The sequence below is a fragment of the Lactococcus fujiensis JCM 16395 genome, assembly GCF_002441655.1.
Taxonomy (GTDB): Bacteria; Bacillota; Bacilli; order Lactobacillales; family Streptococcaceae; genus Lactococcus; species Lactococcus fujiensis.
Genome location: NZ_JXJU01000001.1, coordinates 57,672 through 173,014, shown reverse-complemented (window position 1 = coordinate 173,014; position 115,343 = coordinate 57,672). Strand labels below are relative to the sequence as shown.

The 115,343-nt window shown below is 36.8% G+C and carries 102 protein-coding genes, 1 other RNA gene and 1 pseudogene (2 of these 104 cut by a window edge); 18 read left to right on the top strand and 86 right to left on the bottom strand.

Annotation, left to right across the window (positions count from 1 at the left end; genetic code table 11):
* From RT41_RS00810 to ccpA, 19 genes are all read right to left on the bottom strand, one after another.
* Positions 1-506 carry the beginning of a DRTGG domain-containing protein gene (locus RT41_RS00810; RefSeq protein ID WP_096816872.1) on the bottom strand. It extends 775 nt beyond the left edge of the window, so only the first 506 of its 1,281 coding nucleotides appear in the window; its start codon is at positions 504-506; its stop codon lies beyond the left edge, outside the window.
* A gap of 14 nt (positions 507-520) precedes the next feature.
* Positions 521-1,081, bottom strand: a complete 561-nt coding sequence (locus RT41_RS00805) for a GNAT family N-acetyltransferase (protein ID WP_096816871.1) — start codon at positions 1,079-1,081, stop codon at positions 521-523.
* Between the two features lie 90 nt (positions 1,082-1,171).
* Positions 1,172-2,155: a UDP-glucose 4-epimerase GalE gene (galE, locus tag RT41_RS00800; protein WP_096816870.1), complete on the bottom strand. Its 984-nt coding sequence runs from the start codon at positions 2,153-2,155 to the stop codon at positions 1,172-1,174.
* 41 nt (positions 2,156-2,196) lie between these two features.
* Positions 2,197-3,678 (bottom strand): UDP-glucose--hexose-1-phosphate uridylyltransferase, encoded by a 1,482-nt coding sequence (gene galT / locus RT41_RS00795; RefSeq protein WP_096816869.1) that lies wholly within the window; start codon positions 3,676-3,678, stop codon positions 2,197-2,199.
* A 55-nt stretch (positions 3,679-3,733) separates the two neighbouring features.
* Positions 3,734-4,933, bottom strand: coding sequence for a galactokinase (locus RT41_RS00790; protein ID WP_096816868.1), 1,200 nt, complete (start codon positions 4,931-4,933; stop codon positions 3,734-3,736).
* A 15-nt stretch (positions 4,934-4,948) separates the two neighbouring features.
* Complete coding sequence (locus RT41_RS00785) at positions 4,949-5,965, bottom strand: aldose epimerase family protein (RefSeq protein ID WP_054639009.1); 1,017 nt, start codon at positions 5,963-5,965, stop codon at positions 4,949-4,951.
* Positions 5,966-6,021: 56 nt separating this feature from the next.
* The gene (locus RT41_RS00780; RefSeq protein ID WP_096816867.1) at positions 6,022-7,419 is read right to left on the bottom strand and encodes a glycoside-pentoside-hexuronide (GPH):cation symporter; all 1,398 of its coding nucleotides are present in this window, start codon (positions 7,417-7,419) and stop codon (positions 6,022-6,024) included.
* 118 nt (positions 7,420-7,537) lie between these two features.
* On the bottom strand, positions 7,538-8,278 hold the full coding sequence (locus RT41_RS00775) for a MurR/RpiR family transcriptional regulator (RefSeq protein WP_096816866.1): 741 nt from the start codon (positions 8,276-8,278) through the stop codon (positions 7,538-7,540).
* Between the two features lie 112 nt (positions 8,279-8,390).
* A complete protein-coding gene (locus RT41_RS00770; protein WP_096816865.1) occupies positions 8,391-9,395 on the bottom strand; it encodes a LacI family DNA-binding transcriptional regulator in 1,005 nt (334 codons plus the stop codon).
* A 60-nt stretch (positions 9,396-9,455) separates the two neighbouring features.
* Positions 9,456-11,681 carry a glycoside hydrolase family 31 protein gene (locus tag RT41_RS00765; protein WP_096816864.1) on the bottom strand — a complete coding sequence of 742 codons (2,226 nt, stop codon included), beginning with the start codon at positions 11,679-11,681 and terminating at the stop codon, positions 9,456-9,458.
* A gap of 15 nt (positions 11,682-11,696) precedes the next feature.
* Positions 11,697-12,332 (bottom strand): DUF624 domain-containing protein, encoded by a 636-nt coding sequence (locus RT41_RS00760; protein ID WP_096816863.1) that lies wholly within the window; start codon positions 12,330-12,332, stop codon positions 11,697-11,699.
* A 66-nt stretch (positions 12,333-12,398) separates the two neighbouring features.
* The gene (locus tag RT41_RS00755; RefSeq protein ID WP_096816862.1) at positions 12,399-13,952 is read right to left on the bottom strand and encodes a type 2 periplasmic-binding domain-containing protein; all 1,554 of its coding nucleotides are present in this window, start codon (positions 13,950-13,952) and stop codon (positions 12,399-12,401) included.
* 75 nt (positions 13,953-14,027) lie between these two features.
* The gene (locus RT41_RS00750; protein ID WP_096816861.1) at positions 14,028-14,933 is read right to left on the bottom strand and encodes a carbohydrate ABC transporter permease; all 906 of its coding nucleotides are present in this window, start codon (positions 14,931-14,933) and stop codon (positions 14,028-14,030) included.
* 9 nt (positions 14,934-14,942) lie between these two features.
* Entirely contained in the window at positions 14,943-15,884 is a 942-nt protein-coding gene (locus tag RT41_RS00745; RefSeq protein WP_219524932.1) for an ABC transporter permease, read from the bottom strand.
* A 154-nt stretch (positions 15,885-16,038) separates the two neighbouring features.
* Positions 16,039-16,353: a thioredoxin gene (gene trxA / locus RT41_RS00740; RefSeq protein WP_054639011.1), complete on the bottom strand. Its 315-nt coding sequence runs from the start codon at positions 16,351-16,353 to the stop codon at positions 16,039-16,041.
* Between the two features lie 94 nt (positions 16,354-16,447).
* Positions 16,448-18,775: an endonuclease MutS2 gene (locus RT41_RS00735; RefSeq protein WP_096816859.1), complete on the bottom strand. Its 2,328-nt coding sequence runs from the start codon at positions 18,773-18,775 to the stop codon at positions 16,448-16,450.
* A 14-nt stretch (positions 18,776-18,789) separates the two neighbouring features.
* Positions 18,790-19,350: a CvpA family protein gene (locus tag RT41_RS00730; RefSeq protein WP_096816858.1), complete on the bottom strand. Its 561-nt coding sequence runs from the start codon at positions 19,348-19,350 to the stop codon at positions 18,790-18,792.
* Positions 19,351-19,482: 132 nt separating this feature from the next.
* Complete coding sequence (locus RT41_RS00725) at positions 19,483-20,463, bottom strand: NAD(P)/FAD-dependent oxidoreductase (RefSeq protein WP_096816857.1); 981 nt, start codon at positions 20,461-20,463, stop codon at positions 19,483-19,485.
* 81 nt (positions 20,464-20,544) lie between these two features.
* Positions 20,545-21,540 (bottom strand): catabolite control protein A, encoded by a 996-nt coding sequence (gene ccpA, locus RT41_RS00720; RefSeq protein WP_096816856.1) that lies wholly within the window; start codon positions 21,538-21,540, stop codon positions 20,545-20,547.
* Between the two features lie 253 nt (positions 21,541-21,793).
* Between ccpA and RT41_RS00715 the strand changes: the two genes are divergently transcribed.
* The gene (locus tag RT41_RS00715; RefSeq protein ID WP_096816855.1) at positions 21,794-22,885 is read left to right on the top strand and encodes a M24 family metallopeptidase; all 1,092 of its coding nucleotides are present in this window, start codon (positions 21,794-21,796) and stop codon (positions 22,883-22,885) included.
* A 377-nt stretch (positions 22,886-23,262) separates the two neighbouring features.
* Here RT41_RS00715 and RT41_RS00710 read toward each other — a convergent pair whose 3' ends face one another.
* The 6 genes from RT41_RS00710 to RT41_RS00685 form a co-directional block, all read right to left on the bottom strand.
* Positions 23,263-25,224, bottom strand: coding sequence for a cell division site-positioning protein MapZ family protein (locus RT41_RS00710; RefSeq protein ID WP_096816854.1), 1,962 nt, complete (start codon positions 25,222-25,224; stop codon positions 23,263-23,265).
* A gap of 51 nt (positions 25,225-25,275) precedes the next feature.
* Positions 25,276-26,430, bottom strand: coding sequence for a THUMP domain-containing class I SAM-dependent RNA methyltransferase (locus RT41_RS00705; RefSeq protein WP_096816853.1), 1,155 nt, complete (start codon positions 26,428-26,430; stop codon positions 25,276-25,278).
* A 67-nt stretch (positions 26,431-26,497) separates the two neighbouring features.
* Positions 26,498-26,864, bottom strand: an RNA gene (rnpB, locus tag RT41_RS00700) — RNase P RNA component class B.
* 30 nt (positions 26,865-26,894) lie between these two features.
* Entirely contained in the window at positions 26,895-27,284 is a 390-nt protein-coding gene (locus RT41_RS00695) for a cell division regulator GpsB (protein ID WP_054639015.1), read from the bottom strand.
* A 52-nt stretch (positions 27,285-27,336) separates the two neighbouring features.
* Positions 27,337-28,344 (bottom strand): DNA polymerase III subunit delta, encoded by a 1,008-nt coding sequence (gene holA / locus RT41_RS00690; protein ID WP_096816852.1) that lies wholly within the window; start codon positions 28,342-28,344, stop codon positions 27,337-27,339.
* Positions 28,344-30,629, bottom strand: coding sequence for a DNA translocase FtsK (locus RT41_RS00685; RefSeq protein WP_096816851.1), 2,286 nt, complete (start codon positions 30,627-30,629; stop codon positions 28,344-28,346). The genes holA and RT41_RS00685 overlap by 1 nt, the downstream gene beginning before the upstream one ends.
* 80 nt (positions 30,630-30,709) lie before the next feature.
* Here RT41_RS00685 and RT41_RS00680 point away from each other — a divergent pair, with 80 nt between their 5' ends.
* Complete coding sequence (locus tag RT41_RS00680) at positions 30,710-31,495, top strand: Cof-type HAD-IIB family hydrolase (protein ID WP_096816850.1); 786 nt, start codon at positions 30,710-30,712, stop codon at positions 31,493-31,495.
* Positions 31,496-31,933: 438 nt separating this feature from the next.
* Here the strand turns inward: RT41_RS00680 and RT41_RS00675 are convergent, their stop codons facing one another.
* Positions 31,934-32,329 carry a hypothetical protein gene (locus RT41_RS00675; protein ID WP_096816849.1) on the bottom strand — a complete coding sequence of 132 codons (396 nt, stop codon included), beginning with the start codon at positions 32,327-32,329 and terminating at the stop codon, positions 31,934-31,936.
* 112 nt (positions 32,330-32,441) lie between these two features.
* Entirely contained in the window at positions 32,442-33,413 is a 972-nt protein-coding gene (gene pta, locus RT41_RS00670; protein WP_096816848.1) for a phosphate acetyltransferase, read from the bottom strand.
* Positions 33,414-33,668: 255 nt separating this feature from the next.
* On the opposite strand from pta, the gene udk reads away from it, so the two are divergent.
* Positions 33,669-34,304, top strand: coding sequence for a uridine kinase (gene udk / locus RT41_RS00665; protein WP_180752666.1), 636 nt, complete (start codon positions 33,669-33,671; stop codon positions 34,302-34,304).
* A gap of 154 nt (positions 34,305-34,458) precedes the next feature.
* Here udk and RT41_RS00660 read toward each other — a convergent pair whose 3' ends face one another.
* From RT41_RS00660 to RT41_RS00570, 18 genes and pseudogenes are all read right to left on the bottom strand, one after another.
* On the bottom strand, positions 34,459-34,839 hold the full coding sequence (locus tag RT41_RS00660; protein WP_054639017.1) for a thioesterase family protein: 381 nt from the start codon (positions 34,837-34,839) through the stop codon (positions 34,459-34,461).
* 75 nt (positions 34,840-34,914) lie between these two features.
* Positions 34,915-35,226: a putative quinol monooxygenase gene (locus RT41_RS00655; RefSeq protein WP_096816847.1), complete on the bottom strand. Its 312-nt coding sequence runs from the start codon at positions 35,224-35,226 to the stop codon at positions 34,915-34,917.
* A gap of 226 nt (positions 35,227-35,452) precedes the next feature.
* Complete coding sequence (locus RT41_RS00645) at positions 35,453-36,445, bottom strand: Gfo/Idh/MocA family protein (RefSeq protein ID WP_096816846.1); 993 nt, start codon at positions 36,443-36,445, stop codon at positions 35,453-35,455.
* A gap of 137 nt (positions 36,446-36,582) precedes the next feature.
* Positions 36,583-38,121, bottom strand: a complete 1,539-nt coding sequence (locus RT41_RS00640; protein WP_096816845.1) for a ClC family H(+)/Cl(-) exchange transporter — start codon at positions 38,119-38,121, stop codon at positions 36,583-36,585.
* A 6-nt stretch (positions 38,122-38,127) separates the two neighbouring features.
* Positions 38,128-38,865: a demethylmenaquinone methyltransferase gene (locus tag RT41_RS00635; protein WP_096816844.1), complete on the bottom strand. Its 738-nt coding sequence runs from the start codon at positions 38,863-38,865 to the stop codon at positions 38,128-38,130.
* Between the two features lie 130 nt (positions 38,866-38,995).
* The gene (locus RT41_RS00630; protein WP_096816843.1) at positions 38,996-40,426 is read right to left on the bottom strand and encodes a 6-phospho-beta-glucosidase; all 1,431 of its coding nucleotides are present in this window, start codon (positions 40,424-40,426) and stop codon (positions 38,996-38,998) included.
* 94 nt (positions 40,427-40,520) lie between these two features.
* Entirely contained in the window at positions 40,521-40,805 is a 285-nt protein-coding gene (gene yidD / locus RT41_RS00625) for a membrane protein insertion efficiency factor YidD (RefSeq protein WP_054639019.1), read from the bottom strand.
* A 2-nt stretch (positions 40,806-40,807) separates the two neighbouring features.
* Positions 40,808-42,556 (bottom strand): annotated as a pseudogene (locus RT41_RS00620) (1-deoxy-D-xylulose-5-phosphate synthase).
* Positions 42,557-42,598: 42 nt separating this feature from the next.
* On the bottom strand, positions 42,599-43,975 hold the full coding sequence (locus tag RT41_RS00615; protein ID WP_096816842.1) for a sensor histidine kinase: 1,377 nt from the start codon (positions 43,973-43,975) through the stop codon (positions 42,599-42,601).
* 98 nt (positions 43,976-44,073) lie between these two features.
* Positions 44,074-44,742, bottom strand: a complete 669-nt coding sequence (locus tag RT41_RS00610) for a response regulator transcription factor (RefSeq protein ID WP_180752660.1) — start codon at positions 44,740-44,742, stop codon at positions 44,074-44,076.
* Positions 44,743-44,948: 206 nt separating this feature from the next.
* Positions 44,949-45,920 (bottom strand): LacI family DNA-binding transcriptional regulator, encoded by a 972-nt coding sequence (locus RT41_RS00605; RefSeq protein WP_054639020.1) that lies wholly within the window; start codon positions 45,918-45,920, stop codon positions 44,949-44,951.
* A 177-nt stretch (positions 45,921-46,097) separates the two neighbouring features.
* Positions 46,098-48,359: a glycoside hydrolase family 65 protein gene (locus RT41_RS00600; protein WP_096816840.1), complete on the bottom strand. Its 2,262-nt coding sequence runs from the start codon at positions 48,357-48,359 to the stop codon at positions 46,098-46,100.
* Between the two features lie 65 nt (positions 48,360-48,424).
* Positions 48,425-50,041, bottom strand: a complete 1,617-nt coding sequence (locus RT41_RS00595) for an alpha-glucosidase (protein ID WP_096816839.1) — start codon at positions 50,039-50,041, stop codon at positions 48,425-48,427.
* A gap of 80 nt (positions 50,042-50,121) precedes the next feature.
* A complete protein-coding gene (locus RT41_RS00590; protein WP_096816838.1) occupies positions 50,122-51,687 on the bottom strand; it encodes an alpha-amylase family glycosyl hydrolase in 1,566 nt (521 codons plus the stop codon).
* Positions 51,680-52,291 carry a sugar O-acetyltransferase gene (locus tag RT41_RS00585; RefSeq protein WP_096816837.1) on the bottom strand — a complete coding sequence of 204 codons (612 nt, stop codon included), beginning with the start codon at positions 52,289-52,291 and terminating at the stop codon, positions 51,680-51,682. The genes RT41_RS00590 and RT41_RS00585 overlap by 8 nt, the downstream gene beginning before the upstream one ends.
* A 29-nt stretch (positions 52,292-52,320) precedes the next feature.
* Positions 52,321-52,590, bottom strand: a complete 270-nt coding sequence (locus RT41_RS00580) for a DUF1294 domain-containing protein (protein ID WP_096816836.1) — start codon at positions 52,588-52,590, stop codon at positions 52,321-52,323.
* 3 nt (positions 52,591-52,593) lie between these two features.
* Positions 52,594-54,189 carry a glycoside hydrolase family 13 protein gene (locus RT41_RS00575; protein WP_096816835.1) on the bottom strand — a complete coding sequence of 532 codons (1,596 nt, stop codon included), beginning with the start codon at positions 54,187-54,189 and terminating at the stop codon, positions 52,594-52,596.
* A 31-nt stretch (positions 54,190-54,220) separates the two neighbouring features.
* On the bottom strand, positions 54,221-55,963 hold the full coding sequence (locus tag RT41_RS00570) for a glycoside hydrolase family 13 protein (protein ID WP_096816834.1): 1,743 nt from the start codon (positions 55,961-55,963) through the stop codon (positions 54,221-54,223).
* A 279-nt stretch (positions 55,964-56,242) separates the two neighbouring features.
* Between RT41_RS00570 and RT41_RS00565 the strand changes: the two genes are divergently transcribed.
* The 3 genes from RT41_RS00565 (at position 56,243) to RT41_RS00555 (ending at position 59,770) form a co-directional block, all read left to right on the top strand.
* On the top strand, positions 56,243-57,487 hold the full coding sequence (locus RT41_RS00565) for an extracellular solute-binding protein (protein WP_054639021.1): 1,245 nt from the start codon (positions 56,243-56,245) through the stop codon (positions 57,485-57,487).
* A 62-nt stretch (positions 57,488-57,549) separates the two neighbouring features.
* On the top strand, positions 57,550-58,914 hold the full coding sequence (locus RT41_RS00560) for a carbohydrate ABC transporter permease (protein WP_096816833.1): 1,365 nt from the start codon (positions 57,550-57,552) through the stop codon (positions 58,912-58,914).
* Position 58,915: 1 nt separating this feature from the next.
* The gene (locus RT41_RS00555; RefSeq protein WP_096816832.1) at positions 58,916-59,770 is read left to right on the top strand and encodes a sugar ABC transporter permease; all 855 of its coding nucleotides are present in this window, start codon (positions 58,916-58,918) and stop codon (positions 59,768-59,770) included.
* Positions 59,771-59,866: 96 nt separating this feature from the next.
* On the opposite strand, the gene RT41_RS00550 is transcribed toward RT41_RS00555, so the two are convergent.
* From RT41_RS00550 to RT41_RS00540, 3 genes are all read right to left on the bottom strand, one after another.
* A complete protein-coding gene (locus RT41_RS00550) occupies positions 59,867-61,267 on the bottom strand; it encodes an LCP family protein (RefSeq protein WP_180752659.1) in 1,401 nt (466 codons plus the stop codon).
* Between the two features lie 91 nt (positions 61,268-61,358).
* Complete coding sequence (gene cmk / locus RT41_RS00545; RefSeq protein WP_054639023.1) at positions 61,359-62,021, bottom strand: (d)CMP kinase; 663 nt, start codon at positions 62,019-62,021, stop codon at positions 61,359-61,361.
* Between the two features lie 27 nt (positions 62,022-62,048).
* On the bottom strand, positions 62,049-62,573 hold the full coding sequence (locus RT41_RS00540) for an SAG1386/EF1546 family surface-associated protein (protein ID WP_054639024.1): 525 nt from the start codon (positions 62,571-62,573) through the stop codon (positions 62,049-62,051).
* Between the two features lie 45 nt (positions 62,574-62,618).
* Between RT41_RS00540 and RT41_RS00535 the strand changes: the two genes are divergently transcribed.
* From RT41_RS00535 to RT41_RS00515, 5 genes are all read left to right on the top strand, one after another.
* Positions 62,619-62,828 (top strand): ferredoxin, encoded by a 210-nt coding sequence (locus RT41_RS00535; RefSeq protein WP_096816830.1) that lies wholly within the window; start codon positions 62,619-62,621, stop codon positions 62,826-62,828.
* Between the two features lie 299 nt (positions 62,829-63,127).
* Complete coding sequence (locus RT41_RS00530) at positions 63,128-64,120, top strand: mannose/fructose/sorbose PTS transporter subunit IIA (protein ID WP_096816829.1); 993 nt, start codon at positions 63,128-63,130, stop codon at positions 64,118-64,120.
* A 19-nt stretch (positions 64,121-64,139) separates the two neighbouring features.
* Positions 64,140-64,976 (top strand): mannose/fructose/sorbose family PTS transporter subunit IIC, encoded by an 837-nt coding sequence (locus RT41_RS00525; RefSeq protein ID WP_096816828.1) that lies wholly within the window; start codon positions 64,140-64,142, stop codon positions 64,974-64,976.
* A gap of 21 nt (positions 64,977-64,997) precedes the next feature.
* Positions 64,998-66,053: a PTS system mannose/fructose/sorbose family transporter subunit IID gene (locus tag RT41_RS00520; RefSeq protein ID WP_054639025.1), complete on the top strand. Its 1,056-nt coding sequence runs from the start codon at positions 64,998-65,000 to the stop codon at positions 66,051-66,053.
* Positions 66,054-66,307: 254 nt separating this feature from the next.
* The gene (locus RT41_RS00515) at positions 66,308-66,700 is read left to right on the top strand and encodes a DUF956 family protein (RefSeq protein ID WP_096816827.1); all 393 of its coding nucleotides are present in this window, start codon (positions 66,308-66,310) and stop codon (positions 66,698-66,700) included.
* A gap of 9 nt (positions 66,701-66,709) precedes the next feature.
* Here RT41_RS00515 and RT41_RS00510 read toward each other — a convergent pair whose 3' ends face one another.
* Positions 66,710-67,366 (bottom strand): YitT family protein, encoded by a 657-nt coding sequence (locus RT41_RS00510; protein ID WP_054639026.1) that lies wholly within the window; start codon positions 67,364-67,366, stop codon positions 66,710-66,712.
* 93 nt (positions 67,367-67,459) lie between these two features.
* On the opposite strand from RT41_RS00510, the gene RT41_RS00505 reads away from it, so the two are divergent.
* Positions 67,460-67,816, top strand: a complete 357-nt coding sequence (locus RT41_RS00505) for a DUF956 family protein (RefSeq protein WP_054639027.1) — start codon at positions 67,460-67,462, stop codon at positions 67,814-67,816.
* A gap of 10 nt (positions 67,817-67,826) precedes the next feature.
* Here RT41_RS00505 and RT41_RS00500 read toward each other — a convergent pair whose 3' ends face one another.
* Positions 67,827-68,477 carry a YitT family protein gene (locus RT41_RS00500; RefSeq protein WP_096817015.1) on the bottom strand — a complete coding sequence of 217 codons (651 nt, stop codon included), beginning with the start codon at positions 68,475-68,477 and terminating at the stop codon, positions 67,827-67,829.
* Between the two features lie 508 nt (positions 68,478-68,985).
* Here RT41_RS00500 and serS point away from each other — a divergent pair.
* Positions 68,986-70,257, top strand: a complete 1,272-nt coding sequence (serS, locus tag RT41_RS00495) for a serine--tRNA ligase (RefSeq protein WP_096816826.1) — start codon at positions 68,986-68,988, stop codon at positions 70,255-70,257.
* A gap of 36 nt (positions 70,258-70,293) precedes the next feature.
* Complete coding sequence (locus tag RT41_RS00490) at positions 70,294-71,268, top strand: S66 family peptidase (RefSeq protein ID WP_096816825.1); 975 nt, start codon at positions 70,294-70,296, stop codon at positions 71,266-71,268.
* Between the two features lie 28 nt (positions 71,269-71,296).
* On the opposite strand, the gene phoU is transcribed toward RT41_RS00490, so the two are convergent.
* The 18 genes from phoU to RT41_RS00405 all read right to left on the bottom strand — a co-directional run bounded on the left by phoU (position 71,297) and on the right by RT41_RS00405 (position 90,880).
* Positions 71,297-71,950 (bottom strand): phosphate signaling complex protein PhoU, encoded by a 654-nt coding sequence (phoU, locus tag RT41_RS00485; protein WP_054639028.1) that lies wholly within the window; start codon positions 71,948-71,950, stop codon positions 71,297-71,299.
* A gap of 131 nt (positions 71,951-72,081) precedes the next feature.
* Positions 72,082-72,843 carry a phosphate ABC transporter ATP-binding protein PstB gene (gene pstB, locus RT41_RS00480; RefSeq protein ID WP_096816824.1) on the bottom strand — a complete coding sequence of 254 codons (762 nt, stop codon included), beginning with the start codon at positions 72,841-72,843 and terminating at the stop codon, positions 72,082-72,084.
* Positions 72,844-72,935: 92 nt separating this feature from the next.
* The gene (gene pstB / locus RT41_RS00475) at positions 72,936-73,742 is read right to left on the bottom strand and encodes a phosphate ABC transporter ATP-binding protein PstB (protein WP_054639029.1); all 807 of its coding nucleotides are present in this window, start codon (positions 73,740-73,742) and stop codon (positions 72,936-72,938) included.
* A gap of 34 nt (positions 73,743-73,776) precedes the next feature.
* Complete coding sequence (pstA, locus tag RT41_RS00470; RefSeq protein ID WP_054639030.1) at positions 73,777-74,664, bottom strand: phosphate ABC transporter permease PstA; 888 nt, start codon at positions 74,662-74,664, stop codon at positions 73,777-73,779.
* Positions 74,664-75,587 (bottom strand): phosphate ABC transporter permease subunit PstC, encoded by a 924-nt coding sequence (gene pstC, locus RT41_RS00465; RefSeq protein ID WP_054639031.1) that lies wholly within the window; start codon positions 75,585-75,587, stop codon positions 74,664-74,666. The genes pstA and pstC overlap by 1 nt, the downstream gene beginning before the upstream one ends.
* Before the next feature lie 45 nt (positions 75,588-75,632).
* Positions 75,633-76,487 (bottom strand): phosphate ABC transporter substrate-binding protein PstS family protein, encoded by an 855-nt coding sequence (locus tag RT41_RS00460; protein WP_054639032.1) that lies wholly within the window; start codon positions 76,485-76,487, stop codon positions 75,633-75,635.
* Positions 76,488-76,878: 391 nt separating this feature from the next.
* Complete coding sequence (locus tag RT41_RS00455; protein ID WP_096816823.1) at positions 76,879-77,775, bottom strand: phosphate ABC transporter substrate-binding protein; 897 nt, start codon at positions 77,773-77,775, stop codon at positions 76,879-76,881.
* Positions 77,776-77,977: 202 nt separating this feature from the next.
* Positions 77,978-78,445, bottom strand: coding sequence for an SsrA-binding protein SmpB (gene smpB / locus RT41_RS00450; protein WP_096816822.1), 468 nt, complete (start codon positions 78,443-78,445; stop codon positions 77,978-77,980).
* A 108-nt stretch (positions 78,446-78,553) separates the two neighbouring features.
* A complete protein-coding gene (locus RT41_RS00445; RefSeq protein ID WP_054639033.1) occupies positions 78,554-79,207 on the bottom strand; it encodes a hypothetical protein in 654 nt (217 codons plus the stop codon).
* A gap of 236 nt (positions 79,208-79,443) precedes the next feature.
* Positions 79,444-79,923, bottom strand: coding sequence for a hypothetical protein (locus RT41_RS00440; protein ID WP_054639034.1), 480 nt, complete (start codon positions 79,921-79,923; stop codon positions 79,444-79,446).
* A gap of 23 nt (positions 79,924-79,946) precedes the next feature.
* The gene (locus tag RT41_RS10310) at positions 79,947-80,153 is read right to left on the bottom strand and encodes a hypothetical protein (protein ID WP_054639035.1); all 207 of its coding nucleotides are present in this window, start codon (positions 80,151-80,153) and stop codon (positions 79,947-79,949) included.
* A 608-nt stretch (positions 80,154-80,761) separates the two neighbouring features.
* Complete coding sequence (gene alaS / locus RT41_RS00435; protein WP_096816821.1) at positions 80,762-83,383, bottom strand: alanine--tRNA ligase; 2,622 nt, start codon at positions 83,381-83,383, stop codon at positions 80,762-80,764.
* Positions 83,384-83,662: 279 nt separating this feature from the next.
* Complete coding sequence (locus RT41_RS00430) at positions 83,663-84,574, bottom strand: peptidylprolyl isomerase PrsA (protein ID WP_096816820.1); 912 nt, start codon at positions 84,572-84,574, stop codon at positions 83,663-83,665.
* Between the two features lie 130 nt (positions 84,575-84,704).
* Entirely contained in the window at positions 84,705-85,394 is a 690-nt protein-coding gene (locus RT41_RS00425; RefSeq protein ID WP_054639036.1) for an O-methyltransferase, read from the bottom strand.
* Positions 85,387-87,195 (bottom strand): oligoendopeptidase F, encoded by a 1,809-nt coding sequence (gene pepF, locus RT41_RS00420; RefSeq protein ID WP_054639037.1) that lies wholly within the window; start codon positions 87,193-87,195, stop codon positions 85,387-85,389. Before pepF ends, RT41_RS00425 begins: the two co-directional genes overlap by 8 nt.
* A complete protein-coding gene (locus RT41_RS00415) occupies positions 87,195-88,205 on the bottom strand; it encodes a competence protein CoiA (RefSeq protein ID WP_054639038.1) in 1,011 nt (336 codons plus the stop codon). The genes pepF and RT41_RS00415 overlap by 1 nt, the downstream gene beginning before the upstream one ends.
* A gap of 53 nt (positions 88,206-88,258) precedes the next feature.
* Positions 88,259-89,362 (bottom strand): YdcF family protein, encoded by a 1,104-nt coding sequence (locus RT41_RS00410; RefSeq protein ID WP_096816819.1) that lies wholly within the window; start codon positions 89,360-89,362, stop codon positions 88,259-88,261.
* A 75-nt stretch (positions 89,363-89,437) separates the two neighbouring features.
* Positions 89,438-90,880 carry an NCS2 family permease gene (locus tag RT41_RS00405; protein ID WP_096816818.1) on the bottom strand — a complete coding sequence of 481 codons (1,443 nt, stop codon included), beginning with the start codon at positions 90,878-90,880 and terminating at the stop codon, positions 89,438-89,440.
* Positions 90,881-91,123: 243 nt separating this feature from the next.
* Between RT41_RS00405 and RT41_RS00400 the strand changes: the two genes are divergently transcribed.
* Together RT41_RS00400 and RT41_RS00395 are read left to right on the top strand one after the other, a co-directional pair.
* Positions 91,124-91,948, top strand: coding sequence for an HAD family hydrolase (locus RT41_RS00400; RefSeq protein ID WP_096816817.1), 825 nt, complete (start codon positions 91,124-91,126; stop codon positions 91,946-91,948).
* A 101-nt stretch (positions 91,949-92,049) separates the two neighbouring features.
* Positions 92,050-92,571: a P-loop NTPase family protein gene (locus RT41_RS00395; RefSeq protein WP_096816816.1), complete on the top strand. Its 522-nt coding sequence runs from the start codon at positions 92,050-92,052 to the stop codon at positions 92,569-92,571.
* An 8-nt stretch (positions 92,572-92,579) separates the two neighbouring features.
* Here RT41_RS00395 and RT41_RS00390 read toward each other — a convergent pair whose 3' ends face one another.
* The gene (locus tag RT41_RS00390; protein WP_096816815.1) at positions 92,580-93,281 is read right to left on the bottom strand and encodes a Bax inhibitor-1/YccA family protein; all 702 of its coding nucleotides are present in this window, start codon (positions 93,279-93,281) and stop codon (positions 92,580-92,582) included.
* Positions 93,282-93,442: 161 nt separating this feature from the next.
* On the opposite strand from RT41_RS00390, the gene RT41_RS00385 reads away from it, so the two are divergent.
* A complete protein-coding gene (locus RT41_RS00385) occupies positions 93,443-93,952 on the top strand; it encodes an HD domain-containing protein (protein ID WP_054639039.1) in 510 nt (169 codons plus the stop codon).
* An 86-nt stretch (positions 93,953-94,038) separates the two neighbouring features.
* Here RT41_RS00385 and RT41_RS00380 read toward each other — a convergent pair whose 3' ends face one another.
* The 16 genes from RT41_RS00380 to RT41_RS00305 all read right to left on the bottom strand — a co-directional run bounded on the left by RT41_RS00380 (position 94,039) and on the right by RT41_RS00305 (position 113,359).
* The gene (locus tag RT41_RS00380) at positions 94,039-95,532 is read right to left on the bottom strand and encodes a peptide MFS transporter (RefSeq protein WP_096816814.1); all 1,494 of its coding nucleotides are present in this window, start codon (positions 95,530-95,532) and stop codon (positions 94,039-94,041) included.
* Between the two features lie 163 nt (positions 95,533-95,695).
* Positions 95,696-97,492, bottom strand: coding sequence for a glycoside hydrolase family 13 protein (locus RT41_RS00375; protein WP_096816813.1), 1,797 nt, complete (start codon positions 97,490-97,492; stop codon positions 95,696-95,698).
* Between the two features lie 106 nt (positions 97,493-97,598).
* Positions 97,599-99,998, bottom strand: a complete 2,400-nt coding sequence (locus RT41_RS00370; protein WP_096816812.1) for a glycogen/starch/alpha-glucan phosphorylase — start codon at positions 99,996-99,998, stop codon at positions 97,599-97,601.
* Positions 99,999-100,184: 186 nt separating this feature from the next.
* On the bottom strand, positions 100,185-101,630 hold the full coding sequence (gene glgA / locus RT41_RS00365; RefSeq protein ID WP_096816811.1) for a glycogen synthase GlgA: 1,446 nt from the start codon (positions 101,628-101,630) through the stop codon (positions 100,185-100,187).
* A gap of 87 nt (positions 101,631-101,717) precedes the next feature.
* Positions 101,718-102,863 (bottom strand): glucose-1-phosphate adenylyltransferase subunit GlgD, encoded by a 1,146-nt coding sequence (gene glgD / locus RT41_RS00360; protein WP_096816810.1) that lies wholly within the window; start codon positions 102,861-102,863, stop codon positions 101,718-101,720.
* Positions 102,853-103,998: a glucose-1-phosphate adenylyltransferase gene (locus tag RT41_RS00355; RefSeq protein ID WP_054639040.1), complete on the bottom strand. Its 1,146-nt coding sequence runs from the start codon at positions 103,996-103,998 to the stop codon at positions 102,853-102,855. The genes glgD and RT41_RS00355 overlap by 11 nt, the downstream gene beginning before the upstream one ends.
* 170 nt (positions 103,999-104,168) lie before the next feature.
* On the bottom strand, positions 104,169-106,175 hold the full coding sequence (locus RT41_RS00350; protein ID WP_096816809.1) for a 4-alpha-glucanotransferase: 2,007 nt from the start codon (positions 106,173-106,175) through the stop codon (positions 104,169-104,171).
* A 156-nt stretch (positions 106,176-106,331) separates the two neighbouring features.
* Entirely contained in the window at positions 106,332-107,306 is a 975-nt protein-coding gene (gene nusB / locus RT41_RS00345; protein ID WP_054639041.1) for a transcription antitermination factor NusB, read from the bottom strand.
* Positions 107,299-107,700, bottom strand: a complete 402-nt coding sequence (locus RT41_RS00340; protein ID WP_054639042.1) for an Asp23/Gls24 family envelope stress response protein — start codon at positions 107,698-107,700, stop codon at positions 107,299-107,301. The genes nusB and RT41_RS00340 overlap by 8 nt, the downstream gene beginning before the upstream one ends.
* Before the next feature lie 169 nt (positions 107,701-107,869).
* The gene (efp, locus tag RT41_RS00335) at positions 107,870-108,427 is read right to left on the bottom strand and encodes an elongation factor P (protein WP_054639043.1); all 558 of its coding nucleotides are present in this window, start codon (positions 108,425-108,427) and stop codon (positions 107,870-107,872) included.
* A gap of 96 nt (positions 108,428-108,523) precedes the next feature.
* Positions 108,524-109,582 (bottom strand): M24 family metallopeptidase, encoded by a 1,059-nt coding sequence (locus RT41_RS00330; protein WP_096816808.1) that lies wholly within the window; start codon positions 109,580-109,582, stop codon positions 108,524-108,526.
* Between the two features lie 81 nt (positions 109,583-109,663).
* Complete coding sequence (gene rsmA, locus RT41_RS00325) at positions 109,664-110,554, bottom strand: 16S rRNA (adenine(1518)-N(6)/adenine(1519)-N(6))-dimethyltransferase RsmA (protein ID WP_096816807.1); 891 nt, start codon at positions 110,552-110,554, stop codon at positions 109,664-109,666.
* The gene (rnmV, locus tag RT41_RS00320) at positions 110,551-111,132 is read right to left on the bottom strand and encodes a ribonuclease M5 (RefSeq protein ID WP_054639044.1); all 582 of its coding nucleotides are present in this window, start codon (positions 111,130-111,132) and stop codon (positions 110,551-110,553) included. Before rnmV ends, rsmA begins: the two co-directional genes overlap by 4 nt.
* A 190-nt stretch (positions 111,133-111,322) precedes the next feature.
* Positions 111,323-112,093 (bottom strand): TatD family hydrolase, encoded by a 771-nt coding sequence (locus tag RT41_RS00315; RefSeq protein ID WP_054639045.1) that lies wholly within the window; start codon positions 112,091-112,093, stop codon positions 111,323-111,325.
* A gap of 104 nt (positions 112,094-112,197) precedes the next feature.
* Positions 112,198-112,596 (bottom strand): transcriptional regulator Spx, encoded by a 399-nt coding sequence (spx, locus tag RT41_RS00310; protein WP_096816806.1) that lies wholly within the window; start codon positions 112,594-112,596, stop codon positions 112,198-112,200.
* A gap of 232 nt (positions 112,597-112,828) precedes the next feature.
* Positions 112,829-113,359 carry a hypothetical protein gene (locus RT41_RS00305; protein WP_180752658.1) on the bottom strand — a complete coding sequence of 177 codons (531 nt, stop codon included), beginning with the start codon at positions 113,357-113,359 and terminating at the stop codon, positions 112,829-112,831.
* Positions 113,360-113,618: 259 nt separating this feature from the next.
* Between RT41_RS00305 and RT41_RS00300 the strand changes: the two genes are divergently transcribed.
* On the top strand, positions 113,619-114,218 hold the full coding sequence (locus RT41_RS00300; RefSeq protein WP_096816805.1) for an ATP-dependent Clp protease proteolytic subunit: 600 nt from the start codon (positions 113,619-113,621) through the stop codon (positions 114,216-114,218).
* A 34-nt stretch (positions 114,219-114,252) separates the two neighbouring features.
* Here RT41_RS00300 and RT41_RS00295 read toward each other — a convergent pair whose 3' ends face one another.
* Positions 114,253-115,343: the 3' end of a pyruvate carboxylase gene (locus RT41_RS00295; RefSeq protein ID WP_096816804.1), read on the bottom strand. The gene runs 2,323 nt beyond the window's last position; the window shows 1,091 of its 3,414 coding nt (coding positions 2,324-3,414); its start codon lies beyond the right edge, outside the window — the gene reads right to left on this strand; the stop codon is at positions 114,253-114,255.

The window sequence follows — 115,343 nt, the reverse complement described above, 5'->3', positions numbered from 1 at the left end:
GTAAAAGTATCATAGCTGGTTCGGAGCAATGGAATTCCTTTTTTATTAGCATAATCAATAATATCTTTATCCACGTCAAAGCCACCGGTTACTAAGACAGCATTTTCCTCTTTTAGTGAACATTCTTGAATATCACGACGATCTCCAACAATGACAAGACCATTTGGTTCCAAATAGTGTTTAAATGATTCCAAAGTCATAGCTGAAATAACAAAACGACTAAATTCAACTTCAAGCCCTGAAAGTCCACCAAGAACATCCGCATTTGCGATGACTGCCAGTTTGCCAAAGGTTAAACGATTGGCTACTTTTTGACCTTTTGCAGAAATCCGCACTGTGCCTGAACGATCATTTACAGCAACGAGTCCTCGATTTTCAGCCTCCTTTATGGCACGATAAGCCGTTCCATCAGCGACTGACATGCGATTGGCGATACCGCGGACACTAACTTGTTTTCCAATATCCAAGCCTTCAATATATGTTAAAATTTCTTCATGTTTTGACATATTAATCCTTCAATTCATTCTTGATAATCTCGTGCATTCAATTGGCATTTGTAATAAATGTGCATTTGATTTGTATTTTGATTTTTTCCTTTAACTTTTTGACCAATATGAAACCCTAATTTTTGAGCTAGCCCAAGAGAGGCTCGATTTTCTTCGTCAATCATCAAATTGACTGCTTTCAACTGAAATTCTTGAAAACAAAAATAAAGTAAGGTTTGAAGTGCCTCGGTCATAAGTCCTTGATGCCAATATTTTTTACTCAATAAAAAGCCAATTTCAGCTGTCTGTTCTTTTTTATTCAATGTTGTAATATGGACGAGTCCAATCAATTTATTATTATCTTTCCCCTCAATCGCCCAATTTCCCAGTGGTTCCCTCATGAAATTTCTGACAATAAACAATTCTGTATCAGCAAGCGTTAATAGTGGTGGAAAAACATATCTCATGTTCTCAATATCGTTGGCAAAATTAAAAAAGTCAGGGCCATCTTGAAAAGCAAACGGCCTTAAAACTAAACGCTTGCTTTCAATCCAATTAAATTCAGCCAGTTTACATTCAAGCAAGTACAGATCCATTGTTTTTCCTTTTCCCTTTTAACTGTATTATAACACATTTCATCTTAGCTTCCATAAAAATAAAAAAATACCAGAATAGGTATTTTCATTTTAATAGCCATCAGGGTGACTTGAATGCCATTTCCAAGCATTTTCGATGATATGCTCAAGATCGTGTGCCACGTGCCAGTCAAGAATTTCGCCAGCTTTTGTGCTGTCTGCGACAAGACTATCTGGATCGCCTGGTCGACGTTCACCCATTTGACTCGGAATTTCTTTTCCAGTGACTTTTCGAGCTGTTTCAAGCACCTCAAGATTTGAATAGCCGTGTGATGAGCCTAAATTAAATTGATCCGACATTCCACCAGCTTTCAGATATTCAAGCGCCTTAATGTGGGCGTTAATTAAATCTTCCATATCAATGTAATCGCGGACACAAGTTCCATCTTCAGTCTTGTAATCATCACCATAAATCGTAATTTGATCCCGTTTACCAAGAGCGACTTGCAGAATGATCGGAATCAAATGCGTTTCATTTTTATGTGCTTCTCCAATATGTCCATCTCCAGCTGCACCAGCAACATTGAAATAACGGAGGGCCACATAGGTCATATCTGTTGCTTCCGATTGCCACTTCATCATTTTTTCCATGATAAGTTTTGATTCACCGTATGGGTTGATTGGATTTTGTGGCGTTTTTTCAGAAATGGGACTTTCTTCTGGAACACCAAAAGTTGCTGCCGTAGATGAGAAAACGATGTGTTTTACATTAAATTGCTCCATCATCTCCAGAATAGTAATACAACCGCCGACATTATTGTCGAAATACATCGCAGGTCTCTGCATCGATTCTCCAACGAGGCTATAAGCACAGAAATGCATGAGACCTTCAATATTTTTTTCGATGGTGAACACTTTCTCCATAAAGGCTCGGTCTCTCACGTCTCCTTCATAGAAACGAACAGTGGATGGAACTGCCTCACGATGGCCAGTGACTAAATTATCAACAACGGCAACATCATATCCTTTTTTGATTAACATATCAACAGCGTGACTTCCGACATAGCCTGCTCCACCTAATACTAATACAGTCATATTATTCTCCAATTACTTTATTTACAATTACTAGTATAGCTTTAGTCATTCAAAAATGCAATAAAATGGGCAAATCCGCTTGCACCTTCGGCATCATTTTTGAAAACGCCTGCATCCTCTAGCACTTCCAAAAAGATATCGCCTACTGCTCCTCTTACTTTTTCTTCAATATTGTCGCTGTTAAAGTCTTGATTCTCCTTAAGTTCATTGGCCCATTCTAGATGAATTTTATTCATCTGGTTGGGTTCATCAAGGAGGTATTTCTCGACTTCACGCAGTTCTGTTTTTAGTCGAGGAGGCAATATAGCAAGTCCCATGACCTCAATTAAACCAATATTTTCTTTTTTGATATGGTGTAATTTTTTATGAGGATGGAAAATACCATCTGGAAATTCCTTGCTTGTATTGTTATCCCGCAATACTAAATCCATTTCATACTTTCCGTCACGAATTCGCGCAATAGGGGTAATCGTATGATGTAGAATTCCATCATCTGTGACAGCCTTGATTCCCAAGCTCACGTCTGAATAGGTCTTCCATTTTTTCAATACAGCCGTTGCTGCTCGAATTAATTCCGTTCGGTCAGTGCTTACTAATCGAAGAACAGACATGGGCCAGTTGACAATTCCAGCCTGAATTGTAGGAAAATGTTTTAATTCAATTTCTTCACGAATCCCTGCTTTTGCCATTGGAAACTCATGACGCCCAGCTTGGTAGTGGTCATGCGTCAAAATGGATCCTCCGACGATTGGCAAATCTGCGTTTGATCCGATCATATAGTGCGGAAATTTGTCTAGAAAGGCTAATAAGTTCTCAAAGGCGCGTTGATTTATGACCATCGGTTGATGAATTTCATTGAGCAATATTGAATGTTCATTGTAATAAGCATATGGCGAATATTGAAAGCCCCATTTTTCCCCGTTCAATTCACACTTAATAATGCGATGGTTGCTTCTTGCGGGGTGATTAGCATGCCCATAATAGCCTTCGTTTTCAATACAAAGTTGACAAGCTGGATAATTTGTAGTTTCGGCGCTTTTTGCGGCCGCAATTTTTTTGGGATCTTTTTCTGGCTTTGACAGGTTAATCGTGATTTCTAGCGGGCCGTATTTCGTGTTGTGTTTATAAGCAATATTCCTTGCAATATCACGCGTTTTAACTTGATTGACTTCCTTAGCCAACTGGTAAAAATATTGAGTGGCTTTATCTGGGCTATCTTGATATTTATTCCAAAAAGTCTGATTAATTTGACTCGGCCGTGGTGTGATGAAATCCATCAGTGCAGATTCCATGGCTTCTTCGTCAGTAGAATCATAAAGGTCATGTTTTTTGGCAAAAGAAAGCAATTGATCCATGAGTTGAAGAGAATCCTGTTCCTTCCCTTCCTCATTGACCGTTTGCCAATCATTTAGACCCAAAAATTGAAGGAGTTTATTGCGCCAATAGATTTCATCTATCGATTCAATCGTGCCATTTTTGATTGCTAAATAAATAAAATCTTGTATGGATTGATAAATTGACATTTCTAACTTTCTAAATAGTATTCATTTCATCATTTTTTTATAACTGATGACTGATTTAATCAATGTCCAATTTCGTTGCGCCTGAACCGATTTGAGCAACGTAAAAGCTGGCTGGATATCCAACCACGGTTTCGTAACGGTCACCTACTGCTTTTTCAAAAGCATCGATTTGATCATGTTTGACTAAAGCAATGGCACAGCCACCGAAACCGGCACCGGTCATTCTACTGCCGAGTACTCCGTCCTGTTGCTGGGCTGTTTCTGCTAAAGTATCCAATTCAATTCCAGTGACTTCATAATCATTTTTCAATGAGGCATGAGAGTCGTTTAAGAGTTGACCAAATTTTTCCAAATCACCTGCAACGAAAGCTTTTTGGGCAACGATTGTTCGGTTATTTTCGTATACCGCATGGCGGGCCCTCTTAATGAGTGTTTCGTCACCGATAAGATGAGCATTCGCATCAAATGTTTCGTTGGACAATTCTGCCAGTGCATTGATATTGAGTTTACTTTGCATCCGTTTGAGCGCTTCTCTTGTTTCAGCGAATCGTTCATTATATTTTGATTCAGTCAAAGCTCGAGGCTTATTTGTATTCATGATAACAATATCGTAATCTCCCAGTTCAACAGGGACCATTTCATATTTTAAAGTATTACAATCAAGCAAAATAGCTTGGTTGATCTGTCCAAACCCGATGGCAAATTGATCAAGAATTCCTGAATTAACGCCGATAAAGTCATTTTCTGTCTTTTGGCCTAATTGAACCAATTCGAGTCGAGGAACATTCAGTTTAAACAGGTCATCAAGAACAACACCGACCAAAAGTTCTAGCGAAGCCGATGACGAAAGGCCTGAAGCTGTAGGAATTTCTCCATTGACTAAGAGTTCAAAGCCTTGGTTGATGCTGTAACCAGCACCTTGGAGCATTGTAATCATTCCTTTGACATAATTTGACCAACGGTCTTCATCTTTTTTATCTGCGTCAGCCAAATCAAATTCAATCACACCAAGATCAGAAAAATTAAGCGAATAAAGACGGACTTTTTGGTCTTGACGCAAACGTGCTAAGCCCGTGGTTCCAATTGTAATGGAAGCTGGGAAAACATAGCCGCCATTGTAATCTGTATGCTCTCCAATTAAATTGATTCGACCTGGACTAAAAAAGTAAGCAAGATTTTTAGAATCACCGAATACCTCAGTGAATTTAGCTGTCATTGCTGATAAGTTTGTGCTATTTTCTACTACTATTGACATCGTTATTTCTCCTCATTAAAAGTTAAGTGTATAAGTTGTGGTCGCATGGTATGCTTCACCAGCTTTAAGGCTAATATCACCGAGTTCAGGAATTTGTTGTGAACCTGGAGCAATTTGTGTTTCGAATGTAATTCCACCGTGATGAATTTCTGGCTTTCCGCGATATACTGTGCCCATATCTCCAAAGTTAGCCGTAAAAATACAAATACTTGGTCGGTCAGTGTTGACAGATACAGACAAATTATCTAAGGCCAAGCGTGCTTGTTCTTTGTCCAATCTAACATCATCAAGTAAGAAAGGGTGGTCAAGGCCACCAACGAGATCTATTTGATCCGTTTTACTATTAAAAGCATCGTCAATTCGTTTTTCAGCTCTAAAATCAAATCCCGTTTGATTGACATCGGCAATATCTCCACGAACAATCTGACTTTTATCTAATAATGGGACATATCTTGAAGCTGCCACTTTTAAAGTATGATTTCCAACTGATTGACTTGCATCCCCATTAAGGTTGAAATAAACGTGCCCCGTAGGGTTAAAGACTGTGTCCTTCGTTGATTTAGCCAAATAGTCAATGGCCCAACATGAATTTTCATCAAATGAATGCGTTACGACAACATCCAATTTGCCAGGATAACCATTCTCACCATCATTTGAGGTCAAATAAAATTTAACACCTGCAACATCACCCTGGTCAAAAATTTCGAAACACCACAGTTTAGTATGAAAAGAATCTTCACCTCCGTGCAAGGTTTGTGGAAATTCATTCTCGTTGAGTTGAACAATTTTGTCATTGATGACAACTTGCCCATTCTTAATTCTCCCCGCTGTCCGACCAATAGTCGCACCAGGATAAGCATCTTTCGCAAGGTACTCCTGAGCTGTTTCAAAGCCCAAGATAATATTCTTCTTCCCCACAATCCAATCGACCACGCGAGCCCCCAGGTTTGTAAATGAGATTGAAACTCCCGCTTCATTCGTAAAGTTGATTAAGGTTGACCCAAGGCCAAAATCTTTGGTTGAAATTTTCATACAATTCTCCAAACCATGATGGCTAGTGTTTCCACTAGCTCATCATAAATATTATATTATTTTAGTTTTTCTTCTAATTCAGCAACAATTTCCTGATGGCGTTTTTCAGTCAATTTTACTTTTCCGAGATAAATTGCAAGTGAAATAACCATCAAAACTGCAGGAACAATGAAGGCATAAATTTTGAAAGTTCCAACACCGTAAGTTTTGTCAGGATTGTAAGTTGAACCTGTCATTCCAGCAGCGATTGCTACAAAACCGAAGATACCATTTGAAAAAGCACCAGCAATTTTATCCAACAGTGGACGCATCGCTAGCGTAACAGCTTCGTTACGAACGCCATTTTTCCACTGGCCATATTCAACTGAGTCAGTGATTGTCATCAAGACTGACAAGAATACAAGCTGATAAGGTGTTGTTAAGAAAATCAAACCGATAATCGTAGATGGAACAGATGAACCAATAACAAAAATAGCATAGCCGATAAGCATAGAGAGGACAGCACCAGTAAAAACTTTTCGACGGCCAAATTTATTGGCTAAAACTGGAAACAGTGGAACCAAACAGATTGAACCAACAAATCCAACAATACCAGTGATTGAGTAAAGACTCGCATTACCTAAAACGAAAGTGAAATTCAAAATCAATGTTGCAGTTGTGGCAACGTAAGCCAATGCGAATAAGATGTATGAAAGTGAAAGCCACATTAATTGATCATTCTTAAACAAAGCTTTGAAAACATCGACGGTACTTGTTTTTTTCGTTTCTTGACGAAGAACAGAATCATTTTCTTTTGTTCCCCAAGCAGTAATCAATGCTGTTCCACCTGATACAATTGCAGCAATAACGCCAAATGCGAACCAACCTGAAGCTCCTTGGCTATGATGGCCTGTCATCAATTGGGTAAAGTAATAGGTAATTGGGATAACCAAAATAGTTGTCCCCTGTGATCCAATGGCGGAACCAAAACGAGCAAATGTTCCTAAAGTTTCGCGTTCTTCATTTTTTGAAGAAAGGGCTGGAATCATTGACCAGAAAGCAATATCTTTAAATGAATAAAAGGCATCCAAAATGACAAATGAAATAATAAAAAATATAATAAACAGTGTTGTATTTGACCCTTTTGCAAGACCAAAGAAATCTGAAAACATCAAAACGATCATGACTGATGAAACCAATCCGCCAACTACCAACCAAGGTTTAAATTTTCCCCATTTAGTATGAGTATTGTCAATAATCGAGCCTATAATCGGATCAAAAGCAATTTCGATAAGACGAATAATTACAACAAGTGAAGTAACTAAAGCAATCATTGCATCTTCATGCTTAGAACCAGCGAACATTTGACTTGTTACAAAAGCAATAAAAAATGTACTGATAGCAGCATAATAAGTATCATGCCCAATCGCACCTAACATATATGAAACTCTTTGTTTCATTTTTCCACCATTCATGGATGGACCTCCTTTTTGATTTTATAAATAAAATCGCTTACATAAACATGGTATCATTTTACACAAAGAAAAGGTTTCCAACATTCAAAAATGTATTGGAAACCTTTCCAAAATTTTCTTATTTTCTTTTTTGAAAAATTGAGAATGCATCAAAAAGGACACGTACCAAAATGTAAAGGGGTAATCGACTATGAACATCCAAGTCAAAATAATTAACCTCTAATGGACTTTTATAACCCACAAGCGACACATCCGCCAATCGAGCCAATCGACTATTTGATGAAACCGTCAGGCCAATAGCCACAGCGTGTTTTTGCTTGGCAGCTTTTAATGCTTTAATAATTTCATCCGTTTCACCTGACAGCGACAATACAATGACTAGACTTTTTGCGTTTGTGAAGTTGGCATAATAAAGCATTTCGGCGGACTCACTATACAGATTAACCTTTTTATGAAAAAGTTGCAGTTTTTTCATCATTTCTTTGGCAGCATTTGCTGAAAGACCTTGAGCAAAAAGTAATATTTCAGAAGCTGAATCAATCAGTTGAACCGCATTTTCAATTGATTCGGCAGAAATTCCGTGAATAGTATAAAGTAATTCTTCTTCATTTTTGGAAATGGCCACTAAAACCTCAGAAGAAAAGCCCTGAATCTGAGGTAATTCCTTTTTCTCTAATGAATATCTGAAATCAGCATAACCAGCATAACCCTTCTTTTTGACAGTCCTATTCACAGTAGAAATCGAAACATGTGCTAAATCTGCAATTTCAGAAATCGACAACTTAGGCACTTGTTTATAATGCTCCTGAATAATTTGCCAAGTATAACTCTCTGCATTAGACAACTTTTGATTGGTCACTAATTCACCCTAATTAACCTTTCGTAACTCCCTTTGTTAAAAGACTTTTTTATTATAGACTAAAGGGTTTGCTCTGTCAAAATAAGTGAATAAAGATTAGATCACTAACTTTTCATTCTGCCTGATTTATCCAGGCACTATCCCTGATAATTAATTGACTCTCTAATTCATAATATGCTGACGTACCGCTCTCAATTGATTCCAGAAGTCGTTCAATTGCTACTTCCCCTTTTTTAACTTGGTCAATTGCGACTGTTGTTAGCTTAGGCGTTACAAAATCTGTAAATTCTGCGTTGTCAATTCCGATGACTGAGATATCTTTAAATATTTGATTTAACTTAACAGCTAAAATATCTGCAGTTGTATAAATTAATGTAAATGGTTGAGCTGATAAATAATCTTTAACCGATTGTAAAATACTTTGATAATCTGCACTTGAAGTACTTCTCTCAAATATATTTCCCTGAAATTTTTCCTTAAAACCAAGGTAACGTTTTTGAATTACACTAGGTTTACTTTTATCAAAATCAAAACTATAAAACAAGACATTCTCATGATGTAATTCATTGATGAAGGAAGCAACATTACGTGAAATCATTTTTTCATTCGTTTCAATAAAGTTACGAGGTTTCTTTTTCAACGGCTTATCCTCCTGCCAATAGGTATCAATGTAACTGACAGGTGTTTGGATTACAGAATCAATCTTATAAAAGTCATCACTGGGTAGTCCTATCACCACGAATCCAGCGAATTTCCAGTTCATTTGTAGAGTTACTACTGATTCTGGACTCTGAACAGAATGAATCATTGTGAAATATCCATTTTCTCTAGCAGCAGAACTCACACCTGTAACGATTGAAGAAATAAACGGATCCGTGAAATCCGTTGTCGAATTTTTTCGATTGGAATAAAATAAAACACCTATCAAGCTCGACTTCCCAGTTCTCAAATTTGATGCATTTTGATTTGGAACATAATTATATTTCTTTACGAGCGATTGAATTTTCTCTTTCGTTTCGAGCGAGACCTTTGAATCGTTCTCTCTAATTACATTTGAAACAGTCATAACAGATACGCCAGCTAACTGTGCAATTTCTTTTAAGGTGATTTTTTTCATGCCTACTCCTTAACTTATTTATTAAAAAGCTCTGTATCACTATTATACAGAGCTTTTTATTTATTTTCCACTATAAACAAGTTCAAATATACTGTCTTGTAGCTCTTTGGAGGAGATATTTTTCAAAAAAGCAACACGTTTATCAAATTCTGGTATTGAAGACAATTTCTGATAAAGATAGTCCTTTTCCTCATAATTGATTTCCGCAATGTCTAACCTTCTGAATAATTCATTTTCAAATTTCCAATCAAATTTATCATTTAAATCTTGTAAATCTAAATCGAAATCACCAATGTAAATATCAGAAATTGTATGACCCGCATAAATAACTTGATGACTGCGATTCATCACTTTTTCTTTGATAGCTTCAGAAATATTATCGTCAAAATCTAACGTCAATGAGAGCTGCTTATTTTTCAAAGCTATTTTAGTTCTACATCCTTCTTCATGTAATACATATTCACCATTATCCCCAGGGAAAATACACCACATTAATTCTCTAGGAAACTCATTATTTTCCATTGGGTTTTTATCTAAAGGAATAATTGCTCCAGCCTTTGCAAAGACTGGCATTTGAGTTTTTTCACGGAAAATACTGATTTCAACACCCCCATCATATTTTTGACCAGTAAAGAAATCATACCATTTCCCTTTGGGGAACCATACTTTAACTTTACCTAGTTCGAGTTCTTTGATAGATTTACTAGTGATAGGTGCTACCATTAGTTCTGATCCAAAAAAATATTGGTTTCTATATTCATAAGCCTCTGAATCAAGAGGATATCTGTAATAAAGGGGTTCAATCAATGCCAAGCCCTCATCATGAGTTAACACATTAGCTGAATAGAGATAGGGAATAAGTCGATGCCGCAAACGTAAGAAGCTTTCCATGCATTCTTCAGTATCAGTATCGAAGTGCCAAGGTTCTTTACTCGTAAATTCCGATTTTGATGAATGGAGTCGATTTATCGGAGAAAACACACCATACTGAAGCCATCGAAGAGACAATTCATTATCCTTATATCCTTGCATATGCCCACCGATATCATGACTCCACCAAGTATACCCTATATTTGTGGCAGTCGTTGTAAAATAGGGCTGAAAATCTAGACTTTCCCAAGAAATGACTGTATCTCCTGAAAAACCAAGCGGATATCGATGACTTCCTGGCCCAGCATAACGACTAAGAATGATATTATTGGGCATGATTTTCTGTGCATCTCGATACTGGTAGTGATTGATTAGCCATAATGGATCAGCTCCTGAACTAGAAACCGAACCTTGTTGCCAGTCTAACCACCAAAAATCAACACCATCTGCTTCAAGTGGACCATGGACATCCTCAAAATAACCTCTCCGAAATTCTGGGTTATCGAAATCAAATTGAGCCGATTCTTCTAATTCTTCATTCAGTGATAATCGTTTGGCAAGTGTTGCATACACATCTTCAAAAGCGCGAATTCCATCTGCTGGATGATCATTCAATGTGATCTTTAAACCTTTATCATGTAGTTCAGATAAAAAACGTTTGGGATTAGGGAAAAGAGACTTATTCCACGAATATCCAGTCCAACCTGAACCGAATCGACTAGGGACATCTGATACGCGATGCCAGTCCATATCAATTACAGAAACAGACAAAGGGACATTCTTCTTCTTAAACTTATTCATCAGATCCAGATAGGAAGTTTCTGAATAATCATAAAATCTACTCCACCAGTTTCCTAATGCAAAGCGAGGTAAAAGTGGTGTTGCCCCCGTAAGATGATAATAGTCCTTCAGCGCTTCTCGGTATTCTCTCCCATATGCAAATAAGTAGATATCAATTGAATCCATCGATTTACCCAAAATATCTTGTGAATCTGTTAAAACCAAACTGTTGTCAGTTAAAATCGTAAATCCATTTTGAGACATAATGCCTTCATCAAGTTCACATGCACCATCAACCTTATCGAGTGTTCGTGTTGTCCCGAGAAGATTACCGTCATATGATTTTCCGTAATACCACCGATTTGAATAAACTGAAAAATTGAACTTTACATCTGCGTATAAACTCGAGTTGGTAAACACCCCTCCCAAGTAATATAAATGTAAATTTGAAGTCAAAATTTCAATGCCATTTTCTTTTTCAATGACATCAAAATGAACTTGTTCAAAATTTCTGTCCTGAACAATCTGTGTTTGTCCATCTTCGAATTCACCAGTTGGGCTATATTCTATTCGAATTAACTGTTCGGTCATAACAGTAAATCTGGCACTACCTTTTGTAATTGTCTTATATATCATGTAAAATGTTCCTTTTTAATTGAATTTTTTTACCTCAATTTTATCAAAAACTTGTTTGATTATGATTCCTGAACCAAGATTTATTAAAGCAAATCCAATAAAAGTACCGAAATAAATCATCGTAATAAGGGATGCTGGACTTGAAAATGTGAAATATATAATAAAAATATTGTAAATAACAAGAAAAATCGTTTGAAATAAATTTTGTAGACTTATCATCCCAATATTCTTAAGAGTAGTCTTGATTGAATTTTCGTAACGTCCAATGTAGGCATAATAATATGACATTAAAATAATGAGTGACAAAATTATAAGTATAATTGTCATTCCTATTCCATATTTCACAACAATTGGAAATCGACTAATCAGCCTAAAATCTAGATACATGATTCCAGTTAAAAAAATCGTAACCAAATAAAATAAAGTTGAATTTTTGAAATTCGCTTTAAAGATTCGTAAATAATTTTTGGTTATCGAACTGTCTTTTTTATGCAATATGTTTTGTATACTAGTTTGTAATGCACAAAGACTTGCACCAACAGTAATTATGGGCAAAGACGTCAAAATAAACAAAATATTTAATAAGACAAGGTTCACAACGAACGTGAGTCCCTTCATAACTGGACTATCAATACTTAAGAGTTTATCCATATCTCTCCCCTTTAATAAATCATAAACGCCAGAAAACCGGATCATTGTCTGACGTTTATGAAACTCTTATTTATTCAGTTGCTTTTGATAACGCGCATAAGCGTCATTTTGGATTTTCATAAATTTATCCAATCCCATTGTTTTCAATTTTGATTCATATGCTGACCAATCTTTATCAACACCACCTTTTGTGACCCATTGGGCTTGCATTTGTGTCGCATACGAACTAAGTTGTTGATAAACTTGAGCAACAGTATTTAATTCTTCTGTCGTATAGGTTACATTTGGGAAGGCAGGTAACGCATATTCTTTCAATGTTTCATCCATTTTGAGTTTAATTGCATCACCGTTATTTTGGTCTTGGTATGTTACTTTACTGCTTGCAGCTTTACTCCATGTTTTAGGCCCAAAGTCACGAAGTGAATTAATCCAAGCTTGCGTATCAGCTGAATTTTCACCAGTAGGTTTCAATACCGTGTAACCAGTTGACGTTTTTTCAGTTCCTACTCCAAATTCCCCATAGTAGTTTTGAATTGATGCATCTTCCGTGTAGAATTTATCCAACCATTTCATCATGGCTTTAACATTTTTTGCATGTGTTGTTACAAGAACTTCATTACGACTCATATTAAAATGGTCCGGATCACTCATGATATATTGTTTACCGTCAGGTCCTTTAAGTGCTGGTAATGCAACATAATCTTTCGCATTTGCGCCGAAATTAGCGTCTGCTGTCCATCCAGCAGCAACTCCAACTTTTTCAGTTGTAGCCATCATCTTGTTCTGAGCTTGTGTTGTTTGTTGCGTAAACATTTCTGGGTCAATTAGGCCTTTTGCGAAGGCTTCATGCATGGCTTGAATCCCTTCTTTGTACTGTTCAGTATCATAAGCCCACGCAACTTTACCGTCGTTAAGTACCATTCCATTTGTACCAGCGGCCCCTAATCTATTGTTAAAAGGTAAGATATAAGAGAAAACGGGGTCCCAATTTCCTGTTGCATATGGGATACTACCAGGAATTTTTTCTTTAAATTGCTCTAATACATTAACAAATTCATCATAGGTTGTAGGCATCTTAAGTCCAAGTTGATTCAACCATTTCTGATTGATAAACAATTGATTGGCTACAGTTGGACGCATTGGGGCAACTTTAGGCAAACTGTAAACTTTTCCATCAGGATTTGTAATCGCAGCCTTAACTTCTGGATATTCTGCTAACATTTTTGTCAAATTAGGCATAGTTGACTTGTTGATATATTTACTTAAGTCAATAAAATCGGCTTGGTTTTGTGCAATTTGTTGGTCTGTAAATGTATTATTTCCAATAAATGCATCTGGTAAATCTCCACTGGAAAGAATAGTCGCTTTTTTATCAGCCCAGTTGGCATCAACATAAACATCCCATTTCACTGATATTCCAGCTTCTTTAGCTAATTTATTGGGATACTTTTCAAATTCTGTTCCCCAATCAGCCCAACGGTCTGTTGCTACGGTAAAACTTGTATTTGTAGAATTATCTGCATTATCCGAAGCTTTACTTCCACAAGCGCTAAGCATAAGCACTGCTGCCATTACTGATGCTGCTGCGCTGGCTCCAACAATAAGTTTACGTTTTTTCATTTTAGATTCTCCTATAAATCTATATTTTTATAAAAATTAAAACCATTTTTAGGGCTACTTTTTGTAAGTAGAAAATTATTCCTTAATTGCTCCAACCATTACACCTTGATTAAAATACTTTTGTAAGAAAGGATATATAAGCATTATAGGTAATGTGGACACAACAATTGATGCGTATTGCATCATTTGTGATGTTTGTGCAAGTTCAGTTGCCATTGCGCCAGTTGTTTGAGTCTGCAATGTTTGATTCATAATCAATAACTGTCGTAAGAGTAATTGAAGCGGCTGTAAATTCGGATCGCTCAAATAAATTAGAGCGTTAAACCAAGAGTTCCAAATTCCTACTGCAGTCCACAAACCAATGACTGCAAGAATTGCTTTGGACAATGGAAGCACAATCGTGAAAAAGTATCGTAGAGTACTTGATCCATCAACCTGAGCAGCCTCCCAAAGACCATCCGGAATTGATTCTTGAAAATATGTTCTAGCTACAATAATATTGTAAGGAGAAACTGCAAATGGAATGATCATGACCCAAATGGTATTTAAGAGTCCAAAATTCTTTGTTACCAAATAAATTGGAATTAAGCCACCAGTCACAAACATTGGGATAACGTACATTAATGAAATCCATTTTCTACCCACTAAATCTCTTCTTGTAAGTGCATAAGCAACAGGGATATTTACCAGGAGACCAAATAATGTTCCAGCAACGGTATAAAAAATTGTATTGAAATAGGAACGCCACAGCAATGGCTGCTGAAAAAGTACCTCATAGCCCTTCAAGCTCCATGCTTTAGGCCATAACCAAACAGCACCGCTAGCCACATCTTGAGGATTTGAAAAGCTGGCTATAATTACAAACCATAGTGGATAAATAATTAATAAAATGAGTATTGTTGAAACACCATAGACTACAAAGTTGAAAATTTTTTCATTCAGAGTTGTCGGTTTTTTCGATTTTTTGTTTTTCTTTAACATCATAATTCCTCAGAATAATCCAGTTTTGGTAAGTCTACGTGAGATAAAGTTTACAGTAACTAAAACAACCAAATTTATTATTGTTTGAAATAAATTTATTGCCGTTGAATACGAATATTGGAAGGATTGAAGACCCACTTTATAAACGTAAGTTGAGATTATCTCACTACCTGGCAAATTTAGTGGGTTTTGTAAAAGCAAGACTTTTTCAAAACCAATATTAAGGAGTTGTCCTACAGTCAAAATCAACATGATCATCATGGTTGGAACCAATAGCGGAAGGTCAATCTTCAACATCTGTTGAAATCGCGTTGCACCATCCATTGTTGCTGCTTCGTAATAAGTAGGGTCAATTGCCGACAATGCTGCCAGATAGATTATCGAATTCCATCCAACGTGTTGCCAAACGTCAGACCAAACATATAGACTTGCAAATGCATTAGGGTTTCCAATAATATCAGGCATTTTGATATGAAAAATATTTAAAAAATTTGAAATCATACCAGTTGACGGCGAGAAAAACAATAACACCATTCCGCACATTACCATTGTAGAGATAAAGTGAGGTAAGTAAGTCGTGACTTGGAAAAACTTCTTAAATGCCTGCACTCTAATTTGATTACAAATTAAAGCAAGTCCAATCGGCAAAGTAAAGCCGAATGCGATACTATATAAAGCAATTTTTAAGGTATTTAATATTGTTGGCCAAAATTGATAAGAGTTGAAGTACTGTTGAAACCACATCAATCCTACCCATGGACTCCCCCAAACTCCAAGCGCTGGTGAATAATTCTTAAAAGCCATTAGCAGCCCGTACATTGGGACGTATGCAAACAAGATTAATAAAATTGTCGCGGGTGCGAGCAATAAATACAAAGAGGTATTATCTTTGATTTTCCTTTTGGATCTCTCTCGCCTCACTTGTTGAACAGCATTTTTTGAGATTTTCATTGCCATCTACTCTTCTCCAGTCATCTGAATAAAAGATATTATTTTTGGTTTAACGTTAAACCTTTTGATAATATTATAACGCTTTCACAAATTTTTGTCAATATCAATTTCATATTTTTTATAAAAAAAAACCAGCTTTCACCGGTTTAATTTTTTATCCAAGTTCTTCGATAAGCGCTTTGAGTTGTGATTTAGAGTGAACACCAACAATTTGTTTAACGACTTCCCCATCTTTTTTGAACATCAAGGTTGGGATTGACATGATGCCAAAACCTTGTGCTGTTAATGGGTTTTCGTCAACGTCCATTTTACAAATCTTAAGCTCAGATTCATCGTACTCATCGCTTAATTGTTCTAAAATTGGAGCTTGCATCCGACAAGGACCACACCAAGTTGCCCAAAAGTCAATCAAGACAAGTCCTTCTTTAGTTTCTTCTTCAAAACTAGCGTCTGTAACTGTATATTCCATCATTCCTCCAGAGAAAATTTTATTTCTCTATTTCTTATAAATATATTTTAACGAAAAGTGGCTTGCTTTTCAATTTTTCTGATTGAAGGTGAATTTATTTCAATATCGCAATAGTTGCTCCAGAGCCACCCGCATTAATTGGAGCAAATTGATAAGATTTAATATGCCGATTTTGCTGTAATTTTTTTTGGACCATTTCCCGAATCACACCTGTTCCAATCCCATGCACAATCGTAATTTGTAAAAGATTTGCAACTAATGCTTGATCGATATAATTATCTAATTCAAATTCAGCTTCGTCATAACGCATCCCTCTCAAGTCAAGTTGAGCTTTAATTTTATTAGATACCTTTTTGGTAACATTTTTGGTTTTACTTTCAGGCTCTTGTATTTCAATCAGATCAAATTGATCTTCAGAAAGTTTAGTTGAAATGGCACCCATTTGTACTGTCCAACGTCCATCTTTTTCTAGTCTAACCAAGGTCCCAGTCTGTCCATAATCCAGAACATTGACTTTTGCGCCTTGCTTAAGTCCACGTTTAGCTTTTGCTTTCTTGAGCACTTTATTTTGACTAAAATCGATGTTTGGAGTCAGTGCATCAAGTTCAGCTCTGGCTGCGATAATTTCATGGGGTTTAAGCGCCGCCTTTTCATTGAGATTTTTTAAGATGTCTTGAGCTTCTTGACTGGCTTTTTTGACTACTTCACTTGCCTCAACTTTTGCTTTTTGAAGTTCACGTTCACGTTCACGGTTAATCTGGTCAAATGCACGTTGAAGCTCTTTATGTAGCACTTGATTTTCTTGCTCAATTTTGCGAATTGAGCGCGTTCTTTGAATGACTTCCTGCGTTTTTTCTTCTAGCGTTTCAATCATGTGATTGACATCTTTTTCACCTTCCGAAATTTGGCTTGCCGCCCCTTGAATAATTGCTTCCGGAAGCCCCAGTCGTTTGGAAATTTCTAATGCATTTGATCGACCAGGAACACCCATTTGTAAATGATAAGTGGGTTGCATTTGGTCAATATTAAATTCCATACTGGCATTAATGACAGCTGGCGTCTCCACACCGTAAGCTTTCAACTCTGGATAATGAGTACTCGCCATTGTTTTGATTGATTTCGAACGTAAATCTTCTAATATCGCTATGGCGAGTGCTGCCCCTTCTTTGGGGTCCGTTCCTGCTCCTAGCTCATCGAAAAGAACCAGACTTTCTGAATCCGCCGCATTTAATATGCGAACAATGTTAGTCATGTGACTTGAAAAAGTTGACAGAGATTGTTCAATTGACTGTTCGTCGCCAATATCAGCAAAAATTTCATTGAAGAGATGTATCTGGCTCCCTTCCTCTACCAGAATAGGGAGTCCTGCCTGGGCCATAATTGTTAAAAGGCCAACAGTTTTAAGCGTGATCGTCTTCCCACCTGTGTTTGGACCTGTGATCACAATTGTATTGAGTGTCTCCTCAAATTTTATCGTATTCGCAACAACAATTTTAGCATCAATTAAAGGGTGCCTTGCAGCATACAAAGTGATATTTTTATGGTCAGCAAGGATTGGAATAGAGGCTTTCTGCTGAACCATAAAATTAGCCTTTGCCTTAATCAAATCCATATGTCCTAACAACCAAGCATTTTGCCGGATGTCGTTAGTATATGGTTTCAAATCTTCCGATAACTGGCGAAGCAATCGTGAAATTTCATTTTTCTCTTCGATTTTGGTCTGATTTAGTGAATTATTCAGCGCAACAACCGCATTTGGTTCAATATATAACGTTTGTCCAGAGGCAGACATGTCATGAACCACACCTGGGATTTTATTTTTACTGTCACTACGGACAGGTAATACTTGACGATCATTACGAACGGTGATAATCGACTCGGTCAGATTTGCTGTATTTTTATTGAGCAATTCTTGCATGATTTTCTTGATATCGGACTGATTTCGTTTAATCCGTCCCCGAATATGCATCAATTCGTTTGAAGCATTATCATATAAGATACCAGAGGAATCAAAAATATCTAATTTTTTAATGAGCAAAGATAAGTCAATCAGTTTATCAACTGTCACTTGTAAGTGATCAAAAGTAACATTTTCAGCAGCTTCGAAATAACGTGTAATATTAATGCTTCCTTGAATGACTTTTTTTAATTCAATAAATTCACGTCCTGACAAAGTGGCATCAAGTTCTAGGCGACGCAAGAACTCAGAAATATCACTTGTTTTTGACAAATTGAGTGCTCCGTTTTCTTGACTTACCAGATGAAAATCAGCTAACTCATCAAAAAGGAACTGAATTTTTATAGGATCAGTCAAAGGTTTCAGAGCTGCCAGTTCTTCTTTTCCTTGGGCAGTTACTAAATGAACTGCAAATTGTTCTTTTATTTTATCAAATTCTAAGATTTGAAGGATTTTTTTATTCATAATAAATTTTCATGTTAACCTAAAGGGTTAATTTTCGTGATGGTTTCAATAAAGAGGTTTTGGAAATAGCTTGATGTGATGGGTGTATGTAAAACCATTAAGCGTACTAGTCCAGAACCTGAAAGATAGTTTTGAATCGTTGAAATAGGAACTAAGCTCAACGTGACAAAAAACATTTGTAAGCCAAAATAAGTTGCACATAAACCAAGGATGCCTGCTAAAATTTTCCCATTTCTGCCAAGCGGTGCCACTGCAAATTTCAAAAATAAACCAACAATTCTTATTATGGTATAAACAAGTACAAAAATAATAATAAATGCAATCCCAGCGTAAAAAGCCTCATCCAAATGGAAAAGCAAATTATCTGAGAACAGCAACAAATGTGAGCTCGACGTAGCACTGGCAAAAGGAATCCATTGACTAAGGCTCGATGCCAAGGCTTTATAATTTCCTGCCGCAATAAAGGCTGCAAAAATTGTTCCTACACTATAAATAGCTTGCAGAATTAATCCTCTTGAATAACCGAGCATAAAAGCCCAGGCAAGCATCAAAATAATAATTAGATTAAGTAACATTCATTTTTCCTATCGTTAACAATTTCGTGATGTTTTTCTATATTATAACATATCTCGACCCAATATTTATGGAAAGCCATTGACATCCAATCAAACAAGTCAAAACAAAAAAAGAAATACATTCGTACTTCTTTATTTCTTTTGATCAGCGAATAAGCTTGATGAATGTCCTTTTCTAATGTCATGGTCTAATGAGATTGTGTTTGTAATCGCATTGACTGCAATTACGGCCTCACCAAAACCAACTGAGAGTAAAGGAACTTTCCCTTCATAATCAGCACCATCACCAGCTGCATATAGACCCGCTATATTAGTTTTCATTTTGCGATCGACTAAAACACGACCTGCTCTTGTTATTTCTAATGCTTCAATTAAATCTAATTGATTGGTCAAAAAACCATAGTTCACTAAAATCCGATCCACATCCATCCGCAATTTTTCGTCTGATTTGACCACTTGCAAGTCAAGCCCCGACTCAGTCAGTGCTGACACTACATAAGGAGTATGTATTTGAATCGTAGAATTTTTAACTTCTTCAACCGTTAATTGGTGGGCACGGAACTTAGGGCGACGATGGATCAAATGAACCTCTGAAGCAATTCCTTCAAGCATGAGCGACCAATCCAACGCTGAATCCCCCCCACCGAGCACAGCAACTTTTTGATCTCGGAAATCTTCCAACGACCTGATGAAATAAGAGAGCTTGCCCGTCTGATGACGCTCCTCTTCACCCTCAAGATTCAGTTTACGTGGTGAAATCAAACCAGCACCAGTGGTCAATAAGACAGATTTTGAACTGTACTCATTCTCATCTGTGATGACCGAGAAAAGTTCTCCATTTTGTTCAATTTTTTGAACGTATTGTCCAACAAATGAGTCATATTCTACACCTTCCAGTTGTCGTAATAAATTTTTGGTCAAAGCTGCACCTGGTATTTCAGGTAATCCGGCAATATCGTAAATTTTCTTTTCAGGGTAAAGATTCTGAGGTTGCCCCCCAACTTCATCAAATGCTTCAACGATCGCAACCGTAAGGCCACGCATGCCAGCATAAAAGGCAGCATAAAGTCCAACAGGACCGCCACCAACAATTAACAAATCGTAGTTTTTCATAAGCAAATTATATCATATTTTGTAAAAAGTATTTTACTTTCCGACACAAAAAAGCAAGCCAAGGCTCGCTTTTAATTTTTATTATTTAGTTGAACGACGGTTGATGATTTCGTGGTCCAAGATTAATTGACTTTCAGCGACTTCTTCTTTGAGCATCAATTTTGTCAACAAACGCATTGATACTGCGCCCAAGTCATAAAGTGGTTGATTTACAGAGGTCAAAGCTGGAAATGAATATTGAGTCAATGCAGAATTAGAACCTGCAATAATTTCAAAATCAGTAGGGACCTTCACTCCTTTTTCTTGCAATGAATTCAACAGTCCAACAGCAACATCGTCAACTGAAATAACAGCTGAGTTAACATTTTTATCAATTAAATGTTGAGCTAAATTACGGCCATTTTCATAAGAATAATTGCCTTCAAAAACGAGGGCTTCGTCAAATTTTACACCCGCTTCTTCAAGCGCTTCTTGGTAACCTACCATACGCTCAACATTTTCAGCGTCATTCAATGAGCCTAGGACATAAGCCACTTTTTTACCAGTTTTCAATAATTTCTTAGTCGCTTCATATGCAGCTTTATGGTAATCGATATTAACAGAAGCTAATTCTTTATCTCCATCAATTGCTCCAGCAAGAACGACAGGTGTTCGTGTTCCTACAAGTTGATTGCGTACAGATTCTGACAATGAACTTCCCATGAAGACAATTCCATCCACTTGTTTTGAAAGGAAACTTTCAATAACTTTGCCTTCTTTTTCTTCGTCGTTATCAGAATTCGCAAGTACGACATTATAGTTGTACATTGATGCAACATCATCAATTCCGCGTGCAATTGCTGCAAAATATGGGGATGTGATTGTTGGTAAAACAACGCCGACAGTAGTTGTACGTTTGCTAGCCAGTCCACGGGCAATCGCATTAGGACGATAATCAAGTTCAGCAATCGCATCTAAAACTTTCTGACGTGTTTTCTCCTTTACATTTGCATTCCCATTGACTACACGACTTACCGTCGCCATTGAGACACCAGCAACTCGAGCGACATCATAAATTGTTGTTGTAGATTCAACCATATTAATTGTTTTCCTCATTCCTTATTTTGATTCCGTTTTCTGAAAACCATTTTCATAACGTATTATAACATGAAGTGAAAGCATTTTCAATCATCTTATACGTGATTTTTCACTAAAAATAGCGTAAAATTATATTATAATACTTTTATAGATAATTTTCATCTATTTATCATTATTTTTTCAAAATAATTAACTCTATTAGTTAATTTGAAAATAAATGAAAAGTATCACTACTCACCAAACGGAGGACACAATGAGTAAAATCGAAAGAATCATAACATTTCTTGAAGAAAAAAATGTCGATATGACATTTATCACGAATTCAACTACTTTAAATTATCTGACTGGTCTTGCCATTGACCCACATGAACGTATCGCAGGTTTAATTATTTTCCGTGATGCTCAACCCATGCTCTTCACTCCGGCTTTAGAAGTTGAAAAAGCTAAAGAAAAAACAAGTGGCTTTGATATTTTCGGATACGAAGATGCTCAAAATCCTTGGGCAGTAGTACGTGAACACGTTAAAACAACTGTATCAAAAATTGCAGTTGAATATTCTGATATCCCACTTTCAAAAACAGAAGGTTTAAAATCACAATTTGGAGCATCAACTGAATTTGTAAATATCACCCCTTTGATCGAACGAATGCGTTTGATTAAATCAGCAGATGAAATTGAAAAAATGAAAATTGCTGGTGATTATGCCGATAAGTGTTTTGAAATTGGTTTCCATACAGCCGCAGCTCGAAATGGAGTGACCGAGTCCGATATCGTTGCCAAAATCGAATACGAAATGAAACGTATGGGGATTTCACAAATGTCTTTCGACACGATCGTCCTGACTGGCGCTCGTGCTGCAAATCCACATGGCGTTCCTGAAGAAGTTCAAGTACAAGAAAATAAACTTTTACTTTTCGACCTTGGAGTGATGAGCCAAGGCTATGCTTCCGACGCAACTCGTACAATTTCAATCGGGAAGCCAAATGATTTTGATGCTAATATTCATGCCATCGTAAAAGAAGCTCAAGCTGCAGCCATGGATTTCATTAAACCAGGTGTTTCAGCCATCGAAATCGATAAAGTGGCGCGCGATATCATCACAAAAGCTGGCTATGGTGAATACTTCAATCACCGTCTCGGTCACGGTATCGGAATGGATTGTCACGAATTCCCTTCCATTGGTGGTTCTGAAGACATCATCATTGAAAAAGGAATGTGTTTCTCAAATGAACCAGGAATTTACATTCCCGGTAAAGTAGGCGTTCGTATTGAAGATTGCCTTTACGTTACAGAAAGTGGTTGTGAAAGTTTTACACATACCAATCACGACTTGGTTATTTACTAATTGAACTCAATCAAAAAAGCAGGACATCGTGTCCTGTTTTTTTTAATTCATAAAAAAGCCCTCATGAAAGAGCCCTTTTTATGATCATATTCATTGTCCTAGGTAAGACCGAGCAAATGATCGGTTGATACTGACAATTCCTTGAAGTTTCCGATAAGAGATGTAAAATTTAGCACAACTTTGTCATTTTACAATTGGTAAGGCAATTCAACATCTATATTTGATTTACTCTCTCTTGTTTCGTGGAACCTTCCTTTAATCGCTGACATTTCAAACGGTCAGAAAATGTTGTCATTATCTCCCTCCAAATAATATCGCTATTATCGTTGGAAATCGTCAACCGTCTTATTTTTTATCTTACGATTTTCTTAGCTTAGTTAAAAATCAAGAGGGTGTTGACTTCCATTGCCAAAGAAATAACCAGTTTTACAGTTTATCGTTAAGAGATATCGTCCAGAAGGGTCATAAAGATTATAATAACCTGATCTAATTCCAGCAGGGGAACCATTTCCAATGGTCGTATGGATTGCGACAGGAATTAAAATGTAGTCATTTCCCTTGATATAACCACGGGTACGACATTTATTAAGCACTTTATCTTTAATCCCAGCTGCCCAAGTAAATGCAGGATCTGACGTATTCAAATTAGCCTGCGGTTTCACACGTGCAAGTGAATTATCTACAGTCACGTTAGCATTTATGGTCGGACTACTTGTGCTTGGCTTTCTGCTAGCTGATTGAGCTGTTGAAGATTTTGCCGTGCTTGAAGTGGAGGAAGATGGACTCACCACCGCAGTCTTAGCTGCTTGACTTGAACTTACTGACTTAGTCGATGCAGCCTTTTGAGTTTTGGCCTCCTCTAGCGCTTGTTTTAGCAAATTATTCAATTTACTATTTGTAGTTTTTGGTAAGCTAGGTAACGCGACCCCTGATTTTAAAGTTGCACCAGAAACTATTTTACCATCATTAATGACAGCAGAATCAAAAAGACCATTGATTAAATTAATTGCATCTATTTCAGACTTAAGTGTCTCGTACTTGCTCTTAGCAGCTTGTTTTTCCTTGTTTGAGCTAATCTTATCCAAATCATTTGATAAGTTTGTGAGCTGACCAAATTTACTATTTCTCAATACTGAATGATCCGAATCCAAATAATACTCATCATAATCCTTATTAAATTGAGCCAAAGCTGACAACTTGCTTGACGACTGGCTCGTTTTGACAGGTATCGTTTTTTGTGCTGCATTTTGAGAAGCATAATAGGCCCCACCTGCAGCAAGTAAAAGGACGGCACAAACTCCTATAATAATTGGTGTTTTGCGTGATTTTTTCTGGCTTTGACTTTCATTTTCTGCGGCAATGACAGGATCAAAATTTACATGTTTTTCATCAGCATTTAGAGTTTTTTCGGTCATTTCATGTCCAGTTACGCGTTGTGCTGATTCATTGTTTTCAGGTTCTGAAACGAAATCTTTTTTACTTCTTTCCACCTTAACACTGTCAGAGTTGCCCATTTTATTATCGCTGTTTTCATTTGATTCTGCAGTTAATTCAGGGACTGTACCAATGGTCACTTGGTCAAAATCAGGATTCGTTTTTGGCTGAATCTTTGTTCCATTTTCTTGACTTTCTTCAGCTGTAGAACTTGTATCGGTAGCATTTTCTTCTTCATTTTCAACAGGCAAAACATCATCCTCAAATCTTGCGACCATGTGTTCCGCTTCATGTTGGTTGGCCGGAGCAGCTTGAATTTCAGGGAAAAGTGTTTCATCAATTTCAGCGCCCTTATTTTCATGGTTGACCGATTGGTTTTGATCAATTTCACCTTGTCCAACTACAGTGGCCTCATCTATTTGTGGGCTTTTAGGCTGAATTTCTTTTTCTAAATCAGATGCTGCTCCCACTTCATTTTCAGATTTTTGTTCAGCTAGATTTTCAACTGAATCAGGCTCTTCGGCTTGAATAGGATTTGATTTCACATCAGATAAGGCTTCTGTAGCAGAGCTTTCAGCAGTATGTTCAATTACTTTAGAATTCTCATCAGCAAAATTTTCTATTTTAGACACTTCACTTTGCTGGGAATTTAATTTAGAACGTTCAGACAAAATGTAATTCTCTAAACCTTTATTTTTAGCTTCTTCAATTTCACTTCGGTGTTGACGAATATATTTATCCAATATAGACTCATTTAAATCATTTTCCTCGTCAACCCGTTTAGATTTCTCAACAATTTCACCTACCGTAAAATTTTGTAAATCTTTTAATTTTAAAGTTTTTTCACCTGTTGTTTGTTTGACAATTTTTTTATTATTTTCGAGTTCCTTGTTTTCAGTAGTCATTTTTCTCCTTTTGGAAAAAATTTAAATCCAAATCTTCGATTTTTTATCAAGTTATTTAATGCGTTTTCCAAAGTACATATAAAGATCTGTTCTCAATGTCCCATTATATAGCTTGCGCTTTTTCGTTGCTTTTGCACCATAATGTGATTCAAATAACAAATCACTGGTCAAAATATACTTACTCCAAGTTTGCAAAGGTGCAAATGTTTTGCCCATTTCAGCATATAATTGAGCGACTGCTTCGTCATCTTCAAGTCGTACACCATATGGTGGGTTTGAAACAAGAACACCATCCAAAGCATCCGTTTGGAAATCTTGCAAGCGCATTTGTTTATATTTTATCACACCATCTAAACCTGCGGCAAGTGCGTTACGCTTTGCGATTTCGATCATGCGACCATCAATATCAAAGCCTTGAATATCAAGCCTTAAATCCTTATTTATAACGGCTAGAGCAGCTGATTTTTCTTGTTCTAAAAGGTTCCTATCAAACCAAGGCCAAGCTGTGAATGCAAAATCACGCTTCATCCCGGGTGCCATATTTAGTGCCATCATTGCTGCTTCAATGGTAAATGTCCCAGACCCACAAGTAGGGTCAACAAAAGAACGATTCGGGTTTGCTAACCAATTCGTAAACATGATAATGGCAGCTGCCATATTTTCTTTCAAAGGAGCTTCCCCCTTTTCTTGACGATAGCCGCGCTTGAATAGTGATTCTCCACTCGTGTCAATTGTAACAGTAGCCTGATCTTTATGAATTGCAATCTCTATTGAAAATTTTGCACCATTCTCTGGAATTGGCATGCCATCTGGACGATGATAAGCTTTCTGTAATTTCTTTACGATTGCTTTTTTAGTGATACTTTGTATAGAGGGTTCATTATGCAAAGTCGATTTCACGGATTTTGCTTTACTAACCGGAAATTGACAACCGAAGGGAATCAATTCGTCCCAAGGTAGTGCATACACCTGTTCAAACAAATCATCGAAGGTTCTTGCCTTGAATTCTCCTACAACTATCTTGACCCGATCCGCCGTTCTTAGCCAGAGATTAGCTTTTGCCATACTGCTCAAGTCGCCATCAAAAAAGACTCGTGATCGGTCATCTATCGTGACATTTTCCATTTCTAGGTGACGCAGTTCTTTTGCAACAAGACTTTCCAATCCCGCCGCAGCTGTTGCCATAAATTTAAATTGTTTTTTCATTTTTCCTAATTATTCTATTTGCTAAAAAAAGAGCCAGAGCATTGCGCTCCAGCTCGTGTCATCAGTTTTCTATAAGCCAAGTTTTGTTCCTGTAGTTAGACTACATTCGATAACCATCTGTCTATTGTTTTCACAATCTCTGCCACACCTTCAATTCGGCTAGCTGAATGCCCCTACCATATGTTTGGGTTGCTCGTTTGAGGGGTTTACCACGTTCCACTTCGCAAGTTTCCCTGCGACATCGTCTCTTTGGCACTTTACAGAAATTTAGGCATAGTAAAACCTTAGCCTTCATCTCCGCCGTTAGGAGTGACGCTCCTACTCAGGCTTATTTGTTCGCCTGACACAATCACTGCGAGCATCTCAGCATCGCACGAGCCTGGACTTTCCTCACGAAAAAACATAAAGTTATAATCGCGCAGTTATCCGAAAACTGTTATTTAATTCATTATTTAATGAAGGTTTTATTCGCCTTCATTGGCCAAACCATTTTTACCAAAAACCGCTTGTTCCAATCGATTAATTCGTTTCAACAATTCAAAATTGCTTGGGTTACGAACTTCAACTTTTGGTTTAGGCGTTGGTGTTGGAATATGAAACGTATTTGGCTCAAACCTTTGTGTGTCATCAAAATTTGCCTGATTGGGTTTAGAAACTTGCATTTCCAATTCGGCAATTTTTTTCTTCAAAAATTCATTTTCTTCTTGCAAGCGCAAAACTTCCGTTTGGAAAGTTTCGTAATCTTGAATAACATCATCGAGTAATTCATCGACTTGTTCCTTATCAAAACCGCGCATTTTAGTATCAAAATCAGCTTCGTATATATCTTTTGGGGTTAATTTATAAGTTGGCATTTTTTCCTCTTTTATTCATAATAAAATGTCCACAATCAATCATATCAAATTTTTACTTCTTTTTCAAGGTTAATTTAATAAGAGTGACATCAAAACGATAAACCTTATCTGCACCAGTGCTCTTCAATTGATAATCCAAATCAATCAAATCCAGCAATGCTTGAGCAAAGTAGGTTGATGATATCGATCCTACTAGCTGATTGGCCAATTTTATCCGATAAGGATTGATTTTGAGTTGCTCAGTTTGCTTTGCTTCGGACCAATTTTTTTCCTGCATGAGTTTAGTCTGATAATACAAGCGAAAAGAATTTGTCAAAATTGCTGTAAGTTTGATGATATCCTCACCTTGCATGGTCAAATCATGAACTAAATTTCTCGCTTCTGTTATTTTACCACGAATCACAAATTCTGTTAACAAAAAGATATTATCTTGTAGCGAATTGGGAACGACTTTTTCAACATCTTCGATGGAAATCTTTTTATTGCCATTAAATGTTTTTATTAATTCAATGTTTTGTTTAATCGTAGGAAATTGTTCGTTTGACTTATCGACAATGCGATTAAGAACAGGATTGCTTAATTCTGGATTGACCTTGTTAAAATAATTGAACAACTCTGTCCGTTTCATTTTTTTGGCATCTAATAAACTGGCCACTTTTTTTAGTTTTTTGACTGATTTTAGGCGACTATCTAATTTCCCATGTAAAATAATTACAAGTTGTGTAAAATCAACTGGGTTTTCAAGAAAGTCTTCAAAACGTTTCATTTGTTTGTCATCAAAGACCGACTTTTTTTCAGTGGTCATATTGGTTAAATTTTCAAAAATGACTAGACGTATATCTGAGAAAAATGGGAGAGAATCCAACTCTTCAAGTGCTAAATCTAGATTGCCATTATTCAAATCAAAATATGATTGACCTAAGTCTGTCGAATCATATTTAACAAAATCCAAAAGTTGATTTTTTATTTCCTGAACGAGCATATCTTCTTCACCAAAGATTACCAAAATTTGAGGCAGTCCTTCACGCTTGAGACGTTCAAAATCATCGAATACACTCATTACATTTCACCTTCCAAGATTTCACCTTCTTGCGTAATCAAGACTTTACGTGGCGTCGTTCCTTTTGCGGGGCCAACAACTCCGGCAGCTTCAAGTTCATTCATCAAGTCAGATGCACGGTTAAAACCTACTTTTAAAGCTCTTTGTAGTTGTGCAGTAGAGGCTTTTTGAGCAGAAATGACCATCGCCTTAGCATCATCAAACAGAGGGTCATTGGAAGATTCATCGCCACCGAAATTGCCACGACTATCGTCATCTGAGGCTTCTCCTGGGTCAAATTTTTCAAGGTCATACTGGGACTCAGATTGATCTTTAATAAAAGTCACGACTGATTCAACATCATCATCAGTTAGAAAAGCACCTTGCAAGCGAATCGGGTGATTTTCGTCAATGGGTTTAAAGAGCATATCCCCACGTCCAAGTAACTTTTCTGCTCCATTCTGATCTATAATCGTTCTCGAATCAGTCCCAGAAGAGACCGCAAATGCCACACGGGAAGGGACATTAGCTTTAATCAAACCTGAAATAACATCAACGGATGGACGTTGTGTCGCCAAAATCATGTGTATGCCTGCAGCTCGTGCTTTTTGTCCCAGACGGATGATTGCATCTTCCACTTCCTTCGAGGCCACCATCATCAAATCAGCTAGTTCATCCACGATAACAACGATTAATGGCAATGGAACCATTTTTTCATCTGATTGTGCATTGAATTTTTCTATTTTTTCATTGTATCCAGAAATGTTTCGCACACCAAATTTGCTGAACAATTCATAACGATTTTCCATTTCATCAACAACTTTTTGTAGCGCACGAGCGGCCTTACGAGTATTTGTAACAACAGGTATTAATAAATGAGGGATATCATTGTAGACGGATAATTCAACCATTTTTGGGTCAACCATGAGGAATTTCACCTGACTAGGCAGTGCCTTCATCAAAATTGAAGTTATGATACCATTGACAGCAACTGATTTACCGGACCCTGTCGAACCAGCAATTAATAAATGAGGCATTCTCGTCAAATCAAAGATACGCATCCCACCATCAAGTGATTTCCCAAGCGGAATTTCAAGTAATTTTGTAGGATTTGTTTTTGCATTTTCCCACATCTCACGAAAGCCAACCGTAGCGACTTCAGCATTTGGAATTTCTACTCCAACGAGAGATTTTCCTGGAATTGGTGCTTCAATACGAACGTCTTTCGCCGCAAGGGCAAGCGCTAAATCGTCCGCCAAGTTTACAACTCGAGAAACTTTTATCCCTGTAGCTAATTTGATCTCATATTTTGTAATAGATGGGCCAACAACCGCTGATTCAACAGTAGCCGATATGCCAAATGACGAAAAAGTCTCTTCGAGGATATGAATATTTTTTCGAACATTTTCTCGTTCACCTGATTGATTTTTTACAGGAATTTCTCCAAGTAAATCAACGGTCGGGAGTTGATAATTTCCTTCAAATGTGGTTGAAGAGAAATGAATGGGCTCATTTACTGAATCATCTTCAGCATCATTTGGTCCCTGTTCGAAATCTTGCATATTATTTTGATGAACTTGAGCAATAGCTATTGGAACCTCATTTCGCATAGGAGCAGCTTGTTCTTCTTCATCAACTTCATTTGAATCTTCTTCTTGCTCAGCATTAAGTTGAGCCATTAATTCTGCCTCACGTTTTGCTTCTTCTTTAGCCTTTTTCTTAGCTGCACGTTTCTCAGAAGACGCTGCAAGTTTAGATTTTATCGCTTCTTTAAGTTTAGGGGCTAAACCTGGAGCCATGAGATAGAGGGCAATCAACCATAAAAGAGCGGTGATAAAATAGACGCCAACGACAGAAAAGAGTGATTTTGCAGGTCCAAATAAAAGTGAACCAATTAGGCCAGCACCTGCAAAATGAGTAACTTTACCTGACATTAATTCTGTCCAAACAAAATGAAAAGTCGTAGCATTACCATAAAGTTTGTCAAATTGAATTTGAAAAACTAAAATCAGCCCAATGAAAAACAAAATGTAGGCGGGAATCCATTTAGAATTCCGTTTAAAAATTCCTTTTTTAAAACGTGCAACAAACATAAAAATTAGCAAACTCAACAGTAAGGTAATTGCGAGTGATCCTACAAATAATCGGACTACATTATATAGAAAGAGACCAAAAATTCCCAGACGCGCTAGGGCAAAAATAATTATGATCAAACCGACAAAAAAGCTAATCATTCGTCGATTGGCTGCGCGCATCTGTCTTTCTTTATTCGTTGGTTTCCTTGTACTTTTCTTTTTTGTAGCCATATCTTCTTCACTTCTCTAATTTTTCAATAATTGTTGGGTTAACCCTTTACTAATTATAGCATAAATGATACGATTAAATTATGAAAAATATCAATGATTATAAGGCATTAGCCTTCTTTGACCTCGATGGGACCCTATTAAATAGCCAAAGCCAGCTTGATGGGGAAGTAATCGACGGGATTAGGAAAATCCGTGACAATGGTGTTCTCCCTTTCATTGCGACTGGTCGAGGCAATTTCGAACTTGATGATATTATGAAGCAAACAGGAATTACGGGTGCTGTTTCCTTGAATGGCCAGTACATCGTTCTAGATGGCAAAACAATTTATAAAGAGCAAATTCCAATTTCTTCCGTGGAAAAATTACTGAGCGCCTCTGAGCCCCACAATGAAGCACTCTCTTTCTACGACGGACAGGGGTATTGGTTGAATAAAATTACAGATCACGCTCGTACCGCTTATGCCTACACGCACGCACCTATGCCGGATGCTGCACCTGAGCGTTATTTAACAGACGAAGTGAACATGCTTCTTGTCTTAACGAATCAATTAAGTCAAGTAGAATATTATAAAAAAGAAGTTCCCGAATTGAATTTCTTTATGAATTCGCCAAGTTCGATTGATGTAACTAATATCTCAACCAATAAAGGAACGGGGCTAAAACATGTTCTTGATGTACTTGATTTTAAAGGAGAAACTTTCGCGTTTGGAGACGGGAGAAATGACTTGCACCTCTTAGCAGCGGCCGACCATAAAACGGCAATGGGAAATTCAGTACCTGAATTAAAAGAAATGGCTGATTTCGTTTCAAGTTCAAATACCGACCATGGGATTATCAATGCTTTTAAGCATTGGGATTTAATGTAAAAAAGCAGTAAAATCACTGCTTTTTTTCTTTATTACGATTGAAAATAGACGGATCTACGCCGATGGTCAGTGTGCTTACTACCTTACTTGCTCAAACCAGTTGAATCATATCCTTCTGTTATAGTGTGTCAAATGTCTGATAAAAGTTGAAAAATGACATACAATTTTCTTTTATTTTCTCTGAAATATCCGCCAAAGGGACAACTGTTAATATTAATCCTTTTTAGCCTCTCGATTGGATTGCTAACTTTAAAGTTACTCCTGTTTTGAAATTCCGTATCATTTGATGAACGAATTCTATTTTAAGTTTTAAGCATTTTTAATGGAGGATGTTTTGCGATTTCCACTTTACATTTTCTTATAAATCAGATTTCATAAATTACAGTGACCATTAATCAAAATTGGCTCAGGAGGGACAGAAAAAGATTCCTTTCTGAATCAATTTCCGTCATTTATTTCTTCGTCTTTCGATTCTTGACGTCTGAAAACATAAGCGAGTATAAAGCAGATTGAAACGGGTAAGGTCACAATTAAGCCGATTCCATTAAACATGGAGGCTAAAAGATAAAAAACACCGATTCCTAAGAAATATTTTGACCATTTTTTACTCTGTTTAAGTTTGGCAAAGCCAATCCAGTTTAACGTCAACAACAAGATAAATAATGCACCTGCGATTAGCATTGCTATTAATAATTCATTGGTAGTGATATTTCCTATGTCTAGTTGACCAGCTTTCGCCAGTATCCAGCCCACAATCAGAATAGTAATTGTTCCAAGAGCAATGAACGTGAATAGGATGGAACCGATTAATGCTGCAATTTTTGATTTTTTCATATCTTCTCATTTTCTAAATTTACCATTTTTTTTATTATATCATGATACTTTCACTTTTAAAAATAAGAGGATAGAAAAAGGACAGTCAAGACTGTCCTTAATAAGGGGCTTATTAATTTAACGCTTGCGCAGCAGTGATGATTGCGAGTTTGTAAACATCTTCTTCATTACATCCACGTGATAAGTCTGAAATTGGGGCATTCAATCCTTGGAGAATTGGGCCAATGGCTTCAAAATTTCCTAAACGTTGAGCAATCTTGTATCCAATATTACCAGCTTGAATGTCAGGGAAAACAAAGACATTTGCTTGACCAGCAACATCAGAACCAGGTGCTTTTTGAGCTGCAACTGATGGTACAAAAGCAGCATCAAATTGTAATTCTCCATCGACTACAATTTCTGGATGAGCTTCTTTAACAAGTTTTGTTGCTTCAACAACTTTATCAACATCTTCAGATTTACCAGAACCTTTTGTTGAAAATGAAAGCATAGCAACTTTTGGATCAATATCAAATAAAGCGGCTGTTTCAGCAGAAGCTACGGCGATATCAGCAAGGGTGGCTGCATCTGGTTTGATGTTGATGGCGCAGTCACTAAATACAAAGCGTTCATTATTTCGAACCATGACAAAAGCACCTGATACAGATTTTACACCGGGTTTTGTTTTAATAATTTGGAGCGCAGGACGAACAGTGTCCGCTGTTGAGTGAATTGCACCTGATACCATTCCGTCAGCAATACCAGTATATACTAGCATGGTTCCGAAATAATTAGGGTCACGTAACATTTGACGTGCTTGTTCCTCTGTTGCTTTTCCATTTCGGCGAGTTACAAATTTTTCAACTAATTCTTCAAAACGATCACAGTTGTCAGGGTCATTGATTTGGAAACCTTCAACATTGAGTCCACGTGCAGTGAGCGCTGCACGAACTTCAAAGACATTCCCAATCAAAATTGGTGTCAACAAACCTTCTGCATAAAGACGAGCTGCTGCGCCTAATATACGGGTTTCAGTTCCTTCAGGGAAAACAATTTTAAGGCCTTTTCCGCCAATTTTTTCTTTCAATGATTCAAATAAATCCATGTTAAAAATTCCTTCTTTTCTATTTATACATGTTCACTAATAGTATATCATAGATTCACAAAAAAAGTAAGCATTACCATAGCTTATTTAATGCATTTCCATGAAATATCACACAATAATTTTTTCACAAAGGAAATCGCTTAGATTACTAAAAATTGTATTTTCCTGTTTGAACAAGCGCCTGTCTGCCTATTTTATGGTAAAATAGAAGATGAAAATTTTTATAAAGCAAAGCTTTACAAAGAATCGGAGAAAATTTTGAATAAACTTATCATCATTGGTGTCACTGGCGGTTCTGCAAGTGGAAAAACAAGTGTTTCACATGCAATACTCGAAAGTTTTACAGACGAAAATATTGGGATGATTGAGCATGACAGTTATTACAAAGATCAATCCAATTTGACTTTTGAGGAACGGACTAAAACGAATTATGACCACCCTTTAGCATTTGACACTGACTTTTTAATTGCACAATTGAAAGAACTTCGTGCTGGTCGTGCAGTTGACGTGCCAATTTATGATTATGCTAATCATACCCGATCTAATAAAACATATCGCCAAGAACCCGTAGACGTCTTAATTGTTGAGGGAATCTTAGTCCTTGAGGATGAACGCTTACGTGATTTAATGGACATCAAGATTTTCGTAGACACAGATGATGACGTCCGGATTATTCGACGTATTCGTCGTGATATTGAAGAACGAGGACGGACGCTTGATTCAGTCATCAGTCAATATCTTACAGCTGTAAAACCGATGTATCATCAATTTATTGAGCCAACAAAACGATATGCAGATGTAATTATTCCTGAAGGCGTATCAAATACTGTTGGAATTGATATCATCACTACAAAAGTTGCTAGTATCTTACAAGAAAATGGAAATAATTAATAATAAAAAATAGAACTGAATAAGTTCTATTTTTTTTTGAAAAATGAAAAATTTATTGCCTTCTAATTTTCGATTGCACACCTTAAAGTACAATTGGAATGGCTTTATTTTAATGGTTCAATCTTAATTCACTCTCAAAAGTACAGAAACATAATTATTTCAACTTATCCATGAATTTTTGACGGTCAACAATAAAACGGCTGTGGATTCCCTTACTAATAATAACCTCGCCTTGTTTAGCAACCACATCAAAATCGATTCGTCTACGATCAAGAGCAACCACTGTAGCGTGCGCCGTAATTGTGGCTCCCACTGGACTGGCCTGATCATGGCTAATATTAATCTGCGTCCCAACCGTCGTTTGATTGGAGTCGAGAAAAGGCTTGACCGCATTGCATGCGGCTTCTTCCATCAATGCGACCAATGCAGGTGTGGCATAAACTTCTAATTCTCCCGAACCCAAAAAAAGTGCCGTTTGACTCTGACGAACAGTTATTTCAACGCTTGCACTTGCTCCAATAGAAATTTCCGACATGACTGACCTCGATGTATTTGATAAACTCATTATCTTCTAAAAAACGAATAAGGTCAACTTTTTTAATGAAAAAAATTATTTATTAAGCTCAACTTCTTTTTCGTCATAAAAACGTCTAACTTTCATTTTTAATTGATACTTTTGTCGCAATTCTGCAATTTCTTTCATCATATCTGATTGATGATGTCGATCTATGGCTTCTTGACTTTCCCACTCATCTATAAGTAAAATACTGTGATCGTCACCAACTGGAACGAAGTAATCATAACGAAGATTTCCTGCCTGAGCCCTGATTCGGTCGACCACACCTTTATCCAACATTTCGCTAATAAAATGTAAAGCGTCAGTGTCCTTACCCGAATAGATGATGTTCACTGTTATTTTCATATCCTTCTCCCATCTTATAAAAGATCTGTTACGGGCATTATAGCATAAATAAATGGACTTTCCACCTTATTTCAAAAAAAAAGCCTTTAGGCTTTCGATGTCCCCTCCCAGGTTCGAACTGGGGACAAGAACTTAGGAGGTTCTCGTTATATCCAACTTAACTAAGGGAACGAAAAATCAGTGCTTTCATCACTGTCAGCACTGACAGAATATTTTTTCAAATTTATTATTTTTCGTCAGCTGCAAAAACAATACCAGCATCCATTCGCATTTGGTAGCTTGTTTCGGCTACATCAATTGCTGTTTCATGCAATGCTGCGTAGAGATATTTTGATGAGGGTGTTTCTCTCGTTTCAAAGATCTCTGCAAAATGCAATGCCTCATCGTACAAACTATGCTTAGCCGCAACAATTTTAATCGTTTCTGTATGACCATCATTCTTGATGAATTTTGCTGATGAAATGGCATTTACACTGTCTAAAACAAGGGTTCCATCAGTCGTATATATTTCACATGGGAGGTAAGAATTTAAATTACCAGCGCATTTAATGGCAACTTTGTATTCCCCATAATCAAGACTTCCGACACCTGATAAATCAACTCCGCTTGGCAAAACGACGGCATCATATTTTGCTCCTTTAGGACGACCGAACCAATAAATTGCTGCATAGAGCAAGTAGACCCCTAAATCAGCTAAAAGACCACCTGAGAATTTTGCATTAAATTTATTAGGTAGTTCCCCACGTAAAAGTGCAGGCATTTTTGAAGAATACTTAGAATAAGTAAAATCCGCACCTACAACAGTTTTGTCGGCCAAAAAGTTATTGACCACTTCAAATGCTTTTTCGTGAATATTACGCGCTGCTTCAAAAAAAAGCACCCCATTTTGATTGGCCAAATCAATTATTTCTTTGAGTTGGTCTGGGTTTGAAAAAGCAGGTTTTTCAACAATGATATTGCGGTGGGCCAATATTGCAGCCTTAGCCTGTTCAAAATGAACGGCATTTGGGCTAGCAATATAAATCAAATCTAAATCATGTGAGAATAATTCATTCAAATCTTCGTACAAGCTTACATGTGAAAAATCTTCAGAAAAAGAAAGTGCACTTTCTAGATGCCTAGAATAAACGGCCTCCAAGTGATATTTTTTCGTCATTTGAGCTGCTTCAACAAAAGATGAACTGATCCAACCCGTTCCGATAATCCCTAATTTCAACATGATGTCTCCTACTTCCTCTATAAAATTTAATTCGGTAACGAATCAAATACTTTAGCATTCATGCAATCTCTAATTATTATAGCAGATTTTCCACTATTTTGCATATTTATCAATACTGTCAAAAAAAGGAGATAAATCTATTTTTCTGTCAATATTTTTTGTAAGTCCTGACGAATTTGAACTTCATTCTTTTTAGAAATCATAAAAGTCAAATAATCACCAGCCATCAGTATTGTCCGGCCATTTGGAATGGTGTCTTGACCAGAACGATGAACGGATACCAACAAACACGATTCAGGTAATGTCAATTGAGCAATTCTTTGGTTCTCAGCTTGAGAATCATATTGAACGATCATTTCCACCATCATTTCTCCAGATGCGACTGCCTGTACCTCCTTATTTTCTAACAACATGTTATGCAAGAGCGAATCATATATCGGCTCAGAGTGTAACAAGTCTGCAACGACGTATGCAACAACGGAAACAAGAGCCAATGGAAGTAAGTGGGAGAAAGAACCTGTCATCTCTACCAAGAGTAAAATTCCAGTCATGGGTGCTCGAACAATCGCAGTAAATGCGCCAGCCATTGATAAGATAACGAAATTGGAAAACCAGATTTCTGGGAGGTTCAAAGTATGGATCGCAATGATTGCAAAAACTGCCCCTAATGCCGCCCCTAAAACAAGTAACGGAAAGAAAATTCCTCCAGGAACGCCAGAAATATAAGAAATCATTGAAATAAAAAATTTGCCCAGAAAAATTAGAGAGAGTAGACCTAACCCCCAGCCAAATGATAATTGGTCCATCAAAGTATGACCAGAACCAATCACAAGTGGAAAGGTGAAAGCAAGGACCCCAGCCGCAATAAATGAAATCAGGACCCGTACATAAACACGAGGTATTTTTTTCATCCACTTTTGTCCCCAAAGGAGTGTCTTGTTATAAACTGCTCCAAAAAGACCAAGGATGATTCCTAAAAGAATGATTAACCAATAATCCTGTAAAGCAATCGAGCCTTTAACAATAAAATGAAAAACAGATCCTGAACCAAAGAAGAGTTGTGATACAGCATCAGAAATGACGGCAGAAGTCATACAGGTTAAAAGGATTAATGGTGAAAAGTATTTAAAAACCTCTTCCAGTGTAAACATTACTCCTGACAGAGGTGCATTAAAGGCAGCTGCTAAACCAGCTGAGGCACCAGAAGCAATTAAAATGCGACGATGACGTTCTGTTTGGGCTAACTTTTCCCCAACCATTTGCCCCATCGACGCTCCAAGTTGAACTGAAGGACCTTCTCGTCCCAGTGAGAGGCCGCCCAGCATGGCCAGACTTCCTGCGACAAATTTTGCGAAAGCTGTACTCAGCCAATTTGGCTGAAAGGCACCTTGGAGTAGTCCCTTGACTTGTGGAATACCGGATCCACTCGACATTGGAAATTTTTTCATTAATAAAGTAATCACAAAAACAAGTAAAAGGATGATAGGAATGAGGACAAAGAGTAAAATGGGCTGTTTACTTGCTTGACCGTACCAATACCGACCAAGATTTTCGGCCACTTGGAGGGCCAATCGATACAAACTAGCTAAAATTCCCGCCGTAAGACCGACGAGAACACTTAATCCAATGAGATATAAATTTTTATTTGATGATTTTTCTATATCTTGAAATTTCATTCTCAATTATTTCCCGATTCTAATATTCGTTTTAGCATTTATAGGCTTGAGGGCAAAATGAGACGCAACCGCCCCACCCCCATGTAACTTATATTGGACAGCCGAAAAACCAGCTTTCTCGAAAAGATTTTTTAAAAGCTTAGCATCAGGAAAATCTTTTGCAGATTGTTGCAACCATGAATATTCCTCAAAGGATTTTGCAAAGACTTTCCCAAAAATTGGCATTATTTTTTCAAAATAAAACTCAAATGCTTGTTTATACACAGGTAAAGTGGGGTGTGATGTGTCGATACAAGCCACTTGTCCATCTTTTTTCAAAACACGATAAATTTCCTTTAGGACCGTCAAATAATCTGGCGTATTACGCAAGCCATATCCAATTGTAACCACATCAAAAGTTTCATCTTCAAAAGGTAAAGCCATTGCATCACCTTGAACTAAATTAATATTTTTAAGCTGTTCTTTCTCAATTTTTGCTTGGGCAATTTCTAACATCTTTTCCGAAAAATCTAGTCCGGTCACATGTCCCCTCTTCCCGACGACTTTGGCCAAATCTAGAGTCCAATCGCCCGTTCCACAACAGAGGTCTAAAATATTTTGACCAACTTTTACTTTCATTTTTTTCATCGTTTGGGCACGCCACAAATCATGTTGTTTAAAACTAATGATTGCATTCATTCGATCATAATCTTTTGAGATTGTATTAAATATTTCGTGTACTTTTTCTTGATTAACTTCTACCATAAATTTTATTATAGCACAAAATCGAGTAGCTAGAGATGTCTTAATTCATTAACAAAAAAGCATAAAAAAGTAACAAAGAAATTCCAATTTTTTAAAATTCCACACAAAAAAACTGGACTGCTCCAGTTTTTTATTTGTTTGATAAGTCCTCCCCGTTTGAAGCAATCACTTGTTTATACCAGTGGAATGATTTCTTTGGTGTTCGGGCGAGTGTCCCATTTCCCATATCGTCACGATCGACATAAATAAAGCCATAACGTTTACTCATTTCGCCTGTTCCAGCAGAAACCAAGTCAATACAGCCCCATGAAGTATAGCCGAGCAATTCAACACCGTCGAGTTCCACTGCTTTCTTCATTTCTGCGATATGGTCCGCCATGTAGGAAATTCGATAATCATCCTCCACAAATCCATCGGCATTTGGTTGGTCAATCGCCCCCAACCCGTTTTCGACAACAAAAAGTGGTTTTTGATAGCGGTCGTAAACAGAATTCATTGTGATACGAAGCCCTTTAGGGTCTATTTGCCAGCCCCATTCACTTGATTTCAAATAAGGGTTTGTTGCGGATTCAAATATATTACCAGCTGAAAGTTCTGCTTCGTCCTGAACTCTCGCCACTCTGCTTGAATAATAGGAGAACGAGATGAAGTCAACAGTGTTTTCCGCTAAAATTTCTAAATCTCCATCTTCTATTGGTAAAATAATATTTTTACGCTCGAGTTCTTTCAAGGCATAATTTGGGTATTTTCCGCGTGATTGAACATCAATGAAAAAGAGATTTTCACGGTTCAAGCGCTGTGCTTCCAAAACGTTTTCCGGTTTACAGTCGTAAGGATAGAATTCACCTGCTGCAAGCATACAACCAATCTGGTTATCTGGATCAATTTCATGAGCAATTTTTGTTGCAATCGCTGATGCCAATAATTCATGATGTGCTGCACGATAAAGGACGGCATCATGATCTTCACCAGGTTCAAAAACAATTCCAGCTCCCATGAATGGTGCATGTAACAGCATATTGATTTCATTGAAAGTCAACCAATATTTGACGAGTCCTTTGTATCGGGTAAAAATTGTCTGTGCAAGACGGGCATAAAAATCCACAACTTTACGGTTACGCCAGCCACCATATTCTTCAATGAGATGAATCGGACAATCAAAATGTGTAATGGTTACAAGGGGCTCAATCCCATATTCCTTGCAGGCCTTGAAGATATCTTCATAAAATTTAAGCCCTTCTTCGTTTGGCTCTTCTTCATCACCATTTGGAAAAATCCGTGTCCAAGCTAACGACATGCGATACGTTTTAAAGCCCATTTCCGCAAAGAGGGCTAAGTCTTCGCGCCAGTGATGATACATATCAATGGCCTCTTTTGCTGGATAAAAATGAGCTTCATCAAATGCTAAATGTTTCAATTCTCCGGTAATAATTGGGAAACGGTCTACCCCATGTGGAACGACGTCAACGTTAGCCAAACCGCGTCCACCTAAATTATATCCACCCTCGCATTGATTCGCGGCAGTTGCTCCACCCCAAAGGAAATCTTTTCTAAATGGCATAAAATCCTCCAATATTTTTATTATAAATACATTTTAACATCTTTTATAAAAAATTGGAAACGGTTACGGAATTTTCTTGAAAAAAAGCATCAACTTAATGTTGATGCAAGTGAATCTTCTCTTGTTCTGATTTTGCCGGTTCTTCCCAATTTCTTTTAAGCGAAAAATGGTCAGGAACCAAGTCATAGCCGGGAGTGCAGAAAGGCTGGCAACGTAAAATACGTGACATTCCCATCAAAATTCCTTTTGTCGCACCATGCTTATCGATAGCTTGAACCATGTAATTAGAGCAGGTCGGATAATAACGACAAGCAGGGGGAGTCAATGGGGAAATAAAACGCTGATAAAATCGAACGAGTGCAATAAAAATTTTCTTCATGTTTAAAATTTGAGTGTTTCTAATATTTTCTCTGCTGCTTTTTCTGGAACCAAATGGTATCGTTCATAAAGTTTATCTATCGGAACTTCGTCATTAAACTCTTTGGCTGCTCCAAAATTTAAGACTTTGATTGATTGATTGCCATAAAAAGATGCAATTTTTTGACCAAACCCACCATCGAGTACTCCATCTTCAAAAGTTGCTATCAACTGATGATTCTCTGTCAGCGCTGATAGGAATTCGGAATCCAAAGTGGAAGCAAAGATCGGATTAACTACTGTCGCATCAATCCCCATTTTTTGTAAACAAGCAGCTACCTTTTGCACATGGTCTAACATTCCACCAAGGCCGAACAAAGCCACCTTTTCGCCTTAAGAAATCAATTGATAGTTGGCCTTTGAAAAATCGGTCAATACTGACGGACGAGAAATGAGACCATGTTCTGGTAAATCGATGATGATAGGGCCTTCTTTTTGCGTCATAGACCATTCTAACATATTTTTTAGTTCTTCTTTGCTTGATGGAGCTAAAAATATCAAATTGGGAATATTTGTCAGCCAACCTTTAGCAAAATCACCTTGGTGTGTTTGATCTCCGGAATTAATAGAATCTCCTTTGATAAAGACGACAGCTGGTTCCTTATTAATAGCCAAATCATGAACAAATTGATCAAAGGCACGTTGAGCAAAAGTTGAATTGTGGAAAATAAAGCTTTTTGCTCCAGCAAGCGCCGCTGCTCCACCAAAGGTGATCGTAAATTGTTCTGCAATACCAGCATCCCAGTAATTTTCAGGATATTTTGATGCAAAATACTTCAAGTTAAATAATCCTGGAACAGCAGCATTGATGGCAAGTACAGGTTCATTCTCTTGCATTTTCCGATCAAGAAAATCAAGAATTATCGTATTATAAGTTTCTTTATTTGATGCTTGAGTTGTCGATTTTCCCGTAACTAAGTCAAATGGAACATGCCAATGCCATGCTTCTTTATTTAATAAAGCAGGCTCATAACCCAACCCTTTAATTGTTCGGATATGCAACACAATGGGATGATTAATATCCTTCACTTCTTCAAATAAATGAATCAGTGCTTGTATGTCATTTCCTTCCTCAAGATAGCGATAATCTAGACCAAAGGCTTTAAAAATATTATTTTGAGCATGACCACTGCTTTCGCGCAAGGCTTCCAAATGTTGATAGAGCCCACCATGGTTTTCAGCAATGGACATTTGATTATCGTTTAAAATAATTATGAGATTACTAGAAAATTGGCCAGCATTATTCAAGGCTTCTAGCGCAAGACCTCCCGATAATGAGCCGTCACCAATAATAGCAATCACATTTCCTGAAAGTCCTTGTAAATCACGCGCTTTAGCAAAACCTAAGGCATTGGCAACCGAGGTTGACGTATGACCAACGGTGAAAAAATCATGTTCACTTTCATGTGGATTTGTATAAGGTGTGATGTCATGAAAATGACCATCCTCAAATCCCTGCTTACGACCGGTAATTAATTTATGTGGATAAGTTTGATGACTCACATCCCAAATGAACTTATCAATTGGCGAGTTGAATACTTTATGTAAAGCAATGGTCATTTCTGTAACACCCAAATTAGGACCGACGTGGCCTCCAACTTGACTTACCTTGTAAAGTAAGGCTTGACGTATATCGCCTGCTAAATCTTTCAATTCTTCATCAGTTAGTTTTTTTAAATCCGCTGGTGAATTCACTTTATCTAAAACTGACATCTCTTCTCCTATTCGAATAACATGCTGTCATTCTAACATATTTTAATGCTTTTGGAAAATACGCGCTGGGTTGACAAGAGGGTTATCCAAACGTAAGCGGATGACAAATCTTGTCCCTTGTGGTTGATTATCTTCTACAGTAATTTTTCCATTATAGGCCACTACAATTTGCTTGGCTAATGAAAGTCCTAAGCCAAGACCACCTTTTTGTCTGGTTCTTGCCTTATCCACACGATAAAAGCGGTCAAATATTCTTTTCTTATCCTCATCAGAAATCCCTTCACCATTGTCTGCGACATTAATCGCTAAGAAATTTCCCGATTTTGAAATATCAATGGCAATTTTTCCATCATCATTCGTATATTTCATCGCATTATCAAATAAAATAGTTAATAGCTGCTTAACCAGGGATTGATCAATATTTATATTCCCTTCAATTTTATTGGATGAACTAAATTCTTTATCGGCATCATCTGCCAACATCTGATAACTTGTAAAAATACTGTCAAAAAACTCTGGTTGAGTTTCTTCTGAATTAATTTTCAAACTCGAATCACGTCTTGCTAAATTGAGTAAATTTGAGGTCAAAAGTCGCATGTTACGAACTTCAGCGAGCGATGCCGAAATATTTTCAGATTCATCTATAATCGTTGCCGTCGGTTTTTGAAACAACAATTCAAGTCGATTTTGTAAAATCGCTAATGGTGTCCGTAATTCATGTGATGCATTTTCCACGAATTCTTTTTGCTTTTCATAAGCCAACATCACGGGTTGCAAAGTCCAATTGGCCAAATATAAACTAATCAAAATAGACAACAGCCAGAAAATAGTCATCGTTGTAATAATAATGAAAACATTTCGTTGCAATGATTCTTTAAGTTGGTCTACATTCGTGAAAATTTGAATGTAACCAATTTGACCAGTGGATACATTTACACTTTGCATAGTCAAATAGCGGTAATTCCAATCTGCACCTAATGTATTTTTAACGGTAATAGAACGAATTGACCCAATCGCTTTACGGTCCAATTTGACTGCTTTTTCTAATCCTTCCAAAATTTGATCGCCGCCATCACTTGACGAATTGGTTGGGTTACTGACCAATTTCCCATTTTCATCATAAATGAGAATACTGTTCGCTGGGCCATAATCTCCAATCCGATTCCCCTGATTGGTATTATTTGGTTGCCCACTATTACTCTGTTGGTGCAAAACCAGGCTCCAAAGATACTCTGGATTCTGTCCCAAATCTTCAAGATTTTGGTCCGTCGCTTTAAATAAACCTGAACGCATGACTTGAATAATGATCAAAGTCAATGCTACGAAAATAACAGTAAAAGCTAGAAAAAAATGAAGGAAATTTTTCCCATCATTCTTAACAATTGCTGAAGATTTAATTTTTGTGATGAGTTTCTTCAATTTTTCTCATTTCTAGTGTGATGAGCAATGCTGAACTCAATTTAAATTCCACTTTTCTGACGCGTTCATTTTTTTGCTCAAAGGTCACACATTTTTTTTTATCTTAAAATGTACCCCACATTTCGAAGAGTTGAAAGATTCTCAGTGAATTCCGTGTCTTTTAATTTCTTACGAATTTTACTCATATAAACTTCAACAACGGTCACTGTAGTATCCGAATCATACCCCCAAATGCGATCAAAAATTTGTTCTTTAGGCAAAATAACATTACGATTCTGCATCAAATAAACAACAAGGTCAAATTCTTTACCAATCAATTCAACAGGAGTTTCACCAACAAATGCTGATTTATTAGACATATTTAGTCGCACTTCACCATAAGCAAGACCATTTGAATCTTCTAATTTTCCTGTACGCTTGAGAAGTGATTGAATGCGTGCTTTCAATTCATCAAGGTAGAAGGGCTTGGTCAAATAGTCATCCGCCCCAATATCGAATCCATGCATTTTATCATCTATTGACTCTTTAGCGGTCATAATTAAAACTGGGGTTTCAATATTTTGAGCTCTTAAATCTTTCAAGACTTCAAAACCATTTTTTTCTGGCAACATTAAATCAAGCAAAATTAAATCATAGATACCGAGTTCTGCCTCGTAAAGTCCTTCTTCTCCATCATAACATTGTTTTACTTCAGCAAAAGACTTTAAAAAATCGTAAACGGATTTTGATAGTGATAGGTCATCTTCCACTAATAATATTTTAATCATTGTATCCATCCTTCTTCACATTTTACAGAATTTCAAAGACGAAACCCTGTCCCTTTCCTATTATTTTACACTATTATCGCTCATTTTTCTTGTTCAAGCCTTAACTGTTACTGAAATAAAACTAAACTTACAATAAAAAATAATAGGACTTTTTATTACACAAAAAATAAAAAAACTCTAATTTTGTAAAATCAGAGTTTTCATTTCTATCTCGCTTTTGTAGATTCACGCAAAATGAGTTCAAAGGGAATCACAGTCTTTTCGTGGTATGAGGGGTTATTGTTCAGTAAGTCTAAAAATTTTTCAACCGCTGCTTGACCAAGACGAACCACATTAATGTCAAAAGTAGTCAAGAACGGGTGGGTAATTGTTCCAAATATTGAATTATTATAAGTAATAATCGAAATATCATCCGGAACTCTAAACCCAAGCGCATTCAATCTTTCCATGACTTTTAGTGTCAAAACATCATCCATTACAACTAATGCTGTTTCTCGCCCAATTGAAAAACTTCGATCAAATTTAACTAAACTTTTCGTTAAATTCTGACTAACCATCTCTTCAGAAAAGCCTTGGTAACGTTCAGAGAAAACTTCGCCATCAGTTGTATCGGTCACAAAGGCAATATTTCGATGCCCTAAAGTAGCTAAATGTCGAACCGCTTCACGTCCTAATAATTTATTATCATTATCAATATGAGTTATTTCATTTTGCTGCTCTGAAGGAGTTCCAACGAGCACAAAAGGAATACTGTTCCCAAGTAAATATTCACGAATGATATCTGTTTTCCCTGCATAAAGTACAATGAAACCATCCACGCGGCGTTCTGAATACATCATTCTCACTTGCTTTTTCAAATCTGTCTGTGTATGACCAGTGGCAATGGCAATTGAAACATTAAATTTTCTCGCTGTTTCATTAATAGCTGTCAATATTTTCATAAAGAATGGTTGACTTGATTTATCAAGAACAGGAGGAAACACAACACCTATGGTATTGGCTTTCCCTGAGGCTAGAATTCTTGCCGCCGCATTTCTCGTGTAACCTAATTCCATCATTGCCTTGCGAACTTTTGTTTTAGTACGGTCGCTTATTTCTGAGCTGTCCTTAATCACTCGGCTCACTGTTGAAGCATTTACTCCTGCTTTTTTTGCGACATCTTTTATTGTTACTGCCATATTTTCGCTTGCTAAACTTTTAATTTCTTAAAAAGTTATCGCCTTATTCTTCGCTAAGAATAAGTTCAATTCCAGCAACTCCTTTCATTTCATTTTAACTTTAACATGAAATAGCCATCCTAACTATTTTGCTAAATTTTTATTAAAATGTCAATTTCTTTTATTGAACATTATCTTTTAAGAAACTGAACATTTGTATTGATCTGTTAAATTAATTTGATGATCGTAAATAATTAAATCAATAGGAGTCCCTTTGAGCAAGTCGATTGTAACAGAATCATTGACAGTAATCTTAAGCAATCGGCCACGATAATTAATATGGAATGCATAGCCCTTCCAAGCTTTTGGTAAAAATGGTGCGAAGCTTAATTGACCATCCCATGTTTTCATTTGTGCAAAACCTTGAACGATTGCCAACCAAGACCCTGTCATAGATGTAATATGCAAACCATCTTTCGTATCATTGTTGTAATTATCTAAGTCAAGACGAGCCGTACGTTCATACATTTCAACTGCTTTTTCATCATAACCAAGTTCAGCCGCCAAAATAGAGTGAATCGAAGGCGATAATGAGCTTTCGTGCACGGTGAGAGGTTCATAAAAATCAAAATTCTTTCGTTTCTCATCAAGACTATATTTATTGCCAAAGAAATAAATGCCTTGTAAAACATCTGCTTGTTTGATGTACGGGCTACGTAATACGCGGTCCCACGACCAATTTTGATTCAATGGTAAGTTTTTAGGATCCAGTTCCGCTACGGGGGTTAAATCCTTATCTAAAAATCCGTCATGTTGAACAAAAATCCCTAATTCTTCGTCTTGAGGATAATACATTTTAGTAATAATTTCTTGCCATTTTTCCAACTCATCTGCTGATACATTTAGTTCTGGGCGAGGATACTTTGATAATGCTTCACTTGTATATTTCAATACCCAAGTAGCCAATGTATTGGTGTACCAATTGTTATTAATGTTATTTTCATACTCGTTTGGACCAGTAACACCATGAATCATATACTGATCCTTACGTTTGCTGTAATGAACCCGGTCTGCCCAGAATCGAGCAATTTCAACAAGTACTTCCAGCCCCTCATGTGCTAAATAAGTTTCGTCACCAGTATAATTCGTGTAATTGTAAATGGCATAGGCAATGGCGCCGTTCCGATGAATTTCTTCAAAAGTTATTTCCCATTCATTGTGACACTCTACACCTGTGAAAGTAACCATTGGGTATAAAGCCCCTTTAAGCCCTTGCTGACGTGCATTGTGTTGCGCTTGTGGCAACTGGTGATGTCGATATTTCAGTAAATTATGTGTGACAGAAGTATCAGCAAGAGCCAGATAGAGTGGCACCGCATAAGCTTCCGTATCCCAATACGTTGCACCACCATATTTTTCTCCTGTTAACCCCTTTGGACCAATATTCAAGCGCTCGTCTTCGCCATAGTAGGTTGAAAAAAGTTGAAAGAGATTGAAACGAATCCCCTGCTGTGCTTCATCAGAGCCCTCAATTTGAACATCTGCAAGTTCCCAACGAGTAGCCCAACCTTCGGTTTGAGCATTAAATAATTCATCATAAGTCACCTCGGATAATGAATCCGTCAAGGCAACAGAAGCATTTGTCATCACTGACAAGTCATCATAATCACGACTTGTCAAAACGGTAACACGCTTTTCAAGTGTCAAGGTTTCACTGAAGGGTAAAACTTCATCTAGTGTATCAATGACAGCTCCATCCTCGAAAATTTGTTGAGTAATATCAAAGTCACCCAAATATTCTTGGCGAGCAAGCAAAGTGAATTGATCCACTCCAAAAGGATTTGGTACTGTTTGACTTAAAATATAAGAACCATTTTCAGTTGTTCCATGATCATAAATTTCCCAAAAATTTTCAGCATAGTTTGAATCTTCATTGTGGACATTAGCATTAATAAAACTTTCAACACGAACACTATGCAAGTCCCCATCCACATTCTCAAAAGTGAATTTAAAAACGGCCAATTCTTGCGTTGCGATCGAAAAGAATCGCTCAGCTGTGACACGCACCCCCGCAACAATATAATGATAGGTTAGCACACCATTTTTCATGTTCAATGAAAGCTCAAAGTTCTCTACTTCAGCAGTTGCTAAATCAACTTCTTTCTGATCAATGAATAAACGAATTTTTGCGAAATCAAGGGCATTAATTGCTTTACCAAAATATTCAGGGTAACCATTTTTCCACCAACCAACGCGTGTTTTATCTGGATACCAAACACCTGCGACATAAGTCCCTTGGTGATGGTCACCACTAAATGTTTCAGCAAAATTTCCGCGCATCCCCATGTAACCATTACCGATTGAAGTCAGCGATTCTTGAAGACGGCGTTGTTCGATTTCAATTTTATTTGCAGTGATTTTCCATGGATCAATTCCCATGATTCGTGTAATTTGTTTCATTTATTCTTCTTTCCTTCATGATGTAAAGCAATTTGAAGCGATATTCGTTTTTTAATGTAAAATTTTTATTTATTAAGTTTAAAAACTTGGTATTCCCATGGTTCAAGATCCATTTTTGACCTTAATTGACGAGGACGAGTTCCCAACACTTGTTCAAACTGATTGTCCGTACTGACAGCAGTTTTTTCAAAATTTAGATGTGCCTTCTTCTTTCCCAAATTAGCGAGGATTATGAATTCATTCCTCTGATATGCAAAAACTTGTAAATGCCTTTCAAAAAAGAATTCGATGGAGCCTTCTGATATGGCCTCTTCTTGATGTCTTAATTGAATTAATTCTCGATAAAGTTCAATAAGTTCCGTTTCCTTTTCAACATTGACAAGGGGATAGTCAGGATTAACATCCATCCAAGGGGAGCCTTGAGTAAATCCAGCAAGTGGGCTATCATTCCATTGCATTGGTGTTCTCGCATTTTCACGTGAATGATGTGTCATTTGTTTTATTGCAAGTTCTTCTTTGACGCCGTTTTCAATCAATTGATCATACTGGCGAATTAATTCTTCTGCTCTCATTTGAGTGACATCATTGAAAGGAAAATCGTGCATACCTATTTCTTGCCCCTGATAAATAAAGGGTGTTCCTCGTAATAGCATATAAGCTACCGCCAGGGCTTTCGCGGACTCAAGTGAACCATCACCAAAAACATCAATCAGTCTTGCTTGATCATGATTTTCTAGATATAGCGCGTTCCAACCTCGCTCAAGCATATCTTTTTGCCATTTGATGAGCGTTTTTTTCATTCCGTAGACGTAGCCGTTGCCTTTTTTATCACGCGCATTATGCTCTAACTCAAAGATCATGTTGATGTAGCCATTTTCATCTGTCCAATCAGGTGCTTCAGTAGATAATACTCCTGAAGCTTCGCCAACAGTTAATGCACCGTATTTGTCAAATATGGCTTTTAATTCATGCATATAAGACTCAATACCAGACACATTCATGAAAGGCTGCCAAGGTCCATTTCCTTTCCACGATTTGATTTTGAAATTCCAATCCTCTTTTTGAAGATGCGAAATCGCATCTAATCTAAATCCATCAAGTCCCAATTCAAGCCACCAACGAACCATGTTGTATATTTCATCGCGTAGTTTTGGATTTTTCCAGTTCAAATCGGGTTGTTCTTTTGCAAAAACATGAAAATAGGCTTGTTCGGTTTGCTCGTCATAAGTCCAAGTTGAACCGCCAAAGAAAGAAATCCAGTCATTTGGCATTTGATTCGGGGTTGCATCAGCCCATAAATAATAATCTCGATAGGGATTATCTTTGGACTTTTTACTCTCCACAAACCATGGATGCTGATCAGAAGTGTGGTTAACAACTAAATCAGTAATTACTTTTAATCCCAAGCGATGTGCTTCTTTCAGCAAAATTTTGAAATCGTCCATGTTACCAAACATTTCATCAATCGCATAATAGTCAGCAATATCATATCCACCATCCACTTGCGGACTTTTAAAAACTGGGTTAATCCACAAAAAGTCAACGCCAAGATTTTTTATGTACGTCAACTTTTGAATGATTCCTTGTAAATCGCCCAATCCATCACCATTTGTATCAAAAAATGATTTTGGATAAATTTGATAACCGACTGCTTGATGAAACCACGTCTTTGTCTTTTTCATAATTCTACTTGCCTGTCACTGTGATAGGCTGTCCTTCTCTCTATAAAGCATTTCTATCCTGATCAGCTAATTGATTTAAGTTATTTTCTTAATATTGCTGTACTATAAGCTGGGAGTGTCAGTTTCCCGTCTTTTAAAATTACTTGACCACTTGTCACAACAAGCTGATCTGCCAATTTCATCCCTACAACTCCTTTAGGTAATTGAATGGTTTGTGTTTGATTTGATGAAAAATTATTGATAATAGTCAATGTGTTGCCATAATTAATTACTGACAAATCAGTATTATCTTCTTCAACATTTGTAATTCGACTTGAAGCAATTTCTGGATATTTTGCTTTCAGACGTAAAACTTTTTTGTACCAATTCAGCAATGAATTAGGATTCTTTTCTTGAACGGCAACTGAACCACCATCTGTTTGAGATTGTTCAGTAGCCCCAACAGGTGCTTTAGGTGAATCCTCTCCATTAGCCGCCCATTGCATTGGCAAACGTTTATTTTGGTCGATCCCATCTCCAGTCATGCCAATTTCTTCTCCATAATAAATGAATGGGTTTCCTGGCAAGAGTAAGTAGGCCGATGCCGCCATTTTCTTGTTGTTAAGCGATGGGAGAAGTCCAGCCGATCTGTTTTGGTCATGGTTACTCAAAAATGGTGCATCAATCGCTGTTGCATTATCAGAATGGATTTCACTATCCCAACTTGTCACTTGTTCTGCAAATAAATTCCCATTACTCAAGATAAGTGCTGAATTTAATTGACTTGAGCTTTGGTTTAGTGACAGCGGAAAATTGAACAGGGAATCAATCCCTGAATGATAGATTGAATCAATATCAAGCGAATCTGAATAGACTTCACCAACCACATATGCCTTATGATTTTGTGACTTGATTGTGTTAACCAACCACTTTGTAAAAGCAGTTGTTTTTTGGTCATCATTTTGGAAATAATAATAGACCGCATCTAGACGAAAACCAGAGACACCCTTATCCAGCCAAAATTTTGTAATTTTAGCAAGCTCTGCTTTGACGTCAGGATTTGCCAAATTCAAATCTGGCATCCCTTTATCAAATTCAGCTTCATAATATTTGCCATTACTAGCCAAAGCATATCCCTGTTTAGCTGTATCTGACCAGTTGTAATAGGCCATGTACTTTTTATCGCCTACCAGAGCTTTCTTGAACCAAGGGTGTTCCACTGATGTGTCATTAAAAGGAAGGTCTAATATGACAGAAATTCCTCTTTTTTTAGCTTGTGCAATCAAATTTTCAAAATCAGACATTGTCCCCATTTTAGGATTAATGGCCTCATAATTGGTCACATCATAACCATGATATGACGGACTAGGATAAATCGGTGTCAACCAAATTCCATTGATTTTTAAATCATTTGTTGAATTTGGATTTCCACTATTGAGGTAATCTAAGTGGGACGTAATTCCATTTAGATCCCCTACTCCATCTCCATTTGAATCGGCAAAAGAACCAGGAAATATTTCATAGTAATTTCGAAATAGACTTTTATCAACCTGTGCAATTTCAGTCTTCTTTGTGTTATTTACACTTTTCGTTGAAATAGAACAAGCACTGAGTAAGCCTATCGTGATTAAACTTACACCGATCAATGTTATAAACTGTTTAGTCATCCACTTCATAGTAGTCACGCTCTTTCTTTTCCCAAAAGAGACGATCTTCTTCCGTTAATTTTCGTAAAATGCGGGCGGGGTTGCCAACGGCTATTACACCAGCCGGAATATCTTTCGTCACAACAGCACCAGAACCAATGATGACATTATCACCAATGGTGACACCCGGGTTAATTACTGCAGCTGCGCCAATCCAAACTCGATTACCAATTGTAATTTTTTGACCCAATTCCAGACCACGCACTCGCACTCCAGCATCAAGCGGATGAGTTGCCGTAATAAAATTGACACGAGGCCCCACCATCACATCATCTCCAAAAATAATTGGTGCTACGTCAAGAAAAATACAATCCATGTTGGCATAAAAATTCTCTCCAACTTCAATATTGAAACCGTAATCAACATATAATGGCGGGTTAATAAAAAGTTCAGCCCCACTTTTTCCGAGTAAATCCCTTTCCAAAGAAACGATCTCATCAGTATTGACACGTGCTAACTTATTTATTTGATCGGCCAAAGCACGCCCTCGTTTAGAGGAATGTTCAGCATCGATCTTTGACGCTCGGTAAAGATTTCCAGAAATCATTTTTTCATATTCAGTCATTTAATCTCCTAAAAATATTTCAAATAAAATTATTTCAATAAGAAATATAGAATTACAACATCTACGATTAAGCCAACAATCCAACTGATCCAAAAGTAGCTTTTCCGTGTTTTGTGATGACAAATTTGTCCACCAAGAAAGGCACCTATTCCGCCACCAAAGACTGCTAAAAGAATAAGCACACGCTCTGGAATACGCCACAAATGATGTATCGCTTTATATTTATCGATTGCATAGAATGCAAAAACAATAATATTGTAAAAAGCAAAGGCAATCAATAATATTTCAACGAATTTCATAGGCTATTCCACTTCTAAGGCAAAGGCTTGCCAAGGTTTCAATTGTAGATTCAATTCTTCAATTTTATTTTCATAATTTTGGATGATTTCGTGCTTAATGACAAATCCAGACGAAAAAGGGTTGATTTCGTCAGATAAATTCACAACGACTAAATATTTTTTACCTTCAAATTTACGAACGTATGCAAACACTTCGTCTGCCGTTTCGATCAATTCAAATTCTCCGTGTACGACCCAATCATTCATTCTACGCAACGAAATTAACTTCCGATAGGTATAATAAATTGAATTTTTATCGGCTATTGCAGATTCAACATTAACCTCATGATAATTAGGATTAACGGCTAGCCAAGGTTTAACATCTGAAAATCCGGCGTTTTCTTGATCAGACCATTGCATCGGTGTTCGTGCATTGTCACGTCCAACTTTACGAATGGAGGTCATGATTTCTTCTTCAGAATGGCCTTGTGCCAAACGTTCTTGCCTCATATTAAGAGATTCAATATCATTTAATTCATTGGCAGATTGGAAAGGATAATTCGTCATCCCAATTTCTTCACCTTGATATATATAAGGTGTCCCTTTCATTAAATGTAATAAAATTGCGAAAGCCTTGGCTGATTGAACCCGATATTCTTTGTCATTTCCCCAATTTGAAACAATTCTAGGAAGGTCATGATTATCCCAAAAGAGAGAGTTCCAGCCGTTCTTCAATCCTTGCCATTTTTCAAAAATCGCTTTGAGTTTGGGAACATTCATTTCACCCGCAAACCACTTATCCCCATTTTCAGGATAACTAGAGGTAATGTGTTCAAATTGGAAAACCATTGAAAGCTCTTCACGTTTTGGATCAGAGTATAACGCCGCGACCTCAGGTGTTGCTCCCCATGTCTCTCCAACGGTTAACAAATCTTTTTTACCAAATGTCGCTTGATTCATTTCGTGTAAATAGTCGTGAAGTTTTGGTCCATTTCCGGTAATTTGTTGGTCAACTTCTTTACCGATTAAATCGATGACATCCATCCGGAAGCCACCAATTCCTTTGTCAATCCAATAATTCATCATGTCATAAACTTCTTCATGAACTTTAGGATTTTCCCAATTCAAATCAGGTTGACGCTTGCTAAATATATGGAGATAGTATTGACCCGTTTTTTCGTCAAATTGCCACGCAGAACCTGAAAAAATTGAAGTCAACGCATTAGGCTCATCACGCCAGATATAATAATCACGATATTTATTATCTTTTGATTTCCCTGCCTCAACGAACCATTGATGTTCATCAGAAGTATGATTCACTACAAGGTCCATGATAATTTTGATACCCTTTTTATTTGCTGCATCAAGAAGTAAATCCATATCTTCCATCGTGCCAAAAATGTCAGCGATGGCGCGATAATCTGATATATCATAGCCGTTATCGTCCATCGGACTTTGATAAACTGGGCTCAGCCATATTGCACCAATGCCTAAATCGGACAAATAATCTAATTTTTCAATTATTCCTTGAATATCACCAACACCATCCCTATTTGTATCTTTGAACGAGCGTGGATAAATTTGATAAACGACTGTTTTCTGCCACCAATGCTGTTTCATATATCCTCCATTGAAAAGTCAATTCTTACTATTACTTATAAATCACAAAACCATATTGCAATACATTTTTTCCATCCACTAAGTTCGAAAAGATGACATCATCCGCCACGAAATAAGCTGCCCGCTCACCGATGTTGAATATTGCTTTTAGCTCACCCCGTTCAAATTTTACTATTCCATTTTTATCATCAATGATTTTCCAATTCAGTGGAGAATCTGATAAAACATTTGCATACTTACGGCGGAAAGCCACCAATTCTTTGAAGAATTGATACATATTTTCATCTTGATTTTCAGGTTCCCAGGGCATACATTTACGACAATCCGGATCCATTCCTCCTGTTAGAGCGTATTCATCCCCATAATAAATACATGGAACACCAGGTTGTAAATAGGTGAATGCCTGAACTAATTTCATTAAGTTTTTATTATTCTTAGCAACAGTCAAAATTCTGGCTGTATCATGTGAATCAAGAACATTGAACATAACTTGATTCGTTTGTTTCCGATAAAGCATCAATTGGTTGTTAATGTTCGACACCATCTGTTCGAGTGAAATTTTTCTATCAATTAATCCATCTTTAATTGATTCAGTATAGGCATAGTTCATCACAGCAGAAAATTCATCGCCTGCCAACCAAGGTTGGGAAGAATGCCAAATTTCACCTAAAATGTAGAAATCATTTTTTGCTGAGTCACAAGTTGTCCTAAATTTTTTCCAAAAGGCATGGTCAACTTCATCAGCCACATCTAAACGCCACGCATCAATATCAAATTCTTTAATCCAATATTCTGCAATTTTCAATAAATATTCTTGAACTTCTTTGTTAGCTGTATTTAATTTAGGCATATGTGGCGTAAATGCAAATGTGTCATATGTTGGATTTTCTGCAACTTCAAAATCATCCGTTTTTGTATAAGTCGCAGGCCACTGATTAACATGGAACCAGTCTGCATATTTTGATTTTTCTTGGTTTTTAAGAACATCTTGCCACTCATCAGACATATCTCCAATGTGATTAAAGACCGCATCGAGCATGACTTTGATCCCACGTTCGTGAGCTGCATCAATTAATTTTTTAAAAACTACTTTATCTCCAAAATCTGGGTCAATTTCTAAATAATCCTCTGTATCGTATTTATGATTCGAGAATGCTTTAAATACCGGTGTAAAATAAATCCCGTTGATCCCGAGGTCGGTTAAATGATCCAAATGGTCAATCACGCCTTGTAAATCTCCACCATAAAAGTCCTGGCGTTCTGGACTTTCGGTTGGATCCCATGGTTTTACGTCCTTACGATTTAAAGATGGATCTCCATTTGCAAAACGTTCAGGGAAAATTTGATACCAAACCGTATCTTTAACCCACGCCGGCGCTTTAAACCGATCTGTTTCGTGGAAATAAGGCAGGCGGAAAGCCCCGTATTTTTTTGTTACAAAATCTTCTTCATATGGAAAAATTCCTAAATCATTGTAAACCACTTTTTCACCGTTTTTGTCAGTAATGACAAAAAGATAATCCATCCTTTTTGTTGGAACAGTTACTTCTGCTTCAAAATAATCACTCTCTATAGTAGAAACTAATTTTTCTAATTGAATTGATTGACTGCCCCACGCAGTATAATTACTAATCCAATTGTATGGATCGCCATAAAATAATTCAGCACTTTCAATATCATTTACGGCCCCTTTTAGACGAATGTGTACTAAATCTTTAGTATATAAGTACGCAAACTCCGATTCTGGTCGATGATAAATTGCTGCTTTGTTCATAATTTTAAATCTCCTTCGTGGTTAAAAAATAGTAGCACAGAAGTATGGCTCGTTGCAATTTTATCACAACGCTTTCAAAAACGCAACCGATTGCACATTTTAACGAAAATTTAATTCATTTACATTACAAAACACTTTCTTAAAATAATAAAAAACCTTTTAAATAAATGATTTTTATATGTAACACAATTGTAATATTTTTTCGCTTGACAAACCGCACACGTTTGCGTAAAATTAAAAGTGTAAAAATTAAAACCGTTTTCATTAGGAGGAAACAAAATGAATTCATGGAAAAAAGTTGCACTCGGCGGAGCATCTGTTCTCGCAATCGCAACACTCGCAGCTTGTGGAAACAGCAGCACAAGCTCAACTAAGACATCATCTTCTTCAACAAGTCCTAAGGACATCAAAGGAAATGTTAGTTTGATGGTTGATACTGCCACAGTTCCAAGCTACAAAGAACTCGCCAAAAGCTTCATGAAAGAATACCCTAACGTAACTGTCACGGTGGCAACTAACCCTAATGGTTCAGCAAATGCAAAACAAGATATCGCAAAGGACCCTACTAAATACGCTGATGTATTTAAAGTTCCTAATGACCAACTTGGTGCACTTGCAGAGGCTGGCTATATTAATCCACTTCCTGCTAAACAAGTCTCTTGGATTAAATCAAATGGCATTGATATCGCTTCAACTTCAGTAACATGGAAAGGTGAAGTATACGCATATCCACAAGACCAACAATCTAACGTTATCTATTACAATAAAGCCAAAATGAAAACAGCACCAACTACTTGGACTGATTTCACTGCTACAACAGCACTTGGCACAGACTTCTCTAACTCATACAACTGGTATCCAGCATTCCTTTCAAATGGAACTGTGCTCTTTGGTAAAGATGGTGAAACTTTGACTGGTACAGATGCTGATTCATCAAAAGGTGTTGAAGTTTTGAACTGGTTTGCTAAACAAAAAGCAAATGCAGGGGTCAAAAACTCTGGTTCAGCATTACTTGCCGATTTCCAAGCAGGTAAAACAACTGCTGTTCTTGACGGACCTTGGGATGCCACAAACATCAAGAAATTCCTCGGAGACAATATGGGTGTAACCACTTTGCCTACAATTGATTTCGGTTCAGGTGCTAAACAAATGCAAGCCTTCTCTGGTGTAGGTACTCTTGCAATCAATGCAAAAACTCCATCAGCTGATATCGCTGCAGCAAATGCTCTTGCTCAATACCTTTCAAATGAAGAATCTCAAATGACTCTTTATAAAGAACAAGCTGCAATTCCAGTTGCAAATAACGCTCAAAAAGATTCAACAATCACATCTGACCCTGTTGCTCAAGCTGTAATTAAACAAGTTGCAAATGATACTTTGATGCCAAAAATGCCTGAAATGGCTACATTCTGGACTGAAGCTGCTCCAATTATTCAAAACGCTTACCTTGGAAAGACTCCAACAAGTCAATTCCAATCCCAACTTACTAAGTTTGTTGGTGATATTTCAAAAGCAACTAACTAATTTGTTAATTTTTAAGGGGTTGGGCAAAGCCCAACCCTTTGTTTTATTAAAGGAGTAATACTATGTTTAAAAAGAAAAAATTACTTCCACCCGAGGCAACATTTAGAGAAGTCTGGAAAAATGGAGACCTTGCAACAAAATTAAGTTTTGTAATTATGGGAGCTGCCCAATTAAAAAACAAACAGTGGTTAAAAGGAATTATTTTTTTACTGACTGAGGTTGTTTTCTTCGCTTGGCTTGTTCTTGGTGGTTTAGCAACAATTAGCGGATTGTCGAATTTGGGTGTTAATAAAACCATTCACCGAACCGTTGATGCTCAAGGTTACCCTATAACCGTACAACCTGATGCTTCACTACCAATTTTGCTTTACGGTGTGCTTGCCTTGATCGTGGTAGGACTATTAATTTATATTTATTATGTCAGCTTAAAATCTACAAGGCATTTATACGCTTTAAATCGTGATGGAAAACATATCCCTACGACAAAAGATGACTTAAAATCACTCATGGATGAGCGGATTCATCAGACATTGATGGCTATTCCATTAATCGGTATATTAATCTTCACTGTCCTCCCTCTCATGATTAATATCTTAGTTGCATTTACAAACTACGATTTTAAACACCAAATTGGTTTCTCATGGACTGGATTTGAAGCTTTCGGCAAAATTTTCACTCAAGGTAATATTGCATATACATTCTTTTCATTGCTAGCTTGGACCATCATCTGGGCCATCTTAGCAACTTTTACAACATTCTTTTTCGGCGTCCTACTTGCTCTTCTTATTGAATCAAAAGGGATTAAGTACAAAGGCGTTTGGAGAACTTTGTTTGTAATAGTATTTGCAATGCCTCAATTCATGTCTTTGCTCATGATGAGTCAGTTCTTTGCTGATGGTGGTCCAATTAATACTTGGCTGCAAAACATGCATATCATCAGTGCAAATAATCCTATTCCATTTTTGTCCGACCCAATTTTCGCCAAAGCGACCGTTCTTCTAGTCAACATGTGGATTGGTATTCCAGTATCGATGCTTTTAGCAACTGCAATCATTCAAAACATCTCTCAAGACCAGATTGAAGCAGCTAGAATTGACGGAGCAAACACATTCCAAGTTTTCCGTTCTATTACACTTCCTCAAATTTTATTTGTTATGACACCTGCTCTCATTCAGCAATTCGTAGGTAATATCAATAACTTCAACGTTATTTTCCTATTGACCGGCGGAGGTCCACTTAATGCGAACTTCTACCAAGCAGGATCAACAGACTTACTTGTCACTTGGTTATTCAACTTGACTATGAAGGGAGGAATTGCTAACTACAATATTGGTTCAGCTATTGGTATCTTTATCTTTATCGTAGTTGCAGGATTCTCACTTATTACATACCGTAGAACTAACGCTTTCAAGGAGGGGTCGAATTAAAATGAAATCATATAAATCACAACAAAAAATTTCTTTAGTTTTAAGATACGCCCTTTTAACATTGTTGGCTGCCATCTGGTTATTTCCTGTTTTATGGATTATTCTAGCAAGTTTTTCTTCAACAACGACAGGTTTTGTTCAAACATTTATTCCTCAGCATTGGACGTTATCAAACTATGTCAATATTTTCCAAAATCCATTATTTCCTTACGGCAATTGGTTGATTAATACTTTTGTAATTGCTGTTCTTTCAATGATTATTAGTACCATCTTTGTATTGATTGTTTCATTCTCCCTATCAAGATTACACTTTAAGATGAAAAAAACATATATGCAATTGGCTTTAATACTTGGGATGTTCCCTGGTTTAATGTCAATGGTTAGTTTGTACTATATCATGAAAGCATTCAATATGCTTAATTTAATTGGTTTGCTCCTTATCTATGTTGGTGGTGCTGGTTTAGGATTCTATATTTTTAAAGGATTCCTTGATACGATCCCAGCTTCTATTGATGAAGCTGCAATTATTGACGGTGCTACTAAATGGCAACTCTTCTGGCATATTACACTTCCACTTTCAAAGCCAATCATCGTATATACAGCTTTGATGGCATTCATCGGCCCTTGGCTTGATTTCCTTCTCCCAATGATTTTACTTGGTACAGGAAGTCCAAAGAATTGGACAGTCGCCTATGGTTTGCAAAATATGATGACCAACGCAAAAGGTGCTGCTGGTGGATACTTCCCACAATTCGTTGCCGGATGTATCATCGTCGCAGTCCCTATCACGATTTTATTCATCGTTATGCAAAGATTCTATGTCAATGGTATTACTGCAGGTGCAGATAAAGGATAACATTAAAAAACTAAGCTCTTGTGCTTAGTTTTTTTCTTCAATATTAATATTTTCTTGTAGAAAAAAGCTGCCTATCTCGGTAGCTTTTTACATTTATTATTGACCTAGTAATTCTTGGGCCAACGTTTTATATTTGTTCATATCAATTGAAAGTCCTAAACCACCATATTTATCGTAGGCGTTAGTCCAGTCATTTACTGCTGGAATCGTTGTGGAATTAAGTCCACCTTGCATCCCGAAGAGTGTTCCTAGTCCATTTGTTAAAAAGAATGAATTCGGTATATTCGTCATTGTTACTGCGCGTGCTGTACCTAATGCGCTTGATCCAGTGAAGAGTACTAATGGATTCTTTAGCTTTGTTATAACCGTCGACATAACCTGCTGTTGACGTGCTACACGCCCTGCATCTCCTTGATCATCATGACGGAAACGAGCATAGTTTAACAACGTTCTTCCATCCATTTTTTGAGTTCCTTGTTTGATCATCATGAAAATCCCACCGCCATCAGGATAACCTAACGCAGCTGCTTGAGATGCTGATAAAACCTTGTCAGAGGATACCTTGCCTTCGGTTAACGCTAAATCATCAGGAACAGGTACTTCAGTCATTTTGACACCATTTATAGTTGAAAATTTAGCATCAATTTCAACACCACTAGGGAACAATGAGTCAATCACAGTTGCAAAACTAGAGAAGTCTAAAACGGCATAATACTGAATGTTGACGCCAAAATTTTCTTTCAGTGTTTCACTTAATAAATTAATTCCTTGTTTAGAATACTGCTCACCAATTGTAAAGGCTGCATTAATCTTGACATTCGGCTTACCCGAATAGCTTGAAACCCCAGGTACAGTCACAAGTGTGTCACGCATAAAACTGACAAGCCGGACGGTCTTATGGTCTTTAGAAATGTGGAGCACCATAATTGAATCCGTGTGAGCGACATCTTCACTCTGACCTGGACGTTTATCAGCCCCTAAAACTAAAATATTGGTCGATCCATCAGAATTCGTTTGCCCCGTGAAGGACTCATTTTTAATGGTTCCTCCTTCATGCTGGACTCCTCTGCTATAGCCATAGATAAAGAAGCCAATCATCACCACGATAATGACAATCAAGCATGTTAAAATCCATCTAAACCAATGCTTTTTGCGTTTCTTTTTATTCTTTGGCTGATGGTTTCCAAGCTCAGGATCTCCCCCTGACCTGTGGTTTTTATTGGGTTTTAATTTACTTTTAGGACGTGATTTCAAGCTAGAACGATTTGTGAGGTTTGGTTCTTTGTAATTTCTCGAATCTTGTGGAGATGCGTCCGGTTCGTATTCATTGGAATAATTCTCCCAATGATCACGATATTCGTCAGAATCATTTGTAGAGTAGCCTTGCAAAGCATTATATTCATTTAGTAATTCATAATATTCTTGACGTTCACGAATACTTAAATAATCAACATTCTGATTTAAGTACTGGAGTCGTTTAAATTTTTTTTCATCCATTGCTATGATATTATACCAAATTTTAATCTGTATGCAAAATGAGATTACGATACGCGCTTAAAATCCTTTACTTTATTTTAAAGAAAAAGAACTACATGAGTTCTTTTGCCCTTCTTTCAATAAACTCAACAACATCTTTTATTGACATTCCAGTGCTGTCTAATAAGACCGCATCTTCTGCTTGTTTTAAAGGTGATACAGCACGACTGCTGTCCTTACGGTCTCTTTCGGCTATTTCTGATTTCAATACGTCTAAATCGCAAGGGATTCCCTTCGCTTGATTTTCTTTATAGCGACGTTCAGCACGCTCGTCCACAGAGGCAACCAAGAAAATTTTGAGTTCTGCATCGGGAAGGACGACCGTTCCAATATCGCGCCCATCCATGATGATGCCCCCTTCGTCAGAAATTCTTTGTTGTTCAGCCACCAAAAAAGTTCTGATTTCAGGAATGGCTGATACCCAAGAGACATTATTGGTCACTTCATTAGTTCTGATGAGTTTTGTGACATCTTCTTCCCCGAGGAAAACCATTTGTCCATGACTTGTATTTTTAAATGAAATTGGATTCGCTTTGATTTCTTCAATAATATCAGCTGCCACTTTTAAATTATTTCTCAAAGCAACTGCAGTAGCAGCCCGATACATGGCACCTGTATCTAAATAAATAAGGCCTAAATCTTGTGCAATAATTTTGGCTACGGTTGATTTCCCACTTGAAGCTGGACCGTCAACTGCGATTTGAATCTTTTTCATTTTTTCCCTAACTAACTCTTAATGATTTTATTTCAATTTAATAACTTGACCAGCATAGATCGCTGACCCATCAGAATTATACCCAGCTGCCGAAATGTTATTTAAACTCGCAATAACACTCCAAGAAACCCCTGTTTTCGCAGCAATTTTTGTTGGTGTATCACCAGCAACAATGGTATAAGTACTCCCTATAGCAGCACTAGAACTTGAGGATGTAGCACTCGATGTTGATGTTGAAGTACTCGTACTGGTTGAATCAGTCGACTGAGCTGATGATGATGAGCTTGCTGATGCTTTACTTGTCACTGATGACGATGTTGAACCGTTATTAAAAGCACTTACGGGCTTTGATCCCTGCAATGCACTGTTCCATAAAACAAAAGTTAATCCTAACCCAATTAAAACAAACATGAGGATTACAAGGAAGGTAAGAAAACGAGTCGTTAATGGTTTCTTACTTTGATTCTTTGTTCTTTCTTTCCTATTTAAATCTTCGGGATTTTCTTTCATTGCTTGATATATTTCATTGTTCCAAGGTTCTTTCGTTCCCACGACTTTTTCCTTTCTTTTTTTGTATTTTTTTATTATTATTTTTTTATGAAGATAAAAATTATACCTGAGCGATGTATCGCCTGTGGACTTTGCCACACCAAGGCCCCTCAAACATTTGATTACCATGACAATGGAATTGTCAAATTTTACACTACTCCTGCCCTTGAGGAAGATTTTCCTGAAACAATGGAAAACATCACAGCTGTAAAATCTTGTCCTACTTCTGCTCTCCAAATTGTAAAAGAGAAGAATTAACAGGTAATTTTCACGTTCAACATTTCGTTTGTGACAAATAAAAAAATAATTGTTACCACTATTTTACCATAACTTTCGCTTTTCACATAAATAAAATAGTTCTTTTATTTGCAATAGTGAGGATAAATTTTTTTATCCTCTTTTTTTCTTTATATCACCTTAATAAAAGCGTATCTCATTAAAAAATAAGCAAAAAAGTTTGAAATCGTTTACGATTAGAGTTGATTAAGAATAAATTGTGTAGTATAATAAACAAGTAATGATTTTATTATTATAAACTTATATAGGAGGTTACTCAATTGAGTATCGGAATTGTTATTGCGAGCCATGGCGAATTCGCCCTCGGCATTAAACAATCTGTTACAATGATTTTCGGTGAGCAAGAAAAAGTACAAACAGTTACTTTTATGCCTAACGAAGGTCCTGCAGATTTACATGCTAAGCTCGAAAATGCTATCGCAACTTTTGATGCCGAAGATGATGTACTTATCCTTGCTGACTTGTGGAGCGGTTCTCCATTTAATCAGTCAAGTGCGATTTTGAATGAAAATCCAGATCGTAAAATTGCTATCATCACTGGTCTCAACTTACCAATGCTTATCCAAGCCTACACAGAACGCATGATGGATGCGACTGCTGGCATTGATAAAGTAGTGGCAAACATTATGAAGGAAGCTAAAGAAGGCATTCGTGTTCTCCCTGAAACCCTTCAACCAGCTGACATTGCCCCTGTTACTGCAGCACCTGCTGCTAACCAAGGTGCAATCCCAGAAGGAACTGTCATTGGTGACGGTAAGATTAAAATTAATCTTGTCCGCATTGATACACGTCTTCTTCACGGACAAGTCGCTACGGCTTGGACACCAGATTCAAAAGCAGATCGTATCATCGTTGTTTCTGACAACGTTGCAAATGACGAAATGCGTAAAACTTTGATTGAACAAGCTGCACCATCAAACGTGCATGCTAATGTTGTCCCAATCAAGAAATTCATTGAAGTTGCTAAAGATCCACGTTTCGGTGGAACTCATGCTTTCTTGCTCTTTGAAAATCCAGAAGATGCTCTTGCTATAGTTGAAGCAGTGCCTGGTCTTATCTCTTCAATTAACGTAGGCTCAATGGCCCATTCAACTGGTAAAACTATGTTGAACAACGTTCTTTCTGCAGATAAAACAGACGTTTTAGCTTTTGAAAAAATGCGTGACTTAGGCGTTAAATTTGACGTACGTAAAGTCCCAACTGATTCTAAAGCTGACATTTTTGCTTTGATTGACAAAGCTAACATTAAATAATTAAGGAGAAATAGCTATAATGAGTGCTATTAGTATAATTTTAGTCATTCTTGTCGCGTTCCTTGCAGGACTCGAAGGAATTCTTGACCAATGGCAATTCCACCAACCTATCCTTGCTTGTACTTTGATCGGACTTGTAACTGGTCACTTGGCTGCAGGTATCTTACTTGGTGGTGCGCTTCAAATGATCGCCCTTGGTTGGGCAAACATCGGTGCCGCTGTCGCACCTGATGCCGCTCTTGCTTCTGTAGCATCAGCACTTTTGATGGTTAAAGGTTGGGATTGGAGCAAAGGTACACCTACTGTTCAAGATCTTCAAACATTTATCGCATCAGCAATCGTACTTGCAACTGCAGGTCTCGTTTTGACAACACTTGTTCGTTTCATCAACGTTGGTACAATCCACTTGGCTGATGCAGCTGCTGAACGTGGTTCATACGCTGGTGTTCAAGGTTGGCATATGTTCGCTTTGCTTTTGCAAGGTTTGCGTATCGCTATCCCTGCTGCTATCATCACAGCCGTTCCTGCCTCTGTTGTTGCAGATGCATTGAATGCTATTCCAGACTGGCTTAAAGGTGGTCTTGCTGTCGGTGGTGGTATGGTCGTTGTTGTTGGTTACGCAATGGTTATCAACATCATGGCAACTGCAGAAATCTGGCCATTCTTCTTCCTTGGTTTCGTTCTTGCTCCTCTTGCTCCAAACGCAGCTGGTCTTAACGGAATTTCCCTTATCGGTATGGGTATCCTTGGTACTGTAATCGCGCTTATCTACTTGACTCTTTCTGACAAGAAAGGTTTAGCTGGGGTAGCTGGTGGTTCTGGTGATCCAATCGGCGATATCTTGAACGATTATTAATAGGAAAGGAGAAATTATAAAATGGAAAATACAAATAAAAAGTTTCACCTTTCTAAGAAAGAACGTTTCTCAGTAATGATGCGTTCAATGTTCTTGCAAGGTTCATGGAACTATGAACGTATGCAAAACTTGGGATTCCTATATGCAATGATTCCAGCCTTGAAGAAATTCTACCCAGCTGGTTCTGACGAAGCTAAAGCAGCTTTGAAACGTCACATGGAATTCTTTAATACTCACCCATACCCTGCTGCTCCTATCATCGGTGTAACTCTTGCCCTTGAAGAAGAAAAAGCAAATGGTGTTGAAGTTGATGACGCAGCTATCCAAGGTGTTAAAGTTGGTATGATGGGTCCTTTGGCCGGTGTTGGTGACCCTGTATTCTGGTTCACACTTCGTCCTATTATCGGTGCCTTGGGTGCTTCACTTGCATTGACAGGTTCTATCGTAGGTCCAATCCTCTTCTTCGTTCTTTGGAATGCTATCCGTATCGCATTCTTGTGGTATACACAAGAATTTGGTTACAAACAAGGTACAGCTATTACTTCTGACCTTGGTGGTGGATTGTTACAAAAAGTTACCAAAGGTGCATCCATCCTTGGTATGTTTATCTTGGGTGTATTGATCGAACGTTGGGTTAACATCAGCTTCACTGGTCCAAACGCAATGCTTCCAAAACAACCTTTGGCAGATGGTGCATACAATGGTGCTTACATCAGCCATGCCCACAATATTGGTACTGCTGCTGCTCCAATTTGGCAAGCTACTGATGCTTCTCAAATCGTTGATGCAACTGCTAAAGGCGCTCACTATGCCGCTGTTGGAAACTTGGGTAATATCAACATTACTGGTTCACAACTCGGAACATTCTTGAGCAACAGCGGACTTGGATTGAACCCATTCAAACAACAAACTTTGACTGACGTATTCAATTCACTTATCCCTGGTTTCGTTGCCTTAATCTTGACTTTCATCGTTATCTGGATTTTGCGTAAATGGAAAAACCGTAACGCTCCACTTATTATCATTCTCGGCTTGTTCGTTCTTGGTATTTTGCTCCACGTTGCTGGTTTGGCTTAAGCCCTACACAAAAAAAGATGTGAACTTCTTGTTCATATCTTTTTTATTTACATCATAATCATCTCGTATGATGACCTTCTGCTTGGAATCATAAAAAGAAGTTTATTTTACTCCGTATCATTAAAAAATATGTAGATTAATTAAATCTTATTCGTATATTAGCTCATAATTCATCGATAATTATGTTATAATAGACAGGGATGAATGGCTCTAACAACCTATTCGTCATATCTTTTTGAATGGAGTGAGAAAGTTTGGCTCAATCTTTAAATACAAAAGTTGATTTAACAACTGAAGCTGTTGCATATCTAGGATTCGCACAATATGGGCAAATCATGGTTGGAGACAAAGCAATCGAATTTTTTGATAAACGTAGCGTGGAAAATAATATGCAATTTCCATGGAAATCTATTTTGCGTGTCGAAGGCGAAGTAAGCAGAGCTTTCAGAGGAAAAAAGAAAATAGGTCGTCAATTTTCTATCGTTCTTCAAAATGGAAAAAAAGTACGTTTTTCATCAAAAGAAACAGGCAAAATTTTAAAAACTTTACGTGAATACCTCGGAAATGAGAAGGTTGTACAAGCTCCTAAATTTGCTGATGCTTTCAGAAATTTATATTACAGAATTACCAAAAAAAAGAAAGCCTAAGCTTTCTTTTTAATATCTTTTAAAAGTCATTCTGATCCTTTTAATTAACTGGACTCGGTAGTCTACTCGGCCAATAAACCTCGTTACTTTACTAAAAATATAACATGATACAAGAGTAACGGCAAAATTTGGCAAAGCCAAGTAAGTGACCAATGAAAGCATCATGACGACGATGTCAATTCCGAATAAGACTTTGTCAATCCCCATCTCCCATTGGTCCTCCATGATACGACTTAACAATAAGGAACCTCCAAAAGTTCCCTCTGAGACAACGACAAGCCCTGCGCCGATTCCTGAAAGAATCCCATCACAAATACCAGCCAGTATCATGTGATCGAAAGTGAAACCTTGTATGCCGATTGCTTCGAAAATCAATATCCATAAACTCATTGCAAGTGCCCCTGGAATACTTAAGAGTAGCTCACGTTTTGTTAGAAGCTTCCACCCAAATAAAAATAATGGAATATTAACTAAGAAGAAAGTAAGTGCTGGATTAACATTAAAAACAAAGTTTACAAATACAGAAAAACCGGCGATACCATTACTTGCAAGTTCATTAGGGAGTACAAAGAGTTGAACAGATAAGATATACAGACCTACTCCAAGGACAAGTATGAATAAGTCCTTCATAAATTTTTGGTCAATTTTGACATCGAGAATTGTCACATTGGCTCCTTTCTGATTGAAACGTGGTGGGTTACAATTTGTGTATCACGATGTGATATAATAGAATGTAACAAACACTTCGTGGAGGAAATAATGATTGATTTAGCGAATAATGAAATCGAGCTTAAAACATCAGCAACTGTTTTTCTTGGGGCTCAAATGGAGGGCTACATCAAGATAGGAAATTTAGGCTTTGAATTTGAGTATAAAAACAAAAGGCTGGGTAAGAATATTAGCTTAGCTTGGTACGATATCGTTAAAGTAGAAATGAATGTATCTGTTCGTGGAAAATTGAAAAATGCTTTTTCAATTGAAACTTCAAGTCAAACAATCTTGAACTTTATTTCTGATGACGCGGGAAAAATATTGAAATTAATCCGCGAACACATTGGAAAAGACCGCGTTGTCCGTGCACCAAATTTACTATCTGTTTTCTCCCTCAAGAATTAAGCGTTCCAAATTAGCTTTTAAAAAAAGCTAATTTTTCTTTTACTTCAGCACGATACTCTTTACGACCAACGAGTCGTGTCACCTTACTAAAAATGAAGCATGATAATAGTGTTACTGCAAAATTTGGGAGGGCCAAAAATGTCACCAATGATAAGATCATTACAACCACATCAATAATAAAGAGGGCTTTATCAATTTCCATCTTCGTATGACTTTCCATTATTCGGCTGAACATGAGTGAACCACCAATTGTTCCGCGCGAGAGAATCGCAAGCCCAACCCCAAGACCAGAGAGTAAACCATCTGAAATACCAGCCAAAATTAAATTACTGTACTGAATTCCAGGAATATTGACGGCTTCAAAGACCATGAGCCACAAGGTCATTGCTGATGCACCAACCAAACTCAAGAGAAGTTCTCTTTTATCAAGGAATTTACCACCAAAAATGAACAATGGGATATTGACCAATAGGACAGTCAGAAATGGACTAATTCCAAAAACAAAATTCATAAATACTGACAATCCCGCGATGCCATTAGAGGCTAATTCATTTGGGATAACAAATAGTTTGACTGAGAGGGCATAAAGTCCAACTCCGACTAATAATATGATTAGGTCAATAAAAAATCGACGATCTAATCTTACATTAAATAGTGACAGGCCTTTTTTACTGTTCATGGAATAATATTTTTTTAATTTTTTCAAAACTTGGAATCTCCTTAACTGTACTAGCATTATTGTTTCATATATGATAAATTATATCTTTATCATATTCTAAAAAATACTTATAATCTTATTATAACATTTTTTTGGCAATTTCTGAAATGTTTTTTTATTTTTTTGACAAAAGTTTAGAAAACTGGTAAAATATGGTCTGAAGAATAGATTTTGTTGACCTTCTCAGAGAGCCTGTGTTTGCTGTAAACAGGTAAGTTAGACCTCTTCTTTCTCCTTCACTATTTTCTTCTGAAAAGAAGAACGTCTTTCTCACGTTACGAGGTCAAGAGATTCTGTCAGTGCTGACTAGATTGTTAGTTGAAAAAAAGACAGAAAATTAGGTGGAACCGTACTTTGAGTGCCCTATTTCTTCTTTTTAAGGAGGAATGGGGTTTTTTTATTAATATAGAAAGGAACTGATTTCTAGTCATAGAGATCAAATGTAGAAAAAATGTTAGACATTAAAAAAATTCGTTCAAATTTTGACGAAGTCGCTGAAAAATTAGCAACCCGTGGGGTAGCCAAAGAAAAATTGGAGGCTCTACACAAATTCGACGTCCAACGTCGCGCATTGATTGTTAAGTCAGAAGAGTTAAAGGCACAACGCAACACGGTTTCTGATGAAATTTCACAAATCAAACGTGCAAAAGGTGATGCTTCAGTACAAATTGCAGCCATGCAAAAGGTTTCTGCAGACATCAAAATCATTGATGCTGAATTGGCAGAAATCGAAACAAAAGTAAATGACATTATTGTCATGCTGCCAAATATTCCTAACCCACTAGATCCAATTGGTCCAGATGAGGACAGTAATGAGGAACAACGTCGTTGGGGAAAAACTCTAGAATTTAATTTTGAACCAAAAGCACACTGGGATCTTGGTGAAGCTTTAGATATTTTAGATTGGGACCGTGGCGCTAAAGTCACAGGAGCTCGATTCCTCTTCTACAAAGGATTAGGCGCTCGATTAGAACGTGCTTTGTATAATTTCATGTTAGATGAACACGCTAAAGAAGGTTATACAGAAATGATCACTCCATACATGGTCAATGCAGACTCAATGTTTGGTACGGGTCAATATCCTAAGTTTAAAGAAGATACCTATGAAGTAAAAAATGAAGATTATGTTCTTATTCCTACAGCTGAAGTTCCTTTGACCAACTATTACCGCAATGAAATTATTGATGGACAAGACTTGCCAATATATTTTACTGCGATGACCCCAGCTTTCCGTTCAGAAGCTGGCTCTGCAGGTCGTGATACACGTGGTTTAATTCGTTTACACCAATTCCATAAAGTTGAAATGGTTAAATTCTCAAAACCTGAAAATTCATATGATGAACTTGAAAAAATGACTGCTAATGCTGAAAACATTTTGCAAAAATTAGGACTCGCCTATCGTGTCATCAGACTCTCAACTGGAGATATGGGCTTTTCTGCAGCGATGACTTACGATTTGGAAGTTTGGATTCCTGCTCAAAATACTTACCGTGAAATTTCTTCATGTTCAAACTGTGAAGATTTCCAAGCTCGTCGTGCCCAAATCCGTTACCGTGATGAAGATGGGAAAACTCAATTGTTGCATACTTTAAACGGTTCAGGACTTGCAGTAGGACGGACAGTTGCTGCGATTCTCGAAAATTACCAAAACGAAGACGGTTCAGTAACAATTCCTGAAGTTTTGCGTCCATACATGGGTGGTTTAGAAGTCATTTCAAAATAAGCAGAAATAATAAATCGACATGATGGAGGTTTATCTATGGATAAAATTTTCCCTAAAAAGTTACAGATGGGAGATGAAATTCGAGTCATATCGCCTAGTTCATCATTATTGCGTACAGGTTCATTCAAAGAAAAATTAATCGCAAAAAAAAGAATTGAGTCCTGTGGTTTTAAAGTTACTTTTGGTGATCATATTTTAGAAAATGACTTAATTAATTCAAGTTCTATTGTTTCTCGATTAGAGGATTTTCATGCTGCTTTTGCTGACCCAAATGTAAAGGCTGTGCTTTGTACAATTGGGGGATTCAATTCTAACGAGCTCCTCCCTTTCATTAATTGGGAAGTCATTAAAAATAATCCGAAGATTTTTTGTGGATTTTCAGATATTACAGCCCTCCATCAAGCAATTTTTGCTCACACAGGTCTCGTTACATATTACGGACCTGGATATATTGCTTTTTTGATGAATGAATTGCAAGAATTTCAAACTGATGAATGGCTAAAGGCAGTCAGTGGAGATTCAAGCTACAAATTGAGCGCAAGTGATTATTTCACAAGTGACGAATGGTATCTGCCAGAAATACCTCGAAATTACATTAAAAATGAATGGAAAGTATACAATGACGGAAATGCGACTGGGACAATTTTAGGTGGAAATTTAAACACCTTGATGTTGATTACTGGTACAAGTTCACAGATACACTTACACGCTCCCATTGCTTTTTTAGAAAATGCTGAGGGTGAGGATTACCTTGACTGGGATAGGGAACTTGCACATTTCCTTCAAATTTATCCTGATATTGCCGGACTAGTAATCGGTCGTTTTCCAAAAGAGGCAAATATGACTGGGGACCTTTTACACTTCATTTTAGATAAATTCCCTCAATTGCGTCATATTCCTGTGATTTACGATGTTGATTTTGGACACACGCAACCTATTTTTACATTTCCATTGGGTGGGGATGTTGAAATATCAACCGATCCACTGAACCTTCACATTTTGAGAGGATAAAAAAACTGTCATCACTGACAGTTTTTTTTTAAAGTTCAACAATTGTTCCAGACTTAAGATAAACAATCCATTCGCACAAGTTAATGGCATATCCAACAATGCGTTCAAGATATACCAAGGTCAAAAGGTATTCTTTACCTGTAGTAATTGTTTCTGCATTTTCTCTCATGGCCTCGAGAATTTTATTTTCGATTTCATGATTCATTTCTTTAACAATGACTTGTTGATCTGCAATTTCGCGTGCCCGAACATCATCGCCTTGGATATAGGCATTCAGTGATGCGTCAACAATTGATTTTACCTTTTCACCAAGAAGTGAAATATCTTCCTCAGCTTCGTGAATCCGTTCTTCACCTTTCAGATGGATTGTTGCTTGGGCAATTGACGCAACGTGGTCACCCATACGTTCAAGGTCCGAGCTCGCTTTAAGTACGGTGACAATCGTTCTCAAATCACCTGATACGGGTTGTTGGAGGGCAATCATTTCTAGCGATTGAACTTCCAATTTTTTTTCTTGTTCATTGATCTCAAAATCACCAACAATCACTTCTTCCGCTAAATCTCTGTCATGGCTTACAAAAGCACGAACAGCTTTGTTGAGCTGAGCAGAAACTTGAGTTCCCATCGAATAGAATTGATTATGAAGTTTATTCAAATCGTCTTCAAATTGTGTACGAAGCATCTTTTTATCCTTTTTCTTTCTTATTGTTAGTATAACATAATTATTGAGTAATATCTGAACTTCATTGGTTCACTTAAAAATCTAACCATTCAAGCGATAGCTCAGAATGATTGGATAAAAATAAGACTTCATTATCCAAAGCGACCAGCAATATAATCTTCTGTTTCTTTTTTCTCTGGATTCAAGAAAATTTTATTAGTTTCATTAATTTCAATGAGGTCACCATTCAACATAAAAGCTGTCCGGTCAGAGATGCGTGATGCTTGTTGCATACTGTGCGTTACAATAACTAGTGTATAATTTTTCTTCAGTTCAAGTAATGTCTCTTCAACACGACCAGCTGAAATAGGGTCCAATGCAGACGTAGGTTCATCAAGCAAAATAATATCCGGATTGACAGCCAATACACGCGCAATACAAACCCGTTGTTGTTGCCCTCCCGATAAACCAAGGGCTGATGAATGCAAAATATCTTTTACTTCATCCCAAATATTTGCTGCTTTCAATGAATTCTCAACGACTTCATCAAGAATTGCTTTGTCTTTAACGCCTTTCAAACGTAAACCATAGACCACATTTTCATATATCGAAAAAGGAAATGGATTCGGTTGTTGGAACACCATGCCGATTTCTTTTCGTAAATCCACGGTATCCACCTTTGGACTGTAAATATTACGATTTTTATAATTTATTGAGCCAGTGATTGTCACAGTTGGAATCAAATCATTCATCCGGTTAATTGAACGCAATAACGTTGATTTTCCACACCCCGAAGGACCAATTAATGCGGTAATTTCATTCGGATAGAGATCCATTGTGATACTATTCAATGCCTTTTTCTTAGAATAATAAAGACTTAAATCACTTATTGTTAAAATTGCTTCTTTTGTCATATTCTCTCCCAAAACTTCGAAGTGGAAGTTCTGTAAATGCTGTCCCTACTGACCACGAATTTTATCAGCAGTGACAAATTGATAATGCTTATTTAACCGAAATGTCCAGAAACATAATCTTCAGTAGCTTTCAATTCAGGTTGCGTAAAGATTTTACTTGTTTCATCATATTCAATCAAATCTCCAGAGTAGTAAAAGGCAGTGTAATCACTCGCACGTGAAGCTTGTGCCATGTTATGTGTAACAATAATGATTGTATAATCCTTCTTCAAATCAGCCATTGTCTCTTCAATTTGCATTGTTGAAATAGGGTCCAAAGCTGACGCAGGTTCGTCCATCAAAATAATTTCTGGTTTGACAGATAAAGCACGTGCAATACATAGACGTTGCGCTTGCCCCCCTGACATAGCCAATGCCGAACCATTTAAATTATCTTTGACTTGATCCCAAAGGGCAGCCTGTTTCAAAGACGTTTCAACAATTTCATCTAGCTTTTTCTTATCTTTAATTCCTTCACGACGATGAATAAAAGCAATGTTTTCATATATTGACTTAGGAAACGGATTCGGACGCTGAAAAACCATGCCAATTTGTTTGCGAACTTCATAAACATTAACTTTCGGGTCATTAATATTCACACCCGCGTAATTAATTTCTCCAGTCACGCGAGCGCCATCAATTGTATCGTTCATCCGGTTCAAAGCACGTAAATATGTAGATTTTCCTGACCCTGAAGGTCCAATCAATGCTGTAATTTTATTCTTTGGAAATTGCATTGAAACGCCATGTATTGCTTCTTTTGTACCATTATAGAAGACACGCAAATCTGTTGTTGAAAGTGCAATGTCTTTATCAAACGTCATAATTTGACGTTCATTCCAATCATAAGTTGTTGCCATAAAATTTACTTTTCCTTTTTCTAATTTAGACGCATTAATTTCCAGAGGTCAATTTCTTATGAATTCTGTTTCCTACAAAACGAGCACCCAAGTTAAAGAGTAACACGAAGATGATTAAGACAGCCGATGCACCAGCGGAAATTTGTTGAGCAGTTGCGATTGTACCTTCAGTGTTCAATGCCCAAATGTGAACGGCAAGTGTCTCAGCTGGACGGAAGAGTGAAAGTGGAGATGTTAAGCTCAATGGATTCCAATTCGCCCAGTTGATTGGCAAGTTGGTTTGACCAGCGGTATAAATCAAAGCGGCAGCTTCACCAAAGACACGTCCCGATGAAAGGATAACCCCAGTAATAATTCCAGGGACAGCCGCAGGTAAAATAATTTGTGTTGCAGTTTCCCACTTAGACAAACCAAGAGCAAGACCACCTTCTCGTTGCATCGTCGGAATCGACCGAAGAGATTCTTCCACATTACGAGTCATCAACGGAAGATTAAACACAGTTAAGGCAAGTGCACCTGAAAGAACTGAAAATCCAAGTCCAAATTGAATAACAAACACCAACATCCCGAACAAGCCAACTACGATCGAAGGCAGTGATGACAAAACTTCAATTGCTGAACGGACCCATGATGTCAACCAGTGCTTTTGGTTTGCATATTCAGAAAGATAAATCCCAGCACCCAATGATAATGGAACTGAAATAATCAAAGTGACAACCAAAAGATATATTGAATTAAAGAGTTGAACCGCAATTCCTCCACCAGTCAAGGGATTTGATGCGGTTGTAAGGAAATCCCATGAGATGTAGGGAACACCTTTGAACAAAATGTAAATCAATAAAAAGGCAAGGATTAAGACGATGATACCAGAAAGGAAGTAAAGAACACCTGTGGCAATCTTATCTGTACGTTTAGCGTTCATTATTTGAGTTGTCCTTTCTTAGCAATTGCGCGCATGGCGAGGTTGAATATAAGTGACATAATCAAGAGCAAGAGGGCAAGGGACCAGAGCGCATTTGATTGAATACCTGGTGTCGCATTTGGAATTCCTGATGTCAGAATTGAAGTCAATGTAGAAGCCGGTGAAATTAAATCTTTAGGCATCATTACTGCGTTACCAACAACCATTTGAATTGCAAGTGCCTCACCGAATGCCCGGGCCATCCCAAAAATAACAGCAGTCAAAATGCCAGGTGCTGCTGCTCTCAAAAGCACACGCCAAATCGTTTGCCAACGGGTCGCACCAAGTCCCAGAGAAGCTTCTTTATAGTGGGCAGGGACAGCTTTTAATGCATCAACAGTCATACTTGTTACTGTGGGAAGAATCATGACGAAGAGGACAAACACACCAGACAATAGACCCAGTCCAGTTCCGCCAAAAGCATTCCGTATAATTGGAACAACTACCGTCAAACCAATAAATCCATAAACAACTGATGGAATACCTACTAAAAGTTCCACAACGGGTTGCAAGATTTTTTTACCATATTTTGGTGAAATTTCAGTCATATAAATTCCAGCACCAATGGCAAAAGGTGTTGCAACAATTGCTGATAGTACAGTGACAATCAGTGAGCCTGAAAACATTGGCAGTGCTCCAACGGCTGGTTTTCCATCAGGCCCCATCGAACCAGGTGACCAATTTGTTCCAAATAAAAAGTTAAAAGGATTAACTTTGTCAACAAAGAATGTTGAGAGCCCCTTTTGTGCAACAAAGACAAGGATTGAACCTACGACAAAGACAATTAGGGCAATACACAAGAATGTGAGTGATTTACCAAATTTTTCAAGTCTTGAATTCTTATTACTCGAAAGTAATTTTTCTTTGATTTTTGAGTTTTCCATAAAGACCTAACTATTTTCTTAAATGATGAAGGGGACTGTTAGAATTTATTCCTTCACTTTTTCAACATTTCCATGAGCATCACGATCGACTTTCATGTCGGATACTGAGATATATCCTAATTTTTTCAACGTTTTTGAATCACTTTTCACATATTCAATAAACTTATCTTCTACTGCATTTGTTTTAGCGTTGTTGGTGTACATGTGTTCATAAGACCAAATTTTCCATTTATTCGTCGTTACATTCTCATCATTCGGTACAACGCCATCAACTTGAAGCGGTTTGACACCTGCTTTGTTCATGTAAGAGAAAGCTACATATGAGATTGCACCTGGTGTTTGTCCAACAAGTTGAACAACTGAACCGGATGCGTCTAGCGTTGGCCCATTAATCTCAGTTGCACCATTCAAACCATATTTATCAAAATTGACACGTGTTCCTGAACCAGCTGTACGACCGATAACAGTGATTTTCACATCGGGTCCACCAACTTGTTTCCAGTTAGTGATTTTTCCCGTGAAAATATCAATTAACTCTTGACTCGTCAAATGAGAAACTTTTAATTTGCTGTTCACCACAGGTGAGAAACCAATAACTGCGACCTTATGATCAGTAATCTTCGTTTCATCTATCCCCGTTTTTTCTTCAGCAAAAATATCGGAGTTCCCAATTTGGAAGGAACCTGCTGCAACTTGAGCCAGTCCAACGCCAGACCCCCCACCCTGGACCATTATGATATCATCCGGATTTTTCTTCATAAAATCCAGAGATGCCTGTTCGACAAGGGGCTGCAATGCCGTTGAGCCTCCTGCTGTGACCTGCTTATTTCCTGCTCCGCAGGCGCTCAATAAGAGCAATCCCGACATGGCAGCAAATGCGATTAAAATTTTCTTTTTCATGACTTAATTATATCATAATAAGCCCTTCCTTAAAGGGAATGGGTAGCGTTTTAATTGTAAATATATTGTAAATAAAACGCGCAAACAGCACAACTTCATTTGAAGCTGTGCCATTCTATGAAAAGAAAATTTTGAAGGCCCCAGCTTGTATTGCAGGGGTTTGATTTAACTACATAGAGAGAGTATGTATAAATGTCAAATCTGATAACTGCTGAAACGTGATTAGAATGCTTGTTAGGGAAAGCAATACAGTAAAAATTTGGCATATCAATTTTTACAAATACGTTTCAACAGATATCAGATCCGACATTGCACATCGGCTCTACGATCGAAATCAATGTCGATTTTTTATCTGAAACATCAGATAAGCTCGAAATCCTGTTATTTTAGCTTATTTTTTTGTAACATTACCTTCTGAATCACGGTCAACTTTCATATCTGAAACTGAGATATAACCCAATTTTTTCAATGATGCTGAATCATTTTTCACATAGTTAATAAATTCTTTTTCAGCTTTTGTTGCCTTTTTAGTATTGACATACATATGTTCGTAAGACCAAACTTTCCAGTCATTTGTTTGAACATTTGCATCTGTTGGTTTAACACCGTCAATACTAATTGCTTTAACAGCAGTACTTGTTTCTAAGTAAGAGAAGGCTACGTATGAAATTGCTCCTGGAGTTTGTCCAACCATTGTTACAACAGACCCTGAAGCATCTTGAGTTGGGCCAGTTACTTCAGTGGCTTTGTCAAGAGCAAAGTGGTCAAAGTTAACACGAGTTCCTGAACCTGCTGTACGACCAATAACGGTAATTTTTTGATCTGAGCCGCCAACTTCTTTCCAGTTCGTAATTTTCCCAGTAAAGATGTCGATTAATTGTTGTTTTGTCAAATTATCAACTGAAGTTTTAGAGTTTACAATTGGTGCAAACCCAACAACGGCTACTTTATTATCGGTAATAGCAGATGAATCGATTCCTGTTTTTTCTTCAGCAAAAATATCAGAATTCCCGATTTGGAATGAACCAGCTGCAACTTGTGTCAATCCAACACCAGAACCTCCACCTTGTACAGTAATTTGAACGTTTGGATTTTTTGTCATAAATTCAGTTGAAGCTTGTTGAACTAATGGTTGCAAAGCAGTAGATCCACCAGAGATAATTTGACCAGAAAGCGCCTTTGAGCTGTCTGAACCAGATGTTGATGATGAACTATTTGTTCCCCCGCAAGCGGCAAGTGTGAGTAAAGCAGCGCCAGTAATTAAACCAACAAGAATACGCTTTTTCATTTGATGTTTCTCCAATAATTTCTAATTTTGTTGAGTAATTATTATTTGTTACTCATAAGCTCTTTTGCTTACATATTAATTTTATCACGGTAATTGCACTTTGAATGTAAACAATTAGAAAATAATAAGTAAACCGTTTGTAAATAATAATATTATTAATAAAAAAAAAGCCACATGATGACTTTTTTCACGACTGGTAAAATCAGCGATTGTAGACTTTCAGTTGGCGAGCGATATCTTTATTTTGTTCTCTTCGTTTGATTGTTTCACGTTTGTCAAATTCTTTTTTCCCTCTTGCCAGTCCCATGAGAACTTTAGCGAATCCATTTTTTAGATAGACTTTCAGCGGAACAAAAGTGATTCCTGAACCAGTCAATGCTTTTTCAATTTTTGCAATTTCTACTTTTTTCAATAAAAGTTTTCGTGTCCGCAGCTCATCAACATTAAAAATATTTCCTTGTTCAAAAGGCGCAATATGAACATTTGCCAACCATACTTCACCATTTTTAACACGCGCAAATCCGTCACGGAGTTGAATTTTTGACTGACGAATTGATTTTATCTCGGTGCCTGTGAGAACGATTCCTGCTTCAAATGTTTCGAAAATTTCATAATCATGTCTTGCTTTTTTATTTTGTGCTAAAGGCTTATCTTCTGTATTTTTTACCATATGTAACTCCTCATCGGCTTAACTTACCTCTATTTTATCATAATCTAAGCCATTCAAAGAACTAAAAAAGTCTCGTCAGAGACTCTAAAAAATTAATTTATTCTCATTTTAAGGCATTGTTTGAGCAGTTTCAACAATCTGTTGATTTTTCAAACTTGCTTGGTAAAATCTCGAAATGAGGTCTGTTTTTAAAATTTGTTCTTGCAAAATCCATTTCAGGTGAGACCAATCTCCATCTATGCTACTTGATGGTCCAGGAACGTAGAGTAACACACTATTAGCATCCGTGACAAATTTTGCAGAATTCAATTCTCGAGCCAGTGATATTCCTGCATAAGAATCTCCAATTCGTTTTCCATCCTTATAAATTTTGGTCCCATTTTGTCCTTCATTAACAAAATAAGTGGTGTTTAATTCTGGATTGTAAACAGAAAATTGCCCCAAAGCATTTTGCAGCCAAGCCGCATAAAGTTTATTTTTGTCATTCACTGACAACTTGTCAAAATTGAGCGTTGTGGAAGATGTCTGCGAGGATGAAGCTGCAGGAGTTGATCCTTCCGTTTTACGAGTTGATGATTGACCGATTTTTTGACTTGAACTTGCTTCCTCACTTGAATTTACTTTAGTTGATGCTGAGCCATTAGGTGCTTTACTTTGACTAACAGTTACTTCTGAGGTCTTAGATTCTGAGTTAGTTGAGGAACAAGCAGTCAATGAAAGCAGAAGCGAAATCCCCACAATAATAAAATTTATCTTTTTCATAATAATTCCTCCTGACACCATTATTCTAGCATAAAAATGTCAAAAAACTTAAAAAATTATTTATTATCGGAGAAACTTATAAAGGTTTCAAAATTAAATCATATAGATTAACTTTAATCTATTGTTTTCAGTAAAAATCATGTCCAATCCATGTGACAAGAAGAAAAGAGTAGCTACGAACAATCGTAACTACCTGTAAAGTATTAAGCTAAGAAAAGGACAATCGATTTTTCTTTTTATCCTTGCTTTTGACTTTTCAAAGCTTCGTAAAACATCCAAACCACGAGAAGTAATGCCAAAAATAGTGATATATAGTAACCAGAACGCATTGTATTGAGATAAAATGTGATCATATTTACATCAAATCCTGAATGAAATAGAATTGGCCTAAGATATGGTGTGCCTAAAAAGAGCAAAGCAATCACAGATAAGAAAGCTGCTAACATTCGTAATTGGGCATTCAAACTTTTAACAACTAAAAAAAGCACAACGATTATGAGAAAGCCAATAAAAGCGATTAATTGCAGATACGAAGCAAGAGGACGTTTTATTACTGCTCCGACTGGAGCAAAAATGTAGCCCAAATTAATAATCCATCCGGTATCTTGAATCCCCCAACCATTTCCGACAGTATTATCATAAGGCAGAAAAAGACTTAGTAGAAATAAGAGAGAAACTACGAGCGGGAATGAGCTTCTTTTTAAATAATTTTTCATAAAGAAATACCTTCATATTCATTTTAGTACCAATAAACAGCACCACTAGGAGTAATATAGTAATATTCCCCTGAACTGGCGATATAGTAGTGCTTGTTTCCTAGACTATCGGTATATTGATACACACCAGTTGCCGAGCCGTCATTAAATGTTTCTTGCATTAATGGTGCAATGCCGACAGCTGCAGGCATTGCTGTAGTAGGTGTCGTATCTGCGTTAGCCTTTATCATTGGAGCAGTAAAGATAACTGTTGCTGCGAGTAATGCTACCGCAAGGATATCCGGCGAGATTTTTTTGATTTTTCCGATTTCACATTTTTCATAAATATCTCTTTTCTGGTGAGATTTATCTCACTGACACTGTAAAACTAAAACAATTTTGTCAACGGTTTTAGACTGCTGCATTGGATTCATCTCCTCTTTTTGTGCTATTTATTTTAACTAGCTTTAGTTTATCATTTTAAAATCTTTACATTAAAAAAATTGGAATATATTCCAATGTGCTATAAATTTTAATTTTTCTTTGCACCATTTTCTTACTTCAGCTAGAAAGCCCTCTTCTTCAATGCTATTGGCCTTATTTTGTGTTATTTTTCATACATAAAATTCATTTTAATAACTCTTATTAAAGATGAATAAATTTTCGAATTGATCAAATTTTACTTTATTAGTCAAGGATCAATCTTATTGAGGAAAACATGGCCAGATATTTGTCAATAGAGGGTAGACTTTCATATATTCAATTTGTCCAAAGAACAATTAGCGTAAAGCCAGACCACATTAAACAAGATAAAAAAAAAGCTTATAGAATAATCTATAAGCTTTAGATAAATTTTATTTTATACTAACTTTTCGCCAACGTGCGCCAATAATGTTTGAATCCCCTCGGCATTTGAACCACCAGCCATTGCCAAGTCCGGCTTACCACCACCGCGTCCATCAATGTATGGTGCCAGTTCTTTAACAACATTTCCTGCTTTAAGGTCCGAATTCTTACTTGCAACAAGTAAATTAACTTTTTCACCAATCCGAGCGATCAAGACCAGAACATCAGAAAGTTCTTTTTGTTTCCAGATGTCTGCTAAATTGCGAAGGCCATTTACATCAGGGACTTTAACCTCCCGTGCAATATATGAATATTTTCCAGATTCTTGTACATTTTTGAAAATTTCATCTGATTGACTTGCTGCTAATTTACCTGCCAATGCTTCATTATCTTTTTGAGCTACTTTAAGCTCATCAGTTAACGACGTAACTTTCGCAATAACTTGATTGGTTTGAGGTGCTTTAACAATTGTTGCTACTTCTGTTAATGTATTCTCTGCATTTTTGAATGCCTCATAAGCTTTTTGTCCAGTCAATGCTGTGATACGGCGAACTCCAGATCCAATTCCTTCTTCTTTAACAATTTTGAAGAGTCCGATTTCACTTGTGGTTGAAGTATGAGTTCCCCCACAGAGCTCAACCGAGTAATCACCAATGACAACAGCACGAACAACTTTACCATACTTATCACCAAACAATGCCGCTGCTCCCATGGCTTTAGCAGTTTCGACGTCTGTTTCAATCGTCTTAACTGCGATATTCTGCCAAATTACTTCGTTCACTTCTTGTTCAATTTCAGCCAATTCTTCTTTTGTAACTTGTGCATAATGCGTGAAGTCAAAACGAAGGAAATCAGTTTCATTGAGTGAACCAGCCTGGAGGGCATGTTCGCCAACAATATTGTGCAAGGCAGCATGAAGCAAGTGCGTTGCGGTATGATTTTTGACAACTGCATTGCGCCGAACTTCATCAATTTCAAGATGATAAGTTTGACCAACTTTAAGTGGCACAAGTACATTCACTGTGTGCAAGTTTTGTCCATGAGGAGCATGTTGAACATCTGTCACTTCTGCAACAACATCACCTTCTTTGTTTTTGACAAAACCATGGTCGGCTACTTGTCCACCCATTTCGGCATAAAACGGAGTTTGATCAAAGACAAGTTGAGCTGTTCCATTTGAGACTTTTTCAACTTTTTTATCTTCGCTAACAATGACTTCCAATTTACCATCAGCAGTATGAGTTTCATATAAGAATGTTGATTCTACTTCGATAGATGATAGTGTTTCATTTTGTGCTCCCATCGAACCACCCTTGACCACAGCTGCACGAGCACGATCTTGTTGCTCTTTCATAGCAGCATCAAAGCCCGCGTGATCAATTTTGAACCCTTCGTCTTCAGCCAATTCCTCTGTCAATTCAACCGGGAATCCGTAGGTGTCGTAAAGTCGGAAAATATCTTCGCCATCAAGCGTATCTTTTCCTTCATCCTTCAATTGAACAAGCAGTTCATCAATCAATTTTTGTCCAGCATCAATCGTTCTGTTAAAAGTTTCTTCCTCACGGTCAATTATTTTTTCAATAAAATCTGCTTTTTCAAGAACTTCTGGATAAAAGTCTTCCATTACCTTTCCCACAATTGGAACAAGCCCAGCCAAGAATTTACTTTGAATTCCTAAACGCTTTCCATGCATCACCGCACGACGAAGGAGTCGGCGCAGAACATAACCACGACCTTCGTTACCAGGTAAAGCCCCATCACCAATGGCAAAACTCAAGCTACGAATATGGTCAGCAATGACCTTAAAGCTCATGTTTTCGCCATCTGGATCGTAAGTCTTACCAGATAATTTTTCAATTTCATGAATAATTGGCAAGAATAAATCGGTATCAAAGTTTGTTCGTCCGCCTTGAATAATACAAGTCATACGTTCCAATCCCATTCCCGTATCAATATTCTTTTGTGGCAACTCTTTATATTCCTTACGTGGAATTGAAGGGTCTGCATTAAATTGTGATAAAACAACGTTATAAATTTCAATATAACGATCATTTTCAATATCTTCCGCAAGCAAACGCAAGCCAACGTGTTCTGGATCGTATTTTTCGCCTCGGTCAAAGAAAATTTCTGTATCTGGTCCAGAAGGCCCTGCACCAATTTCCCAGAAATTATCCTCAATTGGGACTAAATGAGATTCAGGAAGTCCTACTTCAATCCAACGATTATATGTATCTTTATCATCAGGATAATAAGTAACGAATAATTTTTCAACTGGGAAGCCATAATATTTTTCGTCAGTCAACAATTCAAAAGCATAAGCTATTGCTTCTGTACGGAAATAATCTCCAATTGAGAAATTCCCCATCATTTCAAACATGGTGTGATGTCGTGCAGTTTTTCCTACATTTTCAATATCATTAGTCCGAATTGATTTTTGTGAACTTGTCATCCGAGGATTTTCAGGAACAACCGAACCATCAAAATATTTTTTCATTGTTGCCACACCAGAGTTAATCCAAAGCAAAGTTGGGTCATTAACAGGGACTAAACTCTGTGAAGGCATAATTGCAGATCCTTTTGATTCAAAAAATTTGAGAAAAGTATCGCGAATCTCGCTTGATGTCATGTATTTCATTTTTAATTTTTTCCATTTCGTACAAATTTTTTTAGTACGATCACCTTAAAGGTGCCCTTTCATTCCATTCAAATTGTGAATAATTTCACGTAAATAAAATAAAATTCTATCGTAAACAAAGGGGCGACTGAAAAATCAGCGCGGTGCCACCCTTATTCACGATAGAATTTTTATCGTCTCTTTCTTGTTTGATAAAACGGTGTCCTCCGCTTAATTAAGCACAATTAACATACTCATTCCCAGCTGACAGAGTTCTCTTAAATGTTAATCCTTTAAATCTTAGTTAGAACTTGATGTTGAAGTAAATTGAGAGAACAATGAAGAGAATGCATTTTCTTTCACTGTAACATTGTATTTCTTCAAGTAACCAGCAATAACACTACTTACATAACTTGTATCAGACATTTTTTGTGTCTTGATGATATTCTTAAGTTCAGATTTGTACTTGTTCATATCAGTACCTTTATCTGAAGTTTTGATCATTTTAACAACATAATAACTTGTTGTACCTGTTGAAGTACTCGTTGAAGTAATGACGTCAGAAATTTGATCATTTTTCAATTTCCAAGCAGCCGTTTGAACATCGGTTGGAACAGATGTTGATGTTGAATCAAAAGAAACTTTACTTGATGCATTGTCTGTATTAAATTTAGAAGCATCCGCTTTATTTGCTGCGATTGCTTTTGTTGCAGCATCTTTTGTAGTCTCAGTCAAAACGATTGCTGAAACTTCAGGATGGTAACTTTCCCATGCAGTTTTAAGATTGGCTGTTGTGTATTGCGTCTTAGCTATATCTTGTTCGATGGCAGCTTGTTCAAGCAATTGTGTTTTTAAGTAAGCTTTGAAATTTGAAGTTGACAAACCTTGTTGAGACAGAGCAGTTTCAAATTGACTACCATATTGGTCCTTGATCGTATTATATTGCGTATCAATTTTTTTGCTCGTTGCCTCTTTTGCAATTGAACTTTCTTTTTCGAAAATTTTATCAAAAGTAACATTTTGGAGCAAAGTGTTTGTTGACATGGCTGGGAATTCTTTAGCTGCACTGTAAAGGTCTGATACTTGAACAGTATCACCTTTCATGGTGATGATGTCTTCACTCGCGGAACTATTAGAACATCCAGAAAGTGTAATCAGAGCCACACCAGCAGCAACTGTAGAGAGAACTAAACCAAGTTTTTTGAATTTCAAAATTATCTCCTTCATCCAGAGTCTAGATTTCGGATCTTCCAAAACCTGACGGGGTATTAACTTCTTGTAATTATATCATAAAAGTTTTAATTAAACTTAACTTATGCAAAAAACAATGATATTTTTTCAACTATACCTTGTTGGGCTTAATCATTAACAAACCATCCCCGAGTGGTAAAATCGATGTTAGAAATTTAGGATTGTTTAGTACTTCATCAAATAAACGTCTTAATCCGCGCTCTAATGCTCTTTGGTTACGCTTAATTTCCATTATGGGAATCAATATTTCCCCAGCTTGAAAAATATCATCCATCAAAATCACACCATTTTCAGAAAGTAAATTTAACGCAAAAGGTAAAAAATCAACATATTTCGATTTGGCCGAATCCATAAAAACAAGATCATATTGACCATCTAAGGTTGAAAGTAAATCAGCTGCATCACCTTCTAAAAGTGTGATTTGTTTACGCTTGTCAAACTTGGACAAGTTATCTTTTGCTAATTCGATCATTTCCTGATTGCGATCAATTGTAACAATTTCGCATTCTGGAGCTGCTTGGGCCATCATCAGTGCAGAAAACCCAATTGCTGTACCGATTTCAAGAATTCGCTTTGGTTTTATCAATTGAATAAGCATTTGAAAATAGACTACCGTTTCATGAGGGATGACTGGGATGTTATTTTCCTGCGCGAAATTTAAGACCGTTTCTAAATCTCCTTGAACGGGAGTTTGTTTTTCTCTCATCCAGTCAACTAATTCTGCTTTTACAACTGGTCTGTTCATCATGGGATTGCTTGTTCTTTTATATGTATCAACCAAGATGAACTCCTTTTTTTACTAATTTTTCTAATTCATTCAACCGTTTTTCGAATAATGCAAATGCACTAGAGAGATACTCATCTGACTCCATGTCTACTCCTGCTTTTTTTATCACTTCAAGCGGATAATCGGAAGAACCTGCTTTCAGATAATTCAAATAGGCTTCTCGATCTTCTTGACTTCCATGTACAATTTTCTCGGCTAAATAACTTGCGGCAGCAAAACCGGTTGAATATTGAAAAACATAAAAATTATAGTAAAAATGTGGAATCCTAGCCCATTCAAACTGAATTTCTGCATTTTCATTCGCCTTTAAACCATAATATTTTTCATTCAGATCGGAATAAAGTTGATTAAGATACTCGCTTGTTAATACCTCACCGCGCGCATCTGCTAAATGAATTTCTTGCTCAAACTCAGCAAATTGTGATTGACGATAAACTGTCCCTTTAAATCCATCCAACCAGTGATTGAGAATTGCAAAACGTTCTGCATCATCTTGGGCTTCATCTAAAAGTGTCTCAGTTAAAATATTTTCATTTGTTGTAGAGGCAATTTCGGCCAAGAAAATAGGGTAATCACCGTAAACATAAGGCTGATTTTCACGAGTCAATGTACTATGTATACTGTGTCCCATTTCATGAACTAATGTAAACAAATCATCTAAAGTCTCTTGCCAATTTAAAAGCATGAATGCATTCGTATCATATGAACCTCCGGAGTATGCTCCAGAACGTTTTCCTGCATTTTCAGCGACGTCTATCCAGTGTTCATCAAATGCGCGATTAACTTGTTTGATGTATTCATCACCAAAAATAGATAACACATCTTGAGCTTTTTTTACCCCCTTCTCATAATTAAACTTATAATCTAGATTTGATAAAGGTCGATAAACATCGTACATTTTTAAGTCATCTAGACCAAGAATTTCTTTTCGCAATTGAACATAACGATGAAGCAACGGTAAAGCTTTATTAACGTTTTTGATCAACAAATCATACACATTTTCAGGAACGAAATTTGTCGAAAGTGCAGCTTGACGAGCCGAATCATAACCATGCACTTGTGCGTTAAAATTGTGGGTTTTTACAGTAGTTTGAAGGGTCTTTGCATATGTATGCTGAAATTGGGCGTAAGAGCCATACAGCGCCTGATATGCTGCTTTCCTAACCTCACGATTTTTACTTTCCATAAAGGAAATAAAATTGCCGTGAGTGAGTTCGACATTATTGCCATTTTCATCTTTAATAATTGGAAATTTGATGTCTGCATTATCTAAAATTTCAAATGTTTCAGCTGCTGAGCCAAAAATTTCTGCAGAGCCAGCCAATAATTTTTCTTCTTTTTCAGAGAGCGTATGGGCCTTGCGTGAAAAAAGACGTTCAAACAGATGTGCGTATTGTCTCAATTGAGGCTCTTCGACTAAAAACTGTTGATACTCATCATTTGTTAAAGCCATGAATTCAGGGTCATAAAATGCAAATGCCTCACCAAACTTTGCATAAAGTGCAGTTGCTTTCGCTTGGTATTCTTGATATTGAGCAAGGCGAGTGTCTTGGTCATTTTTCATAGAAGCATAGACATAAATTTTCTCAACTTTCCGAGAAATAGAAAGCATCTCAGAAGTTATTTCCAAAAGGGAGTTTGCGGAATCCAAAAGGTGTCCTTTATACTTTTGCTCAACTTTGTCGAAACGATCATTTACCAATCCTAATTCATTTACAAAATCACTGTCTGTTTCAAATATCGTTTTTAAATCCCATTGCAAATCTTTATTAATTTCATTCCGTTCCTTAACCATTAGCTATCCTTCTCTTCTTTACTTTTATCTTCCATTATAGCATAGAAATGAGGTGGGTAGAGGCAAAGATTATCGGATGATTTTTGATTTTCTATTATATTTTGCGCAAACCGTCTGTAATAGTCAGAAATATTCGCATCAATTTGACAAAAAGTCTGCTTTCTTTGAGGTGAAACTTTAAAGAACAAGAGATCAAACCCCACTGGTCCGATGAGAGGATAAGAAAAAGTGCTTGTCATTAAATTTTGTCCTCTCAAATAGTATTTTTCTTGGATTTTTAACCACCTTGGGTTTCGGTGATAAAGTTGCTTTTTAATATAATTTTCTTGATTAACTAGTTTTAACGGGGAAATCTTTATTTTTTGTGGGGGCTGTTGCTGGAAAGGAAACCGCAATATTTCTAATAAATCATCATGATAAAACTGAAAATATTTTGTCACATAATAAATTTCCCCACGTACATCTTCATGGATTAAGGACTTTAATCTCACTTCATCATTCGCATTATCCAGTTCCCAAAAATAGAAACCACAATTATTAGAGAAATACATTAAGTTACGTTGAAGCTGAGACATTCGTTGGTTCAACCACAAATCTTGTCCCATTAACCAAATAACTTTTATCCCACAACGCTGATAGTTTTTGGTTCGTTCACTCAAACGCTTCAAGCTCAGGGGAGAGCATTGGACTTCGATTGCAATATTTTCATTTACGAGCAGGTCGGGTGTTTGTTCCAATTGAGGCAAGTATTTTTCTAGCTCAACTTTAGTGCTGCGACATCGGTTTAACCAGTTAAAAAGTTTTAATTTAAGTGATAAGTGTTGTGCAGACTCATTTTCGGATCTATTTTCACAATGATTAAGTGATTGATGCGCAAAATGATTGATCATTATTGATCCACTTTTTAATATCACGAGACTTTCACATGCTGGGCAAAAATAAGTCCCCCGCTTATCGGTTAAGTCTTCCGCATTAATATAATTTCCTTTTTTATCCTTTGCAATCAACATACTTATTTGTACGTTTTTTAAGATGGAATGTAACAAAAAAAGAGGAATCCTCTTTATATTTTTTGCATAATTTCTAACCCAATTGCTAATATGATTAGGCCTCCTACAATGAGCCCTACCCAGATCATATGTTTTTTTCTTTCTGTGTTCAAAACAGCAATAAATTCACGGATAAATGCTGGAACTCTGTAATACATAGCGGTTTTTCCACCCCTTCCACCATCCGCTTGTAAATCTAAACTTTTTGCAAATAATGCTGCTCGAAAGACGTGGTAATCAGAGCTGAAAAAGAGGAATTTAGGACTGTTTTGCTGACTTTCTTCTTTGATAATCTGAGCGGAGAAAACTAAGTTCTCAAAGGTCGTTCTCGATTTATTTTCAATCATCGTCCGAGTTTTGGGAAATTTGAGTTCTTCAATCGCATATTTCTGCATGGCTTCTGACTCCGCTATTTTTTCATCGGGACCTTGTCCACCAGAAAAAAGCAGAACCGTTTTCTCATCTGCCGCATTTACTGCAGCTTTAATCCGGTTCCCAAGTAAAACACCGACCTTTTCACCTTGAACTAAACCTGCACCCAAAACGACGTAGAAAGGTGCCTTTTGATTTCTCATTTGTCGTCCATATATCCAACTGGATAGGAAATAAACCATGAAATGCCATGCAAGGTAAGCAGATAAAATGGGATAGGCGAAAAATAGAACTTTTAGCCAAATCCATTGGTCTGATAGATCGCCTACATAAATTGCCAACCAGTCAACTACCAAAAAGATAAACATGAGAATTGGTAGGATGAGGTTGGCGATACTTTTAGATTCACGTCGCCACATTTTGATCGTTAGGATCAAAATAGAAATGGGTAGGACAAATCCAAAAAGCATCGGGAATAAGAGAAGCATGATCATTTCTATTACCAGAAAAATTAAGCCAATGTTTGTCAAAGTGGTTGGATGGTCCGAAAAACGATAAATGAGCCCAACCGCGATAAGCGAATTGAACGCGAAGAAAAGATTTGCGAGATATAAAATTCCCAAACGACCTAGTCTTAACGTTCGTAAATCCGACATCCTTTTCATTTTATAAAAAAGAAGAGCAGCAACAGCTGTAAAAAATAGAGTTAATCCGATAAAAAAGTAAAAAAGTCCTTGATTTTCCATATCATTATTTTACCATAAGTCGATTATTCATAAAAGGAGAATAAAAAAACTGCCAGTTGTGACAGCTTTTTTTTCTTAGAGAATTGCTAATACAGCAAAGTTGATGATGAAGAGAATGGCAACCACCCATATTACTGGTTTGATTTCTCTTGGTTTTCCTTTAATCAGTTTAGTAATAATGTAAGTAATGAAACCTGCTGCGATACCATAAGAGATTGAATAAGCAAATCCCATGAAAATTGAGGTGAAGAAAGCAGGAATCGCTTCGCTTAAATCGCTCCAATTGATTTCTTTGAATGAGCCAAGCATCATCATACCAACGATAATCAATACGGGTGCTGTCGCTTGAGTTGGAACGATGCTTAATAAGGGCAAGAATAAACTTGAAATTGCAAACATAATTGCTGTAACGACTGAAGTCAAACCAGTACGTCCACCGGCACCAATTCCGGCAGCTGATTCAACAAAGACAGTTGTATTTGAAGTTCCAAAGATGGCACCAATTGGCGTTGCAATCATGTCAGCGAACAATGCTTTATCCATTTTTGATGAAAAACCACGTGAATTTTCCATTTCTTTAAGGTCAGCGTCTGAGAAGATTCCAGTAGCTCGTCCAGTTCCGATAAAAGTTCCAATTGGATCAAAAATTGAACTGAGTGAGAAAGCCAAAATCGTCATACAAACTTCAATATAACGACTTGGATCAGCGAACAATGTTCCGAATCCTTTAGGACCAAATGCAGCTCCAAAAGTTTGACCCATTTGACCAACAGCAGTGCCAAGATTATTTTCGGCAAATAAAGATGCCATATCTACTTTAACAACACCTGCAAAAATAGCGATGATTGTCGTTAATAGGATTGAAACTAAGATGCCAGCTTTAAAAATAGGTTTTTTAGAAATACGACCACGAAGTACGAAATACATTGTGATTACAAATCCAATAAGTGCTACGAGAACCCCAGCATCGTTAAACTTAACAAGTTCAGGAACGATAGAACTATTTGCAGTTATTGTTCCATGGTTGTTAACATATGAACCTGGATCGGCAATAAATTGCAAAAGACCCGCATTTTTAATCCCGATATAAGCGATGAAGATACCAATCCCACCACCAATTGCATGTTGCAAACTTTCAGGAATACCAAGTATAATCGCTTTACGAATACTTGTAAACGTAATGATAATATTAATGACTCCACAAATGAAAACCATTGCGAGTGCTTCCTGCCACGTATAGCCTAAGCTAAGAACGACGGTGTATGCAAAGAATGCGTTAAGCCCCATCCCAGGTGCAAGTGCATATGGAACATTGGCGATCAAACCAATTGCGAGTGTTCCGACGATAGATGCCAAAATTGTGGCCAAGAATACGGCTTGGACTGGCATTCCAGTTGAACCCAAAATTTCAGGGTTAACGAAGAGGATATAACTCATTGCAAAAAATGTAGTAATCCCTGCCATAACTTCACGACCGACTGTCGTGTTGTTTTCTTCAAGTTTAAAGAACTTGTTCACGAAATTTCTCCTTTTTAAGTTCAAATGAACTTAGATAATAAATACGGTACTCTGTTATTTTAGCTCAGATCGCGATAAATATACAAGTTATTTCCCTCTCTTTTAATGATAATCGAATCAATTGTTCGGAATTAACCCATTTTGTTAAAGAAAGCGAATACTTCGTTCGCCAGAATTCCATTCCTTTTTTATGTTATAATAGGCTTAACTCAAAAAATTAGGCAGACACTAACAAAGGAAAATATGATAAATAACCAAACCAAACTTATTGCAATTGATTTAGACGGGACTACGTTGCACTCTGACGGAAAAACTGTTAGTGCTTATACCAAATATGTATTCAAACAATTGGAATCAAAAGGACACATCATTTGTATTACAACAGGTCGTCCATACCGTATGGCTATGCCAATCTATAAAGAACTTGAATTAAGCAGCCCCATGATTAATTTCAATGGAGCATTAATATCCAATCCCACTGATAAAGAATGGCAATATAAGAAGGCCCATTTCATTGACCGCTCCTTTGTCTTTGATTTGTTACGCCACCAACAAAATTTCGATCTTGAATTTTTTGCCGTAGAATATCGTCGCAAATTTTTCTTAAACACTTTTCGTAATGTACCGACTGATGTATTTGGTGTAGATAGTTTCAAACCATATAATCGATTGCGTGCGGATCGAATTACAGAAAATCCTCACGCGGTTCTACTTTCCACACGTATTAAAGACAAGTTCCGTTTGGCAAAACAAATGCAAGATCATTATAATGGAAAAATTGCTGTTTCTGGGTGGGGTGGCCCCAACGGGATATTGGAAGTTGTTCCAAAAGGTGTCACAAAAGCATCTGGTCTAGATTATTTGTTAAAAATTCTCCAAATTCCTAAAGAAAATCTTTATGCCTTTGGTGATGAACATAACGATATTGAGATGTTCAAATTGGCCACCCATGCTTTCGCCATGAAAAATGCCTCGAAATTATTGATCCCTCATGCGTCAGAGATTCTCCCCTGGACGAATGATGAGGATGGCGTCGCACGAAAATTAGAAGAACTTTTCTTAATATAATTGCTCAGTGCTCACAAAAACAGATTGATCTGTTTTTTTCTTGGATTATTGCCGAAATGTTGCTATAATATATTGCGTGCGTTTTCAAATTGGAGGTGAATATGAAAATCATGGTTATTGGTTCTTCGGGCGCTGGTAAATCGACATTCTCAAAAAAATTATCAGAAAGAACAGGCTATCCCCTGCTACATTTGGATAAAATTTGGCATGAAACCGATTATTCAGATTCAGCTTTAGCTTATTTTAAAAAGGTTCAAAAACAATTTATTGCCGAAAATGAGAATTGCATTGTCGATGGCAATTATTCTGGGACTATGGAAACACGTTTGCCGTCTGCCGATTTGATTATCTGGCTTAAAATTAGTCGTCTAAAAGCATTGCGCCGTGTGATTAGTCGATCTCTGAAAACCCGTTTCGCAGGTAAAAACCGTTCAGATATGGCCACCAATTTTGTTGAAAAATTTGACAAAGAATATTGGGAATTTATGAAATTTATCTGGAATTTCCCTAAAAAAAATGAACCTCGAATAAGAAAAATCATTGAAGAATATCACCAATCTGATAAAATTATTATTGTAAAATCACAAAAAGAAAAAGAAAAAATCATGAGCCAATTCTCATGATTTTTTTATTAGTCTCTGCTGTTCCCAGCAAATCCGAAAATACGGAGTAAGAACAAGAATAAGTTTAAGAAGTCAAGGTAAAGTGACAAGGCCATCGAAATTGCCCAACCGTTTGAATCACCCATTTGGTTGTAAACCTGTGTGATTTTTTGATTATCGTAAGCAATCAATCCGGAAAAGATAACCACCCCAACCACTGAACAAATTAACATCAAGGCTGTGCTTTGAATGAAGAAATTAAGAAAACCAATGACAATTAAACCGATGACACCTGCAACGAGTGCTTTTTGCATCCCGCTCAAATCACGTTTGGTCGTCCGTCCATAAACTGCTAGCCCAAAGAACATCGCAACAGCAGTAATAAAGGCCATTGTAATATCTGTGCTTGTATACATCAATAAAGTAAAGCTAATTAAAAAGCCCATAAACGCAGAATAGATGACAAATAATGGCATTGCAGCTGAAGAATTTTTCATAGCCGATGTTTGAAGAGGGACAACCAATACAAGTGGAATAATCCACAATGCAAGGAATACGAGGCTTCCTTTTTGTGAAATCGCATCAAGGTTAGCTTGGAAGAATCGAATCATGATAAAGGATACCAAACCTGAAATCGCTACTCCCACTCCCATCAAAGCATAGACCTTACTGAAGAAGGCATTCAAGCCATCTTCACGTTGGTCAAAAATGAGATTATCGTTATTATTCATTAATATTTCTCCTTAAATTTTTACTTACCTTCATTTTAACAAAATTTAGCCAAAATGTCATACTACTTTAGTCTGATTTTTCTGCCATTTGTAACCAAACTTTAAAATTACTTAGGCATATTGTTATTTACATTTAAGGAATGTGTGCTATAATCTATTTCATGAATTTAGAAAATGAACCTTGGTTCCATGATGCTGAATACATGAGTTATGTTGGTCACTTCTTGGAAATGCCAGAACTCAAAAAATTAGATACGATTGTCCATCACTACACTTCTACACGTTTGCAACACTGTTTGCGCGTATCCTACATGTCTTATGTGATTGCTAAAAAATATGGCCTGAATGCCAAAGCAACTGCACGAGGAGGCTTGTTCCACGATTTGTTCTTTTATGATTGGCGTAACACAAAGTTTGCCAAAAGTCATGCTTATGTGCATCCACGTATCGCTTATCGCAATGCTTGTAAATTAACTAAAATTTCACCTCTAGAAAAAGATATTATTATCAAACACATGTGGGGCGCCACAATTGCTCCTCCACGATATAAAGAAAGTTTCATTGTAACATTTGTTGACGATTATGTTGCCTGCATGGAAGGAAAGACAACAGCTAAATACAAATGGAATCGGAGAAAACACTTTAAAGGCTTGCCATCTTTTTCAATTTAAATTAAAAACTTGTCCGTGCTGACAGGTTTTTTTGCAACTTAAAAGACTCCTTTCGGAGCCTACTTCTTTCATTTTTTAATTAAAAATTAACGGACATCACCCATCAATTTTAAAATTGGTTTCTTGATTAAGAGTAAAATCAAACCAACAACAACACCAATTCCACCAACGATTCCGAAGAATGCAATTTCAGTAGACTTTGTGAACAATGGTGCAATTTGTGCATTAATAGCTTGCGCACCAGCATCTGATAAAAGCCACATCGCAATCATTTGTGATTGGAAAGCAACAGGTGCTAATTTAGTAGAGACAGATAATCCAACAGGTGAAACGAGAAGTTCTCCAGCCATTTGAATGGCAAACATCAAAATTAACCAAAGACTACTTGAACGTCCATTTACGCCATCAATCAATCCTGGTGCCATCATAATAACATAAGATACACCTGTCAAAATCAAGCCTAGACCGAATTTCACAATTGTTGAAGGCTGACGTTCTCCCATTTTATTCCAAATTGCAACTACAACAGGTGTTAAAAGAACAATAAACAGTGGGTTCAATAATTGATACCATGATGGATCAATTGTGATATGAAGACCAAACCAAACTGGATGTAGATTTGAACGTTCAGCCCCCCATGTTGCAATAACTGTAGAACTCTGTTCCTCAATGACCCAGAAAAGAATAGCTGAAATAAACATTGGAATATAAGCAACCAATTTACTACGTTCTTCTGATGTTACTTCTTTTGAAGTAAACATCCGAACTAAATAGGCGATTGGAACTAATATCCCGACAATTGATAAAACATTGATTAAATTATCAATAAAGTTTTTTGCACTATATGTGTAGAGTCCGAACATTACAGCAACTACAGCTACAAGCGCAACAATAAAGATAATGAGGAAACGACTTTTTTCCTTTTCATCCATTGGATTTGATGGGGCTTTACCAATTTCTGGGAAGAGACGAGTACGTCCACGCCAGTAAACAAATAGAGCGACAAGCATACCGATTGCTGCTAATGAGAAACCAAGGTGATAGTTGTATGATTGTCCCACAGTTCCAACAATGATTGGAGCTAAAAGCGACCCTACATTAACACCAAAATAGAAAATATTGAAACCAGTATCACGACGTGGATCCTCTTTTGAATAAAGATGACCAACCATGTTCGAGATATTCGGTTTCAACATCCCAGTACCCAAAATGATTAATGCCAATGAAATAAATAAAGACGTTAATCCAAATGGAATTGCTAAGGCGATATGCCCAAGCATAATTAAAATTCCACCAATGAAAATTGTTTTTGAAGCACCAATAAGACGGTCGGCAATCCAACCACCAACAATAGCAGATAAATAAACGAGTGCTCCGTAGATTGAAACAATTGCCATTGCTTGAGATACGGGTAAACCGAGCCCAGCGTTAGGACTTGTTGTAGCAGTGTATAAATAATACAGTAAAATCGCGCGCATTCCATAATAAGAAAAACGCTCCCAAAGTTCTGTTTGGAAGAGCGTTAATAGCGCTCGAGGTTGTCCGAAAAATAATTTTTCGGATTTGTTTAAGTTTTCCATAGATATATTATAAAGTTTTCTATACAACTTGTCAAGTTGTCAAACTATTTCAGCTATACAGATTTTTGGAAAAATGCCCAAAAAGCGGGACTATACGGGACAATGTAACAATTTAATAACAATACCAATACATTTAAAAAAGTGTGGACCAGTCTACACTTTTTTACTTTTTGAAGAATAAAGTTTCGTTTTTTTCAATTTGTAGTCCATCTAATTTTGCCTTGAGTTCTTCTTGAACTCCTAAATTTTGTAAAAAACTAATGGCATTGAAATCAATTCTAATCTCTTGATCGCTAGGATTAATTAATGTTACAAAATAATCATTTTCAGTGTATCTGATAATGCCTAAAAGGTCCCCACAATAAAATGTTGAAAAATCACCCGAACGTAATACTTCATTCTCGGTCCGATAATTAGACCACTTCTGATATTGTTTATAATATGTTGGATCAATATTATCCCACGGAAAAAATTTTCGATTGTTTGGATCCTTGCCGCCGGTTAAGCCTGCTTCATCACCATAGTAAATGCATGGAACTCCTGGTAAACTAAACATTAAACTTACCGCATTATCGTTATTCTTCGGCTGTATCATCGTCAAAATCCGCTCAGTATCATGGGTTCCTAAGTTATTCAAATTATTGTAAAAAATGTCCTTCGGATAATTCTCAGATAGTCCTAATAATTGATGGGCAATTTCGTTTGCTGGGATTGTTCCATTCAAGTAACGAATAATTAAGTCCCGAAACGGATAGTTCATACAGCCGTGTAGACTATCACCGAGAATGTAATCACGACGTTGTCCATATGATATTTTATTAGAAGCGTCTTCCCAGACCTCACCGATTAAAACCATGTTCTCGTACTGATTTAAATTCTTTCGAATTCCTCTTATGAAAGAATCTGGAAGTTCATCGGCCACATCTAAGCGCCAGCCATCAATACCAAAATTATTCCATTTTTCTAGAACAGAATCTTTTTCACCATAAATAAAATTTCGGAAAGACTCATTATCCTTATCTATTTCAGGTAAATCCTTGATCCCCCACCATGATTTATAATCATTGGGATAATCCGTGAACTTAAACCAATCAAAATAAGGACTTTTCGGTGTTTTGGTAGCACCTTCCTTTGATCCAAATGTTCCAGCCAAATTAAAATAACGTGAATCTTTGCCTACATGGGAAAAGACACCATCGAGAACTAAATGCATCTTGTTCTCGTGCAGTTTGTCAATTAGTTCTTTAAAGTCTACTTCCGATCCAAGCATCGTATCTATGGCTAGATAATCATTCGTATCATATCGATGATTGCTTGTCGCCGAAAAGATCGGGTTCAAATAGATTGCTGTCACTCCCAATTCTTTCAAATATGGAATCTTTTGTGTTATCCCTTTTAAATTTCCCCCGAAAAAATCCCATCGCGCAATGTCGCCATTTTCCTCTTTGACATACATCGGCTGATCCTGGTGGGAGCCATAAATAAAAGAATTAGGCTTAGGGGCATTGATTTTCCCATCACTATTGCCGTTATTGAATCGGTCTGGAAAAATTTGGTAGAATACAGCATCTCGATACCACTCTGGAGCTTTGTCATCTTTATCGTAAACTGTGACTTGGAATGGTCGAACATCTTGCTCTGAAATATAAAGGACACCTTCTCCGCCTGATTCACTACGGCCGTAATAATGTTTTACAAGCCCCCAATCGGACTGTTCACTAATTTCAAAATAATAAAAATAAAGACCATGCCCGACATCAAATTGAACGGATGAGCTGTAAAGTCCTTTCTCGATAGGGTGCATGTCAAATTCATGCCGAAGTCCAAAATCGCGTCTAATAATAAATTTTATGGTTACATTTTCTTTGTCTGAAGAAAAATTGACCTTCATCACCTCACCTGTTTTAATTGCTCCGAAGGGCTGTTTGAATTCTGAATTCCAAGAATTAAAGTAATACATGTTGATCTCATTTCATCGATTTTTCTGTTTATGGAAATTGATTTGCCATTAATCAATTTAATGGCAAAACTGCTCCTATAAAGCAAGAGAATTGAGCTTTATTTAATTATTTTTTTTCATGCACGTGCCAAATATCATCTGCATATTCTTTAATGGTACGGTCTGAGCTAAATTTACCTACATTAGCGATATTCATCAAGCTAGCTTGCGCCCACGCATTTTTATTTTTATAAAGTCTTTCTAAATCCTTTTGGGCACGAACATAATCATTAAAATCACGAAGGACAAAGTATTCATCATTATATGTCGTTAATGAATCAAAAACTTCTGGACCTTCGGCAGAAATATTAGGAATTGTTCCGTCTATGAAAGCATCTAAAATGCGATGCACAATTGGATTTTGTTCGTAAATATCATGTGCATTGTAATTGCCATTTCGGTAATATTCGTAAACTTCATCTTTAGTTAAGCCAAATTTGAAATAATTACCCTTTCCAGCAACTTCGAAGATTTCAATATTAGCACCATCAAGCGTACCAATGGTCAACGCGCCATTTAACATAAACTTCATGTTTGAAGTTCCTGAAGCCTCTTTTGAAGCTAACGAAATTTGTTCACCCACATTTGCTGCTGGAATGATAATTTCTGCAAGACTAACATTGTAGTTTTCCATAAAGACAACTTTGAGCTTATCAGCTACGTCTTTATCATTGTTTACCATATTGGCAATTTCGTTGATACATTTGATGATTGATTTTGCATAATGATAACCTGGTGCTGCCTTTGCTCCGAAAATAAAGACACGTGGAACCATCTCAATTTCAGGATTATCCTTAATATCAAAATAAAGTTTCAAAATATGTAAAACATTCAACAATTGACGTTTATAGGCATGCAATCGTTTGACTTGAACATCAAAAATAGCCTCTGGATTCACCGTAATTCCATTGTGTTCCTGAATATATTCAGCCAATCGTAATTTATTATCAAAATTTGCTGCTTGCAAGCGTTCCAATGTGTTTTCATCATTTTTATATGCTTCAAGTAGTTTTAATTCGTTCAAATTATGACGCCATGATTTCCCAATTGTTTCATCTAAAACACCTGACAGACGCTCATTTGCAATTTGACTCCAACGACGGTCAGCAATCCCATTAGTTTTATTATTAAAGCGTTCTGGATAAATCAAATAGAAATCATGAAGTTCAACATCTTTAAGTAGGTCTGAGTGAAGTTTAGCGACACCGTTTGTCGAATGTGAACCAATAATTGCCAAATTAGCCATATGAATTTGACCATCTTTGACAATCCGTGTACTATGAACAAGTTTTGCACCAACTTTTGGAAGGAGATCAGCTGTACGACGACGGTCAATTTCCAAAATGATTTGGTAAATTCGTGGCAATAAATTTTTGACCATTTCTTCAGGCCATTTTTCCAATGCCTCAGAAAGAATGGTGTGGTTAGTGTAAGACATTACTTTGACAGTGATATTCCAAGCACGTTCCCATTCAATACCAAATTCATCCACAAGAATGCGCATAAATTCAGGAACGCAGAGTGCTGGATGGGTATCATTAATGTGAATAGAAATAAAGTCTGCAATATGTGTTACGGGAACTTTATTGATGTTCTTGAAGTGATTAATAACTCTTTGAAGTCCTGCAGAGACAAAGAAATATTCTTGCTTCAAACGAAGTAAACGGCCATCATAATTAGAATCATCTGGGTAAAGTTCGGCTGAAAGCATGGCTGTTTGACGCATATATTCCAAATTTTGGAAGCGAAGATCCAAATCTTTGGGAACTTCTGAACGCCACAAACACATATTATTTACCGTTGTATTTTCAAAGCCGACCATTGGTGTGTCATAAGGTACTGCTAGAACGCGTTCTTGGTTACGATAATGAGGCATCAACCGACCAGTTCCATCATCTTCGAGCCAAACTTCTCCACCAAAGTGAACTTCAACGGCTTTGTCAGCACGTCTAATTTCCCAGGGATTTCCATTGTCTAGCCAAGAATCTGGCAACTCAACTTGATAGCCATCAACAATTTTTTGTTTGAACAAACCATAAGAATAGCGAATTCCGTTCCCATTCAATGGGATACCCGTTGATGCTGCTGAGTCAAGAAAACATGAGCCCAAACGCCCCAAGCCACCATTACCAATGGCCATATCAGGTTCAATTTGTGCAATCGCATCTAAATCAATGCCTAAGTCACTAAGGCTTTCTCTAACAGTATCTAATATTCCAAGATTAAGCAAGTTACTCTTGAGCATTTTACCTGGTAAAAATTCAATTGAGAAATAATATGCCTGTTTCTTTTTTGTTTCGTCTTTATATTCATTGTCTTCTTGCCAAATTTTCGAATAGTAGGCTTTGATGACAGAAGAAACCGCAGCTAATGTTTCCTGTGGTCCTGCTTTTTCGACATCTGTCGCAAATTTTGTTGTTAACCTTTTTTCAAAATCTTGTTTAAATTGCTTTTTAGTAAGTTTCAAATTACACCTCTATGTTCTAGTGCTTGACGAGATTTTCTGTTGCGGTCAGTCTATTCAGAGATGCATTTTAAACTGAGATTTAAGCAGAATCCAAGTTCTAGGAAAGTAGTTTTTCTACTTCAATTAGTATTTTACCAAATTTTTTTAATTTACGCAATCGGTTGCGTATTTTAATTATGACGGACATCAAATTTTAGCAATTGACTGATAAAGGTCTACATATTGCTGTGCTTTTGTTTCCCAAGAAAAATCTTCTGTCATTGCTGACAAAATGAGCTTTTTATAGGTTGGATAAGCATCTTGGTATAAATGTACCGCACTTTTTATTGTATTTGTTAATGTTAGGCCATCAAATTGAACGAAACCAAATCCTGTTCCTGTTTGCGTATTAGGATTATAAGGAATGACTGTATCCTTCAATCCGCCAATCTCATGTACAATTGGAAGTGTGCCATAACGCATGGCGATCATCTGTGAGAGACCACATGGTTCGAATGCGGATGGCATCAAGAATAAATCAGCTCCTGCGTAAATTTCTTGTGCAAATTGTAAATTAAAGGCAATATTTGTTGACATTTTTTCAGGTAAACGAGCTGAATAATTTTTAAATCCGTCTTCGATATAGGGAAAGCCTGTTCCTAAAACGACAATTTGAACGTCTTCCTGTAAAATATACTCTAGCTCTGACAATACAAGGTCAAAGCCTTTTTGGTCAGTCAATCGGCTGACCATTCCGATCAATGGAACTTCAGCTCTAACAGGTAAACCGAGTTTTTCCTGAAGTTCTGCCTTCATTAGCGCTTTTCCAGATAAATCTTTCACGGAAAAATGATGATTGATTTGTGAATCTGTTTGAGGATTGAAAACATCATAATCAATTCCATTCAAAATTCCAGAAAGTTTACCTGAAATAAAGTTTAAAACTGATTCTAATCCACATCCAAAAGCTGGGCTTTTAATTTCTTCGGCATAACTTGGCGAGACGGTATTAACTTTGTCAGCATAAAGCAAACCTGCTTTTAACATATTAAGCATATTGTCATGTCTAACGACACCTTCATTGAATCGTTCCATTCCCATCCCAAATAGTTCAACTAATGCATCCCCTTGTAACCAGCCTTGGAATTGCATATTGTGGATTGTCAAAACTGTTTTGATGTTCTGATATGCACTGATCCAATTAAATTTTTCTTTCAGCAAAAATGGAACCATTGCCGTTTGCCAATCATTCACATGAATGACATCAGGAATTTCTCCTAGGCGTTCAAGTAACTGACAAATTGCCAAGTTAAAGAAGGCAAACCGCTCACCATCATTGTCATAACCATAGAGCCCTTTTCCAGCGAAATAGTGTTCATTATCAAGAAAATAATAGGTCACGTTGTCTTTAACTAAACTTTTAACTCCAACATATTCTCGACGCCAGCCTACGTTGACAAAATCCCAAAATTCATCTTTTAAATCTTTCTTGAAGACATCTTTCATCTCATCTTTGAAATATGGCAGAATGACCGAAACAGAATCCATTTCTGATTTTTTTGCCAATTCTTTCGGTAATGCACCTGCAACATCACCGAGTCCTCCAGTTTTAAAGAAGGGCGCACATTCACTTGCAGCAAATAATATTTTCATTTTTTCACCTGTTTTAATTAATTAATAAGTTAACATTCATCAGCGCTGACAGAATTCCATCAGCGCTGATTTTAAAATATTAACAATTTAGAGTTCAATAACGTCTTCAGTTACGACAGCACCTTTTGGAATTACAACTGGTTTTTGAGCTGTACCGATAACTGACACTCCGTTTTCAATAACCGCATTTTTGTCAATGATGGCAAATTTAAGAACCGCGTTTTCTTTTACTTCACTACTGGTAAATATCAACGAATTTTCAATAGTTGCGCCTTTTCGGATATTTGAACCACGGGAAATTAGTGAATCCTTTACATTCCCTTCAATAATACAACCCGATCCTAATTGGCTGTTAACAACAGAGCTTTCATTAGCAAAATAGGTTGGGACTTCATTCTTTATTTTAGTCAAAACTGGCTGGCTACTATAAAGTAAAGAGGTGAAATTAGAAGAGTCAAGCATGGCCATATTGGCATCATAATAAGATTTAATATCCATCACATTGCTCATATAACCTGTGTATTCATATGTATTTACATCATACTCATCCAAATGTGTACGCAACAAGTGAGCTAAAGATGCGATTTCTCCTGCTGCTTGCATTTTTTGAGCAAATTCAATCAACCAATCGGTATCCACAATAAAGACACTCAAAGCAAGCGCTTCTTTACTTTGTAAATTTTCAGTGTCCTTCTTAAATTTACCAATGGCATGCCCCTCTTCGTTGAAACGAATAATTGTGTCTTCTGCATCAGCTGAATCTGATGATACTTTCTTGTAGACTGCTGTCACAACTTTTCCATTTAATTTGTGAATTTTTAAAACTGCATTCAAATCCACATTACAAATAAATTTGCTACCAATTAATACAGTGTATGGCGCTTTTGAACGGCGTAAAAAGTTAATGTGCTGATTAAAATAGGGCAGACCTTTTTCTTTTAATCGATCAAAATCTTGTTGGATATACATAAAGTAGCGACTATTAAATGTATCCAAACCCCATTCTGAACCTGCACCAATATGATCGAAAACAGACTGAGTTTCACCTTCATTAAAAGTCATGAATACAGATTCAACGTGAGCATTTGACAATGCGGACAAGGGAAAATCAATTAACCGGTATTTACAGTCAAACGGAAGTGTCGCAATAGGGCGTTCATCTGTCAATGGTGTGAGTTCTTTTTTACGTGTGACATTTGATAAGATCGCTGCCATTCTGTTACTATTCTTCATTTTTCTCTTCCCCCTTCACTTCGCCATGCCCGATGACTTCAATGGCATCTGGTTTTCCAATAATTTGAACATTATCGCCAATTCGTGCGTTTTCTCCAACTATTGCATTTTTAATGACCACATTTTCACCAATATATGTGCCACTCATAATGAAGCTGTCTTCGATTTCACTATTATTTTGAACGTGAACATTTTGCGATAAAATCGTATGATGTACTTTACCCGAAACATAGCATCCATCACCGATGAGAGAGTCTTTTACATCAGCATCAGCTGTGACAAATTGAGGTGCCGAAATATCATTCCTACTGTAAATTCGCCATCCTTTGTCTTTAATGTCAAGCTCCATATTCAAGTCTAAAAACTCCATGCTGGCTTGATGAAGAGAATCAATCGTACCCACATCTTTCCAATAGCCTTTGAAACGATAAGCAAACACATTTTCGCCAGATTCAATATATGCTGGAATAACATCTCCCCCAAAGTCTTCCATTGGATTACCTTTGGCATAACCGTTTACCAAAACTTCGCGAAGACGTTTCCAGTTAAAGATATATATCCCCATTGATGCAAGATTTGATTTGGGTTCTTTTGGTTTCTCTTCAAACTCAATGATGCGATCAGAATCATCTGTATTCATAATGCCAAAACGGCTGGCTTCTTCGATTGGAACCTCCATAACAGACACGGTCAAAGAAGCGCCACGTTCCTTGTGACTATCCAACATCGCCTCATAATCCATCTTATAAATATGATCGCCTGATAAAATCAAGACATACTCCGGATTTTGTTGGTCAATGTAAGCAATATTTTGATAAACGGCGTGAGATGTCCCTTCAAACCATTTTGAACCTTCTTGAGAAGAATAGGGTTGTAGAATTGTTACACCACTAGTGACACCGTTTAAGCCCCAGGGCGCACCATTTCCGATGTGCGAATTTAATACCAAAGGTTGATATTGCGTAATCACACCAACATTTTTAACATTTGAGTTGGCGCAGTTTGATAGAGCAAAATCAATGATTCTATAACGCCCACCAAAGGGTACTGCTGGTTTTGCAACATCTTTTGTTAATTTGCCGAGACGCGTACCTTGGCCGCCGGCGAGAATAAGACCTAACATTTCAATTCCCATATTGAAACCTCCATTTGTACTTCTTTATTATAATTTTATAATCATAATCATAATTTTCAAAATGATATAAGTCTTTTTCGCTCACAATCGTATGTATTGTTCGGAATTTTTAGGATATTATTACTTTATTTAATACGCTTGCTACTTTTAACTTATATCTGTAATTTTAACTAATTTGACCGCTTTGAATTGCTAATTATTTGATATAAAAAGTCTGTAAATTCTCGATTTTCAACCAATTCTTCAAGGTCAATGTGTAATCGATAACGCCAATAATGGAACGGATTGGCTGGAATGTTAATTTGTTCAGCAACTGGATTGGCAGCACGCAAGTCTTCACTCATTCCCAACCAATCCTGAATTGGTAAGGCGACGATCATTGCATTTGTGTTCAAATGACGTTTGACAATTTGCTCTATAATCTCGGCAGATGCCACACTTGGCGCCGGCCCTTGCCAGCCCATAATTTCATTATAATAACGCTGAGTTGTCTCAGCATCCTCAGTCCACCAAGCACGTAAATTACTCGTGTCATGACTTGAAGTTGTCACCACTGACAGGTATGGAGCATATTCAAGCGGATTCATAAAATGATCATCATTTGGCATCCGTTCAACGATTAAGCGTAAAATCTGCAAGCGATACATCACATCTGGCACATTATCGGGAACCATTCCTAAATCTTCACCACAGGCAAGCATCTCAGTCGAATCTTTGATGACTGGCAATTTTTCATACGCTCGATCCTTCCAGAAATTATAGTTCCGACCGTAAAAATAGTCATTGTAAAGTCTCTTTATACGTTCTTGATATTCTGCCCCAAATTCTTGAAAAGAAATGGTATTCTGAACTGAAATTCTGGGATGGAACAACTCAGGATTTTTATGATCTTGAACAAAAATCACGTTCTCGTGCAATTGATATAATCCTAACCTAATCCATTCATCTATGTGGGCTGCTTCAATTTTTCGTTGATTATCATAGGCTTGATCAAACGCATAGTTTCCAAATCCTGTATATTTCAAGTATTTTTGAATAATCTGATCGCGATAATCACGACCAAAGATGTCATCAATTACCCAATCTTTAATAAATGGTTTCGTAAAACGCTCAACACCCCACTGACGTAAAGGAATGCCATAGGACCGTTCAATTTCCTCAGCTGACAAAGCAAGTGCTGGTGAAAATTGACCCAGTAATCCTCGCACACTCTCCTGAGGAATTTCCCAAATACGGAAAAATCCTAAAATATGATCTAAGCGGTAAGCATCAAAATATTCGCTCATGGCTTGCATACGGCGCTTCCACCAGCTATAATTATCTTCTGCCATACGTTCCCAGTTGTATGTAGGGAAGCCCCAATTTTGCCCATTTACGGCAAATACGTCCGGTGGAGCTCCAGCTTGCATATTCAGGTTGAACAATTCAGGATTGGTCCAAGCATCAACAGAATCATGGGCTATTCCAATTGCGATATCACCTTTAACAGCCACTCCTAATTGATGGCAATAATCAATAGCAGCTTTCAATTGTTGGTGCAAAAAGTACTGCATGAAAAATTGTAGTTCAAGCTCTACATCTGTTGACTCGTTTGCTTTTAATTTCGCATAAACCTTTTCGGAATAAGTTTTGTCCACCCATTTTGAAAAGTCTGCACTTTTTTCTTGATTACGAAGGACACAAAAACAAGCATAAGGCTCAAGCCACAAAGAATTCTTATTAATAAATTTTAAGTAAGCATCTGACGCTTGTATTTTCTTCGCTTTCTTATCATACAAAAGCTTAATATAATTCCATTTTAAATCCAGTACACGCTCGTAGTCAATTTGTTCAAGTAAATTCAGTTCTTTTTCTTCTTTTAAGAGATCCGATTGTTGACGATCTGTCAAATCCTCCCAAAAGTCATGGAGATTAATATAAATTGGATGTAAGGCAAATACCGAAATTGCGCGATAAGGGTATGAATCTCGCCAATCCATAAAAGTTGTCGTATCATTAATTGGCAATAACTGAATTAGATCCATTCCTGCTTGATGAGCAAAATCAGCCAAAATTTTTAAATCAGAAAATTGTCCAATTCCACTTGAATTTTTCGTTCTAAGGGAAAAAACTGGTACTGCAAGCCCAGTGTGGTGTGGCTTATTTCCGTACGGTTTTAAGGAAAAGGGTACTGTCATATTTTACTCCCAGAATTCAATTTTATTGAAATCAGATTTCTAAAAAGAAAACGTTATCATAATTATATTTTACCGCAATCCTTGCTAAATTGCCAGAGAAAATTGAAAAATAAAAAAAGAATATGAAAATTCATATCCCTTCTTCAAATTATTTAATTATGCTTTTTTTATTAAGTTTGTCAAAACCCCATTTACAAATCGACTTGATTTGACATCACTGAAATCTTTTGAAAGTTCAACGGCTTCATTAACCGCAACAACATCCGGGGTTTCAGTAAATTCTATTTCAAATGCACCAACTGACAAAATAGCTCGTTCAACATTCGTCAAACGGTCAAATGTCCAATTGTTTGCTAAATGTTCAGAAATTTTCGATTCCAAATCAGCCTTGTGTTCCAGAACTCCATTGACAAGCGTCAGGAAATATTCTGGTGCCTCAACATTTAAAGCATCCTCATTGTCGTAATTTAACACATAAGTCTCAGTATCTCCCAAGACCTGAAGCCCTTCTTCATTATGTTTGATTTCTTCTTCGGCCAAATGTGCTTTCAATTCTTGGATCAAAGTTACAGGCTTGAAGAATTCTACAGTGTATTTTTCACGAATACTTTCATGTGCAAGTGCAAAAACTTTGTTAAATGTTTCAAGATTTTGCTCAGCGGTTGCATTTTCTGGAAGTAGTCGGAAAAATTCAAGAACCTTATTTGAAACGGGCGTATCCTCAAGATCAATGCTAAATAGTTTGACAAGATTGAGGTTGGCAAATATCCCATTAAATAATTCTAACGCTTCATTATCTCGCATTTTTTTGGCATATCCACCGAAATCACGAACAAAAGCATTTGCTTTAAATAAAGCGGAATGATCCAAATCAATCCCAAGTAAATCATAAATCTCGACAAGTTTACTCAAGGTATTGGTAAAACGTTTCTGGAATCCCCGAATCACAATCCGGTCATCTTGATAATTTACTTCAAAACGTGGTGTATGTTCTAAGATAGCTTCGATTTTACCAACATTAAATTGAAAATCCTTAATTACAGCATCTGACATTTCTTGTTGCATTTGATAGCTATAAAGTGTTTGCACTGCGCGTTGGCGAATATCGTGCTGCGTTAGCTTCTTAGGCATTAAAGAACCCCTCATCAAACAGTTCATCAAAACTTGGTTTTGGTAACTTTTCAGTAACAACACCGACAACATGAATATTAACCTCATCGATTATAATTTCAGTTGTTTGAGCGACTGCTTCTTTCACTTCTTTTTGAATTTTTGTAGCGACACTTGGAACGCTCACACCATAGGCCAGATAAACATAAATTTCTACAGAAACTTTGTCCTCTTTTGTATCGATGTACACGCCACGTCCTTCAGCCTTTTTACCAAGGCTATCAGCAAAACGTTTGTTCCGCAAAGCGTAAACACCATCAATTTTTGCCGTTGTAATGCCGATAATGACCTCAAGTACTTCAGGAGCAATGACAATGTCGCCTAATTCTTCTGAGTGAACCGTTTTTTCTGCCATAGTTTATTCCTCTTTTTCATTGAATCTTTCATCGATAAGATAAAAGGTTGATTACAAATCTCACTAGAACTCCGATGGATGGACAAATTACTCGTTTCGAAATAATCAATCGTCCCTCGGTGATTGAAGTGATTCTCTGGAAAAAATAAATTTGCTAATTCTGATAGAATTATGCACGTTTCAAATAGTCACCAGTTTGTGTATTGATTTCAAGTTTAGTTCCAATTTCAACAAAGTCAGGAACGTTTACAACAAGTCCTGTTTCCATTGTTGCTGGTTTACCAGAACCTGTTACAGTTGCACCTTTAATTGAAGGTTGTGTATCAGTAACAGTCAAGACAACAGTAGTTGGGAGTGAAACACCAATAACTTCTGAACCGAAGAATTGAATTTTAACATCTTCATTTTCAAGCATGTAAAGCAATTCATTTTCGATTACTTCTGTTGGAATTTCATACTGGTCATATGTTTCAGTATTCATGAAGTAAGCTGTATCATCCATTTTATAAAGGTATTGAGCTCCAACTGTATCAATAACAGCTTGTTCAAATTTATCTTCTGGACGGTATGTATCGTCGAAAGTTGAACCCGTACGTACATCTTTTAATTTCATACGCATGATTGTATTACCTTTACCTGGTTTGTGGTGACTTGCTTCCATTACACGGAGGAGTTTGTCTCCATTCAAAAATGTCATACCAGCTTTAAGATCGTGTGCTGCAACCATTATTATTTATTCTCCTTAGAAATTACATTTATTTTCGTTCATACAATTTTATAAACGGATTACATCATCTCATTGTACCATAAGATTTGACTTTTTTCAAATAACGATTAGCTCTTTTGGCGCATTCGTAAGAACTTCACAGCCTGTTTCAGTGATCAACAAATCATCTTCAATTCGGACTCCCCCAAAATCAGGGATATAAATACCTGGCTCATCTGTTACAACCATTCCGACTTCTAAAAACTGATTCGTCATTTTTTGATTAAAATAGGGAATTTCATGAACCTCCAAACCGAGTCCATGGCCTATTCCATGTGTAAAAAATTGTCCATATCCTGCTTTTTCTATCACATCCCGAGGAATTTTATCAAATTGAGCAAATGATAGTCCTTTTTGAGCTTGTTCAATCAAGGAATGATTAGCTTCTTTTACAGTCTGATAAATTTCAGACATTTTTGAATCTGCTTTACCAACAAAAATCGTTCTCGTCATATCACTAGCATAATGATTGTAAAAACATCCAAAATCAATCGTCACAGGGTCGCCAAACTCAATAACTTTGTGTGATGCCACTCCATGTGGGAGACTCGAACGTTTTCCACTGGCGACAATTGTTTCAAATGAGACACCTGAAGCTCCTAATTCACGCATTTTAAAGTCAAGATAATTAGCAACCTCAATTTCTTCACGACCTGGCTCAATAAACTTTAGAACAGCTTGAAATGCTTCATCTGCTATTGTTGCAGCTTTTCTAATTTTTCTAATTTCATTCTCATCTTTGTACTGTCGGAGTTCTAAGAGAAAATTATTTGTCGCATAGAGTTCAACTTCGTTTAAAAAACCTTGCAAGCGATTAAAAAAACTATACTCGACATTTTCTTCAAAGCCCACTGTCTTTAAATCTTCAGCCTTGATTAATTCTGGAAGCTTGCTGATGGCATCTCTGGTTTCAATAATTTCAAAATCACTGATTATACTTTTCGCCATTTCACTGTATCGGCTATCTGTCATAAAGATATTTCGTGTTTTTGTTAAAAATACTGTACCAGCTGTACCTGAAAAGCCAGTCAAATAATAAATATTTTTCATATCAGTGATGAGCATGCCATCCAAATTTTCTATTTTCATTTTCGATTTTACATTTTCGATTCTCATTTTTTTCTCCTTATTATTTATTCTAATAATAGCAAAAAACACCAGCATCTGCTAGTGTTTTCTGATTCTTTTTTAATCATATTATTTGAGTGAAATTAATGCATCGGATAACTTTGCAAAGTCAGGTATTGATAAGGCTTCTGCTCGAATGGATGGAGAAATATCAGCAGCCAATAGGAGTTTTTCAATTTCTGGCTTCGCCTCTTTCCCAAATTCTGCCTGCATATTATTCATTAAAGTCTTGCGACGATGAACAAAAGAACTGTGCATAATTTTAAAGAACCAATCTTCATCCTGAACTTCTACCAACGGTTTTTCACGTCGAACCATACGAAGTATAGCTGAATCAACATTTGGTGCTGGTATAAATACCGTCCGAGGTACAATAAAAGCAACTTGAGCATCCATATAATATTGGACAGCAATAGATAATGAACCATAGGCTTTTGAATTTGGTTGTGCTGCAATTCGATCGGCAACCTCTTTTTGCATCATGACCACAAATTCTGCAAATGGGATTTTACTTTCGATCAAATGCATTAAAATAGGAGTTGTAATATAGTAAGGTAAGTTTGCTACAACTTTTATGGGCAATTCTGGATTTTTGAAATTCTTAATATAATCATTCAAATCAATTTTCAAAACGTCCGCAGCGACCAGTTGGAAATTTTCATAATCAGCTAATGTTTCTTCCAGAATTGGAATTAATGTCTTATCAATTTCAAAAGCCATAACTTCAGCGGAGTTTTCCAAAAGATATTGTGTCAATGAGCCAATCCCTGGTCCAATCTCAATGACGTTGACTTCTTTTGATAACTCAGCCGTTGCTGTAATTTTTGACAAAATGTTTTGGTCAGTTAGAAAATTTTGACCAAATTTTTTCTTAAAATTAAAATCATGTCGACGCATAATATCTTGTGTCCGAATGATATTGGCTATCCGAGTAACGTCTGTTTTTTCTGTTTTTGTCATTCCTCTATTGTACCATAATTTTTCATCACTTCTTCGACTTGATTCATTGATATGCCAAACATATTCAATCGTTTAAGCAATTGTTTGCCATTTGCATATCCAATCCTTAGTGCTTTACACAAGTACTCTCTTCGCTGTCGGCTATCATTTGTCATGACGAGCCCAAATTTCATCAAGTCACTTGTGTTCAATGGATTTTCAATTTCTGTCAGTGCTGACGAACTTTCAATTTGACCCAGTGCAGCTTCCAAAGCTTCAAAATTGGCGTGCTCAACCCCAAGCGAGCGGCCTCTAGATTTAGACTTCGGAACACCTTCAGATCGCTGAATAAAAGCGTGCTGAGCAGTTGGAATGGCCTGCATAATAATTTTTCGAATCCGTTCTCCTTGATAATCGGGATCTGTAAAAACGACAATGCCTCTCTTTTTATGAAGGATTTTCAATCTTTCTAAGTCCGTCTGATTAATACTGGAACCATTTGTTTCATAAGTATCCACATCATAAAATCGTTTTAAATTTGAACTGTCATCTCGACCTTCAACGACAATTATTTGTTTAATTCTTTTCTTGTTTTCCATTTATTTTTTTATTACCATTACATCAACTTTCCCCACATCAACAAACTTGATACGATAGGGATAAAATTCAATATTTTCTTCCCCAGCCAAAAAAGATGCCAAAAAGCCAAAGGAGAGTGTGCAGATTAAAGCAAAGGCCCAAATGATGTAAACTATTGTTTTAATTCCCCTTGATTTTTTATCCTCGTTATTATTTAAGCTTAAAAATGCTCAATGCATTCTCATATGTGGCTAAAGCCACTTCTTCTTCTGAGAGGTTTCTGAGTTCTGCAATTTTTTTCACCACAAAACTGGTATAGGCCGGTGTATTTTCACGGCCACGGAAAGGAACTGGCGTTAAATAAGGGGCGTCTGTTTCGACCAAAATTCTATCCAAAGGCAGTTCACGAGCTGCATTTTGTTCTCCCAGGGCCTTTTTAAATGTTATGACGCCAGAAAATGAAATCATCATTCCTAAATCGACAAAACGTTTAGCATCATTAACATTTCCAGAAAATGAATGCATGATAGCACCAGCAGGCCCAACACCTTCGTCTTTAATTATTTGATAAGTCTCTTCCAAAGCATCTCGCGTATGAACTTGAAAAGGAACATTCATTTCTTTTGAAATCTGAATTTGCCTACGAAAAACCTTTTCTTGGACTTCTTTGGATTGAACCATCCAGTGATAATCCAGCCCAATCTCTCCCAAGGCAATTACTTTTGGCTTGCTTAATTCTTGCCTCAAGTATTTAATAGCATCGGCACCAAACTCGCCCGCGTCATCTGGGTGCCATCCAATCGTCGCATAACATTCATCAAATTTTTCAGAAATTTCTACGGCGAGTTGATTCAGCTTCAAATTACTCCCAACATTATTTATTTTAACGACGCCAAATTGACGAGCTTTATCTACTTCTAGCGCCAGGCGATCGGCGAAAGGGCTATCATTCAAATGCGTGTGTGTATCGAAAATTTTCATAAGTCCATTATAACAGATATAGATATATTCGTCATTTTATTCATTGTGATATGAAACAAAAAAAGACGACTAAGCGTCTATAAAAAATTCCGTTTTTTTTCAAATTAAATTGCACTTCGCAAACGCGAACCGCCATTTTCTAGAATCCGTACAGTACGTGGTAAAAAGGCTCTAATTTCCTCTTCATTGTAACCAACGTGCAACCGTTTTTCATCCATAATAATTGGACGTCGCATGATTTGTGGATTTTCAGAAATAATTTTTATTGCTGCCGATAAGGAAAGATCTTCGAAATCAACACCAAGTGTTTTCACAAAACGATTACGACTGGAAATTAAACCTTCAACACCATCATCACATTTTTCAAGAATTCGGCTGATTTCTTGAACAGATAATGGATTAGCAATAATATTACGCTCTTCAAATGGAATGCGATGGTAAGAAAGCCATGTTTTAGCTTTTTTACAACTCGTGCAAGATGGAGCTGTATAAATAGTAATCATCTTCTCTCCTTCATTAAGATATTTTGATACGAGATTAATAATTTCTCAATTTTTTCTTCGTAATTTAATTTTCATTCATCTAATAGTGTTAAACAAAATGAGAAAACTCACGATTGTTCAATTATATCATAATTGCGTAATGAAAAAAAGACTATTTTCAAAAAAACTTTCTTTTTTTGAATAACATTTACATGACAAATATAAAAGATTTTGTCATATCTGACAAAATCTTTTAAATATCATAATGTTGGCGTTTCAACAGGGCGGGGTAAATATTCTGCGCCTTGTTGAGTTCCCGCTTTTTACTCTCAATATCGTCTGTAATCTCAATCGAAAAATTTTCAAATATAGGACGAGATTCTTTAAAAATATATCCACCATTTTTTAAATCTTGTTCATCATCAAAGACAGCTAAGTGATGAGATAATTTTTTGAAAAAGGTATTCAAATAAAATGTTGGTAAGTATAAATTATACATTGATGTGTAATTTTTAAGATAATTATAATCATAAAAGGCAACTTTAACATCACTTTGAGGATTAATCAAAGCCGTGTCATCACCTGCAATTGGACGGTTCAAAATCTCAATGATTTTTTGATTTAAAGTGTTTCTTGCTTCAATTTCTCGAATTAATTTTTCGATCGCCAAGCGTTTCTTATAGCGATTTTCATCATAAATTTTATAAATAAATATTCCAGCAATTGTCAGCCAAGAACCAATTACTAAACCAAAAATCATAGCAATAATAAGTTCTGTATTCATGAGACCATTATAACAAATAAGAAAGCGTTTGTGAACTTATTTTGTTCTTAGTATTAAATTTATTAGAATAAAATGATAGAATAATTATAGAAGTAAAATAGTCTATCAAAAAAGCTTTTCCTTTGACCTTTTTTGACCTTTATTTTATAATGTTACTATACTAAAAGAAAAGGAACATCGGGATCAACTTCACCGATGGACTGATAGCTTTTCCTTAACGAGTTTCGTTAATCAAAATAATATTAGTCAGGAGACAATTATGGGTTACTTAGTTCCAACAGTTATTGAACAATCAAGTCGCGGAGAACGCGCCTATGACATTTATTCACGTTTATTGAAAGATCGCATTATTATGTTAACTGGTCCTGTTGAAGATGGCATGGCTAACAGCATCATTGCGCAGCTTTTGTTCCTCGATGCACAAGATAATACAAAAGACATCTATCTCTACATCAACAGCCCTGGAGGTTCTGTTTCTGCCGGTCTTGCAATTGTTGATACAATGAACTTCATTAAATCTGATGTTCAAACCATTGTTATGGGAATGGCTGCATCAATGGGGACAATCATTGCCTCATCTGGTGCTAAAGGCAAACGTTTCATGTTACCAAACGCTGAATACTTGATTCACCAACCAATGGGGGGTGCTGGTCAAGGCGTTCAACAAACCGATATGTCCATCATTGCTGATCATCTTGTTCGTACACGTGATACACTTGAAAAAATTCTTGCTGATAATTCAGGTAAATCAATTGAACAAGTGCACAAAGATGCTGAACGTGATCACTGGATGTCAGCTCAAGAAACACTTGACTATGGTTTCATTGATGAAATCATGGAAAATAATTCATTGAAATAAAATAAAAAGCTGTCAGATCTGACAGCTTTTTATTTTATTCAATTTCGATTAATAAATCTTTGGTTTGAATTGCTTCACCTTTAACAGCATGGACAGCGATAATTTCTCCAGAGAATGGTGCTTCGATTGATGTTTCCATTTTCATCGCCTCTGTCACCATTAAAGTTTGTCCTTTTTTAACTTTGTCACCTGCTTTTACCAAAACATCAAGAATTGATCCTGGCATGGTTGCTCCAATTTGATTGGCATTCCCCGTTTCTGCTTTACGCTTTGCAACTATTTGAGTCTTAACAGATTTGTCATTGATAACAACCTCACGACGTTGACCGTTCAAGTTGAAGAAAAGCACACGATTTCCTGATAAATCAGGCTCTCCGATTTCATCCAGATGAATGCTGAGCGTCTTCCCTTTTTGAATGGTAACTTCAATTTTTTCACCCAAACGCATACCGTAAAGGAAAGTTGGTGTATCAAGTAAGGTTACAGCTCCAAATTCACGTTGTGTTTTTTGATAATCAAGGAAGACTTGTGGGTACATGATGTAAGATATTATTTCATGGTCACCCGGTTCATATCCAATTTTTTCAGCCAATTCGTTTTTGACAACTTCAAAATCAACAGGTTCAGCGTGTAAGCCAGGTCTGTCAGTAATGATCGTCTTGTCTTTAACGATAATTTTTTGTAATTTTTCAGGAAAACCACCAACAGGCTGGCCTAAGTCGCCGCGGAAGAATGAAACCACAGACTCTGGGAAATTCAAATCTTCGCCACGTTCATAGACATCTTCTTCAGTCAAGTCATTTTGAACCATGAAGAGGGCCATGTCACCAATTACTTTAGAAGAGGGAGTGACTTTAATAATATCTCCGAACATCATATTTACCGTACGATAAACACGCTTGATTTCATCAAAGCGATCGCCTAAGCCGACTGCGGTAGCTTGTGATTTCAAGTTTGTATATTGACCACCAGGCATTTCGTGCATGTAAACTTCAGTAGAAGGACTCGTAATTCCTCCTTCAAAAGCAGCATAATATTTACGTACATCTTCCCAATAATGATCAATTTCTTCTGCATTTTTCACATTGATATTTGCGTGACGTTTACCATGTTCCAAGGCGTAAA

What these genes read in the sequence shown, in the direction of transcription:
- RT41_RS00805 (WP_096816871.1), bottom strand. Translation starts at nt 1,081, where the DNA reads ATGGATCTGTACTTGCTTGAATGTAAACTGGCTGAATTTAATTGGATT.
- galE (WP_096816870.1), bottom strand. Translation starts at nt 2,155, where the DNA reads ATGACTGTATTAGTATTAGGTGGAGCAGGCTATGTCGGAAGTCACGCT.
- galT (WP_096816869.1), bottom strand. Translation starts at nt 3,678, where the DNA reads ATGTCAATTTATCAATCCATACAAGATTTTATTTATTTAGCAATCAAA.
- RT41_RS00790 (WP_096816868.1), bottom strand. Translation starts at nt 4,933, where the DNA reads ATGTCAATAGTAGTAGAAAATAGCACAAACTTATCAGCAATGACAGCT.
- RT41_RS00785 (WP_054639009.1), bottom strand. Translation starts at nt 5,965, where the DNA reads ATGAAAATTTCAACCAAAGATTTTGGCCTTGGGTCAACCTTAATCAAC.
- RT41_RS00780 (WP_096816867.1), bottom strand. Translation starts at nt 7,419, where the DNA reads ATGAATGGTGGAAAAATGAAACAAAGAGTTTCATATATGTTAGGTGCG.
- RT41_RS00770 (WP_096816865.1), bottom strand. Translation starts at nt 9,395, where the DNA reads ATGAAAAAAATCACCTTAAAAGAAATTGCACAGTTAGCTGGCGTATCT.
- RT41_RS00765 (WP_096816864.1), bottom strand. Translation starts at nt 11,681, where the DNA reads ATGATATATAAGACAATTACAAAAGGTAGTGCCAGATTTACTGTTATG.
- RT41_RS00760 (WP_096816863.1), bottom strand. Translation starts at nt 12,332, where the DNA reads ATGGATAAACTCTTAAGTATTGATAGTCCAGTTATGAAGGGACTCACG.
- RT41_RS00755 (WP_096816862.1), bottom strand. Translation starts at nt 13,952, where the DNA reads ATGAAAAAACGTAAACTTATTGTTGGAGCCAGCGCAGCAGCATCAGTA.
- RT41_RS00750 (WP_096816861.1), bottom strand. Translation starts at nt 14,933, where the DNA reads ATGTTAAAGAAAAACAAAAAATCGAAAAAACCGACAACTCTGAATGAA.
- RT41_RS00745 (WP_219524932.1), bottom strand. Translation starts at nt 15,884, where the DNA reads ATGAAAATCTCAAAAAATGCTGTTCAACAAGTGAGGCGAGAGAGATCC.
- trxA (WP_054639011.1), bottom strand. Translation starts at nt 16,353, where the DNA reads ATGGAATATACAGTTACAGACGCTAGTTTTGAAGAAGAAACTAAAGAA.
- RT41_RS00735 (WP_096816859.1), bottom strand. Translation starts at nt 18,775, where the DNA reads ATGAATAAAAAAATCCTTCAAATCTTAGAATTTGATAAAATAAAAGAA.
- RT41_RS00730 (WP_096816858.1), bottom strand. Translation starts at nt 19,350, where the DNA reads ATGTTACTTAATCTAATTATTATTTTGATGCTTGCCTGGGCTTTTATG.
- RT41_RS00725 (WP_096816857.1), bottom strand. Translation starts at nt 20,463, where the DNA reads ATGAAAAACTACGATTTGTTAATTGTTGGTGGCGGTCCTGTTGGACTT.
- ccpA (WP_096816856.1), bottom strand. Translation starts at nt 21,540, where the DNA reads ATGGTTGAATCTACAACAACAATTTATGATGTCGCTCGAGTTGCTGGT.
- RT41_RS00715 (WP_096816855.1), top strand. Translation starts at nt 21,794, where the DNA reads ATGAGTAAAATCGAAAGAATCATAACATTTCTTGAAGAAAAAAATGTC.
- RT41_RS00710 (WP_096816854.1), bottom strand. Translation starts at nt 25,224, where the DNA reads ATGACTACTGAAAACAAGGAACTCGAAAATAATAAAAAAATTGTCAAA.
- RT41_RS00705 (WP_096816853.1), bottom strand. Translation starts at nt 26,430, where the DNA reads ATGAAAAAACAATTTAAATTTATGGCAACAGCTGCGGCGGGATTGGAA.
- RT41_RS00695 (WP_054639015.1), bottom strand. Translation starts at nt 27,284, where the DNA reads ATGCCAACTTATAAATTAACCCCAAAAGATATATACGAAGCTGATTTT.
- holA (WP_096816852.1), bottom strand. Translation starts at nt 28,344, where the DNA reads ATGAGTGTATTCGATGATTTTGAACGTCTCAAGCGTGAAGGACTGCCT.
- RT41_RS00685 (WP_096816851.1), bottom strand. Translation starts at nt 30,629, where the DNA reads ATGGCTACAAAAAAGAAAAGTACAAGGAAACCAACGAATAAAGAAAGA.
- RT41_RS00680 (WP_096816850.1), top strand. Translation starts at nt 30,710, where the DNA reads ATGAAAAATATCAATGATTATAAGGCATTAGCCTTCTTTGACCTCGAT.
- RT41_RS00675 (WP_096816849.1), bottom strand. Translation starts at nt 32,329, where the DNA reads ATGAAAAAATCAAAAATTGCAGCATTAATCGGTTCCATCCTATTCACG.
- pta (WP_096816848.1), bottom strand. Translation starts at nt 33,413, where the DNA reads ATGGATTTATTTGAATCATTGAAAGAAAAAATTGGCGGAAAAGGCCTT.
- RT41_RS00660 (WP_054639017.1), bottom strand. Translation starts at nt 34,839, where the DNA reads ATGTCGGAAATTTCTATTGGAGCAAGTGCAAGCGTTGAAATAACTGTT.
- RT41_RS00655 (WP_096816847.1), bottom strand. Translation starts at nt 35,226, where the DNA reads ATGAAAATAACAGTGAACATCATCTATTCGGGTAAGGACACTGACGCT.
- RT41_RS00645 (WP_096816846.1), bottom strand. Translation starts at nt 36,445, where the DNA reads ATGTTGAAATTAGGGATTATCGGAACGGGTTGGATCAGTTCATCTTTT.
- RT41_RS00640 (WP_096816845.1), bottom strand. Translation starts at nt 38,121, where the DNA reads ATGAAATTTCAAGATATAGAAAAATCATCAAATAAAAATTTATATCTC.
- RT41_RS00635 (WP_096816844.1), bottom strand. Translation starts at nt 38,865, where the DNA reads ATGGTAGAAGTTAATCAAGAAAAAGTACACGAAATATTTAATACAATC.
- RT41_RS00630 (WP_096816843.1), bottom strand. Translation starts at nt 40,426, where the DNA reads ATGCCATTTAGAAAAGATTTCCTTTGGGGTGGAGCAACTGCCGCGAAT.
- yidD (WP_054639019.1), bottom strand. Translation starts at nt 40,805, where the DNA reads ATGAAGAAAATTTTTATTGCACTCGTTCGATTTTATCAGCGTTTTATT.
- RT41_RS00610 (WP_180752660.1), bottom strand. Translation starts at nt 44,742, where the DNA reads ATGATTAAAATATTATTAGTGGAAGATGACCTATCACTATCAAAATCC.
- RT41_RS00605 (WP_054639020.1), bottom strand. Translation starts at nt 45,920, where the DNA reads ATGGCAGTAACAATAAAAGATGTCGCAAAAAAAGCAGGAGTAAATGCT.
- RT41_RS00600 (WP_096816840.1), bottom strand. Translation starts at nt 48,359, where the DNA reads ATGAAACAAATTACACGAATCATGGGAATTGATCCATGGAAAATCACT.
- RT41_RS00595 (WP_096816839.1), bottom strand. Translation starts at nt 50,041, where the DNA reads ATGAAAAAGACAAAGACGTGGTTTCATCAAGCAGTCGGTTATCAAATT.
- RT41_RS00590 (WP_096816838.1), bottom strand. Translation starts at nt 51,687, where the DNA reads ATGACTAAACAGTTTATAACATTGATCGGTGTAAGTTTAATCACGATA.
- RT41_RS00585 (WP_096816837.1), bottom strand. Translation starts at nt 52,291, where the DNA reads ATGACTGAATATGAAAAAATGATTTCTGGAAATCTTTACCGAGCGTCA.
- RT41_RS00580 (WP_096816836.1), bottom strand. Translation starts at nt 52,590, where the DNA reads ATGAAATTCGTTGAAATATTATTGATTGCCTTTGCTTTTTACAATATT.
- RT41_RS00575 (WP_096816835.1), bottom strand. Translation starts at nt 54,189, where the DNA reads ATGAAACAGCATTGGTGGCAGAAAACAGTCGTTTATCAAATTTATCCA.
- RT41_RS00570 (WP_096816834.1), bottom strand. Translation starts at nt 55,963, where the DNA reads ATGAACAAAGCAGCAATTTATCATCGACCAGAATCGGAGTTTGCGTAC.
- RT41_RS00565 (WP_054639021.1), top strand. Translation starts at nt 56,243, where the DNA reads ATGAATTCATGGAAAAAAGTTGCACTCGGCGGAGCATCTGTTCTCGCA.
- RT41_RS00560 (WP_096816833.1), top strand. Translation starts at nt 57,550, where the DNA reads ATGTTTAAAAAGAAAAAATTACTTCCACCCGAGGCAACATTTAGAGAA.
- RT41_RS00555 (WP_096816832.1), top strand. Translation starts at nt 58,916, where the DNA reads ATGAAATCATATAAATCACAACAAAAAATTTCTTTAGTTTTAAGATAC.
- RT41_RS00550 (WP_180752659.1), bottom strand. Translation starts at nt 61,267, where the DNA reads ATGGATGAAAAAAAATTTAAACGACTCCAGTACTTAAATCAGAATGTT.
- cmk (WP_054639023.1), bottom strand. Translation starts at nt 62,021, where the DNA reads ATGAAAAAGATTCAAATCGCAGTTGACGGTCCAGCTTCAAGTGGGAAA.
- RT41_RS00535 (WP_096816830.1), top strand. Translation starts at nt 62,619, where the DNA reads ATGAAGATAAAAATTATACCTGAGCGATGTATCGCCTGTGGACTTTGC.
- RT41_RS00525 (WP_096816828.1), top strand. Translation starts at nt 64,140, where the DNA reads ATGAGTGCTATTAGTATAATTTTAGTCATTCTTGTCGCGTTCCTTGCA.
- RT41_RS00520 (WP_054639025.1), top strand. Translation starts at nt 64,998, where the DNA reads ATGGAAAATACAAATAAAAAGTTTCACCTTTCTAAGAAAGAACGTTTC.
- RT41_RS00505 (WP_054639027.1), top strand. Translation starts at nt 67,460, where the DNA reads ATGATTGATTTAGCGAATAATGAAATCGAGCTTAAAACATCAGCAACT.
- serS (WP_096816826.1), top strand. Translation starts at nt 68,986, where the DNA reads ATGTTAGACATTAAAAAAATTCGTTCAAATTTTGACGAAGTCGCTGAA.
- RT41_RS00490 (WP_096816825.1), top strand. Translation starts at nt 70,294, where the DNA reads ATGGATAAAATTTTCCCTAAAAAGTTACAGATGGGAGATGAAATTCGA.
- phoU (WP_054639028.1), bottom strand. Translation starts at nt 71,950, where the DNA reads ATGCTTCGTACACAATTTGAAGACGATTTGAATAAACTTCATAATCAA.
- pstB (WP_096816824.1), bottom strand. Translation starts at nt 72,843, where the DNA reads ATGACAAAAGAAGCAATTTTAACAATAAGTGATTTAAGTCTTTATTAT.
- pstB (WP_054639029.1), bottom strand. Translation starts at nt 73,742, where the DNA reads ATGGCAACAACTTATGATTGGAATGAACGTCAAATTATGACGTTTGAT.
- pstA (WP_054639030.1), bottom strand. Translation starts at nt 74,664, where the DNA reads ATGAACGCTAAACGTACAGATAAGATTGCCACAGGTGTTCTTTACTTC.
- pstC (WP_054639031.1), bottom strand. Translation starts at nt 75,587, where the DNA reads ATGGAAAACTCAAAAATCAAAGAAAAATTACTTTCGAGTAATAAGAAT.
- RT41_RS00460 (WP_054639032.1), bottom strand. Translation starts at nt 76,487, where the DNA reads ATGAAAAAGAAAATTTTAATCGCATTTGCTGCCATGTCGGGATTGCTC.
- RT41_RS00455 (WP_096816823.1), bottom strand. Translation starts at nt 77,775, where the DNA reads ATGAAAAAGCGTATTCTTGTTGGTTTAATTACTGGCGCTGCTTTACTC.
- smpB (WP_096816822.1), bottom strand. Translation starts at nt 78,445, where the DNA reads ATGGTAAAAAATACAGAAGATAAGCCTTTAGCACAAAATAAAAAAGCA.
- RT41_RS00445 (WP_054639033.1), bottom strand. Translation starts at nt 79,207, where the DNA reads ATGAAAAAGATAAATTTTATTATTGTGGGGATTTCGCTTCTGCTTTCA.
- RT41_RS00440 (WP_054639034.1), bottom strand. Translation starts at nt 79,923, where the DNA reads ATGAAAAATTATTTAAAAAGAAGCTCATTCCCGCTCGTAGTTTCTCTC.
- RT41_RS10310 (WP_054639035.1), bottom strand. Translation starts at nt 80,153, where the DNA reads ATGATAAAGGCTAACGCAGATACGACACCTACTACAGCAATGCCTGCA.
- alaS (WP_096816821.1), bottom strand. Translation starts at nt 83,383, where the DNA reads ATGAAATACATGACATCAAGCGAGATTCGCGATACTTTTCTCAAATTT.
- pepF (WP_054639037.1), bottom strand. Translation starts at nt 87,195, where the DNA reads ATGGTTAAGGAACGGAATGAAATTAATAAAGATTTGCAATGGGATTTA.
- RT41_RS00415 (WP_054639038.1), bottom strand. Translation starts at nt 88,205, where the DNA reads ATGTTGATTGCAAAGGATAAAAAAGGAAATTATATTAATGCGGAAGAC.
- RT41_RS00410 (WP_096816819.1), bottom strand. Translation starts at nt 89,362, where the DNA reads ATGGAAAATCAAGGACTTTTTTACTTTTTTATCGGATTAACTCTATTT.
- RT41_RS00400 (WP_096816817.1), top strand. Translation starts at nt 91,124, where the DNA reads ATGATAAATAACCAAACCAAACTTATTGCAATTGATTTAGACGGGACT.
- RT41_RS00395 (WP_096816816.1), top strand. Translation starts at nt 92,050, where the DNA reads ATGAAAATCATGGTTATTGGTTCTTCGGGCGCTGGTAAATCGACATTC.
- RT41_RS00390 (WP_096816815.1), bottom strand. Translation starts at nt 93,281, where the DNA reads ATGAATAATAACGATAATCTCATTTTTGACCAACGTGAAGATGGCTTG.
- RT41_RS00385 (WP_054639039.1), top strand. Translation starts at nt 93,443, where the DNA reads ATGAATTTAGAAAATGAACCTTGGTTCCATGATGCTGAATACATGAGT.
- RT41_RS00380 (WP_096816814.1), bottom strand. Translation starts at nt 95,532, where the DNA reads ATGGAAAACTTAAACAAATCCGAAAAATTATTTTTCGGACAACCTCGA.
- RT41_RS00375 (WP_096816813.1), bottom strand. Translation starts at nt 97,492, where the DNA reads ATGTATTACTTTAATTCTTGGAATTCAGAATTCAAACAGCCCTTCGGA.
- glgA (WP_096816811.1), bottom strand. Translation starts at nt 101,630, where the DNA reads ATGAAAATATTATTTGCTGCAAGTGAATGTGCGCCCTTCTTTAAAACT.
- glgD (WP_096816810.1), bottom strand. Translation starts at nt 102,863, where the DNA reads ATGAAGAATAGTAACAGAATGGCAGCGATCTTATCAAATGTCACACGT.
- RT41_RS00355 (WP_054639040.1), bottom strand. Translation starts at nt 103,998, where the DNA reads ATGGGAATTGAAATGTTAGGTCTTATTCTCGCCGGCGGCCAAGGTACG.
- RT41_RS00350 (WP_096816809.1), bottom strand. Translation starts at nt 106,175, where the DNA reads ATGACAGTACCCTTTTCCTTAAAACCGTACGGAAATAAGCCACACCAC.
- nusB (WP_054639041.1), bottom strand. Translation starts at nt 107,306, where the DNA reads ATGCCTAAGAAGCTAACGCAGCACGATATTCGCCAACGCGCAGTGCAA.
- RT41_RS00340 (WP_054639042.1), bottom strand. Translation starts at nt 107,700, where the DNA reads ATGGCAGAAAAAACGGTTCACTCAGAAGAATTAGGCGACATTGTCATT.
- efp (WP_054639043.1), bottom strand. Translation starts at nt 108,427, where the DNA reads ATGGTTGCAGCACACGATCTTAAAGCTGGTATGACATTTTTGAATGGA.
- RT41_RS00330 (WP_096816808.1), bottom strand. Translation starts at nt 109,582, where the DNA reads ATGAGAATCGAAAATGTAAAATCGAAAATGAAAATAGAAAATTTGGAT.
- rsmA (WP_096816807.1), bottom strand. Translation starts at nt 110,554, where the DNA reads ATGACAAAAACAGAAAAAACAGACGTTACTCGGATAGCCAATATCATT.
- rnmV (WP_054639044.1), bottom strand. Translation starts at nt 111,132, where the DNA reads ATGGAAAACAAGAAAAGAATTAAACAAATAATTGTCGTTGAAGGTCGA.
- RT41_RS00315 (WP_054639045.1), bottom strand. Translation starts at nt 112,093, where the DNA reads ATGAAAATTTTCGATACACACACGCATTTGAATGATAGCCCTTTCGCC.
- spx (WP_096816806.1), bottom strand. Translation starts at nt 112,596, where the DNA reads ATGATTACTATTTATACAGCTCCATCTTGCACGAGTTGTAAAAAAGCT.
- RT41_RS00305 (WP_180752658.1), bottom strand. Translation starts at nt 113,359, where the DNA reads ATGAATACAGAACTTATTATTGCTATGATTTTTGGTTTAGTAATTGGT.
- RT41_RS00300 (WP_096816805.1), top strand. Translation starts at nt 113,619, where the DNA reads ATGGGTTACTTAGTTCCAACAGTTATTGAACAATCAAGTCGCGGAGAA.